At 32.7% G+C, this 115,343-nt stretch carries 108 protein-coding genes, 5 tRNA genes and 5 pseudogenes (2 of these 118 cut by a window edge); 54 read left to right on the top strand and 64 right to left on the bottom strand.

Annotated features, from left to right (window positions below; genetic code table 11):
- The 10 genes from AC3VI6_RS08905 to AC3VI6_RS08950 all read right to left on the bottom strand — a co-directional run.
- A protein-coding gene (locus tag AC3VI6_RS08905; RefSeq protein WP_497705917.1) for a CusA/CzcA family heavy metal efflux RND transporter crosses the window boundary here: on the bottom strand, positions 1-2,379 show its 5' portion. It extends 1,956 nt beyond the left edge of the window; only the first 2,379 of its 4,335 coding nucleotides appear in the window; its start codon is at positions 2,377-2,379; the stop codon falls past the left edge of the window.
- Between the two features lie 123 nt (positions 2,380-2,502).
- Positions 2,503-2,814 carry a DUF6660 family protein gene (locus AC3VI6_RS08910; protein ID WP_497705918.1) on the bottom strand — a complete coding sequence of 104 codons (312 nt, stop codon included), beginning with the start codon at positions 2,812-2,814 and terminating at the stop codon, positions 2,503-2,505.
- Between the two features lie 58 nt (positions 2,815-2,872).
- The gene (locus AC3VI6_RS08915; protein ID WP_497705919.1) at positions 2,873-4,936 is read right to left on the bottom strand and encodes a Piwi domain-containing protein; all 2,064 of its coding nucleotides are present in this window, start codon (positions 4,934-4,936) and stop codon (positions 2,873-2,875) included.
- 20 nt (positions 4,937-4,956) lie between these two features.
- The gene (locus AC3VI6_RS08920; RefSeq protein ID WP_113966042.1) at positions 4,957-5,250 is read right to left on the bottom strand and encodes a helix-turn-helix domain-containing protein; all 294 of its coding nucleotides are present in this window, start codon (positions 5,248-5,250) and stop codon (positions 4,957-4,959) included.
- A gap of 163 nt (positions 5,251-5,413) precedes the next feature.
- A complete protein-coding gene (locus AC3VI6_RS08925) occupies positions 5,414-7,153 on the bottom strand; it encodes a DUF3987 domain-containing protein (RefSeq protein WP_121665840.1) in 1,740 nt (579 codons plus the stop codon).
- Positions 7,150-8,058: a BT4734/BF3469 family protein gene (locus tag AC3VI6_RS08930; protein ID WP_497705920.1), complete on the bottom strand. Its 909-nt coding sequence runs from the start codon at positions 8,056-8,058 to the stop codon at positions 7,150-7,152. Before AC3VI6_RS08930 ends, AC3VI6_RS08925 begins: the two co-directional genes overlap by 4 nt.
- Positions 8,045-8,341 (bottom strand): helix-turn-helix domain-containing protein, encoded by a 297-nt coding sequence (locus AC3VI6_RS08935; RefSeq protein ID WP_093026612.1) that lies wholly within the window; start codon positions 8,339-8,341, stop codon positions 8,045-8,047. Before AC3VI6_RS08935 ends, AC3VI6_RS08930 begins: the two co-directional genes overlap by 14 nt.
- A gap of 2 nt (positions 8,342-8,343) precedes the next feature.
- Positions 8,344-8,640 (bottom strand): helix-turn-helix domain-containing protein, encoded by a 297-nt coding sequence (locus tag AC3VI6_RS08940; RefSeq protein ID WP_497705921.1) that lies wholly within the window; start codon positions 8,638-8,640, stop codon positions 8,344-8,346.
- Positions 8,641-8,851: 211 nt separating this feature from the next.
- Positions 8,852-9,856: a DUF6617 family protein gene (locus AC3VI6_RS08945; RefSeq protein ID WP_497705922.1), complete on the bottom strand. Its 1,005-nt coding sequence runs from the start codon at positions 9,854-9,856 to the stop codon at positions 8,852-8,854.
- On the bottom strand, positions 9,849-10,961 hold the full coding sequence (locus tag AC3VI6_RS08950) for a site-specific integrase (RefSeq protein ID WP_093026615.1): 1,113 nt from the start codon (positions 10,959-10,961) through the stop codon (positions 9,849-9,851). Before AC3VI6_RS08950 ends, AC3VI6_RS08945 begins: the two co-directional genes overlap by 8 nt.
- A 259-nt stretch (positions 10,962-11,220) precedes the next feature.
- Between AC3VI6_RS08950 and AC3VI6_RS08955 the strand changes: the two genes are divergently transcribed.
- The gene (locus tag AC3VI6_RS08955) at positions 11,221-12,276 is read left to right on the top strand and encodes an IS110 family RNA-guided transposase (RefSeq protein ID WP_497704953.1); all 1,056 of its coding nucleotides are present in this window, start codon (positions 11,221-11,223) and stop codon (positions 12,274-12,276) included.
- A 336-nt stretch (positions 12,277-12,612) separates the two neighbouring features.
- Here the strand turns inward: AC3VI6_RS08955 and AC3VI6_RS08960 are convergent, their stop codons facing one another.
- The 3 genes and pseudogenes from AC3VI6_RS08960 to AC3VI6_RS08970 form a co-directional block, all read right to left on the bottom strand.
- On the bottom strand, positions 12,613-13,239 hold the full coding sequence (locus AC3VI6_RS08960) for a hypothetical protein (protein WP_497705923.1): 627 nt from the start codon (positions 13,237-13,239) through the stop codon (positions 12,613-12,615).
- A pseudogene (locus tag AC3VI6_RS08965) lies at positions 13,226-13,733 on the bottom strand (RNA polymerase sigma factor). The gene AC3VI6_RS08960 and the pseudogene AC3VI6_RS08965 overlap by 14 nt, the downstream one beginning before the upstream one ends.
- Before the next feature lie 10 nt (positions 13,734-13,743).
- Positions 13,744-14,610 (bottom strand): TraB/GumN family protein, encoded by an 867-nt coding sequence (locus AC3VI6_RS08970; RefSeq protein WP_497705924.1) that lies wholly within the window; start codon positions 14,608-14,610, stop codon positions 13,744-13,746.
- Between the two features lie 294 nt (positions 14,611-14,904).
- Between AC3VI6_RS08970 and AC3VI6_RS08975 the strand changes: the two genes are divergently transcribed.
- Positions 14,905-15,960: an IS110 family RNA-guided transposase gene (locus AC3VI6_RS08975; RefSeq protein ID WP_497704953.1), complete on the top strand. Its 1,056-nt coding sequence runs from the start codon at positions 14,905-14,907 to the stop codon at positions 15,958-15,960.
- 336 nt (positions 15,961-16,296) lie between these two features.
- On the opposite strand, the gene AC3VI6_RS08980 is transcribed toward AC3VI6_RS08975, so the two are convergent.
- Both AC3VI6_RS08980 and AC3VI6_RS08985 read right to left on the bottom strand, forming a co-directional pair.
- Positions 16,297-16,470 carry a hypothetical protein gene (locus AC3VI6_RS08980; RefSeq protein WP_497705925.1) on the bottom strand — a complete coding sequence of 58 codons (174 nt, stop codon included), beginning with the start codon at positions 16,468-16,470 and terminating at the stop codon, positions 16,297-16,299.
- On the bottom strand, positions 16,460-16,870 hold the full coding sequence (locus AC3VI6_RS08985) for a hypothetical protein (RefSeq protein ID WP_497705926.1): 411 nt from the start codon (positions 16,868-16,870) through the stop codon (positions 16,460-16,462). The genes AC3VI6_RS08980 and AC3VI6_RS08985 overlap by 11 nt, the downstream gene beginning before the upstream one ends.
- 354 nt (positions 16,871-17,224) lie before the next feature.
- Between AC3VI6_RS08985 and AC3VI6_RS08990 the strand changes: the two genes are divergently transcribed.
- Entirely contained in the window at positions 17,225-18,190 is a 966-nt protein-coding gene (locus tag AC3VI6_RS08990; protein WP_497705913.1) for an IS110 family RNA-guided transposase, read from the top strand.
- 176 nt (positions 18,191-18,366) lie between these two features.
- Here the strand turns inward: AC3VI6_RS08990 and AC3VI6_RS08995 are convergent, their stop codons facing one another.
- From AC3VI6_RS08995 to AC3VI6_RS09040, 10 genes are all read right to left on the bottom strand, one after another.
- Positions 18,367-21,579: an Eco57I restriction-modification methylase domain-containing protein gene (locus AC3VI6_RS08995; RefSeq protein ID WP_497705927.1), complete on the bottom strand. Its 3,213-nt coding sequence runs from the start codon at positions 21,577-21,579 to the stop codon at positions 18,367-18,369.
- A gap of 311 nt (positions 21,580-21,890) precedes the next feature.
- Positions 21,891-22,283: a VOC family protein gene (locus AC3VI6_RS09000; RefSeq protein ID WP_068483073.1), complete on the bottom strand. Its 393-nt coding sequence runs from the start codon at positions 22,281-22,283 to the stop codon at positions 21,891-21,893.
- Position 22,284: 1 nt separating this feature from the next.
- Positions 22,285-22,800, bottom strand: a complete 516-nt coding sequence (locus AC3VI6_RS09005; protein WP_068483076.1) for a ClbS/DfsB family four-helix bundle protein — start codon at positions 22,798-22,800, stop codon at positions 22,285-22,287.
- Between the two features lie 157 nt (positions 22,801-22,957).
- A complete protein-coding gene (locus tag AC3VI6_RS09010) occupies positions 22,958-23,494 on the bottom strand; it encodes a hypothetical protein (RefSeq protein WP_497705928.1) in 537 nt (178 codons plus the stop codon).
- A 196-nt stretch (positions 23,495-23,690) separates the two neighbouring features.
- Positions 23,691-24,590, bottom strand: coding sequence for a DMT family transporter (locus AC3VI6_RS09015; protein WP_497705929.1), 900 nt, complete (start codon positions 24,588-24,590; stop codon positions 23,691-23,693).
- A 452-nt stretch (positions 24,591-25,042) separates the two neighbouring features.
- Positions 25,043-25,381, bottom strand: coding sequence for a hypothetical protein (locus AC3VI6_RS09020; RefSeq protein WP_497705930.1), 339 nt, complete (start codon positions 25,379-25,381; stop codon positions 25,043-25,045).
- Positions 25,382-25,543: 162 nt separating this feature from the next.
- Positions 25,544-25,951 carry a hypothetical protein gene (locus AC3VI6_RS09025; RefSeq protein WP_497705931.1) on the bottom strand — a complete coding sequence of 136 codons (408 nt, stop codon included), beginning with the start codon at positions 25,949-25,951 and terminating at the stop codon, positions 25,544-25,546.
- Positions 25,941-26,216 (bottom strand): hypothetical protein, encoded by a 276-nt coding sequence (locus AC3VI6_RS09030; protein ID WP_497705932.1) that lies wholly within the window; start codon positions 26,214-26,216, stop codon positions 25,941-25,943. Before AC3VI6_RS09030 ends, AC3VI6_RS09025 begins: the two co-directional genes overlap by 11 nt.
- Positions 26,217-26,901: 685 nt before the next feature.
- Complete coding sequence (locus AC3VI6_RS09035; protein WP_520436163.1) at positions 26,902-27,435, bottom strand: hypothetical protein; 534 nt, start codon at positions 27,433-27,435, stop codon at positions 26,902-26,904.
- A 157-nt stretch (positions 27,436-27,592) separates the two neighbouring features.
- Positions 27,593-28,636, bottom strand: a complete 1,044-nt coding sequence (locus AC3VI6_RS09040) for a DUF4932 domain-containing protein (RefSeq protein ID WP_497705405.1) — start codon at positions 28,634-28,636, stop codon at positions 27,593-27,595.
- A gap of 397 nt (positions 28,637-29,033) precedes the next feature.
- On the opposite strand from AC3VI6_RS09040, the gene AC3VI6_RS09045 reads away from it, so the two are divergent.
- The gene (locus AC3VI6_RS09045; protein ID WP_497705913.1) at positions 29,034-29,999 is read left to right on the top strand and encodes an IS110 family RNA-guided transposase; all 966 of its coding nucleotides are present in this window, start codon (positions 29,034-29,036) and stop codon (positions 29,997-29,999) included.
- 54 nt (positions 30,000-30,053) lie between these two features.
- Here AC3VI6_RS09045 and AC3VI6_RS09050 read toward each other — a convergent pair whose 3' ends face one another.
- The 7 genes from AC3VI6_RS09050 to AC3VI6_RS09080 form a co-directional block, all read right to left on the bottom strand.
- On the bottom strand, positions 30,054-30,599 hold the full coding sequence (locus AC3VI6_RS09050; RefSeq protein WP_147862357.1) for a DUF7010 family protein: 546 nt from the start codon (positions 30,597-30,599) through the stop codon (positions 30,054-30,056).
- Between the two features lie 216 nt (positions 30,600-30,815).
- The gene (locus AC3VI6_RS09055; protein WP_497705934.1) at positions 30,816-31,391 is read right to left on the bottom strand and encodes a hypothetical protein; all 576 of its coding nucleotides are present in this window, start codon (positions 31,389-31,391) and stop codon (positions 30,816-30,818) included.
- Positions 31,392-31,866: 475 nt separating this feature from the next.
- Positions 31,867-32,277: a hypothetical protein gene (locus AC3VI6_RS09060; protein WP_497705935.1), complete on the bottom strand. Its 411-nt coding sequence runs from the start codon at positions 32,275-32,277 to the stop codon at positions 31,867-31,869.
- A gap of 1 nt (position 32,278) precedes the next feature.
- Positions 32,279-32,602 (bottom strand): hypothetical protein, encoded by a 324-nt coding sequence (locus tag AC3VI6_RS09065; RefSeq protein ID WP_497705936.1) that lies wholly within the window; start codon positions 32,600-32,602, stop codon positions 32,279-32,281.
- A 138-nt stretch (positions 32,603-32,740) separates the two neighbouring features.
- Positions 32,741-33,493, bottom strand: coding sequence for a hypothetical protein (locus AC3VI6_RS09070; RefSeq protein ID WP_497705937.1), 753 nt, complete (start codon positions 33,491-33,493; stop codon positions 32,741-32,743).
- Positions 33,494-33,643: 150 nt separating this feature from the next.
- Positions 33,644-34,036, bottom strand: coding sequence for a VOC family protein (locus tag AC3VI6_RS09075; RefSeq protein WP_068483073.1), 393 nt, complete (start codon positions 34,034-34,036; stop codon positions 33,644-33,646).
- Position 34,037: 1 nt separating this feature from the next.
- A complete protein-coding gene (locus tag AC3VI6_RS09080) occupies positions 34,038-34,553 on the bottom strand; it encodes a ClbS/DfsB family four-helix bundle protein (protein WP_068483076.1) in 516 nt (171 codons plus the stop codon).
- 359 nt (positions 34,554-34,912) lie between these two features.
- On the opposite strand from AC3VI6_RS09080, the gene AC3VI6_RS09085 reads away from it, so the two are divergent.
- On the top strand, positions 34,913-35,878 hold the full coding sequence (locus AC3VI6_RS09085; RefSeq protein ID WP_497705913.1) for an IS110 family RNA-guided transposase: 966 nt from the start codon (positions 34,913-34,915) through the stop codon (positions 35,876-35,878).
- Between the two features lie 54 nt (positions 35,879-35,932).
- Here AC3VI6_RS09085 and AC3VI6_RS09090 read toward each other — a convergent pair whose 3' ends face one another.
- The 7 genes from AC3VI6_RS09090 to AC3VI6_RS09120 all read right to left on the bottom strand — a co-directional run bounded on the left by AC3VI6_RS09090 (position 35,933) and on the right by AC3VI6_RS09120 (position 40,989).
- Entirely contained in the window at positions 35,933-36,478 is a 546-nt protein-coding gene (locus AC3VI6_RS09090) for a DUF7010 family protein (RefSeq protein ID WP_147862357.1), read from the bottom strand.
- Between the two features lie 225 nt (positions 36,479-36,703).
- The gene (locus AC3VI6_RS09095; RefSeq protein WP_068483073.1) at positions 36,704-37,096 is read right to left on the bottom strand and encodes a VOC family protein; all 393 of its coding nucleotides are present in this window, start codon (positions 37,094-37,096) and stop codon (positions 36,704-36,706) included.
- A gap of 1 nt (position 37,097) precedes the next feature.
- A complete protein-coding gene (locus AC3VI6_RS09100) occupies positions 37,098-37,613 on the bottom strand; it encodes a ClbS/DfsB family four-helix bundle protein (protein WP_068483076.1) in 516 nt (171 codons plus the stop codon).
- A 227-nt stretch (positions 37,614-37,840) separates the two neighbouring features.
- A complete protein-coding gene (locus tag AC3VI6_RS09105) occupies positions 37,841-38,455 on the bottom strand; it encodes a hypothetical protein (RefSeq protein WP_497705938.1) in 615 nt (204 codons plus the stop codon).
- A gap of 130 nt (positions 38,456-38,585) precedes the next feature.
- Entirely contained in the window at positions 38,586-39,026 is a 441-nt protein-coding gene (locus AC3VI6_RS09110; RefSeq protein WP_497705939.1) for a Cap15 family cyclic dinucleotide receptor domain-containing protein, read from the bottom strand.
- Between the two features lie 163 nt (positions 39,027-39,189).
- Positions 39,190-40,086: a nucleotidyltransferase domain-containing protein gene (locus AC3VI6_RS09115; RefSeq protein ID WP_497705940.1), complete on the bottom strand. Its 897-nt coding sequence runs from the start codon at positions 40,084-40,086 to the stop codon at positions 39,190-39,192.
- A gap of 150 nt (positions 40,087-40,236) precedes the next feature.
- Positions 40,237-40,989: a hypothetical protein gene (locus AC3VI6_RS09120; protein WP_497705937.1), complete on the bottom strand. Its 753-nt coding sequence runs from the start codon at positions 40,987-40,989 to the stop codon at positions 40,237-40,239.
- A gap of 410 nt (positions 40,990-41,399) precedes the next feature.
- Between AC3VI6_RS09120 and AC3VI6_RS09125 the strand changes: the two genes are divergently transcribed.
- Positions 41,400-42,365: an IS110 family RNA-guided transposase gene (locus AC3VI6_RS09125; protein ID WP_497705913.1), complete on the top strand. Its 966-nt coding sequence runs from the start codon at positions 41,400-41,402 to the stop codon at positions 42,363-42,365.
- A 53-nt stretch (positions 42,366-42,418) separates the two neighbouring features.
- Here the strand turns inward: AC3VI6_RS09125 and AC3VI6_RS09130 are convergent, their stop codons facing one another.
- Together AC3VI6_RS09130 and AC3VI6_RS09135 are read right to left on the bottom strand one after the other, a co-directional pair.
- Positions 42,419-43,234: a DNA alkylation repair protein gene (locus AC3VI6_RS09130; RefSeq protein WP_497705941.1), complete on the bottom strand. Its 816-nt coding sequence runs from the start codon at positions 43,232-43,234 to the stop codon at positions 42,419-42,421.
- Entirely contained in the window at positions 43,228-43,851 is a 624-nt protein-coding gene (locus tag AC3VI6_RS09135) for an FMN-dependent NADH-azoreductase (RefSeq protein WP_497705942.1), read from the bottom strand. The genes AC3VI6_RS09130 and AC3VI6_RS09135 overlap by 7 nt, the downstream gene beginning before the upstream one ends.
- A 95-nt stretch (positions 43,852-43,946) precedes the next feature.
- On the opposite strand from AC3VI6_RS09135, the gene AC3VI6_RS09140 reads away from it, so the two are divergent.
- Positions 43,947-44,285: a winged helix-turn-helix transcriptional regulator gene (locus AC3VI6_RS09140; RefSeq protein WP_452219626.1), complete on the top strand. Its 339-nt coding sequence runs from the start codon at positions 43,947-43,949 to the stop codon at positions 44,283-44,285.
- 447 nt (positions 44,286-44,732) lie between these two features.
- Here AC3VI6_RS09140 and AC3VI6_RS09145 read toward each other — a convergent pair whose 3' ends face one another.
- The 6 genes and pseudogenes from AC3VI6_RS09145 to AC3VI6_RS09170 all read right to left on the bottom strand — a co-directional run bounded on the left by AC3VI6_RS09145 (position 44,733) and on the right by AC3VI6_RS09170 (position 52,585).
- A complete protein-coding gene (locus AC3VI6_RS09145) occupies positions 44,733-45,161 on the bottom strand; it encodes an META domain-containing protein (protein WP_497705943.1) in 429 nt (142 codons plus the stop codon).
- Between the two features lie 11 nt (positions 45,162-45,172).
- Entirely contained in the window at positions 45,173-46,171 is a 999-nt protein-coding gene (locus AC3VI6_RS09150; RefSeq protein WP_497705944.1) for a PliI family lysozyme inhibitor of I-type lysozyme, read from the bottom strand.
- 320 nt (positions 46,172-46,491) lie between these two features.
- Entirely contained in the window at positions 46,492-48,300 is a 1,809-nt protein-coding gene (locus AC3VI6_RS09155; protein ID WP_497705945.1) for an acyl-CoA dehydrogenase FadE, read from the bottom strand.
- A gap of 123 nt (positions 48,301-48,423) precedes the next feature.
- A pseudogene (locus AC3VI6_RS09160) lies at positions 48,424-49,613 on the bottom strand (acetyl-CoA C-acyltransferase).
- Positions 49,614-49,698: 85 nt separating this feature from the next.
- Positions 49,699-52,105, bottom strand: a pseudogene (locus tag AC3VI6_RS09165) (3-hydroxyacyl-CoA dehydrogenase/enoyl-CoA hydratase family protein).
- Positions 52,106-52,123: 18 nt separating this feature from the next.
- Positions 52,124-52,585: a MarR family winged helix-turn-helix transcriptional regulator gene (locus AC3VI6_RS09170; protein WP_497705946.1), complete on the bottom strand. Its 462-nt coding sequence runs from the start codon at positions 52,583-52,585 to the stop codon at positions 52,124-52,126.
- A gap of 190 nt (positions 52,586-52,775) precedes the next feature.
- On the opposite strand from AC3VI6_RS09170, the gene AC3VI6_RS09175 reads away from it, so the two are divergent.
- The 5 genes from AC3VI6_RS09175 to AC3VI6_RS09195 all read left to right on the top strand — a co-directional run bounded on the left by AC3VI6_RS09175 (position 52,776) and on the right by AC3VI6_RS09195 (position 57,416).
- Entirely contained in the window at positions 52,776-53,705 is a 930-nt protein-coding gene (locus AC3VI6_RS09175) for an ABC transporter ATP-binding protein (protein WP_497705947.1), read from the top strand.
- Between the two features lie 3 nt (positions 53,706-53,708).
- Positions 53,709-55,031, top strand: coding sequence for an ABC transporter permease (locus tag AC3VI6_RS09180; protein WP_497705948.1), 1,323 nt, complete (start codon positions 53,709-53,711; stop codon positions 55,029-55,031).
- A gap of 98 nt (positions 55,032-55,129) precedes the next feature.
- Positions 55,130-56,062, top strand: a complete 933-nt coding sequence (locus AC3VI6_RS09185; protein ID WP_497705949.1) for a mechanosensitive ion channel family protein — start codon at positions 55,130-55,132, stop codon at positions 56,060-56,062.
- Between the two features lie 22 nt (positions 56,063-56,084).
- Positions 56,085-56,210, top strand: coding sequence for a four helix bundle protein (locus AC3VI6_RS09190; protein ID WP_274633593.1), 126 nt, complete (start codon positions 56,085-56,087; stop codon positions 56,208-56,210).
- Positions 56,211-56,252: 42 nt separating this feature from the next.
- Entirely contained in the window at positions 56,253-57,416 is a 1,164-nt protein-coding gene (locus AC3VI6_RS09195) for a sigma-54-dependent transcriptional regulator (protein ID WP_497705950.1), read from the top strand.
- Between the two features lie 41 nt (positions 57,417-57,457).
- On the opposite strand, the gene AC3VI6_RS09200 is transcribed toward AC3VI6_RS09195, so the two are convergent.
- The 4 genes from AC3VI6_RS09200 to katG form a co-directional block, all read right to left on the bottom strand.
- Complete coding sequence (locus AC3VI6_RS09200; RefSeq protein WP_497705951.1) at positions 57,458-57,664, bottom strand: hypothetical protein; 207 nt, start codon at positions 57,662-57,664, stop codon at positions 57,458-57,460.
- A complete protein-coding gene (locus AC3VI6_RS09205) occupies positions 57,645-58,007 on the bottom strand; it encodes a TMEM165/GDT1 family protein (RefSeq protein WP_497705952.1) in 363 nt (120 codons plus the stop codon). The genes AC3VI6_RS09200 and AC3VI6_RS09205 overlap by 20 nt, the downstream gene beginning before the upstream one ends.
- Positions 58,007-58,366 (bottom strand): YtxH domain-containing protein, encoded by a 360-nt coding sequence (locus AC3VI6_RS09210; protein WP_497705953.1) that lies wholly within the window; start codon positions 58,364-58,366, stop codon positions 58,007-58,009. The genes AC3VI6_RS09205 and AC3VI6_RS09210 overlap by 1 nt, the downstream gene beginning before the upstream one ends.
- A 224-nt stretch (positions 58,367-58,590) precedes the next feature.
- Positions 58,591-60,780 (bottom strand): catalase/peroxidase HPI, encoded by a 2,190-nt coding sequence (gene katG / locus AC3VI6_RS09215; protein WP_497705954.1) that lies wholly within the window; start codon positions 60,778-60,780, stop codon positions 58,591-58,593.
- Between the two features lie 297 nt (positions 60,781-61,077).
- On the opposite strand from katG, the gene AC3VI6_RS09220 reads away from it, so the two are divergent.
- The 3 genes from AC3VI6_RS09220 (at position 61,078) to AC3VI6_RS09230 (ending at position 62,374) form a co-directional block, all read left to right on the top strand.
- Positions 61,078-61,716, top strand: coding sequence for a peroxiredoxin (locus tag AC3VI6_RS09220; protein WP_274633596.1), 639 nt, complete (start codon positions 61,078-61,080; stop codon positions 61,714-61,716).
- Between the two features lie 89 nt (positions 61,717-61,805).
- Positions 61,806-62,114, top strand: a complete 309-nt coding sequence (locus tag AC3VI6_RS09225) for a thioredoxin family protein (protein ID WP_497705955.1) — start codon at positions 61,806-61,808, stop codon at positions 62,112-62,114.
- A gap of 2 nt (positions 62,115-62,116) precedes the next feature.
- Positions 62,117-62,374: a DUF6952 family protein gene (locus AC3VI6_RS09230; RefSeq protein WP_028892839.1), complete on the top strand. Its 258-nt coding sequence runs from the start codon at positions 62,117-62,119 to the stop codon at positions 62,372-62,374.
- A gap of 52 nt (positions 62,375-62,426) precedes the next feature.
- Here the strand turns inward: AC3VI6_RS09230 and AC3VI6_RS09235 are convergent, their stop codons facing one another.
- Positions 62,427-63,320 carry a LysR family transcriptional regulator gene (locus AC3VI6_RS09235; RefSeq protein ID WP_274633597.1) on the bottom strand — a complete coding sequence of 298 codons (894 nt, stop codon included), beginning with the start codon at positions 63,318-63,320 and terminating at the stop codon, positions 62,427-62,429.
- Between the two features lie 109 nt (positions 63,321-63,429).
- Here AC3VI6_RS09235 and AC3VI6_RS09240 point away from each other — a divergent pair, with 109 nt between their 5' ends.
- Positions 63,430-64,053, top strand: a complete 624-nt coding sequence (locus AC3VI6_RS09240; RefSeq protein WP_497705956.1) for a LysE family translocator — start codon at positions 63,430-63,432, stop codon at positions 64,051-64,053.
- Positions 64,054-64,384: 331 nt separating this feature from the next.
- Here the strand turns inward: AC3VI6_RS09240 and AC3VI6_RS09245 are convergent, their stop codons facing one another.
- From AC3VI6_RS09245 to AC3VI6_RS09260, 4 genes are all read right to left on the bottom strand, one after another.
- On the bottom strand, positions 64,385-64,543 hold the full coding sequence (locus tag AC3VI6_RS09245) for a hypothetical protein (protein WP_274633599.1): 159 nt from the start codon (positions 64,541-64,543) through the stop codon (positions 64,385-64,387).
- Between the two features lies 1 nt (position 64,544).
- Entirely contained in the window at positions 64,545-65,000 is a 456-nt protein-coding gene (locus AC3VI6_RS09250) for a YciI family protein (protein WP_497705957.1), read from the bottom strand.
- Between the two features lie 20 nt (positions 65,001-65,020).
- A complete protein-coding gene (locus AC3VI6_RS09255; RefSeq protein WP_497705958.1) occupies positions 65,021-66,466 on the bottom strand; it encodes a sodium:solute symporter in 1,446 nt (481 codons plus the stop codon).
- 63 nt (positions 66,467-66,529) lie between these two features.
- A complete protein-coding gene (locus AC3VI6_RS09260; RefSeq protein WP_435254402.1) occupies positions 66,530-67,162 on the bottom strand; it encodes an NAD(P)H-dependent oxidoreductase in 633 nt (210 codons plus the stop codon).
- Positions 67,163-67,285: 123 nt separating this feature from the next.
- On the opposite strand from AC3VI6_RS09260, the gene AC3VI6_RS09265 reads away from it, so the two are divergent.
- Positions 67,286-68,557, top strand: coding sequence for a DUF2851 family protein (locus tag AC3VI6_RS09265; RefSeq protein ID WP_497705959.1), 1,272 nt, complete (start codon positions 67,286-67,288; stop codon positions 68,555-68,557).
- Positions 68,558-68,619: 62 nt separating this feature from the next.
- Here AC3VI6_RS09265 and AC3VI6_RS09270 read toward each other — a convergent pair whose 3' ends face one another.
- The 5 genes from AC3VI6_RS09270 to uvrA form a co-directional block, all read right to left on the bottom strand.
- A complete protein-coding gene (locus AC3VI6_RS09270; protein ID WP_497705960.1) occupies positions 68,620-71,073 on the bottom strand; it encodes an alpha-ketoacid dehydrogenase subunit alpha/beta in 2,454 nt (817 codons plus the stop codon).
- Between the two features lie 117 nt (positions 71,074-71,190).
- Positions 71,191-73,974: a gluzincin family metallopeptidase gene (locus AC3VI6_RS09275; RefSeq protein WP_497705961.1), complete on the bottom strand. Its 2,784-nt coding sequence runs from the start codon at positions 73,972-73,974 to the stop codon at positions 71,191-71,193.
- 92 nt (positions 73,975-74,066) lie between these two features.
- A complete protein-coding gene (locus AC3VI6_RS09280; protein WP_497706584.1) occupies positions 74,067-74,777 on the bottom strand; it encodes an LOG family protein in 711 nt (236 codons plus the stop codon).
- A 155-nt stretch (positions 74,778-74,932) separates the two neighbouring features.
- Positions 74,933-75,766 (bottom strand): alpha/beta hydrolase, encoded by an 834-nt coding sequence (locus AC3VI6_RS09285; RefSeq protein WP_497705962.1) that lies wholly within the window; start codon positions 75,764-75,766, stop codon positions 74,933-74,935.
- Positions 75,767-75,777: 11 nt separating this feature from the next.
- Positions 75,778-78,600, bottom strand: a complete 2,823-nt coding sequence (gene uvrA / locus AC3VI6_RS09290; RefSeq protein WP_497705963.1) for an excinuclease ABC subunit UvrA — start codon at positions 78,598-78,600, stop codon at positions 75,778-75,780.
- Between the two features lie 113 nt (positions 78,601-78,713).
- Here uvrA and AC3VI6_RS09295 point away from each other — a divergent pair, with 113 nt between their 5' ends.
- The 23 genes and pseudogenes from AC3VI6_RS09295 (at position 78,714) to AC3VI6_RS09405 (ending at position 99,585) form a co-directional block, all read left to right on the top strand.
- On the top strand, positions 78,714-78,941 hold the full coding sequence (locus AC3VI6_RS09295; RefSeq protein ID WP_099214064.1) for a PspC family transcriptional regulator: 228 nt from the start codon (positions 78,714-78,716) through the stop codon (positions 78,939-78,941).
- Entirely contained in the window at positions 78,938-79,942 is a 1,005-nt protein-coding gene (locus tag AC3VI6_RS09300) for a potassium channel family protein (protein WP_274633608.1), read from the top strand. The genes AC3VI6_RS09295 and AC3VI6_RS09300 overlap by 4 nt, the downstream gene beginning before the upstream one ends.
- A gap of 313 nt (positions 79,943-80,255) precedes the next feature.
- Complete coding sequence (locus tag AC3VI6_RS09305) at positions 80,256-81,947, top strand: alanine/glycine:cation symporter family protein (RefSeq protein ID WP_497705964.1); 1,692 nt, start codon at positions 80,256-80,258, stop codon at positions 81,945-81,947.
- 13 nt (positions 81,948-81,960) lie between these two features.
- On the top strand, positions 81,961-82,860 hold the full coding sequence (locus AC3VI6_RS09310) for a ComEA family DNA-binding protein (protein ID WP_497705965.1): 900 nt from the start codon (positions 81,961-81,963) through the stop codon (positions 82,858-82,860).
- A 25-nt stretch (positions 82,861-82,885) separates the two neighbouring features.
- Positions 82,886-84,052 carry an acyl-CoA dehydrogenase family protein gene (locus AC3VI6_RS09315; protein WP_497705966.1) on the top strand — a complete coding sequence of 389 codons (1,167 nt, stop codon included), beginning with the start codon at positions 82,886-82,888 and terminating at the stop codon, positions 84,050-84,052.
- 377 nt (positions 84,053-84,429) lie between these two features.
- The gene (gene rpsU / locus AC3VI6_RS09320; protein ID WP_274633612.1) at positions 84,430-84,627 is read left to right on the top strand and encodes a 30S ribosomal protein S21; all 198 of its coding nucleotides are present in this window, start codon (positions 84,430-84,432) and stop codon (positions 84,625-84,627) included.
- 85 nt (positions 84,628-84,712) lie between these two features.
- Positions 84,713-85,600, top strand: a complete 888-nt coding sequence (locus AC3VI6_RS09325; protein ID WP_497705967.1) for a tyrosine-type recombinase/integrase — start codon at positions 84,713-84,715, stop codon at positions 85,598-85,600.
- A 14-nt stretch (positions 85,601-85,614) separates the two neighbouring features.
- Positions 85,615-85,920: a ribosome hibernation-promoting factor, HPF/YfiA family gene (gene hpf, locus AC3VI6_RS09330; RefSeq protein WP_435254415.1), complete on the top strand. Its 306-nt coding sequence runs from the start codon at positions 85,615-85,617 to the stop codon at positions 85,918-85,920.
- A gap of 100 nt (positions 85,921-86,020) precedes the next feature.
- Positions 86,021-86,094: transfer RNA gene (locus AC3VI6_RS09335), tRNA-Thr, on the top strand.
- Positions 86,095-86,137: 43 nt separating this feature from the next.
- Positions 86,138-86,220, top strand: a tRNA-Tyr gene (locus tag AC3VI6_RS09340).
- Positions 86,221-86,243: 23 nt separating this feature from the next.
- Positions 86,244-86,316: transfer RNA gene (locus AC3VI6_RS09345), tRNA-Gly, on the top strand.
- A gap of 11 nt (positions 86,317-86,327) precedes the next feature.
- A tRNA-Thr gene (locus AC3VI6_RS09350) sits at positions 86,328-86,400 on the top strand.
- 75 nt (positions 86,401-86,475) lie between these two features.
- Positions 86,476-87,664 (top strand): annotated as a pseudogene (gene tuf / locus AC3VI6_RS09355) (elongation factor Tu).
- Between the two features lie 59 nt (positions 87,665-87,723).
- Positions 87,724-87,796: transfer RNA gene (locus AC3VI6_RS09360), tRNA-Trp, on the top strand.
- A gap of 53 nt (positions 87,797-87,849) precedes the next feature.
- On the top strand, positions 87,850-88,041 hold the full coding sequence (gene secE / locus AC3VI6_RS09365) for a preprotein translocase subunit SecE (RefSeq protein ID WP_274633616.1): 192 nt from the start codon (positions 87,850-87,852) through the stop codon (positions 88,039-88,041).
- Positions 88,041-88,592 (top strand): transcription termination/antitermination protein NusG, encoded by a 552-nt coding sequence (gene nusG / locus AC3VI6_RS09370; RefSeq protein WP_497705968.1) that lies wholly within the window; start codon positions 88,041-88,043, stop codon positions 88,590-88,592. Before secE ends, nusG begins: the two co-directional genes overlap by 1 nt.
- Positions 88,593-88,656: 64 nt before the next feature.
- A complete protein-coding gene (rplK, locus tag AC3VI6_RS09375) occupies positions 88,657-89,094 on the top strand; it encodes a 50S ribosomal protein L11 (RefSeq protein ID WP_274633617.1) in 438 nt (145 codons plus the stop codon).
- Between the two features lie 20 nt (positions 89,095-89,114).
- Positions 89,115-89,808: pseudogene (rplA, locus tag AC3VI6_RS09380) on the top strand (50S ribosomal protein L1).
- Positions 89,809-89,829: 21 nt separating this feature from the next.
- Positions 89,830-90,345, top strand: coding sequence for a 50S ribosomal protein L10 (rplJ, locus tag AC3VI6_RS09385; RefSeq protein ID WP_274633618.1), 516 nt, complete (start codon positions 89,830-89,832; stop codon positions 90,343-90,345).
- 49 nt (positions 90,346-90,394) lie between these two features.
- Positions 90,395-90,769, top strand: a complete 375-nt coding sequence (gene rplL, locus AC3VI6_RS09390; RefSeq protein WP_028892878.1) for a 50S ribosomal protein L7/L12 — start codon at positions 90,395-90,397, stop codon at positions 90,767-90,769.
- Positions 90,770-91,003: 234 nt separating this feature from the next.
- A complete protein-coding gene (gene rpoB / locus AC3VI6_RS09395; RefSeq protein WP_497705969.1) occupies positions 91,004-94,813 on the top strand; it encodes a DNA-directed RNA polymerase subunit beta in 3,810 nt (1,269 codons plus the stop codon).
- Positions 94,814-94,911: 98 nt separating this feature from the next.
- Positions 94,912-99,159 (top strand): DNA-directed RNA polymerase subunit beta', encoded by a 4,248-nt coding sequence (gene rpoC / locus AC3VI6_RS09400; RefSeq protein WP_497705970.1) that lies wholly within the window; start codon positions 94,912-94,914, stop codon positions 99,157-99,159.
- A gap of 114 nt (positions 99,160-99,273) precedes the next feature.
- Positions 99,274-99,585: a DUF3467 domain-containing protein gene (locus tag AC3VI6_RS09405; RefSeq protein WP_497705971.1), complete on the top strand. Its 312-nt coding sequence runs from the start codon at positions 99,274-99,276 to the stop codon at positions 99,583-99,585.
- A 44-nt stretch (positions 99,586-99,629) separates the two neighbouring features.
- Here AC3VI6_RS09405 and AC3VI6_RS09410 read toward each other — a convergent pair whose 3' ends face one another.
- A complete protein-coding gene (locus AC3VI6_RS09410) occupies positions 99,630-100,316 on the bottom strand; it encodes a Crp/Fnr family transcriptional regulator (protein WP_497705972.1) in 687 nt (228 codons plus the stop codon).
- A gap of 101 nt (positions 100,317-100,417) precedes the next feature.
- On the opposite strand from AC3VI6_RS09410, the gene AC3VI6_RS09415 reads away from it, so the two are divergent.
- The 14 genes from AC3VI6_RS09415 (at position 100,418) to AC3VI6_RS09480 (ending at position 113,297) form a co-directional block, all read left to right on the top strand.
- The gene (locus AC3VI6_RS09415; protein ID WP_497705973.1) at positions 100,418-102,793 is read left to right on the top strand and encodes a heavy metal translocating P-type ATPase; all 2,376 of its coding nucleotides are present in this window, start codon (positions 100,418-100,420) and stop codon (positions 102,791-102,793) included.
- A gap of 9 nt (positions 102,794-102,802) precedes the next feature.
- Entirely contained in the window at positions 102,803-103,135 is a 333-nt protein-coding gene (locus AC3VI6_RS09420; protein WP_497705974.1) for a cupin domain-containing protein, read from the top strand.
- 2 nt (positions 103,136-103,137) lie between these two features.
- Complete coding sequence (gene deoC / locus AC3VI6_RS09425) at positions 103,138-103,803, top strand: deoxyribose-phosphate aldolase (RefSeq protein WP_299000497.1); 666 nt, start codon at positions 103,138-103,140, stop codon at positions 103,801-103,803.
- A 175-nt stretch (positions 103,804-103,978) separates the two neighbouring features.
- Positions 103,979-104,677 carry a purine-nucleoside phosphorylase gene (deoD, locus tag AC3VI6_RS09430; protein ID WP_497705975.1) on the top strand — a complete coding sequence of 233 codons (699 nt, stop codon included), beginning with the start codon at positions 103,979-103,981 and terminating at the stop codon, positions 104,675-104,677.
- A gap of 51 nt (positions 104,678-104,728) precedes the next feature.
- Entirely contained in the window at positions 104,729-106,090 is a 1,362-nt protein-coding gene (gene hemN, locus AC3VI6_RS09435) for an oxygen-independent coproporphyrinogen III oxidase (protein WP_497705976.1), read from the top strand.
- Positions 106,091-106,203: 113 nt separating this feature from the next.
- A complete protein-coding gene (ccoS, locus tag AC3VI6_RS09440; RefSeq protein WP_274633627.1) occupies positions 106,204-106,371 on the top strand; it encodes a cbb3-type cytochrome oxidase assembly protein CcoS in 168 nt (55 codons plus the stop codon).
- A 26-nt stretch (positions 106,372-106,397) separates the two neighbouring features.
- Positions 106,398-108,599 (top strand): cytochrome-c oxidase, cbb3-type subunit I, encoded by a 2,202-nt coding sequence (gene ccoN / locus AC3VI6_RS09445; protein ID WP_497705977.1) that lies wholly within the window; start codon positions 106,398-106,400, stop codon positions 108,597-108,599.
- Between the two features lie 5 nt (positions 108,600-108,604).
- Positions 108,605-108,772 (top strand): CcoQ/FixQ family Cbb3-type cytochrome c oxidase assembly chaperone, encoded by a 168-nt coding sequence (locus AC3VI6_RS09450; RefSeq protein WP_497705978.1) that lies wholly within the window; start codon positions 108,605-108,607, stop codon positions 108,770-108,772.
- Between the two features lie 14 nt (positions 108,773-108,786).
- Positions 108,787-109,452 carry a cbb3-type cytochrome c oxidase N-terminal domain-containing protein gene (locus tag AC3VI6_RS09455; protein ID WP_497705979.1) on the top strand — a complete coding sequence of 222 codons (666 nt, stop codon included), beginning with the start codon at positions 108,787-108,789 and terminating at the stop codon, positions 109,450-109,452.
- Complete coding sequence (locus tag AC3VI6_RS09460; protein WP_497705980.1) at positions 109,415-109,708, top strand: c-type cytochrome; 294 nt, start codon at positions 109,415-109,417, stop codon at positions 109,706-109,708. The genes AC3VI6_RS09455 and AC3VI6_RS09460 overlap by 38 nt, the downstream gene beginning before the upstream one ends.
- 35 nt (positions 109,709-109,743) lie before the next feature.
- Positions 109,744-111,165, top strand: coding sequence for a cytochrome c oxidase accessory protein CcoG (gene ccoG / locus AC3VI6_RS09465; protein WP_497705981.1), 1,422 nt, complete (start codon positions 109,744-109,746; stop codon positions 111,163-111,165).
- A gap of 65 nt (positions 111,166-111,230) precedes the next feature.
- Positions 111,231-111,677, top strand: coding sequence for a FixH family protein (locus AC3VI6_RS09470; RefSeq protein WP_274633632.1), 447 nt, complete (start codon positions 111,231-111,233; stop codon positions 111,675-111,677).
- Positions 111,677-112,375: a sulfite exporter TauE/SafE family protein gene (locus tag AC3VI6_RS09475; RefSeq protein WP_299000520.1), complete on the top strand. Its 699-nt coding sequence runs from the start codon at positions 111,677-111,679 to the stop codon at positions 112,373-112,375. The genes AC3VI6_RS09470 and AC3VI6_RS09475 overlap by 1 nt, the downstream gene beginning before the upstream one ends.
- Positions 112,376-112,460: 85 nt before the next feature.
- Positions 112,461-113,297 (top strand): universal stress protein, encoded by an 837-nt coding sequence (locus AC3VI6_RS09480; RefSeq protein ID WP_497705982.1) that lies wholly within the window; start codon positions 112,461-112,463, stop codon positions 113,295-113,297.
- A 70-nt stretch (positions 113,298-113,367) separates the two neighbouring features.
- Here AC3VI6_RS09480 and AC3VI6_RS09485 read toward each other — a convergent pair whose 3' ends face one another.
- Both AC3VI6_RS09485 and AC3VI6_RS09490 read right to left on the bottom strand, forming a co-directional pair.
- The gene (locus tag AC3VI6_RS09485) at positions 113,368-114,072 is read right to left on the bottom strand and encodes a DUF4369 domain-containing protein (protein WP_497705983.1); all 705 of its coding nucleotides are present in this window, start codon (positions 114,070-114,072) and stop codon (positions 113,368-113,370) included.
- Between the two features lie 40 nt (positions 114,073-114,112).
- On the bottom strand, positions 114,113-115,343 hold the 3' portion of the coding sequence (locus AC3VI6_RS09490) for a DUF819 family protein (RefSeq protein WP_497705984.1). 77 nt of this gene lie beyond the right edge of the window; the window shows 1,231 of its 1,308 coding nt (coding positions 78-1,308); the start codon falls outside the window, past its right edge — the gene reads right to left on this strand; it ends in the stop codon at positions 114,113-114,115.

Consider the following 115,343-nt stretch of genomic DNA (forward strand, 5'->3'; position numbering starts at 1 on the left):
TAAATTGATGTACAGATTTTGAACATCTGTAATATCTTTTCGATTTTGAGAACTTAAACGTACCACTAAATCGAAGCGTTTTTCACCTTCAAAAATCACACCTGCTGTACCACCTGCAAATGCAGATTGTACGGTTTGATTGAGCGTATTTATTTGAAGTCCGTATTGTGCTAATTTATTCCGGTTGTAATTGATGGTCATTTGTGGTAAACCCGTTGTGGCTTCCGCTTTCATATCTCCAATACCTTCAGTACCTGCAATAATTTTAGATATTTCTTCAGCTTTTTGGGATAGTATGTCAATGTCTTCACCATAGAGTTTAATGGCAATATCTTCACGCACACCTTCAAGCAACTCATTAAAACGCATTTCGATAGGTTGAGTAAATTCATAATTAACACCAGGAACGATTTCAACCGCTTCTTTCATTTTCTCAATCAATTCATCTTTTGTCTCTGCTGTTGTCCATTCGCTTTTAGGTTTCAGAATAACAAAAACATCAGCTATATCCATTGGCATTGGGTCGGTTGGTATTTCAGCAACACCAATACGACTCACAATTTTTTCGACTTCTGGAAATTTGGCTTTTACTATTTGTTCTATTTTGGTCGTAGTTTCAATAGTTTCTGTAAGTGAGCTACCTGGTTTTAATATTGCGTGAAATGCAATATCACCTTCATCGAGTTGCGGGATAAATTCACCACCCATTCTTGAAAACATAAAAACGGTTATCCCAAACAACACAACTGCAATACCAATTACCCATTTACCTTTTCGCAAGGCTCTAACCAATAAAGGTTGATATTTGTCTTCAACCCAATGTACAAATCTATCTCCATAAGATTTTTTATCATTTTTTGGTGCTCTTAACACTAAAGCAGACATCATTGGCACATAGGTTAAACACAGTACCATTGCACCAATCATAGCAAAAATAAAGGTCAATGCCATTGGTTTAAACATCTTTCCTTCAATACCTTGTAAGGCTAAAATGGGTAGAAAAACGATAAGGATAATCAACTGACCGAAAAACGCAGCGTTCATCATCTTTTTTGAAGCATTAGACGCCACTTTATCTCGCTCTTTGGATGTAAGCTGTTTCTTTTTTAGTACTTGTGATGCAATGAGAAATACTGTACTTTCTACAATAATTACAGCGCCATCAACTATAATACCGAAATCTATTGCTCCCAAACTCATTAAGTTTACCCAAACATCGAACACGTTCATTAAAATAAAAGCGAATAATAAGGATAATGGTATTGTTGAAGCAACGATTAAACCACCTCGCCAATTACCCAATAAGAAGATAAGCACAAAAATAACTATCAATGCACCTTCAATAAGATTTGTGGTTACAGTAGAAGTTGTTTCTCCAATTAATTTACTTCGGTCTAATAAGGGTTCAATAATTACACCTTCAGGTAATGACTTTTCAATTTGAGCCACTCGCTCTTTTACATTGGCAATAACATCATTGGAATTTGCACCTTTTAGCATCATCACCAATCCACCTACAACTTCACCTTCACCATCTTGGGTTAAAGCTCCATAGCGAATAGCAGCACCAAATTGTACCGTAGCAATGTCGCCAACGGTAATTGGAATATTGTTTGTGTTTTTAACCGTAATCTTTTTAATATCCTCTAAACTACGCACCAAACCTTCTCCACGAATAAAATTGGCTTGATGGTTCTTTTCAATATATGCACCACCTGTATTTTGATTATTGGCTTCAAGTGCATTAAAGACATCTGTAATGGTCAATCCAATTGCGTTTAAATCGTTTGGGTCAACCGCTACTTCGTATTGCTTAATTTTTCCACCTATAGCGTTTACCTCAACTACACCTTCTACCATAGCCATTTGACGCTGTACAATCCAATCTTGCATTGTGCGCAAATCAGTAACCGAATATTTGTCTTTATACTCTGGTTTTACTTTAAGTGTGTATTGATAAATTTCTCCCAATCCTGTTGAAATAGGTCCCATAGTTGGCTCGCCAAAACCACTCGGTATTTGTTCTTTAACATCGTTTAGTTTTTCTGCTACTAATTGACGAGGTAGATAGGTTCCCATATCATCGTCAAAAACTATAGTAACCACAGATAAACCAAAACGAGAAATAGACCTAATTTCCTGTACATCGGGAAGGTTGCTCATTGCCACCTCAATAGGATAGGTTACAAATTGTTCAATATCTTCTGTACCTAAATTGGGTGCTTGTGTAATAACCTGTACTTGGTTATTGGTAATGTCTGGAACAGCATCTATTGGCACTTTGGTCATACTCCAAATACCTGCTCCAATTATGGTAAGCGTAAGCAAACCAATAATGAATTTGTTATTGATTGAAAAATCAATGATTTTATTAATCATAGAAAATGTATTAATTCAGTTAAACTATTCGAAATAATTCTGATATAAGAAAATAGAATTACACGAAATGAAATGAACCCTTTAGGCTCAAAATTGGATATAGCTATCCATTAAAAAACTGAACTATACTTTAGGTGGCTGGAAAATGGAAGTGGTAAAATCTTTTTTTATACCGTTTAAGTAGAGAAAATCTTGAGAAGAAATGTATTTAAACTCAAATTTTATTTCTGCGAATTTGAAATAAGTTGCGTTTATATGGCAACATTGGCAAATACAAAATGGGGAACATAAATCTGCATCTTGATGTTGGTGGTTATCACCTAAATCTTGAGAAATTTCTGTTTTAACTTCATTGTCAAAAGTACCTGTATCTTCACAAGGCACTAAATTTAGTGTGAAGATATAGATTGACAATATGAATGCTAAAAATTTCATTAAGGCAAATATAAGAATTTTTTAATGCAATGGTTGTTCAAAGAAAAAAGGCTTCGGATTATAAAAACCATAAGGTTTCTTGACCAAAAGGTGGTATTTCCTTGCTTTCAAAACGAGGTGCTATTTCTGCAACCATTTCAGGATATTTAATTGTTATTGGTACGTTTTGTTGACGTAAGGATTTCCAATATAGCCTACTAAATTGATACACTTGCTCTATTAGCTTTCTAATCATTTTACTATCATTTAAAGCCTCTGGTGTAGGACTTGATATTTTAAGTTTTATTGGAAATGAGTAACTTGAATGACTTGGGTATTGAACTGTTGTCTTATACCTTAAATTATTAAATAAAAGATATTTGTGTTCATCTTTCCTGCCTATATTTATAAAAGTACCACTCATAGGTATTAGCTCACCATTCCAATTTTGGTCGAAAGCAATTATATCTTGAGATTTTGTTTTATTGATATTTAAAACAAATAAAGGACAAGGCAATTTAAGTTTATCCATCATTTCTAAAACAGGTTGTATTTCCTCATCCTTCATATCCTTATAAAAGTGAATAACTATTTTTTCAGGTATTTGGTTTGTTGGTACGTATTGATAGATAGCATCACTTAATGCACCCCCTAACTGTTTAACATCAGATTTACTGAAATAATGAAATTCATTAAACCTTCCATTATTTTTAAAACTGAATGCACTTGCTACATATCGAATGTTTTCTTCGGTATTTTTAAATGCACCCACACCAATAACTAATTCATTTTTAGGTTTGACATTTAGTTGCCAAGGTGTACCATCTAATTTTGCTAATAAGGCTAATGAAATGTTTGTTAAATCGTATATGAACTTATGTTGATTTCTTCTAAATCTATCAAACTCTATTACTTGAGATATAATTCTTTTATATAAAAGCTGTTCTTTAACCTTGTAATACACTAACTTTTTTTCAAGATTGGGTTCGTGCTTATTAAAAGGACTTAAATAAATAGCAACATAATTAATATTAGGGTCTGATTTAAAATCTTTTATACCCTTTGCAATTTGAGGTAATGGATTTTCTAAATCATCAAATATTATATTGACATTATTATCGAAATGTGCTAAAACACCTGCATAAATATTTAAACCTTTATACCAACTTGTACCATCTTCCAATAATTTTTGCAATGTTTCTACTTCTTTAGTATAACTTGTATGATGTATAAAGAAGAAATGCACATTATCTAACTGACAAGGATTTAAAGGCTTTAAATTCTTAAAATCAATTTTGGGATTTCTACCAACACCATTTTGAAACACTAAATCATTGCTTTCATCATTTACTTCACCTATTCGATTTATTTCTACAGGTAAGTAATCGTCATTATTAACAGGTATAACTTTTTTAAATTCTTCACTTAAAATGAAATGTTGAATAAACTTATCGATTTTGTGTTTATAACTTATATATTTATTGGAATCATCTTTTGGTTCTGGTTGAATATTAAAAGCTGTTCGTAAATCGTTATTCAAAATGGCATAAGCCATTGTATTATCATCAATAAATTCCTTTTCCTTATGATATTTTAATAACCTCATTTTATATACAACTTTATTAAGATTTGTTGTTGAGGTATGTTTTATAATTTCAGAAATAGGTTTTTTAAACACTTTAGCCATACCATCATAAGAAATAACTAACTCACCATATTCACTAACTTCTTTAATTTGTACTTTGACCGTAAACTTATAATACTGCGCGAAACTTTTATTTTGATATGATCTATTACCTATCCAAATTTGATTATCATTCACAAAGTTTTGACCAACAAGTTTTTTAATGCTATTAAAGAATTTTTTGATACGCCAATTATAATAGTGTTTAATTAAGTCGGTTGGTTGTTCCTTTAGATTGAGTGATAAGGGATGATAGCCTTCTTTTTCGTAAATAAACGATGTGTATATGAAATCAGGGTTTTCTTCTTTTATACCAGGAAACAATTCTTCAATATTGGTTGGAAACTTTGTTTTATAGAGCTTTTGAGCATTACCAATTTTCTCTTTACTTAAATAAAAAGTTATTGGTTTGTCTGGTAAATCAAACGTTATGATATTGAAATAAAGTTCCTGACTCATAATACTTGGGTTTATTAATTCTACTTCTTGCTCAATCTATTAATTTTTTGTTCTACAATTTTGAGGATTTCCGTACTGTTCTTTTCATCTTTTAACATAAAGACAATTTTATCTGCCATCCAGAATTGAAGCAATTCATTTTTATTTTGTTTTAATACTTTGGCTAATGCTTCAGCTTGCTCTTTACGAGCCATACGAGTACCACGTTCAATTTTACTTAAAAGTGCCGTATCAATATTCATTTGAGAAGCAACTTCTCTTAATAATAATTGCTTTTCTTCTCGTATTTCTCTGATGTATTCTCCAAACGTCATTTTGGGGATATTTTGACTTGTCAATATTTGTCTAATGTAAGAAAAAGAAAATAAGAACTAACAAAAAGATATTAACAATTATAAACAGGAAATGAGGAAGTTAAGGATTTGAGGATATAAAGTATTTTTATAAATCCTCGTTTCCTTAAAATCCTCAAAATCCTTATTGTGCTTTTGTGGGATTTGTATAATTGTTATGTGCTTCCCTATGTATTAGACCAGCATCAACAAATTTAGTAATATAGCCTTCTGCTGTTTTATGAGGAATCTTGTTTTTGTCGGCTATATTTAGGTAATCTTGTCTTGAAAATTGATAAGGTAGTGCTTCTAAAAAACGTTCTTTACGATTGGCTCTTTTTACTTCTTTTTGTTCGATAGGTAAATCGTTAAACACCTTACTACTGTGCTTTACTAATACGCTTATCATTTCCAATGTATTTTCAAAATCTATATCCTCACAATATCTTACTTGGTTTACATCACCATCTTCCATAATGCGAAATACAGAAAACAACATTATAATTCTAAATGCTATTAACCCCAAACGTCTAACAGTTGCTATATAGTCATCGGGTTGAAGATTGAGGTATTTGGTTTGAAGCTTCTCAAAAAACACATTAAACTTTTGTTGTTGCTCGGTTGTTAGCCTTACTTCAATATCAGGATTGTTTTTTAGGGTTTTGTATAACCCAAAAAATTCTTTTCCTAATTGGTCGTAATATTCATCTAAACCATTGGTTGTATCAGTTTGAAAAACGTTCTTCCAAGTAGGTTTGATATTCATATAATAAAACATAAAACGACTAAACAAGCCATTTTCAGCACTTGGAACCAATGCCTGAATCTGCTTTGGTGTACCAGACAACACCGTTGACAAACAAGGTCTTTCAATATCTACATACTCTCTGTCCGTTCTACGATAGTAACTAATGGTTTCGTGGTGGAATGCTTTACGAAAACCATCGGAATAATTACCGTAATCACTTTTAAAAGCTTGTGCTAAAGTATCTCCTTCGGTTTCAAAAATTAACCCTCTACCTTCATTATCCGATATTAATTGATAAACACCTGTTACACTATTGTTAGCCGGAATAAACAGCATTCTTTCAGGTGGTTTACTCGGTTTTTCCATAGTTTCACTTTTGCCCTTATTCATATTATAAGTAGCCATTTCAACTTGATGCTGTTGTTTTAGGGTTTTGGATTGTTCGCGCTTTTCTTTGTGAACAGGATTTACCAAATTTTTAATTTGGTTTAATCTCCCTTTTCCTGCTGAAGCAGGTGCAGTAACAAATAAATACAAGTTGCTAAACACTTTCCGTTGGTCGTACACACCAAACAATTTAGGAAAACAAGCACTAAATGCTGTTAATGCACCCAACAACAAAATATCACGTTCTTCATTACTGTCTGATGGTTTTACTACTTGTTGCAAAAATGTTGGGATGTTGTTGTAAACTGTTGTAGGTATTGTTGGCAATGGTTGTTTTTCTTCCTCTGGATGTTGCGATACTTCAACAACTTGTTGTTGCTGTTTTGGTTTAATACCAACTTGATGCAAATGGTGGTATAAGGTTGCTATGCTTATACCGTGTCCTTTTGCTTGTAAGCATTTATTATACTGTTCGTCGCATTCTTTATGGTCGTAACCTGAATAATTTCTGCTAATTCTATGGTAGTAATCACGTCCAGCTTCACCGTATTCCTCTGAAATAGCAAAACCAATATCACGCCACTTTTCATAAGTATCAGTAATATCGATACCTGATTGTTCTAAAGCGTTGATATATGTTTCAATATCATTTGCAACAACCGTTGTCGGTTTGTTGTTGATTGGTTTTTTAGGTACTTCTTTTTGCTCTGGAACAGCTAACCAATCTTTCGGGTTGAATATTTTTGTCATAGCTTTTGATGTCTTTTATGTAGGTATGCCAATGGATCGTGGGATAAAAAACACGCTCTGGAAATGTCTTTACCCGATTGGTCTACCTCAATGTTATATGTTTGCTTTATGTAATTGGCCACCGCAATAAAATATTCGTTGTGTGGCACTTTAGATATATCGATTCTAATTATCCATTTTAAGCCTTCACCAGAAGGTGATGTAAACAACAATTCGGTATCAAAATATTCATCGTTCAATAATTGTTGTTTTAGTTCTTCAAGATTTTGTAAATGGTCAAAATCGATTGTTAATAGTGATGAATGCTCTATTAAGCTATCATCATTTCGTTTAGAAAACACGCCTGAAAATGTTACATAATCAAAATGATTTGCTTTAAATTTCCGTGCTTCTTTTGGGTCATTAATCGCTCTAAATTGCTCTGTGATACTTTTATACTTATCACTTGTAATACGCTCAAATATTTGATATAATCTTACTTTTTCAGTTGGTAACACATTTCTGATTGGTGCTTTGTAAAAACTGCTGTAAGCATACCAAGTATCATCAGGTTCATCTAACCAGGATAATTCATCTTCTTTTTTAACTTCAAAATTTAGATTCATTACCTCATTAATTTTAAGTAGCAATTCTTCTTCATTAATGATTTTAAAATGATAGGATGCAAAATCGAATACATCGCCTTTAAAATCGGTTAATTCTGTATCGTAATGCACCGCTTTATTTTCTACAACATTAATTTGTAATGTTGATTTACCACCGTTAAAAGGATTGCGGGTTATCCCGCAGTCCCTTCCTTTTAAGGAAAGGACTGTTGATTTAGGATAATACTGCCTTAATACATAAGCGTAAATATTTAACCCATAATGCGTTTTCTTTAAAATGCTTTCTTTACTTATTTCCATCGCATTTAAAATTTGGGTTATAATAATTGCTTTGTAATAGTTCCTCTATATCAGATACTTTGTAATAAAATTTACCTTGTATCTTGCTATATGGAATCGTGCCATTTGAACGGAATGTTTGCAATGTACGTTGGCTAATATGTAGCGTTTGCATTACGTCCTGATTGTCAATCCACATATCTTTTAAGCGTTCTGCTCTCGTAGCTCTTATTAATTCGATACGTGCTTTTAAATCCTTAATCTCTTGTGAGAGTGCCAAGAGTAAATCGATAATTTCAGTCATAACTAAATCCTTCCTTTTTTGATTAAATAATTAGCTGCCTGTTGCTCGATTTCATCTTGGGAATCAATACGGTTACGCAGTAACCATTGGTCTAACTCCTGACGTTGGAAATAGATTTTTTTACCATTCGGTTTATAGTGTGGAATGGCTCCCGTACTTGTAAGTTTATACAAGTGCGATTGTGATAGTTCTAAATACTGGCAAGTTTCATTGAAATTCAATACTTGCTTTTGCAACGTTTGTTGTTCTACTAACAACTTTTCGATGCGTTCTAAACGTTCAATTATTTTAACGTCCATCTTTTTATAAATTTTAATTTAAAAATGGACTTCTGCGCAAAAGTCATCCTTGATTGTCAAGGATATAGCAAATATTAAAAAAGGTGTTTGGTATAACAGAAAAGAGAAAAAACGGTATTATTAAACCATTGTAAAACAATGTTTTACACCATTTTTGGTATTATCTATTTGGTATTAAGTAGAGAAAATACCACTTTTAAAAAGTGAAGTTTTATTTGATTTGGTCAAGCCAAAAATTGGCTTCAACTAATTTTTGATAGGCTCTTTTTTCAGCACCTAAAAAATTACGGTATTCTTTATCGGCATTACTACCTGGACCATAACGATGAGCAAAGAATTTATGAATATGTTTACGCTCAATTTTTTTAGATGGTTTATCTTCAAAAAATATCCTTTCATTAAAAAATTTAGCTTCCGTTAGTTTTACCATAAAAGCTGCAAGTAATATTTTTTTGCCCCTTTTTTTAGTATAATTATATTTATCATCAATGATACCTTTTTCATTTAACAACTCCTCTAATTTTGCAAATTCCCTTTGTTTAGTCTTGTTAATAAGTTCGTTATAGGATAAGACATCATTGTTTTCCTCTCTAAAATCACCTTGTATAGCGTTGAAAATTGAACTTTGTTTTACTTGTTTTCTAACAGTTTTTATTTCTGCACCGGAATAGGATTTTACAATTAACTCTTCAGGTGGTTCTTCATTAAAAAATACTTCGTGTAATTCTTCGATAGTATAAATTTCAGTATCACTTAATTCTGAAAATCGTTCTTGAAGTTCCATAAAAAGCATCATCGCATTAGCCTTTAAAAATGAAATAATATAAGCTTCATCTGATTTATCGTTTTGAATTGGCTTTAAGTATAAGGTTTCGTCAAGATCGTTATCAGAAACATAGTTACTAATTTGGTTTAGGTAATTTTTGATACGGTTATATTCTTTATCATACAAGAAAGATAAATGACCAGGTGTCGTACTGATTTCAAGTGCATCATTAATTTGATTAAAATTTTTGATATACTCTTTTTCTATTAACTTTAAATAGTATTTACGCTTGTTAGAATAGCCCTTTTTGAAGTCGATTTCATATTTAGGCGTTGTATTGAGGTATTGCTTTTTAAAGCCTTTTAAAAGCTCTTTAAATTGGTTTTCGGTTCTTTTATCATCAGTAACCTTTTCCACATACAGTAAGTCGATAAATAGGTCTTTAGCCATTTGGGTTAAGGTTTATTCTGTAAGCTGCTTGTTTCTTTTTGTCGTCAATTACTTTAGCGTAAATTTGAGTTGTTTTTAAGTTCTTATGACCTAACATTTTTGAAACTGTATAAATATCAGTACCTAAAGTTAGTTGCAATGTAGCAAATGAATGACGCGCACAATGGAACGTGATATTCTTTTTAATTTCTGCATCTCCAACCCAATCTTTTAATAGGTCATAGTTTCTTTGAACGTTATTAATATTCTCGAAAACTTTTTGAGTTGGTTCTCCTTTCTCTCCTAACAATTCAAATGCTTGTTCAGAAATTGGTAAGGTTTCAGCTCCTTTCGTTTTCTTTTGCTTAAATCTAATAAAATTCCCGTAACTTTCTGAATATTGGATTTCTGACCATTGTAGCTTTGTAATATCAGACCAACGCAATCCTGTAAGACAAGAGAAAAGAAACGCATTTTTTAATTGTGGATGTTTACTATCTGTGCTAAAAAGCTTTCTAACTTCTTCTAAAGTTAAAAATTCCATATGTGTATCTTCTTCTTTGAAGTTTTCAACATAAATTGCAGGATTGTATTGTATTACCTTTTCTTTAACCGCTTGACGTAATACTGCCAATAACTTTTTAAAATATGCAGATTTAGTATTTTGGCTTAATTCTCGTTTACTTCTGGAAAGTGCCTTTTTATCTAAATACTCTTTAAAACCTTCAACCCATTCTTCATCAATTCTTTCAAAAGAAATACCACTAGGATAATAAGCTTTTAAGTGCTTTAAAGTACTATTCCAAACTGCTAAATTCCCCTTACTTTCTGAACGTCTTTCAATCCATTGCTCTAAATACACAAAAAAGTTCCCTTGTTTCTTTTCCTTATTCTCAAAGCCATAAATATTATTTTGAATTTCTAGATGCCTTTTAGCTCTGATGCTTTCGGCAAGTTGCAAGATTTTCTTATTCTCTAATTTCTGCGCTTTGGTTAAGGACCCTTTATCGGGTTCTGGTGTCAAATATAATTTCAAGTACTCGTATTTACGATTACCATTTTCGTAATAATCAAGATATAAACTAATTCGTTTCCCTTTTCTACGTTGGCGTAAAGTAACTTTCATTTTTCTTATATTTACTGTGTTAAACGATGTGTTGTATTAATGTTAAATGGGCAACAATACGGCAACAAATATAAGCAAAAAAGGGTAGTTTGGCAACAAAAAAGAACACTGAAAACCCTGTAAAGCAATGATTAATAGATAGATAACAAACAAAAGAAAGATAATGAATTTCCTACCGGAAATTCCGCCGCAATGAATTATAGCATCCATGAAAAAGCAGTAAGACGAGTATCTTTAAAGTTCACAAAAACATAAAGATATGAATACTCAAATTACTGCCGACACTAAATTATATATAGGAATTGACATACACAAGCGCAGCTGGAAAGTTCATTGTTCAACAGATCTATTTTCTGGCAAAAGTTTTAGTATGCCACCAGACCCTTTGCAATTGAAAGCTTATGTTGATAGACATTTTTCGGGATATGATGTAAGTACAGCTTATGAGGCAGGATGTTGTGGCTATTATGCCCATCGTTGTTTTGAGAGTTATGGCTGGCGCTCTTTAGTAGTTAATCCTGCCGATATCCATCGTAAGGGGAAAGAGCGTTTTACAAAGACCGATCGTATAGATGCACAGTTGATTAGTAGAGAATTGAAAGATGGTCGATTAAGTAGTATTTATGTGCCCGATGAGCATCGTGAAGCTTTGCGTAGTTTATTTCGTAGGCGTAATGATTTGGTAAAGGATTTTAGACGTATCAAGAGTTACATAAAAATGCAGTTGCTCTACTTTGGAATAAAAGTTCCAGAACAGTACGATAATGACCATTGGAGTCATGGTTTTCGGGGGTGGTTAGATGATATAATATTTGAATATGCAATAGCAAAAGCAAGCTTAGAGAGTAGGATGCGTTATTTTCGATTTGTAGATGAAGATTTACGTTTAGTTAGTAATCAGTTAAGAGCTTATTGTCGTAAGCATTTTAAGAAAGATTATTATTTGCTTAGAAGCATACCGGGTATTGGTGGAATTGTAGCTTGTGGAATTATTAGTGAATTAGGAGATTTACGCAGGTTTAATAGCATAAAACACTTGGCAGGTTATGTAGGGTTAGCTCCAGGTATTTATCAGAGTGGTGATAATTATAAAACGATAGGTATAACGCCACGAGCACATCGATTAATGCGATCATATTTTATAGAAGCCTCATGGCAGGCGATTCGAACAGACCCAGTGATGCAGCATTATTACCGAAAGCATTATGGTAAGGATACTAAGAAGATAATCATAAAGATAGCTCGTAAGTTACTTAGTAGAACTTTGGCCGTTATCAAAACAGAGACTCCTTATGAGATAGGAGTTATAGAATAGTATATAAATCAATAACAAAGCTCAGAAAAGAAGTATTTAGAGTCCATATCACAAAACAACGTGGGTGACTTCAAAATTAACCCGAAGATCACATTTTTATAGCAAGTGGCTGGACTTATTATAACTTATAATCATACAGATGCTGGTGACGACCAATAGAGTTGATCACATATAGGATGCGGAGCAAGTTATAAGGTATTGAAGTATTGATAATCCTTCGGAATTATCAACAATTCAACACCCTAAAATTATTATTATGTAAGAATTAAAAATAAATATAGTAACTTTGAAAAACTAGACTAGTGCTTTTCATAGGATACGTTGTTGTGGGCAGTGTTATTCAGCATTAACTTGGTCCAATGTTTTCTCAATAGTTTTTATATACTTGCCATAGAGATGATTTGTCCACCAATTTGTAATATACATAATTAAAATTGAGATTAATAAATAGCCAACTACATATAATATTAAGTGATTGGAACTAATATTAAAAGTGATAATATCATATAACAATGATTCCTCAAATTTAGCTTTACCTGTATAAACTACGAAAGCCAAAAGTGGTAATATTAAACTTCCAGATACTATGGCGGTTTTGTAAACTTCTAATGTTAAATTAAGTTCGTGGATTATATTTATTAGAACCTGTTTAGAGTTTGTTGATATATCTGAATTACGTTTAAGGAAAACACTCATTTTTAATAAATAAGTAACAGTAATCAATGTAATTATAAATAATAATACGAAATATAAGCCTTTTGCAATTTCATTTATTTTCAAAAAACTCGGAATAATAAATAAACAAATAAAAACTAAGATTTGGGTTAAAATTTCATTTCTTAAGTTCCGTCTCACTTTTTGAAGTGGTAATTGAGTTGTTTTTAATTCTTTAATGTTCTGTGGAATTGTCTGGTCATCCATAATGTCAGATTCCATTTTACTTTTTATATTATCTAAATTCATATCCTTGATTTTTTACGATTTCTTGTAATTTACTTTTTGTTCTATTTATTTTGACACGAACATTTACTTCAGAAAGCCCTAAATTCTCAGCTATTTCTTGACCTGAAAACCCTTCAATATATTGAAGTATTAACGCTTTTTCAATTTTGTTCAACTTCTTTACAGCTTTATAAAAATGAACTAACTGCTGGTCTTTTTCAGTATTATAACCTTCAGGCTCAATTGGTTCAATTTTTATTGATGTGTATTTATCAGGTTTCAGTTTTTCTTTTTTAAAGAATACAATTGCCGTGTTTAAAGCTACTCTATACATCCACGAAGAAAACTCACTATTCCCTTTAAAAGAATTTAAGGACTTCCATAATTGTAAAATGATTTCTTGAAATAAATCCTGCTGGTTCATCAAGTTGATCAAAGTACATTCTGGAAACTTTGTATAGAATACCTTTGTGTTGATGGATTAAATCTAAAAACTCCTGTTCTGTTATTTTCATCAATAAAATTCTATTTAAAAACAGGCGTTACTGTATAGCCCTTTTCTCTTAAAAGATGGATAATACCATAGTCATTTACTAAGTGTCCTGCACCTATTGCAAAAAGATTACTTCTCTCTTTCATCATAACTGGCATCTTTTTAACCCAACTTTTATTTCTATCTATTTGCATTACTTTTGTGGCATTTTCATCCATATATTGCTCTTTAGAAATTAAATTAACAGTTTTGGTAATTTCTTCTTTATTGTAAAATAAAATAGCATCATTGAAATCCTTTTTATAAGAATCGAATAGCATAAGCTGTTCAAGAGCAAATTCTGTTGGATAGGCGTTTTTTATAATCTCAATTTGTTCCGAGACTTTTTCTAAACTGAATATCGGTTTTTCGCTTTGAGTTGCTATTAACGTGATTTCTTTTTCTAAATATTTGAATGTAGAGCAAGGCAACATTTTAGACATTAAAATAGAATTTAATACTGAAAGACCATACGAATCAAAATTTTTTAAATCTACACCTGTGACCTTTGTAACAAGCTCATTTAATTCATTGTATTTTTCAACCGATATTTCATCCGATATTTTTTTCGGATTACTCATTGATTCTTGAAGTTCCTGCATCTCCTTTGGGTCAGATAAATTGACTTCTAATACTAATGCGTCAACGTTTTGAAGTGTTTCAATTACTTTTTCAGGAATTTTGAAGTCATTTTCACACATTATGTGTAGAGTTCCAAATAAATAGGAAGGTTCATTTAAGTCTGCGTGTTCTACTTTCCATAAAACAGAATTCTCCAGTTTTATTTTTTCTTGTGCTTTTGAAAAATTGATAAATAAGACGATTGCAAAGAATGCAGTAATAAATTTTGAATGTTTCATTTTTATGTTTTTTTAGAATTCGCTTGGTAAGTATTGGAATCTAAAATTTGTTACAAAAAAATAAAAATAGCTCTTAATTGTAGAAGTATTTGAATGTGGTCTGATTTTTTTTACATTGCCCACAACGGTTTTGTGTATGATTAGTGGCGTGTTTAAGCACCTAATTTAGCAAATATAAACCGAATAGAAAATCCGCGAGGATTTTCGTAAGTAGGCGAGAACTAGCCATTAATTATAGCATCCATGAAAAAGCAGTAAGACGAGTATCTTTAAAGTTCACAAAAACATAAAGATATGAATACTCAAATTACTGCCGACACTAAATTATATATAGGAATTGACATACACAAGCGCAGCTGGAAAGTTCATTGTTCAACAGATCTATTTTCTGGCAAAAGTTTTAGTATGCCACCAGACCCTTTGCAATTGAAAGCTTATGTTGATAGACATTTTTCGGGATATGATGTAAGTACAGCTTATGAGGCAGGATGTTGTGGCTATTATGCCCATCGTTGTTTTGAGAGTTATGGCTGGCGCTCTTTAGTAGTTAATCCTGCCGATATCCATCGTAAGGGGAAAGAGCGTTTTACAAAGACCGATCGTATAGATGCACAGTTGATTAGTAGAGAATTGAAAGATGGTCGATTAAGTAGTATTTATGTGCCCGATGAGCATCGTGAAGCTTTGCGTAGTTTATTTCGTAGGCGTAATGATTTGGTAAAGGATTTTAGACGTATCAAGAGTTACATAAAAATGCAGTTGCTCTACTTTGGAATAAAAGTTCCAGAACAGTACGATAATGACCATTGGAGTCATGGTTTTCGGGGGTGGTTAGATGATATAATATTTGAATATGCAATAGCAAAAGCAAGCTTAGAGAGTAGGATGCGTTATTTTCGATTTGTAGATGAAGATTTACGTTTAGTTAGTAATCAGTTAAGAGCTTATTGTCGTAAGCATTTTAAGAAAGATTATTATTTGCTTAGAAGCATACCGGGTATTGGTGGAATTGTAGCTTGTGGAATTATTAGTGAATTAGGAGATTTACGCAGGTTTAATAGCATAAAACACTTGGCAGGTTATGTAGGGTTAGCTCCAGGTATTTATCAGAGTGGTGATAATTATAAAACGATAGGTATAACGCCACGAGCACATCGATTAATGCGATCATATTTTATAGAAGCCTCATGGCAGGCGATTCGAACAGACCCAGTGATGCAGCATTATTACCGAAAGCATTATGGTAAGGATACTAAGAAGATAATCATAAAGATAGCTCGTAAGTTACTTAGTAGAACTTTGGCCGTTATCAAAACAGAGACTCCTTATGAGATAGGAGTTATAGAATAGTATATAAATCAATAACAAAGCTCAGAAAAGAAGTATTTAGAGTCCATATCACAAAACAACGTGGGTGACTTCAAAATTAACCCGAAGATCACATTTTTATAGCAAGTGGCTGGACTTATTATAACTTATAATCATACAGATGCTGGTGACGACCAATAGAGTTGATCACATATAGGATGCGGAGCAAGTTATAAGGTATTGAAGTATTGATAATCCTTCGGAATTATCAACAATTCAACACCCTAAAATTATTATTATGTAAGAATTAAAAATAAATATAGTAACTTTGAAAAACTAGACTAGTGCTTTTCATAGGAGCCGTTGTTGTGGTGCGTTTTATTCTGTCATTTGTTTAATTTTTACTAAATCAATTTTTCCTTCAAATATTGTGTCGGTTATATTTCCAACTCTATTTGCAAGAAGATAATGAGGTATATAGGTTGTGCTTTTTCCAACTGAATGATTTACTTCTTTGAAATATGTATCAAAATCTTTGTAATCATCTGTCAAACTGATATATATGGATTCCTTTGAGATTAAGTTTGTTTATTTTGGCAATCCACCTTTTTTCTTCTTCAGGCTCATCATCTAGTCCATTTGCTATGAATATAACGTTTAATTTTTCGCCATATTCTTTATAAATACTTCTCAATATTGGTGCATCTTTTTCCAATCTTTCAAAGTCAAATCTAGTATTGAAATATATAAAACTAGGTTTATTTTTAAATTTAGTAATCTTTAATATGTCTTGATATTTATTGAACTGATTTTCATCTATTTCTAAAATTTCTATTTTTTTATTCTCATTTAAATGAGTGTAATAGAAAGCAACTATGTAATTCCGAAAAGTGTAAATACTAAAGAATAACATAAATATTATAAAAAGAAGATTACTTTTCTTGATTTTCATTTCGTTTTTTTAATGCACCACAACGGTCTCGTATAACCGTCAGTTACGGGATTAAAGTTAATGATTTTCGGTTAAGCACTGACGTTAGCAATTCCGAGTGGATTCGGACGTAGTCGAATCCACCGTAATTGCGGTTATACATCTTAAGTTAGCAATTGTTTAACTTTAGTAATAAAAACCAGAAAGAAAAAAGCGTAGAGTAAGGTTATGATATACGTTGAAACCTAGATTTCGTCAACATTGATAATCCCTACGCTTTACTACTTTAAATTCGTTCAGTTCTGTGAGACCAAGATCTCGATTTCAAGTTGTTGAATTGATAGTAGTTATTTTTCTTTCCAATCCTTTTTTCTTATGAGTAAAAATAAACAATTTTTAGGAATCGATGTAAGTAAAGATGTTTTAGATGTGTATGATTATCAAGGTAATTGGTATCAGTTTAAAAATGATTCATCAGGCTTTAAAGAGCTGTTGTTAATCACAAGTGATTTAACTCATTGTATAATGGAAGCCACAGGGTATTATCATGTACGATTAGCTTATTTTTTAACAGAAAAAGGAGTTTTGGTATCAGTAGAAAATCCGTTGAAGATAAAACGTTTTATTCAAATGAATTTATCAAAAGTAAAGACGGATAAGAGTGATGCAAAGCAGCTATATAATTATGGTGTAAGTCAAGCCCCTTCTATATGGAAAGGAGAAAGCAAGGAACAACAAGAATGTTTACAAATAGTACGTTTGTTGAGTGTTTATACGAAACAATCTACTCAATTAAAGAATAAGCTTCATGGCGAATCAGTATTAGGAACTCCATCAAAATTGGTAGTTAGTTCCTTAAAAAGGCAACTAAAAAATATACAAAAAGAGATGGTTAAATTAGAAGATTTGTTGCTAGAGAATGTAAAAAAGAGCTATCAAGAAGAATTGACTTTATTAAAGTCAATTCCAGGAATAGGGGGTAAAACAGCATTAATGTTATTAGTTTTTACCGATGGATTTAAGCGCTTTACTTCGGCAAAGGAGCTGTGCAGTTACGCAGGTATAACTCCTGTTATTAGAGAGTCAGGCAGTAGTATAAAAGGAAGACCTCGAATAAGTAAAATGGGTAATCCAAAGCTTAGAAATTTATTGTTTATGTGTAGTTTTAATGCTTGTAAATACAACAAAACATGTAGAGAACTTTATGACCGAATTGTAGCTAAGGGTAAGAGTAAAAAACTTGCTTTAATAGCGGTGTGTAATAAGCTACTAAAACAAGCTTTTGCAATAGTAAAAAGTGGTTTGCCTTATGATGCAAATTATAAAAGTACTTTGGTTTAAAAAAGTATAAAATTTACTTGTTTTTTACCTCAGTTCTTTGTTGTAAGTAGTGCTTTTTTTATTCAGTTTGGTTTTCAGAAGTTTCTTATTTAGTTTAAATGTGAGCGTTGGCAAGACATACTCTTTTGCAATTTTTGGTGTAGCGTTGGCTTTAGCGAATTGCAAATGTGTATGGCTTATGCGGTGGCTTCTTCCACAATCTTTATTTCTTCTTTTGTCAAACCGTACAATTCATAAACCATTTGGTCTATTTCTCTTTCGACTTCGCTTATTTGTTTTATTAAATTAAACGCTTCATTTTTTTTATCATCAAATACTTCCATCCATTCGATTTCATCCGATTTACTAAGTTTTTCTCCGCCAAATTTTTTAATTGCTTTATTAAGTTCTTTTATAAATCCGCCAAACTCTAATTCGTTCCAGTTTTCCAACTTTTTTGAAAATTTTTCAATTCTGTAACTTCGTGATAAATACTTTAAAAATCTTTCATTGTGATTTGATAGTTTAGAGTTTAACTCCAACGCATTTTTAGTTAATGATATTAATTGGCTCTTTTCTTTTGTAATTATAGGTAAATTGCTAATGTAATCTGTTTTATAAAGGAAGTAACCGCCATTAATCATACTACTCGTATTTCTGATATAAAAATCTGAAAGTTTAGAATTTAATATACCTAAAATCTGAATTAGGGAAATCTCTTTTTTAATCTCTATTCCATAAACATTTTGATTAAAATAATTTGAACCTGTTGCATATGTGAATGAAGGTGAAATTGAGGTATGAGAAGTAATGAGTTTATCAACTTCTAAAAATCTCATTTCTCTTGCTCTGTGAAAACCATACCATTCTAATGGATTTGTTTTGTACTTCTTTCTTAAGTTAATCAAGAACTCTTTATGCATAGACAAGTAATTAAATGCCAATGGATAGTTTTGTTCTAACTTTTTTAAACTAAGAAGTTTCTGCTCATTATTTAAGAATATATAAGGGTAAATAATTACGTAGTCGCTTGTTGGTAAAGCATAACGCTTAATATTGTTTCCTTTAATAATGCTCTTTGTTATATTTTTTTCTATCAAAAACTTGTTATTATCAAGTTGATTTTTTACCAAAATTTTGTCGTCTTGTTCTTCAATTACTTCTAAGTAATAAATTTTATCACTACCTGGAATTACTCCTTGAGAAATGTTCAATGCAATATCGGATAGTTTTTTAAAACCTCTTAACCTATTAAGCAAGGTTAATTCAGCCTCATTTTTAAATTCCCAATTGTTTTTTATTGAAGAATAACTAACTTTGATAAAGTCATCATTTTTAAGAAAATCTAAATTTTCTGATATGTAGATTGGCTTTTTATCTGTATATTCTTTGTAAAGAATACTATCGGTTACTTTTTTTTCTAAAAAAAAGATTGCAGTGTATGTTGTCGCACCTTGAAATATATCTATATCTGAAAAAGAAATAATTTTATTTAGGTATTGAGTAGATTCAAAAACATTTTTTAAACCCTTTCCAAAATCTGCATTAATAAATCTATGAGGTTGTATAAAAGACAATAAACCTCTTTCTGTTAAAAGCTCAATACTCAATTCATTGAAGAGAACATAAATGTCAAATTTTCCTGTTGCTGATTTATAATGTTCTTCAAAATATACGACACTATTTTTATCTAAATTTTGAACTCTAACATAAGGCGGATTTCCAATAATTACATCAAAGCCACCTTTTGCAAAAACTTCTGGAAATTCGTTTTGCCAATTAAATGCTTTTTCACCTGCAACAGTTGGGTCGTCAATTAAACTGTTACCACATTTTATATTATTATTTAAAGACGTTAGTTTTCTCCCTTTTTGAGCAGTTCGTAACCAAAGCGAAAGTTTTGCAATTTCAACACTTTCTTCGTTAATATCTACTCCGTAAATATTATTTTCTAAAATTGCGTTTTCCACTTCGCTCAATACCATTGCATCTCCAAACAATTTGGCTTGCAATTCGTCAATGTATTGATGTTCAGCAATTAGAAATTCCAACGCTTGGTTTAAAAAAGCACCACTTCCACAAGCTGGGTCACAAATGGTAATTTTCAATAACCATTTTCTATAATCTTCTAATTTTTGAGATAGTTTTTTTAAGGTTGCTTTTTGTCTTCCCTTACGTTCTTTTTCGTATTCGGCTTCTTGAATATCGAGTTCGGTTTTCTTTTCCTCACAAAGTTTGCCAACAGTATTATCTACTATGTATTTGGTAATATATTTTGGTGTGTAGAAAACACCGTCTTTTTTACGCTTGGTTTTGCTTTGTTCGGACTTAACTCCTTGAATTTCTGCTTGTATTTCGTCAATGTCGTTTAACGAATGTTCAAAGATATGTCCGAGTATATTTACGCTTACTTCACTCTCAAAATCGTAGTTGCTTAAATTTATCGTGTGTTTATGAAGTAAATCGTCATTGATTTTGATGTTGTCTAAAATCTCGTCTGGCGCAAAAAGGCCACCGTTGTAGGCAAAAATATCGTGTTGTTGTCCTTTGTGTCCTGTGTTCATATAACCGAAATATTTTTTAAATCGGTCATATAGAGGAAAATACTCATCGTATTTATCTCGTAAGTCAGTCCATTGGTTTACGATAGAACGAATAGAATTTGGTGGCAATAATAATCTATCTTCAGCAAAAAAGATAAATAGAAAACGGTCAAGTAATTTCTGCGTTTTTTTGAATAATGTTAGTTTGTCGTATTCGGGATTTTCTTTTTGAATGGCATCAAAAATCTCATTTCTGAAAGAAGCGTAATCTTTGTATAATTTTTTGGTTACGTTTTCTTCCTGCGTTAAAGATTCGTCTTTAATCTTTTTCGGAATGTCTTTTAAAAGATATTCTGATGAAAGGCAAAGCCAAAGAATGTCAAAACGTTCTTTTGAAAGCTGAAATAAATTAAATTCCTCAAAGTCAACTGCGTTGTCAATGTAAAATCGCAACTTCTCAAAGTTGGAAGTAATTACATAATTACAACCAGGTTGGTTGTTTTTATATCCAAATGCTTGGGTTTCTACTTTGCTTAAATCGGTTGTATTTGTTCCTTTTAGTTCAATTACTGCAAGTGCTTTTTCTCCTTTTAAAATTGCTCCATCAGTTTTTTTTGAACCTTTTATATTTTTTAATTCCGTTGTGAGATTAAATTCAGGCGTTGGGTTTTTAACGTAACCTAAAACATTTACAAAAAGGTCAATCAGAAATTCGCCTTGATATTGTTCCTCTTTGGAATTTCTTATGTTTTCTTGAATGGTCGGATTATGGAAATGGCTTGTAAATCGCTCGTAAGCTTGATTGACTTTTTCGGACTCCAATCCTTTTAAATATTTGTTTAGAACAGAGTTCTGAAATAAGCTCATAAAATTTTAATCTTTTTTCTCAAATTTAATATTATTCCGAGCGTTGGCAAGAAACAGCTCTTTTATTTTTTTCAGCGTTGGCTTTTCGCATTGGCAAAAAAATAAATGTGCTGTTTGAGCGTTGGCTTTTTTAGTTCAAATGTTCAATTTCAGCACGATTTCCGCATTACTTACAACGGTCTCGGCTATGAGCAGTTGGGGATTTTATGCCCTAACTTTTCGGTTTAGCACTGACCTTTGTTTTATGTTTATACTTTCGTTTTATCACTTTAGTCCCAATTGCTTATAGCCATTGTTGTGCGTTCGTATTTTTAGTTCTTTATAGGTGTACAAATTTCAATTAAAAATCCATTATTATCTAAAACATACCCCACTTTCTGTCCCCAGGGTTTTTCTACAAGTGGTTCAAATTCAGTTGCACCTGCATCAATCGCTTTCTTAAAATCCGTTTCGATATTTTCTGTTGTAAATGCCATTTCTACTCCGAACGGCTTTTTTGACTTATCTATTTTTTCAAATCCTTTCTTGAAATTTGAAATTCCAAGTTCAAAAGAAGCAAAGGCGATTGTTGTTTCTCCTGAAATCAATTCTCCGTAGTCGTTTTCAGGCGTTACAAATTTCTTTTCAAAGCCAAATGCTCTTTTATAAAATTCAATCGTTTCGACTACGTTTTCAACGTAAATTATCGTGTAAGCGTATTGCATATTAATTTATTGTTTTTAAAGTTTTTTTCCATTTTCGCACTCTACTTCTGGCGTTTTTATACGGTGAAGAAGTGTTGAACTGTATCATTTTTCCTTTTGTCCATTTGTCGTACCAAGCATTTTCATAAAGTTCTTTGTTCGTATTACTTTCAATCAACTTGAGGATTTTATCTACGGTTTGGTCTAATTTATTCAGCAAATCGGAATAGTCAAGATTTTCATAATCTGAATAGAATTTTTGTGCAAGTTTCCCCAATTCATTCCATTTATACCCTGTTTCGGGAAAATCAACTTTTTCTCCGTTTTCTTTTTTGTGATTCCATTTTAATACCAATTCTCCCCAGCCAATGAGATAAGCAACCAAATCGGAAATACTCATTTTCGTTTCTTTGGCGTGTCCATCGAGTTCTTTTTCTTTGGTTAATTCCGTTGGAATAGTTTCCAAGTCCTTTTTCAGTTTGGAATAGTTGTTTTTGATTTCAAAAATCAATTCTTCTTTGTTTTTTGGAATTGCCATTTGTTGGTTTTGGTTATATGACGCACAACGGTTTTGTATATGATGCGTTGCGTGGTTCAGCACGTAATTTAGCAAATAAAAACCGAATAGAAAATCCGCTTGGATTTTCGTAAGTAGGCTCTCACAAGCAATGGATTATATACGTTGTTAGCAAATGTTATTTTCCTCTAAAATAACTCAACTGTCTGTAAACAACTAAATTATTTTGATTTATCCATTCAGTCAATAATTCCAATTCAAATGTTTTTTTTGAAGATTCATTTATAATTTGAACAGAATTATTTCCAAATTCGTCTTCTTTTTGATTATAGAATTTAAAACCATATTTTTCTAATTCAGTATTTAATTCGACAATTTGAGTTTCCGATATTTTCAGATTACGAGTCTTTCCAAATTCTTTTTCTTCTTTAAGATATAGAGTGTCCAAAATATAGTCAAAACCCTTGGCAACAACATTATTCCAATCCTCAACATAAATTTGATAATAGTTTCTTAATTTTCCGTTTTTTTCACGCAAATTGAAAAAACCACAACCAACAGTTATTGTGTCACAACCGTTTTTTATAACTTCTCTCAATGAAATATCAAATTCGTTGTCAAAAGCATTATAAGTTGGTGAAGGTTTACAACTAATTATATTAATTAGAAAAACTATGAGAACACCTATTTTCAATATTGAGGTTCTATTTTTCATTAAAATAATTAAGTTTCAATTCGCAATTTTTTTCAGTCTGTTTGGGTTCCACAATATTTGCTAACGTGTTTGTATATGGTTTGTTGCGTGGTTAAGCAACTAAGTTAACAAATAAAAACCGAATAGAAAATCCGCGAGGATTTTCGTAAGTAGGCTAGAACTAGCAATAAATTATATACAGTGTTGTGCGCAGTTTTTATTCCTTTCCCAATGATTTGTTTTCCTTATCTCTAATGAGATAAACGCTAATTAAAATTAATAATCCACCGATTGCATACCAAACTGTAAATTTCTCTTTGTCCAAAATTCCCCAAATTACCGCAACGACTGGTAATAAAAGTGAAATGGTACTTACAAAAACCGCAGAGGTATCTTGAACAAGTTTGAAAAACAAAAACATTACCAAAGTAGTGCTAATGACGGTTAGAAAGACTAAATAGCCTAGAGCCGTTAAAGTTTCATTTTGGCTGTAATCAAAGTCTGTAAAAAAACCTGAAAAACTTAAAATAAAAAGAGAGGGCACCATCCAAATAGTGTAAATACCTGTTGATATATCTGTCGATTTTATGTGATGTAATTTTTTTTCAATAATGAGTGCGGCAACGGCATAAAGTGCCGAACCTATAACTAATAAAACCGTATAATAAAGATGATTTTGGCCATTTTCTGAATTGGAAGAGTAAACTAAAATGATAGCACCTATAAATCCAATTATTGCACCAGCATATTGAATAACTTTATTTCTGATTCCAAACAGAATTGCTCCTAAAACGAGTGTGAATATTGGGTCTAATGCATTTATGATGCCTGCCAATGAGCTACTTACGCCTTGTTGTGCAATAGGAAAAATAAAGACCACTAAAAAGTTACCAAATAATCCTGATAGAGCAATCCAAAAAACGTCCTTTTTTGACATTCTTTTCAAAGCTGGGAATCCAATAAATGACAAAAGCAAGCCTGACAATCCTGCCCTAAAAGCTCCGATTTGATATGGGTCAAATACTGGTAGTATTTTTTTTATGAGTATAAAAGAAGAACCCCAGATTACAGCAATAAAGATGAGTAGAAAATATTTATTTTGAATGAATTGCCTCATAAAATGTCTCTGTTTATTTAATTCGACAAATTTAATATTTGGATTTTTATAAAATCATTCAATCAAGTATTTTTTATTGACTTTCATCGATTTTTTAAATTGCGCCCAACGTGTTTGGCTATGGTTTCGTTGCGTGAAAATCCGCGAGGATTTTCCGCCGTAAACCGAAGATAGCAAATTTGCGAGGACTTTCCACAAGGAAAGTCAGAAGCAATGAACTATAGCCGGTGTTGGCAATAGTATTTTTTATTTCTTGGAATTGCTATAAGTAATTAAAATTATTATTAAAGCTAATACTAATAATCCAATAATTCCATTCAGATAAGAATCTTCTTTTAAAAACTCTTTAAATTTTTTATTTGATTTCCAAATCCTTGAAATTAGCCAACGTATTCCAGCTCCAGGATATCTGAATATCAAAATTATAATTGTCTCAAAAATAATTTCCATATTTAATTTAAGCTTGGTAATTCATTAATGTAAGATTTTCCGTCAATAGAGTAAAATTCCAATTCAGTCGGCATTTGGTCAGTTCCGAAGAGTGAGATTCCAACTAATTCTCCATTTTTACCTTTTCCCGTATAATCAATTATTAAATTTCCTTTTTGAATTTCCGAGTCAAATGTTTTTCCAAACATTATAGTCGGACATTTTCCGCAACCACATCTCGCAATAACTTTAAGACTTTCGATTAATTTAGTCCATTCCGATTTTTCTTTACCAAAAAGATAAGTAAGAAATTCAATTTCCGATTTTGTCAATTCTCTTTTATCTGGAATGCTATATTTCATCAATCAAATTTTTCGTTTTAACGTTCCGTTATATTATTGCCAACGGTTTAGGCTAAGAGTAGTTGCGTGGGTTAGCACTTAATTTTGCAAGTACACACCAGACTGAAAATCCGCGAGGATTTTCAGAAGTAGGCGAGAACAAGCAATTACTTATAGCCATTGTTAGCGGTTCGTACTTTTTTCTTTTAATTTTATTTGGTCAATTATTGTTCGTAAATCTCCTTTGCCCCAATATTTAAACAATCTTATCAAGCTCGTAATTAGCCATACTAAAGCAGCAATTGTCAGAAAAATAAATAGAGCTTTCCAAGTGTCTTTGGTCAGTCCTAGAAAATCTTTAAAATCAGCAGTACAAAAAGTCGTAATAAAAGCAACCAACAAACCAAAAGGTGTCCACCAATCTCTTTTTGAAGTCAAAATTTCTTTAGTTTTAATTAGAACCAATTCAATTTTGTCCGATGTAGTTATAATAATTTCCTGTTCAACGTTTTTATGAACAGTCATATTTTTTGAAAACTCATCGTTCAAGTCAATATTCAATCCATTATTTTGGTCAGCATTATTTTCCATCTTCTTGCTCCTTTTTTTCCTCTTTCGGCAACAATTTCAATGCACCTAAAGCGTGTTGGCTAACAAAACCGCAATTTTCGCATATTATAGCAGCAGTTGGAATACTTGGACCTCCTAAAGAGACATTTTTTAAGTCTTGTATGAAATTATTAAAATATCCTTCAGCTAATGAAAATTTATTGTGATTACACATTGGACATTTCAATTGTGGTGCTTTTTGGCTTAAAGCATTTACAATTCGTTTTTTTTCTTCTTCTGATAACATAATTATTAATGTTCGTTGTTTTGTATGACCGCTAACGGTTTTGGCTATGATTTCGTTACGGAATGGCACGTGAGTGTCATTCCGACGTTGACCGAAAGATAGCAAAAATGAATGGAATTTCCGTGAGGAAATTCCGCCGTAATGAATTATAGCCGTTGTTAGCTTTTAGTGCTTTTATAATTCATTCCGTTTTTTGTTTTTTCGGTCAGCTTTTTATTCAGGTTTCTTTAATTTCTACGTTTAATTCATTCCAAAAACTTGCTCAAATTCCAACCGTTTTTTAATTCAGGTTTGAGTGCGCAATTCCAGCGTTGTTTTTCTGGTTCCGATTGCGCAAACAAGCTAAAAAGTCAAGCGTAATTCAATTCAGAGTTTGAGTGAGCAATTCCGCTGTTGTTTTTCATTTCACGTTTGAGTGATAATTCCAAAAAATTTTGAAATTCCGCACACAGTTTTTCTGATTTATCTGGCTTAAAATTCTAAAAAAAAATCGAAAAATAAACCAGGCTTTTTTCAAACCGCAAACTTGCTCCAGCATTAAAGCTAACGGTCTCGTATAACCGTCAGTTACGGAATTAAAGTTAATGATTTTCGGTTAAGCACTGACGTTAGCAATTCCGAGTGGATTCGGACGTAGTCGAATCCGCCGTAATTGCGGTTATACATTGTTACCCAACGTTTTTTTTTATTCGTAAAGTTCATTAATCGTTACGTTTTTTTCTTTTTTTAGATGCTTGCTAACGAGTTGATTGTAGCAATTCAGATTATCATAAACCATACATCCAAGGTCAAAATTTTCTATTCCGTATTCTTTTATATTTTCCGACAAATTTCCCGAGCCGACTAATCCGCTCGAAAAATATTTCAGTTCATCATTAGCTAAATCAGTTGCAAATCGGTCAGTTATTTTTTCACAATCCAATTCGTGATATTCAGTCAATATTTTTTCAGTCCTTTTCATTCCAAAATAGTCCAAGGTCAGTTGAGTTGTCAGAGTGACAAATAAAATACCAATTCCGAGTGCAGTTAAATTCAATAATTTGCTTTTTGTCTTTAAATGTTTTGGCAGAAAAATAAACGTGATTAATAAAATCGCCAATATTGCTGGAAAGTAAAATTCGTGATAAAAGAACTCATACATTTTACTATAACTGAAAATCCCTAATCCTATTCCAATTAGAGTTAAAGTCAGAATTATGTTTTTCAGTTTTGCGTGCATTTTTGCTCAAATGTTGGGTAACGGTTTTGTGTATGGTTAGTTGCGTGTTTAAGCAACTAATTTAGTAAACAAAAACGAACGCGAGAAAATTCCGAAGGAATTTTCCAAATAGGCAACGACCAAAGCAATTAATTATACACGGTGTTGCCAGTAGTTTTTATTTCATTCGTTCAATTAAAATCGGATAAAACTTATTAAAGTTTGGATATTTATTTTTGTTATTTTCATATTCTTTTAAAATTCCTACGATATTTTCTACCAATGAAAATCCAATAGATTTTTCATAATCTAAAAGTTCTTTAGCTTTTTCTGTTCCAAAATTTTTCTCTGTTATTCTTATAGTTGTTGCTCTTATCAAAAGTTCGTTAAAAACATATTTCCATTCGCTATAACCCTCGTTTTCTCCAGTTTTCTTTAAACTTTCAGTATAATATTTTTCTTTAAGATTCTCTATTTCATTGTGATATTTTACCATTAAGGGATTTACGAATGAATGACCGAATTCGTGTAAAATCAAATCCATTTCAAGAAATTCCTTTTCAAAATAAGGAATATGTTCAATTTCGCCATTTGGTCCAATTATAGCATAAACTTCTTTTTTTCCATTTTCTACGAATTCCGCATTAAAACCTCCTGAATGAACTAATGGTGAAAGAATTAAATTATATGAACCCAATTCAGTTCCGTAATAACTTTCTAAATATGTTGGAAGCTCTTGAATAGATTTGGATTCTTTTACTTGATTAATAACCTTTTCATTCAATGGTTTTATTTCAGTTAAATATTCTTGAAATAATGAATCTTGATTGAAAGAAATAAACTCTTTTTTGAAATTTTCAATAAGATAATCGCTTTCGCTTTCAATAAAAGGATATGGTTCTGCTACTTCTCTCACTTTATTTAATTCAGGAAATTTTCCGAACTGTAAAGCCCAGTCAGTAACTTTATAAAAATTAAATCCGTGTTTTTTAGATAATGTGTCAAATAAAACCACTGCTTTATGATTCTTCAGAGCATCGAGTTTTTTTCTCAACTTTGATTTATAAAGATTATCGTGATTACTAACTAAAAAGTAATTGTCTAAAAATGCTATTGAATAGATTGTCTCAATCCTTTCGTCAATTGTAATGTTTAATTCTGATTTTTGTCCGATACTTTTTAATGAAGCTAAAAGTAGAATTAGTAAAATAGTTTTTTTCATTAATTGTGTTTTCAAATAAAGACTAATTTTGTTTCAAATAGTTACAGTTTCTCAAATTACTGGCAACGGTCTCGTATAACCGTCAGTTACGGATTAATATGCGTTAATTTTCGGTTTGGCACTGACTTTAGCAATTCCGAGTGGATTCGGACGTAGTCGAATCCGCCGTAATTGCGGTTATACATCTTAAGTTAGCAATTGTTTAACTTTAGTAATAAAAACCAGAAAGAAAAAAGCGTAGAGTAAGGTTATGATATACGTTGAAACCTAGATTTCGTCAACATTGATAATCCCTACGCTTTACTACTTTAAATTCGTTCAGTTCTGTGAGACCAAGATCTCGATTTCAAGTTGTTGAATTGATAGTAGTTATTTTTCTTTCCAATCCTTTTTTCTTATGAGTAAAAATAAACAATTTTTAGGAATCGATGTAAGTAAAGATGTTTTAGATGTGTATGATTATCAAGGTAATTGGTATCAGTTTAAAAATGATTCATCAGGCTTTAAAGAGCTGTTGTTAATCACAAGTGATTTAACTCATTGTATAATGGAAGCCACAGGGTATTATCATGTACGATTAGCTTATTTTTTAACAGAAAAAGGAGTTTTGGTATCAGTAGAAAATCCGTTGAAGATAAAACGTTTTATTCAAATGAATTTATCAAAAGTAAAGACGGATAAGAGTGATGCAAAGCAGCTATATAATTATGGTGTAAGTCAAGCCCCTTCTATATGGAAAGGAGAAAGCAAGGAACAACAAGAATGTTTACAAATAGTACGTTTGTTGAGTGTTTATACGAAACAATCTACTCAATTAAAGAATAAGCTTCATGGCGAATCAGTATTAGGAACTCCATCAAAATTGGTAGTTAGTTCCTTAAAAAGGCAACTAAAAAATATACAAAAAGAGATGGTTAAATTAGAAGATTTGTTGCTAGAGAATGTAAAAAAGAGCTATCAAGAAGAATTGACTTTATTAAAGTCAATTCCAGGAATAGGGGGTAAAACAGCATTAATGTTATTAGTTTTTACCGATGGATTTAAGCGCTTTACTTCGGCAAAGGAGCTGTGCAGTTACGCAGGTATAACTCCTGTTATTAGAGAGTCAGGCAGTAGTATAAAAGGAAGACCTCGAATAAGTAAAATGGGTAATCCAAAGCTTAGAAATTTATTGTTTATGTGTAGTTTTAATGCTTGTAAATACAACAAAACATGTAGAGAACTTTATGACCGAATTGTAGCTAAGGGTAAGAGTAAAAAACTTGCTTTAATAGCGGTGTGTAATAAGCTACTAAAACAAGCTTTTGCAATAGTAAAAAGTGGTTTGCCTTATGATGCAAATTATAAAAGTACTTTGGTTTAAAAAAGTATAAAATTTACTTGTTTTTTACCTCAGTTCTTTGTTGTGGTGTCGTTTTTATTCAGTTTTCTTTCTGTTTTTTAAGATTATTAATGTAATGACATAAATTAAAACAATTGCAAAAGGAATAGCTATAAACCTATATTCGGGTAAAAGATACCAAAGAGTTAGAACTGTAATGATTCTAGTCAAGGTGTGAAAAATTCCAACCCAATGTTTTATAATCCAAGAAAATGGCAACCACATTAATCCAGTCAGAATTCCTACAGTCATTGGAAGAGAAGAATAGTCAACCAGAAAAAATGGTATTGCAATTGAATAGACAAGTATCGCTTGTCCAGCCGTAAAAAGAAAAAGAGTGTCGAATTCGTTTTTCGGTTTACTTTTATCTAGGAAATTTTCACCTGTGAATTTTGAGAGAAGCAGACCTAGATATACAATACTTCCGGTTCCAATAAAAATTGACCAAACTGCTATAAAGTCAGAAAAAAAGATTCCGATTAATCCAATTATAGTCCATATAATCAAACCAGCTAATGGTGTAGCAAGAAATTTTTGATTGATAAATTCAATCCGCTGTTGTTCAAGTGTTCTGTTGTTCATTGGTTAATTCAGTTAGTTTTTTTCTTATAGATTTTATGATTTTTCAAACCTCAATGTTTTCGCAAATGTCAGTTTTTAAATGCACCACAACGTGTTTGTATAAGATTAGTTGCGTGTTTTAAGCACTAAAGTTAGCAAATAAATCACGGATAGAAAGTCCGAGAGGACTTTCGTAAGTAGGCTAGAACTAGCAATTAATTTTATACGGTGTTGCCATTAGTTTTTTTTCAACGTTATTTTCGGATATTCAATTTCGACAATTTCTTTACCCTTATAAAACTCTATCATCGAGTTTTTTAATTCCGTTACACTACTTTCAATTTTCCTTAAATATTCAGGTAGATAACTTTCTGTAATTATATCTATTAAAAAACCATTTTTGGTGTCTGAATACTTATTGAAATCAAAAATTATATGGTCTTTGTTTTCAATTTTTACTTTTCCATTATTTTCACTTACCTCAATCAATTCATTTTGTAAAATTATCACAGGAAAAAATAGAGTTGTAAAAACTTGTTTACTCCAAGCAGAAGTCTCTTTCATCCATTCTTCATAGCCATCATTTTTATGTTCTGAATAATCTACTAATTTATTTAAAGTATCGTGCAATCCATCAGGATGCGAAGCCATCCATTCATTTTTTTGACCTCTCTTTTTTGAAAAAGAACAATACTGTGTATTTTTTATTAGTTGGTTGTAATGAAATTTTTTGGATTCGGTCGTAAAGGAATTGAATTGAAAATCTGGCGTATTTCCTGTATTCATATACTTTTCAGTTAATTCTCTTTCCACTTTTGAATAAAAGAATTTTCCGAAAATCGTATATGGGTCTCTATCTGGTCTTTTGAAAAATGCAACAGGTTGGTCATTATTTATACACTCAATTAAGAGTTTATATTGATATTCAAATTGTAAAGATTGATTAAGAGTTAAATGTTCAGTTATTCTTGGTTCGATCTGAAAGAATGTCTATTTCTCTCGATTTTCCAGTAATTTTATCAGGATAGGTTTGATTAGGAAAGTTTTTATATCCATCACTTGATAGAACCTCCAATACTCGTGACTCCAAAAAATATCCAGACCGATTTAGTGATTCTATTATTTCTTCTTCTTTAATTTTCACAATGTTCTTCTAAAATTAATGGCAACGTGTTTGTGTATGATTAGTGGCGTGTTTAAGCACCTAATTTAGCAAATAATTACCGAATAGAAAATCCGCGAGGATTTTCGTAAGTAGGCGATAACTAGCCATTAATTATACACGGTGTTACCTGCTGGCTTTATTCAGTTTCCTATCATTTATTTTTCCGAAACCATATTTTCCAATTCGGACTAAAATCAGAACAATAGCAACTACTGCTGAAAACCAAGCTGTATTATAAACTCCGTAATAAAATTGGTCGATAGGAATAAAATCCGAAAATTCAGTTCCTAAAATTATACACACTAAAAATATTCGGATAACTGTTTTGAACCAACTCGGTTTAGTAAGCATTTCATAAATTCCGATTATGAACACAAATAGAAATAGTGAATCGTATGTTATATTTAAATTTATTAGAGAGTCAAGTTCAGGATTTGCTTTTTTCCATTCCTGAAGTTTAAAATATTCTTTTACAGATAGAATTAGTTGAATAAGAATTACAATTATTGAAAAAAGAGGTTTGTAAAATTTCATATTATTCGTTTCCAATGTTTTCTATTTCTTGGTCGTCCTTTTTTAAACTCAATTTTACTCCAATAATTACAGTTTGAATTATTCCGATTATCCAATAAGTTGGAAACCTTAAATATGTGTAAAGAACTTCGAAACTGTCCATAATTCCGATTGTCATTTTCACTCGCTGAACTTCAATGATTAATGAAATAAGCGGTATTAAAAATCCGAATAAAATTCCGCCAACTAAACATCCTGTTTTTCCGCTAATTTCTTTTTTCCAGAATTTGATATTCAAGAAAATCAAAATTCCAATAACTAAATAATCAAAATATCCTATTATCATTTTTCAGCTTGCAGGTAACGTGTTTGTATAAGATTAGTTGCGTGGTTTAAGCACCTAATTTAGCAAATACAAACCGAATAGAAAATCCGCGAGGATTTTCGTAAGTAGGCTTGCATTAGCAATTAATTTTATACGGTGTTAGCTACAGGGCTTTCTTTTTCCGCCCATCGTATAACCCGTTTTTTGTCTTGGTCCATATTCAATTCTTACTATTTTACAACAATTCACTTCGATTACATATTGGAAGTTTTCCAACATCGCACCACTATTCCCATAACAATCGTCAAATTCAAATTCGCCTGGTAACGCTTTTTGTAATTCGGTTAATTCGTCTCCGACTTTAAATTTTGGAATTGTATTTTTTAATATGTCGTGTCTCACATATTGAGGAACAACATTGTATGCAATAGATGGTAATAGTTTTGGGAAAACAAACAAATAAATGAAAAGGAAAAAAAATGGTAAAGTCAGAATAGGAATCAAATGTTTCTGTTTTAATTCGTTCCGTTTTTTGTTCCAAATCAGATGAAAAGTCAGTCCGAAAATTAGTCCAAAAACAATAGCATCTAAAAATACTCCGTAGAAATTGTCGGACATTAAAAATATCCAACCAATAAGAATAATAAAACCTATTAATGCATAAATTCCAGAAAGAAGAGTAAATGAAGTTAAAGTCAGTTTTTCAGTCAGTTTTACAATTCTTTTTTGTGGAATTAATATGAAAAGTCCATAAAAGATTAAAAGAAAAAAAGATGCCCAAAATAAAACGACTCCAGTATCTCCTCCAGAAGCATTTTCATATCTTAAATTCGACCAAATTATATGAGTTATAATTAGTCCAATCCAACCTAATGTTAAAGATAGAAAAGATGTTTTTTTGAAGTTCTTCATTCGCCTTGTAGCTAACGGTTTCGGCTATGAGTAGTTGGGGATTTTATGCCCTAACTTTTCGGTTTAGCACTGACCTTTGTTTTATGTTTATACTTTCGTTTTATCACTTTAGTCCCAATTGCTTATAGCCATTGTTGTGCGTTCGTATTTTTAGTTCTTTATAGGTGTACAAATTTCAATTAAAAATCCATTATTATCTAAAACATACCCCACTTTCTGTCCCCAGGGTTTTTCTACAAGTGGTTCAAATTCAGTTGCACCTGCATCAATCGCTTTCTTAAAATCCGTTTCGATATTTTCTGTTGTAAATGCCATTTCTACTCCGAACGGCTTTTTTGACTTATCTATTTTTTCAAATCCTTTCTTGAAATTTGAAATTCCAAGTTCAAAAGAAGCAAAGGCGATTGTTGTTTCTCCTGAAATCAATTCTCCGTAGTCGTTTTCAGGCGTTACAAATTTCTTTTCAAAGCCAAATGCTCTTTTATAAAATTCAATCGTTTCGACTACGTTTTCAACGTAAATTATCGTGTAAGCGTATTGCATATTAATTTATTGTTTTTAAAGTTTTTTTCCATTTTCGCACTCTACTTCTGGCGTTTTTATACGGTGAAGAAGTGTTGAACTGTATCATTTTTCCTTTTGTCCATTTGTCGTACCAAGCATTTTCATAAAGTTCTTTGTTCGTATTACTTTCAATCAACTTGAGGATTTTATCTACGGTTTGGTCTAATTTATTCAGCAAATCGGAATAGTCAAGATTTTCATAATCTGAATAGAATTTTTGTGCAAGTTTCCCCAATTCATTCCATTTATACCCTGTTTCGGGAAAATCAACTTTTTCTCCGTTTTCTTTTTTGTGATTCCATTTTAATACCAATTCTCCCCAGCCAATGAGATAAGCAACCAAATCGGAAATACTCATTTTCGTTTCTTTGGCGTGTCCATCGAGTTCTTTTTCTTTGGTTAATTCCGTTGGAATAGTTTCCAAGTCCTTTTTCAGTTTGGAATAGTTGTTTTTGATTTCAAAAATCAATTCTTCTTTGTTTTTTGGAATTGCCATTTGTTGGTTTTGGTTATATGACGCACAACGGTCTCGTATAACCGTCAGTTACGGGATTAAAGTTAATAATTTTCGGTTTGGCACTGACTTTAGCAATTCCGAGTGGATTCGGACGTAGTCGAATCCGCCGTAATTGCGGTTATACATCTTAAGTTAGCAATTGTTTAACTTTAGTAATAAAAACCAGAAAGAAAAAAGCGTAGAGTAAGGTTATGATATACGTTGAAACCTAGATTTCGTCAACATTGATAATCCCTACGCTTTACTACTTTAAATTCGTTCAGTTCTGTGAGACCAAGATCTCGATTTCAAGTTGTTGAATTGATAGTAGTTATTTTTCTTTCCAATCCTTTTTTCTTATGAGTAAAAATAAACAATTTTTAGGAATCGATGTAAGTAAAGATGTTTTAGATGTGTATGATTATCAAGGTAATTGGTATCAGTTTAAAAATGATTCATCAGGCTTTAAAGAGCTGTTGTTAATCACAAGTGATTTAACTCATTGTATAATGGAAGCCACAGGGTATTATCATGTACGATTAGCTTATTTTTTAACAGAAAAAGGAGTTTTGGTATCAGTAGAAAATCCGTTGAAGATAAAACGTTTTATTCAAATGAATTTATCAAAAGTAAAGACGGATAAGAGTGATGCAAAGCAGCTATATAATTATGGTGTAAGTCAAGCCCCTTCTATATGGAAAGGAGAAAGCAAGGAACAACAAGAATGTTTACAAATAGTACGTTTGTTGAGTGTTTATACGAAACAATCTACTCAATTAAAGAATAAGCTTCATGGCGAATCAGTATTAGGAACTCCATCAAAATTGGTAGTTAGTTCCTTAAAAAGGCAACTAAAAAATATACAAAAAGAGATGGTTAAATTAGAAGATTTGTTGCTAGAGAATGTAAAAAAGAGCTATCAAGAAGAATTGACTTTATTAAAGTCAATTCCAGGAATAGGGGGTAAAACAGCATTAATGTTATTAGTTTTTACCGATGGATTTAAGCGCTTTACTTCGGCAAAGGAGCTGTGCAGTTACGCAGGTATAACTCCTGTTATTAGAGAGTCAGGCAGTAGTATAAAAGGAAGACCTCGAATAAGTAAAATGGGTAATCCAAAGCTTAGAAATTTATTGTTTATGTGTAGTTTTAATGCTTGTAAATACAACAAAACATGTAGAGAACTTTATGACCGAATTGTAGCTAAGGGTAAGAGTAAAAAACTTGCTTTAATAGCGGTGTGTAATAAGCTACTAAAACAAGCTTTTGCAATAGTAAAAAGTGGTTTGCCTTATGATGCAAATTATAAAAGTACTTTGGTTTAAAAAAGTATAAAATTTACTTGTTTTTTACCTCAGTTCTTTGTTGTGGTGTCGTTTTTATTCAGTTTTCTTTCTGTTTTTTAAGATTATTAATGTAATGACATAAATTAAAACAATTGCAAAAGGAATAGCTATAAACCTATATTCGGGTAAAAGATACCAAAGAGTTAGAACTGTAATGATTCTAGTCAAGGTGTGAAAAATTCCAACCCAATGTTTTATAATCCAAGAAAATGGCAACCACATTAATCCAGTCAGAATTCCTACAGTCATTGGAAGAGAAGAATAGTCAACCAGAAAAAATGGTATTGCAATTGAATAGACAAGTATCGCTTGTCCAGCCGTAAAAAGAAAAAGAGTGTCGAATTCGTTTTTCGGTTTACTTTTATCTAGGAAATTTTCACCTGTGAATTTTGAGAGAAGCAGACCTAGATATACAATACTTCCGGTTCCAATAAAAATTGACCAAACTGCTATAAAGTCAGAAAAAAAGATTCCGATTAATCCAATTATAGTCCATATAATCAAACCAGCTAATGGTGTAGCAAGAAATTTTTGATTGATAAATTCAATCCGCTGTTGTTCAAGTGTTCTGTTGTTCATTGGTTAATTCAGTTAGTTTTTTTCTTATAGATTTTATGATTTTTCAAACCTCAATGTTTTCGCAAATGTCAGTTTTTAAATGCACCACAACGGTTTCGGCTATGAGTAGTTGGGGATTTTATGCCCTAACTTTTCGGTTTAGCACTGACCTTTGTTTTATGTTTATACTTTCGTTTTATCACTTTAGTCCCAATTGCTTATAGCCATTGTTGTGCGTTCGTATTTTTAGTTCTTTATAGGTGTACAAATTTCAATTAAAAATCCATTATTATCTAAAACATACCCCACTTTCTGTCCCCAGGGTTTTTCTACAAGTGGTTCAAATTCAGTTGCACCTGCATCAATCGCTTTCTTAAAATCCGTTTCGATATTTTCTGTTGTAAATGCCATTTCTACTCCGAACGGCTTTTTTGACTTATCTATTTTTTCAAATCCTTTCTTGAAATTTGAAATTCCAAGTTCAAAAGAAGCAAAGGCGATTGTTGTTTCTCCTGAAATCAATTCTCCGTAGTCGTTTTCAGGCGTTACAAATTTCTTTTCAAAGCCAAATGCTCTTTTATAAAATTCAATCGTTTCGACTACGTTTTCAACGTAAATTATCGTGTAAGCGTATTGCATATTAATTTATTGTTTTTAAAGTTTTTTTCCATTTTCGCACTCTACTTCTGGCGTTTTTATACGGTGAAGAAGTGTTGAACTGTATCATTTTTCCTTTTGTCCATTTGTCGTACCAAGCATTTTCATAAAGTTCTTTGTTCGTATTACTTTCAATCAACTTGAGGATTTTATCTACGGTTTGGTCTAATTTATTCAGCAAATCGGAATAGTCAAGATTTTCATAATCTGAATAGAATTTTTGTGCAAGTTTCCCCAATTCATTCCATTTATACCCTGTTTCGGGAAAATCAACTTTTTCTCCGTTTTCTTTTTTGTGATTCCATTTTAATACCAATTCTCCCCAGCCAATGAGATAAGCAACCAAATCGGAAATACTCATTTTCGTTTCTTTGGCGTGTCCATCGAGTTCTTTTTCTTTGGTTAATTCCGTTGGAATAGTTTCCAAGTCCTTTTTCAGTTTGGAATAGTTGTTTTTGATTTCAAAAATCAATTCTTCTTTGTTTTTTGGAATTGCCATTTGTTGGTTTTGGTTATATGACGCACAACGGTTTTGTATATGGCTCGTAGCGTGTAAATTAGCTATTATTTTCGGATTGAGCACAAGCCAGATTTTTAAATTTTACTATTTATCTTTTTTATTGGAAATCGTCAAATTTAAAAATTTGGCGACTTTCCAAAAATGCCTTAACTTCGATTAAGCAACTACCAAGCTATGAGCTATATACAGTGTTGTGCATAGTATTTTTATTCCGATTTCCATTTGTCAATTCTTTTTTGTTGGTCATTTTGTGTTAAGTAATGAACAGCAATTAATAATTGAATATTTGGATTGTCTAAATCAAATTCTTTAGGGTTTCTGTAAATCTTTCGTTGTAATAAGCCCATTGATTCGAAATCTCCAGCAGCGATAAGTCTATCAGCATATTTTTTAATTTCTACATTGTTTTTTCCAAGTTCAGTCAAATATTTTTGATATTTTCCATTGTATTTTGAACCTAAACTTTTTAATTCCAATCCAGTATCTGGGTAAGTCGCTTTTCCGAATTCCCATATTTCGTTAAATGTAGATTTGGAAATAGAATTATAAAGTTCTTTTTGCTGTTCAAAGTCCACTTTTTCTAAAATCGGTTGCCAACCATTTTCTAATAATTCAGGTAATATTTTAGAAAAGCAAGTTTTAAAATCCGACTTCTTATTTTCACAGATTTGGTTTTTAAAAAAGTCTGTTATTTTATTTAAGTCAGAGATTTGTTCAGTCGAAAAGTTGTTTTTTAATTCAGTTTTAGAATATTGAGATTTACAAGAGAAATTCAGTTGTAAAATCGTAACTCCAAGTATCAATATTAGTGTTTTTCTCATATTATGCACAACGGTCTCGGCTATGAGTAGTTGCGTGGTTTAGCACTTAACTTTGCAAGTATGCACCAAACTGAAAATCCGCGAGGATTTTCAGAAGTAGGCGAGAACAAGCAATTACTTATAGCCATTGTTAGGCAACGTTTTTATTTATCTTTTTTCTTTTTAGTTCAATTTCACCAGTAGTTTCTCTCGAAGTCCAGTATTCTCCAGACATCTTGGAAACTTTAAAGCCATCGAAATTAAGTAACACCGAACCATAATGTATGGCACTTCTGTCTCTAATTCCTGCTTTAGGTGTGTTCAAATATGAATAGAATAGTTGTTGATAACCTCTATCCTTATCTATATTAAATGATGAACTAATACTGTGACTTGAACTTTCATCAGTTTTGATTTTCACGATGATGTTGAAAAAGTCTTGTTTAATATCAATTTCAGTTGAGATTGGTTTAGAGTTCTCTTTGTCAAAATTTGACTTAATCTTTCCTTTCCATTTTCCTGACAAATCTGGTGTTTGCACTAACCAAGGATAAAACACTTTCCATTTCCAAGCCCAAAAAATAAAAATCATCCATAGAATTATATTTATAGATATTGTAGTCGAAATATGTGTCAGTGCTTTATGAAAATCAATACTATCCAAGTTTTGGGTGATAAGAAAAATTATGGCGTAAACGAAGAAAGCTAATCCAATTATCGCAAATGCAAATATTCTTATGTTGTGTTTTACCATATTAAAACTCTAAATAATTCCAAAGTTGAACCATATATTCATTAATATCCTTTCTTGACCATTTTCTACTCGGTCGAATCAGATAAAGCAATTCCGAAACTTCTCCCCATTCATTACAACTATCATCTTCTTTTGTGTTCTCGTATAGATAGATTATTGATTGCTTTAATCTTTCAGTCCAAGTATCATAATTATTCATTATTCTATTTGGAACATTCCAAACTAAACATTCTAATAGAAATGAGGTGATATTGTCACTTACCGTTTCACCATCTTCGAGCATTTTATAACGAAGTTTTCTATGCAAACGTGTTAATCTTTTGAATCTTCGATAAGTATTACTGTTTTTGGCGATTCCATTTTCAATATGTTGCTTTGGGTAGTTGATAACGGCTTTTGAAGAGTCTGACCAAAATTTAGCACCAAGCACATAACTTCCATCTTTAGAATATCTGCGGTAATTCCAAGTTGGAACAACATCCGTCTCAATTCTACTCGTATTACCAATTATAGTTATACACTTGTCTTTTCGAATTACATCGCTTCGACCAAATTTTGCTACAAGTGCATTTTCCACATCATTTTTAAATTCAGAGTAAGAATATCCTGTAGGTGGTAAAGAATCAATTCCAACATCTTTTTCTTCAGTTTCCGCTGGCAAATTGAAATAGAATCCACCTGTATATCTAACATTTATGTCAATGTCGCTATTAAGCCTAACATTTGTGTTATTTGCATAAGAACCTTGACCAAAAGTTTCTGTACTTTTGGATTTAAGAGTTTCATCCGAACTTATTGCTTCTCTAACCATTCTTTCAGACCGCTCAAGTTTGCTCTGTTCAGTATCACTTGGTGGCTTTGTCCAATTTGTTAAAGTTTGTTCGTTGTATTTGGCCATTAGTTATGTCGTTTCTTAAATGTTGCCTAACGTGTTTGTATAAGATTAGTTGCGTGGTTTAAGCACCTAATTTAGCAAATACAAACCGAATAGAAAATCCGCGAGGATTTTCGTAAGTAGGCTTGCATTAGCAATTAATTTTATACGGTGTTAGCTACAGGGCTTTCTTTTTCCGCCCATCGTATAACCCGTTTTTTGTCTTGGTCCATATTCAATTCTTACTATTTTACAACAATTCACTTCGATTACATATTGGAAGTTTTCCAACATCGCACCACTATTCCCATAACAATCGTCAAATTCAAATTCGCCTGGTAACGCTTTTTGTAATTCGGTTAATTCGTCTCCGACTTTAAATTTTGGAATTGTATTTTTTAATATGTCGTGTCTCACATATTGAGGAACAACATTGTATGCAATAGATGGTAATAGTTTTGGGAAAACAAACAAATAAATGAAAAGGAAAAAAAATGGTAAAGTCAGAATAGGAATCAAATGTTTCTGTTTTAATTCGTTCCGTTTTTTGTTCCAAATCAGATGAAAAGTCAGTCCGAAAATTAGTCCAAAAACAATAGCATCTAAAAATACTCCGTAGAAATTGTCGGACATTAAAAATATCCAACCAATAAGAATAATAAAACCTATTAATGCATAAATTCCAGAAAGAAGAGTAAATGAAGTTAAAGTCAGTTTTTCAGTCAGTTTTACAATTCTTTTTTGTGGAATTAATATGAAAAGTCCATAAAAGATTAAAAGAAAAAAAGATGCCCAAAATAAAACGACTCCAGTATCTCCTCCAGAAGCATTTTCATATCTTAAATTCGACCAAATTATATGAGTTATAATTAGTCCAATCCAACCTAATGTTAAAGATAGAAAAGATGTTTTTTTGAAGTTCTTCATTCGCCTTGTAGCTAACGGTCTTGTATATGAAACGTAGCGTGCAAATGGACGCTTACTTTTCAGATTATACACAAGCCAAATTTTTATTTTTTCTATTTATCTTATAATTTCTAAATATACAAAAATAAAAATTTGGTGGACTCCATAATTAAGCAAAAACCTTTGGGAAAGCCTGAATTAGCTATGTTTTATATACGTCTTAAGTTAGCAATTGTTTAACTTTAGTAATAAAAACCAGAAAGAAAAAAGCGTAGAGTAAGGTTATGATATACGTTGAAACCTAGATTTCGTCAACATTGATAATCCCTACGCTTTACTACTTTAAATTCGTTCAGTTCTGTGAGACCAAGATCTCGATTTCAAGTTGTTGAATTGATAGTAGTTATTTTTCTTTCCAATCCTTTTTTCTTATGAGTAAAAATAAACAATTTTTAGGAATCGATGTAAGTAAAGATGTTTTAGATGTGTATGATTATCAAGGTAATTGGTATCAGTTTAAAAATGATTCATCAGGCTTTAAAGAGCTGTTGTTAATCACAAGTGATTTAACTCATTGTATAATGGAAGCCACAGGGTATTATCATGTACGATTAGCTTATTTTTTAACAGAAAAAGGAGTTTTGGTATCAGTAGAAAATCCGTTGAAGATAAAACGTTTTATTCAAATGAATTTATCAAAAGTAAAGACGGATAAGAGTGATGCAAAGCAGCTATATAATTATGGTGTAAGTCAAGCCCCTTCTATATGGAAAGGAGAAAGCAAGGAACAACAAGAATGTTTACAAATAGTACGTTTGTTGAGTGTTTATACGAAACAATCTACTCAATTAAAGAATAAGCTTCATGGCGAATCAGTATTAGGAACTCCATCAAAATTGGTAGTTAGTTCCTTAAAAAGGCAACTAAAAAATATACAAAAAGAGATGGTTAAATTAGAAGATTTGTTGCTAGAGAATGTAAAAAAGAGCTATCAAGAAGAATTGACTTTATTAAAGTCAATTCCAGGAATAGGGGGTAAAACAGCATTAATGTTATTAGTTTTTACCGATGGATTTAAGCGCTTTACTTCGGCAAAGGAGCTGTGCAGTTACGCAGGTATAACTCCTGTTATTAGAGAGTCAGGCAGTAGTATAAAAGGAAGACCTCGAATAAGTAAAATGGGTAATCCAAAGCTTAGAAATTTATTGTTTATGTGTAGTTTTAATGCTTGTAAATACAACAAAACATGTAGAGAACTTTATGACCGAATTGTAGCTAAGGGTAAGAGTAAAAAACTTGCTTTAATAGCGGTGTGTAATAAGCTACTAAAACAAGCTTTTGCAATAGTAAAAAGTGGTTTGCCTTATGATGCAAATTATAAAAGTACTTTGGTTTAAAAAAGTATAAAATTTACTTGTTTTTTACCTCAGTTCTTTGTTGTAGCCAGTTTTTATTTCACGATTGTTCTTAACGCTCGCTTTAATATTTTTTCCGTTTCGGCTGTTGGTGATTCTGATTTCCATTTTTTACAAAGTCCAATTACAAATTTAGGTTGCGATTTACTTGCGTCATTTAGCCAATTCCCAACGCTGTCCTGAACGTATTTTGACTTGTCCGATTTTAATTGTTCTAAAATAGGTAATACTTGTTCGGGATTCTCTTTTAATTCCTCGATATGTTTGCACCAAACTCCTCTCGGTCTTATTGATTCGGTTGTAAACCTTCTAATATTTTCGTCCGTGTCTTTAGTCCATTCGCTCAATATTTTGATTGATTCTATAAGATTTTTCTCGATTTCAGGTCTTAATGCCATCCAAACAATTTCTCTAACGCCAAAATGCTTGTCGGCAATCAATTTTCTCGATTGGTCAAGTTTTTCTGAAATAGTTAAGTCGCTATTTAAAGCGATTAAATAAGTAGCATAACATCTTATGGTGTCTGATTCGTGATTGCTTAAAAGTCCAATTGACGAAGCTAAAATTTTGGATTGGCGACAATATTCGTAAAGATGTTGTCCGATTAGTTTTATCGAAGCCATTGTCGAGGGTTTTTTCTGCTGTTCAATAGCTTTTGTGATATCATCAATGCAATCTTTCAAGCCTATTTTTTGGAAATTATTTTTAATCAATTCCGTTTGGTTTACCGCTAACCATTCTGTAAGATTGACTGTTTGAATTTTCCCCTCGTTGAGCAAATCCAAGACGTTTTTAGGGATGTCTTGTACTTTTCTCGCTCCTTTTCTATTTTTTATTTCTTCGCCTACCATATTTTAGCCAATTCCGATAACTGTTTTTTAGATTGTTCAAAGTTACTATTTTTCAATTCGTCCGTTCCAAAATCCTGTGCCTCTGTGTTTACAAAAGTAATGTCGGTTATTCCCATAAAATTGAGTAATGCTCTCAAATAATTTTCTTGAAAATCGAATGATTGAAGCACTTCTCCATTTTTGTAAGACATTGCACCTCTCGATGTTATTACCAATACTTTTTTACCACCTAAAAGTCCTTTCATTGCTCCGTTTTCGTCCAATGCAAATGTTCGTCCAACTCTTACAATATTGTCGATATAGGCTTTTAAAGTTGCCGAAATCGAGAAATTGTACATTGGCGATGCAATTATTATTTTGTCGCTATCAATCAGTTCATCTATTAACGTGTCTGAAGATGCAAGTACATTTTTCATTTCTTGTGTTCTGTTAGTTTCAGGCGTATAATTTGCTTTTATGAACTCGTCCGTTGGAAACTTTGGTGGATTAATGCCAACATCTCTGATTTTTAATGAATATTCATTGTTTGTTTTTAGTTGTTCAAGGAAATATTCGGTTAACATTCTCGTCTTTGAATTCTGAATTCTTACGCTTGAGTCAATTCTTAATAATTTCATAAATTTGTAGTTTAAATTTCGTCAAATTTATGGTCTTGAAGCAGAGCAATCAATACCGCATATTTTTGTCAGTATGGGATAAAAAAGTCAATATTATGGATACAAAGCAAATAGTAGTCAAAAATAAAATCTGTCCGTTGGAAAAAGCGGTAAACACGATTAGCGGAAAGTGGAAAATCCCTATTATTTGGCAAATTCACGAAGGCAAAAAAAGACCAAGCGAATTTTTAAGAGGAATTAACCAAGTCGATAGAAGAGTGTTAAATCAACATTTGAGCGAAATGATTTCAGATGGTTTATTGACGAAAAAATCTTTCAACGAATTACCTCCAAGAGTTGAGTATCAATTAACGGATTTGGGTCAAAAATTGGTCGATGTTTTGTGGAAACTGAACGATTGGGGAAAATTGCTTGTTGATAAGGACGAAAGTTGATTTAAATTGGCTACAACTAGTTTATATACGTAATAAAATTACTTATATATTCCTTTTACGGTAGGATATGCGGAACTTTTAGCAATTTTATTAACACCTTCAAATATAAAGAAATAAGATAAAAAAGTGCAACTTTTTTATCGGGACTACAAACGAAGCCTAATCGGTTGTCTTCCTTCTTCAGTAATAGGAGCAACTTTAAACAAGTTGACACATTTTATTGAATACTCCAATAACACGGGTCACTGATATTACGGAATGTTTCTGCTTATACATTTGTATAGATACAAGCCAACATTCTCTGTATACTTATTAGCGGACATTGCCTTTGGTAGAAAAAAATAAACCTCATACTAACAAACCAAAAAAGGCTTTATATTATGAGGTTTTTTATGTTAAAAATTGTGATTTAGCTAAGCTGAATCTAGCTGCTTCTCACACTTGTTATTATTCAGTAACAGTAACTTTTTTGTAACGCATCATAGGTACGTCATCCATTAATAAGTTTAGTTTTCCTTCTAAGTCAAAACTATACTTGTTTATTTTTTTAATGGTTTTTAAAAACTCTTGTTCTCCTTGTCCGCAGTACATCATAGTTGTAGGTCCTGGTTCTCCAAAAGAAATCGTATTTTCTTTCCCTAACGTAAATTCAGCAGCATAACCGTTACAACCGTTATTTCCAGTAGCTTTGTTTGTTTCTTTATCAAACGTAAGTTGTGGCTTTTTATCAGGAAACAATCCTTCAAAAGCAATTCTAGGTCCAGAGATGTATTCTAGTTCCCAAGTGGTTCCGTATAATTGTTCAGCAGTATCTTTTTTAGCACAAGACACCGTAATTAATAGAATTGCTGCGAATACAAATGATAGTTTTTTCATACTATTTAAGTTTAGTTATTAGTGTTAAATTCAGTTGAGTTTTTTACTACAAATTTTCTAGAGGCTTCTCCATCAACCAATTTGTACGTAATTTGTCTGGTGCCACCTGTTGGGTTGGCATTGCTATCACCTTCTTTATAAATAGGAAAACGTTGTGCTAGGGTAGTTTCAATAATGGTAAATTCATCGTGCCCCATATATCCCTTACTTAACTCTTTGTTATCGGTAATAGGAGGGAAGTATATTTGACTCATCGATTTTTTATTGTTTACTGAAAATCCTATTACATTTCCGTAGCTTCCACTTCCGTCAGATTTTGTGTAGATTAATACTTCAGGAGAACCATCAGAGTTTAAATCTTCAATTTCTGCATCAACAACACTACCGTCAATAGTTTGAGTAACGGCTGAATTATCTACTTCTAATCCGTACGAAGTAACCGTTAATTCAGTTTCCATTCCATTTTTTTGAGTAGAAATACTAAAGCTAATTCCTTGTAAGGTTACATTTTTTCTAAAAATGGTTTTGTCTATCTGTGTTTGGTCTAAATCACCTTCAATTTTCTGATACGAACCCGCAAGACTACCTCCTCCAGAACAATAAAAGTTTAAGATGTTGCTATCAGATTCGTTTTGAGTAGTGATGGAAATTTGATTGTCTTTAAAAGAAAATAGGATTGTTTTCCCTTCGGCAGTAGCTGTAAAAGTACTGTCATTTACTTTTTTTGCAAGTGCGTCAAAAGTACAGGTAGGTTTCTTTTTGTCAGCACGCGAACGAACAGCAATTTTTAATTGCTCGTCTTTAGCAGCTTTTACAGCAACCGAAACCCAATCGTAGCCTTCATCTCTTTTCTCGTATTCGGAAGAAACATAGTTTCCTGTAACACTAAGAGTCGTAGTTACAGCTTCTTGAGTAGTTTCTTGCGTGTCTGTTTTTTTTGTTTCGTTTTTACAGCTTACTAGGGCTAAAAAAGCCATTCCTAATAAGGCTGAAGTGTTTAGTTTTATCATGTTTTTCAATTTTTCAGAGGAATTTGTTTCAATAAATATACCATTAAGGATATGAAAAAAGGTTTTAAGAAAATATTAAGAGAGTTCGGTGTTAGATGATTAGATGGTTAGATTGATTGATTGATTGATTGATTGATTGATTGATCATTAGATTTTAGAAAGAAATTTCATCAAAAAAAAGACCGCCAAAACCTAATTTGACGATCTTTTAAACAAACAACTAAATTCTAAAACCTATAATAGTTGAAGAAATTTTTTTATTCAAGTTAGTTTGCTGATAATGTGCACTAACTATGAATTATATCTAATCTTTCAGAGGATTAGAAGCAGTATTTATTTTCTGCTTTTAATTTCTCTGCAATTGTATCACGTAACTCAACTACGTTAGGGTAGTTGGCATATTTTGTAAAACGCTTAAGTCCCATTAACATCATACGTTGCTCATCACCTTCAGCGAAAGAAATAATTCCTTCTCTTGCACTTTTGGTAATAATTTCAACAGCATTGTATAAGTATAACTTAGCCATTGCAATCTGTTCTTTTTGAGCATCTTCACCAAAACGCTTCGCGTTCTTTTCTGTTCTTAAAATTCCAGATTCTGCCATGTATATTTCAATTAATATATTTGAAGCAGCAGTTAATAACTGTTGGTGTTGCTCTAACTCTGGTCCAAATTTTTGTAAAGCAGCTCCTGCAACCATTAAGAATACTTTCTTAAGTTTAGCAAGAATTTCTTTTTCTTCTGAGAATAATTCAGAATAATCTGGAGTATCGAAAGAAGGAATTCCCATTAATTCGTTTTGAACTGCCATTGCAGGATTTAATAAATCTACATGACCTTTCATTGCTTTTTTAACTAACATTCCTACCGATAATAAACGGTTAATTTCGTTAGTTCCTTCGTAGATACGAGCAATACGAGCATCTCTCCAAGCAGACTCCATTGGAGTTTCTTCAGAGAATCCCATACCTCCGTAAATTTGGATTCCTTCGTCAGCACAGTTTTGTACGTCTTCTGAAACTGCTACTTTTAAGATAGAACATTCAATAGCGTATTCTTCAACACCTTTTAATTCTGCTTCTTGATGCGTGTTTCCTTCTGATTCACGAATTGCAATTCTGTCTTCAATGTTTTTAGCAGCTCTGTAAGATGCAGACTCACCAACATAAGCGTTAGTAGCCATTTCAGCTAATTTCATTTTAATAGCTCCAAACTCAGCAATAGGAGTTTTAAATTGCTTACGCTCGTTAGCATAGTTTACAGCATGAGTTACAATTCTTCTTTGAGAATCTAAACAAGCTGCTGCTAATTTAATACGACCAACGTTTAAGGCGTTCATTGCAATTTTGAATCCACCACCACGTACAGATAACATGTTTTCAACAGGAACTAATGTGTCGTTGAAAAATACTTGACGAGTAGAAGAGGCACGAATACCTAATTTGTGTTCTTCTTCTCCTAAAGTTACTCCGTTAGGATTGTTCTTATCATATTCTAAGATAAAACCAGTAATGTTTTTATCGTCTTCGATACGAGCAAAAACGATGAAGATTTCAGCAAAACCTGCATTCGAAATCCACATTTTTTGTCCGTTAATTTTGTAGTGCTTTCCGTCTTCAGTTAACTCAGCAGTAGTTTTACCTGAGTTAGCATCCGATCCTGCTCCTGGTTCTGTTAAACAGTAAGCTCCAAAACGCTCTCCCATTGCTAATGCAGGAACATATTTTTGCTTTTGCTCTTCTGTACCGTATAACGTAATTGGCATCGTACCAATACCTGTATGTGCACCAAAAGCTGTACTAAAAGATCCAGTTCCACTTGAAATGTAATCACATGTTAACATGGTAGAAACGAATCCCATTCCTAATCCGCCATAAGCTTCAGGAACAGCCACACCTAAGAATCCTAATTCACCAGCTTTACGCATAGTTTCTTCGGTAAGTGCATAGTCTTTCTTTTCAAAACGTTCTTTATGAGGAATGATTTCGCGGTCGTTAAATTCTTTAACCGCATCACGCATCATTGTTTGCTCTTCTGAAAAATCTTCAGGAGTAAATATATCTTCGCATTTTGTTTCTTTTACTAAGAACTGCCCTCCGCGTAAAAGATCTTTAGTTAATTCTGACATAATTTTTTTAGATTTTTAGTATTTGGTAGTGAGTATTGAGATACTAACTACTTTTATAATTCTTTTATTTATTTTAAAAAGAGCAGAGAAAATCTCTCAATACTCAATACCTACATCTTAGTTCTAGCTTAAGAACTCGAAAATACCTGCGGCACCTTGACCAGTACCAACACACATGGTAACCATACCGTATTTGTTATTCATGTTACGCTTACGCATTTCATCAAATAACTGAACAGATAATTTACCACCAGTACATCCTAATGGGTGACCTAAAGCAATTGCCCCACCATTTACGTTAATGATATCCGGATTTAAATCTAATTCGCGAATAACAGCTAATGATTGTGAAGCAAATGCCTCGTTTAATTCAATTAATTCAATATCACTTTGTTGTAAACCTGCTTGTTTTAATGCTTTTGGAATTGCTGCTACAGGCCAATCCCCATAATACGAGGTGGTACTCCTGCTGCTGCATAACTTACTAAACGAGCTTCTGGTTGAATACCTAACTCTTTTACCATATCTTCACTCATTACCATTACGAAAGCAGCTCCATCACTAGTTTGTGATGAGTTACCAGCCGTAACAGAACCATTAGCAGCAAATACAGGACGTAATTTTGCTAAGGCTTCTACTGTTGTTCCACGACGTGAACCTTCGTCTTTAGTAACTGTGTAATTTCTTGTGGCACGCTTTCCGTTAGCATCAATATAAGTTTCTTCAACATTGATTGGAGCTATTTGATCTTGGAAACGATCGCTATCTAATGCTTTTAAAGCTTTCATGTGCGATTCGTATGCAAATTGATCTTGGTCTTCACGAGATACATTGAATTGTTGCGCAACTGCTTCTGCAGTATTACCCATTCCCCAATAGTAATCTTCGTGACCTGCATTTACGATATCGTAGTTTAATTCTGGTTTAAAACCTGTCATTGGTACAGAACTCATGCTTTCTGCTCCACCAGCAATAATACACTCTGCCATTCCAGATTGAATTTTTGCTACTGCCATACCAATAGTTTCTAATCCTGATGCACAGAAACGGTTTACGGTAACTCCAGGAACATCTACAGAATCTAATCCGATTAACGAAATAATTCTTGCCATGTTTAATCCTTGTGAACCTTCTGGCATTGCGTTACCAACAATAACATCGTCGATACGCTTTACATCGAATTCTGGCAACTTACCCATCATATATTTGATGGTTTCAGCAGCTAATTCGTCAGCTCTTTTAAATCTGAACACACCTTTTTTAGATTTCCCTATGGCGGTTCTATATCCTTTTACTATATATGCTGTTTTCATACTTTTAAGTTTTTAGTGTTTAGTTTTAAGTTTTTAGTGATTCTTAACTGACCACTTTATAACTGAAAACTAATAACTCGCAACTTTAGTTGCGCAAAGGTTTACCAGTTTTTAACATATGCTGAATACGCTCTAACGTTTTTCTTTCAGTAGTTAAACTTAAGAAAGCTTCACGTTCAAGGTCTAATAAATACTGCTCAGTAACTTTTGTTGGTTCTGATAAATCTCCTCCAGCCATAACATAGGCTAGTTTGTTTGCAATTTTCTGATCGTGCTCAGAAATATATTTAGAAGCTTCCATAGAGTCTGTTCCTACTAAGAACATTCCTAAGGCTTGCTTACCTAATACTAAAACATCTTTACGTTTTGCTGGTTGTGTATAACCTGCTTCTGCTAATAACACAGCATGTTTTTTAGCTTCTGCAATTTGACGGTCTTTGTTTACAACCACAACATCTTTTCCTTTTTGTAGTAAGTTTAAGTCGTATGCTTCATAAGCTGAAGTTGCAACTTTAGCCATACCAATAGTTAAGAAGTGCTCTTGTAATACGTTTAATTGAACATCACCAGTGTGGAATAAGTCTTGCGCTCTTAACGCCATTTCTTTAGATCCACCACCACCAGGAATTACTCCAACTCCAAATTCTACTAATCCGATGTAGGTTTCAGCAGCAGCAACTACTTTATCAGCGTGTAATGATAATTCACATCCACCACCTAATGCCATTCCGTGAGGAGCAGCAATCGTAGGAATTGAAGAGTAACGCATACGCATCATAGTATCTTGGAAATACTTGATAGCCATGTTTAATTCATCGTACTCTTGCTCAACAGCCATCATAAAAATCATTCCGATGTTGGCACCTACTGAGAAGTTTGCAGCTTGGTTACCAATAACTAATCCTTGGAAGTCTTTTTCAGCTAAATCAACTGCTTTGTTTAATCCAGCTAAGACATCACCACCAATAGTGTTCATTTTAGATTGGAATTCACAGTTTAAGATTCCGTCTCCTAAATCTTCAATCACCACACCAGAGTTTTTGAATACTTCGGTAGTTTTACGAATGTTGTCTAAGATGATAAATGAATCTTGTCCTGGCTTTTTAACTTGTGCTTTTGCAGGTACATCGTAGTAATATGTTGCACCGTCTTTAACTGTATAGAAAGATTTTTCTCCTTTAGCTACCATTTCAGTAACCCAAGCAGCTGGCTCTTTTCCTTCAGCCTTCATTAATTCAATACCTTTTTCAACTCCTACAGCATCCCAAATTTCGAAAGTGACCATTTTCCCATCCGAAACCAGCTTTCATAGCATCGTCAATTCTGTATAATTCATCAGAAATTTCTGGAATTCTATTTTGAACGTAGGCAAACATTGCTGCGAAGTTCTTACGGTAGAATTCTCCCGCTTTATCTTTTCCGCCAACTAATACTTTAAATCGGTCAATTGGCTTGTCAATTGTCTTGGTTAATTCAAGGGTAGCAAATTTTGCTTTTTTAGACGGACGGTATTCCATCGTATCTAAATCTAATGCTAAAATTTCACGCTTTCCTTCAGCATTGGTTGTTTTTTTGTAAAAACCTTGCTTGGTTTTGTTACCTAACCACTTGTTTTCCATCATTGTGTTGATGAAATCTGGCAACTTAAATAAGTCGTGAGCTTCGTCGTTTGGACAGTTTTCATAAATACCGTTAGCAACGTGTACTAAAGTATCTAATCCAACAACATCAACAGTACGGAAAGTAGCTGATTTAGGGCGTCCAATAACTGGACCTGTTAATTTATCAACTTCTTCAACAGTTAATCCTAATTCTTTTACTTGGTGGAATAACGATTGGATTCCGAAGATACCAATACGGTTACCAATAAATGCAGGCGTATCTTTTGCTAATACTGAAGTTTTTCCTAAGAATTTAGAACCGTAATCCATTAAGAAGTCAGTAACTTCTTGTTTACAATCTGGTCCAGGAACAACTTCAAATAATTTTAAATAACGAGGAGGGTTAAAAAAGTGCGTTACCGCAAAGTGCTTACGGAAATCTTCACTACGTCCTTCATTCATAAACTTAATAGGAATACCTGAAGTGTTGGTAGAAATAATAGTACCAGGAGTACGATATTTTTCAACTTGCTCAAAAACACTTTGTTTAATGTCTAAGCGCTCAACAACTACTTCCATAACCCAATCTACATCTTTAATTTTGTGTAAATCGTCTTCAAGGTTTCCAGTAGTAATTCTATCTGCAAATTTTGTATTGTAGATAGGTGATGGTTTTGACTTTAATGAAGCAGTCAAAGCATCATTTACCAAACGGTTACGAACTACTTTGTCTTCTAAGGTTAATCCTTTTGCTTTTTCTTGGTCGTTAAGCTCTCTTGGAACGATGTCCAAAAGCAATACTTCAACGCCAATGTTAGCAAAATGACATGCAATACCAGATCCCATGATACCAGAACCGATAATTGCTACTTTTTTAATTCTTCTTGCCATTTGTTTATTGGTTTGTTTTTATACAGCTTGATTGTCAATATCCTCTTCGTATATCAACTTATCTGTAATTAATTTGTTTATTGTTGTTGTTACTTTAAGGAAGTTTTCTAACTCTTCTTCAGTAATATACTCTCTTACTTTGTTGTTAAATTGGTACACATGTCCCTTAGAAACTTCACGCATTTCCTTACCATAGTTAGTAAGTTTTAAAATAACACTTCTTCCGTCATTAGGATTCTTTTCGCGACATATAGCTCCTTTGTCTTCCATGGTTTTTAGTAAACGAGAAAGACTTGTAGGCTCCATTCCCATTAAAGGACCTAAAGCTGTAGAAGGAGTACCATTTTCATAATCTATATTCAACAAAGCAAAAGCTGTAGCCATGGTGCTATCGTGCTTGGCAGCTTGCTCATTATACATTTTTGCAACGGCTTGCCAAGTGGCTCTTAATTGGTGATCTATCGATTTATCTTTATCCATCGATGCCAAATATATAAAAATTTATTATGCGTGCATAGTATTTAGTAAAAAAATTATGCATGCATAATAAAATTAACATAAAATTAATCTTGTAACGTTTACGGCGAAGTAGATACTAATTGAGTATAAAAATATGTAAGTTTGTCACTGCTGTTTTTTAACAAGCGGCAATTAATCAACTATTGAGTCTATGAATAATTTATTAGAAATAAATAATGTGGTAAAACGTTACGGCGATTATACTGCATTAAATAATGTGTCTATGCACATACCTAAAGGAAGCGTTTTTGGCTTGTTAGGTCCTAACGGAGCTGGAAAAACTTCTTTAATTAGAATCATCAATCAAATTACAATGCCAGATAGTGGTGAGGTAATTTTAGATGGAGAAAAGTTAGCACCACATCATATTGAACATATTGGATACTTACCAGAAGAACGTGGTTTGTATAAAAGTATGAAGGTAGGAGAGCAGGCGTTGTATTTGGCACAGTTAAAAGGATTGAGTAAAGCCGAAGCTAAAAAACGCCTTAAATATTGGTTTGATAAGTTTGATATTGGCGCATGGTGGAATAAAAAGATTGAAGAGCTATCTAAAGGGATGGCGCAAAAGGTACAGTTTATAGTAACGGTATTGCATCAGCCTAAATTATTAATTTTTGATGAGCCTTTTTCTGGGTTTGATCCTATTAATGCACAGTTAATAGCAAAAGAAATTTTGCAATTGCGTGATGAAGGTGCTACCATCATTTTTTCTACACACAGAATGGAATCTGTTGAGGAAATGTGCGATTATATAGCTTTGATTAATAAATCAAACAAAATTTTAGACGGTAAGCTAGAGGATATTAAAAAGGAATTTAGAACAAATACTTTTCAAGTAGGGTTAACAACTTCAAATTCGAGAGAAGTTGAGAGTAAATTAAAACAAAACTTTGAAGTATTACCAGCAGATTTCAAATTATTGAATGATGGTTTAAAATTAAACGTGAAGCTTTCTAATGGAAGTTCACCAAACGATTTGCTATCGTATTTAACTACTCAAGGACAAGTACAGCATTTTGTCGAGTTAGTACCAAGTGCCAATGATATTTTTATTCAAGCAATACATAAAAACAGTTAAGCTATGAAAAGATTACGATTAATTATAGAACGTGAATTTATTGCTAAGGTTAGAAATAAATCATTTATCGTCATGACTTTCTTAAGTCCTTTGTTGATGATTGGTATGGGGGCGTTGGTATTTTTCTTAATGAAAAAGAATGATGAGAAGGTTAAGAAGATAGTTTATGTAGATGAGTCAGGAAAGTTTTCTAAAGATGTATTTGTAGATTCTAAAACGGTAAAGTATCAAGATTTTACGGCGTTAGGTATTGAAGATTCTAAAAAGAAAGTTGAAGAAGGCGATTATTACGGAGCTTTATATATTCCGAAGCAAGATAGTTTAGAGGTGTTGGCAAAATCGATTGAGTTCTTCTCAAAAGATTCACCAAGTATGTCTATTATGGAAAGTTTGGAGGATAAGATAGACAAAGTGTTACGTCATGAAAAGCTAACCAGTTTCGGTATTGATTTAGCGCATATAGAAGAGTCAAAAATAGCTTCAGAAATTAAAATGTTGAATTTCTCTGGTGAAAAATCATCAAAACTAATCAACGGATTAAAAATTGGAGTAGGTGCCATAGCAGGATACTTATTAATGATGTTTGTTATGATTTATGGCACTTCGGTAATGCGAAGTGTTATTGAAGAAAAAACAAGTAGAATTATCGAGGTAATTGTTTCATCGGTAAAACCTTTCCAATTAATGTTAGGGAAAATTATAGGAAATGCATCAGCAGGTTTATTACAATTCTTTATTTGGGGAATTTTGTTTTTAATATTTAGTCTTGTTGCATCCTCTTTCTTTGGAGTTGATATGATGGATGTGCAATCGGCTAAAGTTTCACCAGAACAAATGGAGGTAATTAAGCAAACAGCAACCGATAAAGGAGAAATGATTGTACAAGAAATTTTCAGGTTGCCTTTAGTTAAAATGTTTTTCTTGTTCATTTTCTATTTCTTGGGCGGATATATGTTGTATAGTTCGCTATTCGCAGCTGTTGGTGCAGCTGTAGACAATGAAACAGATACTCAGCAATTTATGATGCCTATTATGTTGCCTTTAATCTTAGCTGTATATGTCGGATTTGCAACGGTAATTAATGATCCTCACGGACCAGTATCAGTAGTCTTTTCATACATACCATTTACCTCACCAATTGTTATGTTAATGCGTATTCCATTTGGAGTAGCTTGGTGGGAAATAGCCATTTCTATGTTGTTATTAATTCTTACTTTTATAGTGATTGTATGGGTAGCTGCTAAGATTTATCGAGTAGGTATTTTAATGTACGGTAAAAAAGCAACCTATAAAGATTTATGGAAGTGGATTCGTTATAACGGATAATTATTTTTATGAAATAAATTGTAAAGTCATTAGTTTACTATAATTGAAAGAGTTTAATGTAGATTGTATTTAATTAATAAAACAATAAGAACTACTAGATGAAAGAAATTATAAAGGAAATAACCGATTTTTTAAACTACAGAATCCCTGTGGGAGGAAAAGATGTTGAGTTCACGTTAAAAACAATCCTGTTTTTAATTGTAGGCTTACTTTTTGTCAAGTTTTTATTGAAGTATTTAAAAAAGCTGGCAAAAAGCAAGTTAGAACAAGAAGATAAAAATAAGTTTGATACTATTTTCTCTTTTACCAGTTGGTTAGCTTATGTAGTCGTTTTTTCAATAGGCTTAAGTTCAGCAGGAGTTAATTTAAGTGCGGTTTTAGTAGCTTCTTCTGCTTTATTAATTGGTATTGGTTTGGCATTACAAACCTTCTTTCAAGATATTATTTCAGGTATTTTTATTATTCTTGATAAAAGTGTACATGTAGGAGATATTATCGAATTAGACGATAAAGTAGGAAGAGTAGAGGAAATAAAATTAAGAACTACCCGAGCGGTAACTATCGATAATAAAGTGTTGGTAATTCCGAATCATAAGTATTTATCAAATAGTTTATATAACTGGACGCAAAACGGAACCACAACTCGTGAGAGTGTAAAAGTAGGAGTGGCGTATGGTAGTGATGTTGCATTAGTAAAAAAACTATTGTTACAAGCGGCTAACGAACATTCAAAAGTGTATCAACACCCTGCTCCGTTAGTGTTTTTTGAAAATTTTGGAGATAGCTCATTAGATTTTAAGTTGGTTTTTACATTAAACGATAGCTTTCAGGCAGCGATACCAAAGAGTGATATTAGGTTTAGGATAGATGAATTATTTAGAGAGCATAATGTAAGTATTCCATTTCCTCAAAGAGATATACATATTGTAGATGCTAAAGGTTTAAAGTTTAATCAAGAATCAAAAGAAAGATTAACTAACGATAAAGCAACTGAGAAAATCGAAGAAAAATCAAAAGGAAAGTCTCAATAAAATACTTGGCTTACTTTTTGAATTGCAAACACAAATGGTTCTTTCTTGTTATAAAGAACATATTGATAAAACAACATTAATAGATTTAGAAGACGAAATAGAAGAGTTACAAAAAATGATTTCAGGATTTAAGAACTCATTAGGTTAGTCTTTTCTCTTTTGTCAAACATTTAAAAATCTAAAAAAGAATATGGCTAAAATATTAATAATAGAAGATGAAGCTGCAATCCGCAGAGTGTTAAAAAAAATCATTTCTGAAGAGAATGATTCCTATGAAGTAGAAGAAGCAGAAGATGGATTAGCAGGAATTGAAATGATAAAAAACACAGATTACGATTTAGTGCTGTGTGATATAAAAATGCCAAAAATGGATGGTGTTGAGGTATTAGAAAAGGCAAGAAAGATTAAACCAGAAACACCAATGGTGATGATATCTGGTCACGGAGATCTTGACACAGCAGTTAATACAATGCGTTTAGGTGCCTTTGATTATATTTCGAAACCGCCAGATTTAAATCGTTTGTTAAATACAGTTCGTAATGCATTGGATAAAAAAGAACTAGTAGTTGAAAACAAACGTTTAAAAAAGAAGGTAAGCAAAAACTACGAAATGATTGGTGAAAGTGAAGCTATTACTCATATTAAAGATATGATAGAAAAAGTTTCAGCTACCGATGCTCGTGTGTTAATTACAGGGCCTAACGGAACAGGAAAAGAGTTAGTAGCGCATTGGTTGCATGAAAAGTCTGATCGTTCTAAAGCACCAATGATTGAGGTAAACTGTGCAGCTATTCCTTCAGAATTAATAGAAAGTGAACTATTCGGACATGTAAAAGGTAGTTTTACAGGGGCTAATAAAGATAGAGCAGGAAAGTTTGAGGCAGCAAATGGAGGAACTATTTTCTTAGATGAAATAGGAGATATGAGCTTATCTGCACAAGCAAAAGTATTACGCGCATTACAAGAAAATCGCATTCAGCGTGTAGGTTCTGATAAGGATATTAAAGTGAACGTACGTGTCGTAGCTGCCACGAATAAAGATTTAAAAAAGGAAATTGAAGAAGGACGTTTTCGTGAAGATTTATATCATCGCTTAGCGGTAATCTTAATTAAAGTTCCTGCGTTAAATGAAAGAAGAGAAGATATTCCTTTATTGGTAGATTTCTTTGCTAAGAAAATTTCTGAAGAACAAGGAATGCCTAAAAAAGCATTTGCAGATGACGCAATTAAACAATTACAAGAATATGACTGGACAGGTAATATTCGTGAGTTACGCAATGTTGTAGAACGCTTACTTATTTTAGGAGAAAAAGAAGTGTCTAAAAACGATGTAAAGTTGTTTGCTAGTAAATAAAGAAAAAACCTAAGATTAAAAAATACTCTTAGGTTTTTTCTTTATTTTAAAATTCTTTTTGCCAAGTTGTACACGCCTAATCTTCCAAAGGTTTGAATTGCTGTTTGAAACCAATTTCCGAAAGATAAATCATCTTTAAATTGCTCTTTAATAAGTTTTATCTCTTCAAAAGAAATATCACGCTTAAGCTTCAAAAGCTTAAGCTCTTTTAGTATTTCTTGTCTGTTGTTATAAGATTTCTTCATCATCAAAATATTTCTTAGATAAACTTTTAATTACAAAATTTTCAACCCTATCTCTTAAGGAGTAAGTAATAATAGCAAACACAATAAATAGTAAGGCAACTATTAAATGACCTAAAATTTGATTGTTTAGTAAATCGCCAATACTTGCTGATAGCGTTACGGCTAAAAAAACAAAAGCAATTAGCATGAATATGCCGATGACGGCAAAACTAAAAATCATACTAAGTGAAGCCGTTAACACTTGAAAAATCTTTAATTTGTAGTATTTTTCAGAGTTTTTAATGAATTCTTCACCTTTTTCTATGGCTTTTTCTGAGGTCGTATGTAATGACTTAAAAACCGACATTATTTAGTTTGTAATTTTTTGTTTTTTGCTTTCAGTACTTTTAATCTTTCTTCTAACTGTGAAATTACATCATCAGCCTTGTAGCTAGCGTCAGTTACAATAGAGTCTAATTTTTCTTCTAGTGTACTCTTTTTGTTACTAATAGTTTCTGATACTGTATTTTTTAAGTTTTCAGCTCTGTTTGCAACTTCGTCTTTTAAATGAGCTGCTTCTGTTGCTATTGTATCTCTTGCTGAAGCCGCTCCGTCAGCTATTTTTTGTCTTGTTTTGCTTCCTTTATCAGGGGCGAATAGCACACCCAATCCAGCTCCTACTGCCATTCCTACTAACAAACCAAAAATGTTTTTATCGTTACTCATAATATGTATTTTAAATTAATAAATCGTTTCTACTCAAAAATACCCAGACATTACAAGAGAGGTTGACTCATTAAAATGAAATATTAACTCACTTGATGTTAGTTGCTTGTTTTTTGTGGTTTTATTTGCTTTGAAGAAAGTGTTTTGTGGAATGAGATAGCAAAAAAAAGCTGAATTCTAATTAGAACTCAGCCTTTTCAGATTTAGTTAGGAAAGGTAAATAGTTATGCTAAATCGTATCTGTCTGCATTCATTATTTTAGTCCAAGCAGCTACAAAATCTTTTACAAATTTTTCTTTGTTATCATCTTGTGCGTATACTTCTGCATACGAACGTAAAATTGAATTGGAACCAAAAATTAAATCAGCTCTGGTAGCTGTCCATTTTGTGTTTCCAGTTTTTCTTTCAACAATATTATAAAGGTTTTCACCAGCAGGTTTCCAAGAATACTTCATGTCAGTTAAATTCACAAAGAAATCGTTGCTTAAAACACCTTCGTTATCGGTAAATACACCATGTTTGGTATTTCCGTGGTTAGTGCCTAATACACGCATTCCTCCAACCAAAACAGTCATTTCAGGAGCGGTTAAGCCCATAAGTTGCGTTCTGTCTAATAATAATTCTTCTGGTTTTACTACGTAATCTTTCTTTTGCCAGTTTCTGTAGCCATCGTGTAAAGGCTCTAGTACATCAAAAGATTCTACATCGGTCATTTCAGCAGTTGCATCACCTCTTCCAGGAGTAAAAGGAACTTTAATATCGAAACCACCTTCTTTAGCGGCTTTTTCAATGGCAGCGCTTCCTCCTAAAACAATTAAATCAGCAATACTTACTTTTTTGCTTAATCCTGATTGAATTTCAGTTAATTTATCAAGCACTTTTTTTAATCTTGTAGGTTCGTTTCCTTCCCAATCTTTTTGAGGAGCTAAACGAATACGAGCACCATTAGCACCGCCTCTAAAATCGGAACCTCTGTAAGTTCTGGCACTATCCCAAGCAGTATTAATTAATTCTGTACGAGTAAGTCCGCTATTTAATAACTTTTCTTTTAGTTCTTCAATTTCTGTAGTACTTAAAGTGTAATCAACAGTTGGAACTGGATCTTGCCAAATCAATGTTTCGGTAGGAGAGTCAGCTCCTAAATAACGAGTGTTTGGGCCTAAATCACGATGGGTAAGTTTAAACCAAGCCCTAGCGAAAGCGTCTTCAAAAGCTGCTGGATCGTTGTAGAACTTCTCCGATATTTTTCTGTATTCAGGATCCATTTTCATCGCCATATCTGCATCAGTCATAATAGGATTCCTTTTCATATTCGGATTGTGAGCATCGGTAGGTTTATCTGCTTCATCCATACTCACAGGCTCCCATTGCCACGCACCAGCTGGACTTTTCTTTAATTCCCATTCGTGATTCAATAACAAATGAAAGTAGGTGTGATTCCATTTGTAAGGAGTAGTTGTCCAAGCTCCTTCTAAACCACTAGTTACGGTATCGGCTGCATTTCCGTTTCCTTTAGGGTTCATCCACCCAAAACCTTGATCTTGAATTTCTGCTCCTTCAGGACTTTGACCTAAGGCTCCTGCGTCACCATTACCGTGTGCTTTTCCAACTGTGTGCCCACCAGCAGTTAAAGCAACGGTTTCTTCATCATTCATAGCCATACGCTTAAAAGTTACTCGAACATCATGTGCAGTTTTTAACGGATCGGGTTTGCCATCAACACCTTCAGGGTTTACATAAATTAATCCCATCATAACAGATGCTAAAGGATTTTCTAAATCTCGCTCACCAGAATAGCGCGAGCCTTTACTCCCTGTAGGAGCTAACCATTCTTTTTCTGATCCCCAATAAATATCTTTTTCAGGATGCCAAATATCTTCACGCCCTCCAGCAAAACCAAAAGTTTTGAATCCCATAGATTCGTAAGCCATATTTCCTGCTAAAATAATAAGGTCAGCCCACGATAGTTTATTTCCATATTTCTTTTTGATAGGCCATAATAAGCGTCGTGCTTTATCTAGATTTCCGTTATCGGGCCAACTGTTTAAGGGAGCAAAACGTTGGTTTCCGGTGTTACTACCACCTCTTCCGTCTGCAACTCTATAAGTACCCGCAGCGTGCCACGCCATACGAATCATTAATCCACCATAAGTTCCCCAATCAGCAGGCCACCAATCTTGACTATCGGTCATAAGCGTTTTTAAATCATTTTTTGCAGCTTCAAGGTCTAGTTTTTTAAATTCTTCAGCATAATTAAAATCTTCTCCTAGAGGATTCGTTTTAGTGTCATGCTGACTGAGAATGTCTAAATTCAAAGATTTAGGCCACCATTCCATAACGTTATCATGGGTTTCGGTATTAGCGCCTTGTGAGAATGGACATTTACCAGAAGCGTGTGAGTTTGCATCTTTCATGTTATCAATTTTATAGGTTAGAATACCATCAAATTTACGATAAAACCTTGAATAATTTTTATCTATATTTTTTATTTCAATATAACAATTTTTTATTATTTTGTTTTTTTTAACATATAACTTTTTGATAGTTGGGTTTGTATTTGTTTTGTTTATTTGGTTTTTTAAAATGTATTGATAATCTTTATAGTTGAATAAGAAAATATTTTTGCTTTTAGGCTGTAGATCGTAAGAAAGGAAATAAATTTGCTCCAGATAAAAAGAATATATTTATTATTAACCTTTAAAAAATATAAAATGGCTACAGTAGGAAAAAAATTTCCAAGTTTAAGCGTAGATGCAATGAACGAAATGGGTGATACGTTTAAATTAAATGTATTAGAAGAAGCAGTAAAAAACAACAAGAAAGTATTATTATTCTGGTATCCAAAAGACTTTACTTTTGTTTGTCCAACAGAATTACACGCTTTTCAAGCTGCTTTATCAGAATTTGAAAAAAGAAACACAATTGTAATTGGTGCGTCATGTGATACTCCTGAAGTACACTTTGCTTGGTTAAACCAATCTAAAGCTAACGGAGGAATCGAAGGAGTTACTTATCCATTATTAGCTGATAGTAACCGTAACTTATCATCTATTTTAGGAATTTTAGATATTACTAATGAAACGTATGATGAAGCTACAGGAACTGTACAAGTAGAAGGAGATAACGTAACATACAGAGCTACGTATTTAATTGATGAAGAAGGAACTGTATTCCACGAAGGAATTAACCACATGCCAGTTGGTCGTAACGTAAACGAGTACTTACGTTTAATCGATGCTTACACTCACGTACAAGAAAAAGGTGAGGTTTGTCCTGCAAACTGGGAAGAAGGTAAAGAAGCTATGCAAGCAAACGCTAAAGCTACAGCAGAGTACTTAGCGGCAAACTAATATAACATTAAGAGAGGAAATAAGTTCGTGTAAGATAGGTGAAGGGGTCGAGCACGAGCTCCTTTCGAAATAAAATAAATTTTAAGACTATGGTACAAGAATTAAGTCAAGATAATTTATCAGAAGTTGTTGCAGGTAATAAAAAAGTAGTGGTACAATATTCTGCTACTTGGTGCGGTAACTGCCGTATTATGAAACCAAAATTTAAGAAGTTAGCTTCAGAAAATGAAGACATGGTTTTTATTATTGCAGATGCAGAACAGTTTCCTGAAAGTAGAAAACTTGCTGATGTAAGCAACTTACCAACATTTGCAACATTTGTAGATGGTAAGTTTGTAAACCAAACGCAAACGAACAAGTTTGAAGTGTTAAAAGATTTAGTAAACGAAGTAGCTTAATTATGAAATTACCAGTAATTAAACATTTAACTTCTTTTATTGAAGAAAATGACCAAGATTACGTACTAGAAACTATTGAGACTCTAGAAGCTTTAACAGAAGTTCCTTCTTTAAAGGATGAAGAGTTAGATGTGATAGGGGAATTAATCTCTAACATGTACGGAGCAATTGAAGTTGATAAAATGATTAAAGACGGAACACCTAAAAAAGAAGCGTTAAATAACTTTATGAAGCGTGTTTTAGGTTCGATTGACCAATAGTTTTACTACGAAAGAAAATATAAATCCCGAGCAATATGCTCGGGATTTTGTTTTATATAAATTGCTGATTGTATCTTTTACCAAGATTCGTAGCATATTCAATAACATTTTTTACAATCTTTCTATCGTCGTTTTTACGCCAGTTGATAAATAATTCTGTTTTTTCAGGAAGCGTGATAAAACGAACATGTGAGTTTAATGAAAATTGAAAAGAATAAGGCAAAATTGAAATTCCTAACTCTCTAGAAATTAAGTTTAAGATCATACTTCCAAAATCAGATTCAATATGAGCTTGTGGTTCAAAACCATAAGTGTTAAAAATACTGCGAAGTAACGACGAAAAATAAGTAGTATGATGTAAGCCAGAAAGAATAAACTTTTCATCTTTTACATCTCTTAAATCTACAAAATCCTCAGCGGTTAACCAGTGGTTTTTTGGAACAACAAGACAAACAGGTTCAGCATACAATCTTTCAGAACAAATAGAAGAGTTTAAAACAGTGTTTCTGCTAAAAGCAACATCTATTTGATAGCTTGTCAGTAAGTTTTCAAGGGTAATGTCAGTAGGTTCCATAAGTTCAACCTTTAAGTCAGGTTTTTCTTCGGAAAATATCTTGAGTAACTCTGGTAAGTAGTTGTAAGAAATAGACCCAGGATAGGCAATGCTAATTAATCCAGAAGAGCCTTCTTCAATTTTTTTTGCATGCTGTAGTGTGCGGTCAAACTCATCTAATAAATCTTCCCATTTTTTCTTAAGAAAAACACCAGCATCGGTCAATTTTACGTTTCTTTTATCGCGTTCAAATAAGGTAACGCCTAATTCTTCTTCTAACGATTGAATTTGTCTACTTAATGATGATTGTGAGACGTATACCTTTTCTGCGGTTTTCCAAAAATGTAACTCTTCAGCGAGTACTAAAAAATATCGAATTTGTTGTAAAGTCATTTTAATGCGGTTTTTGCATTAATCATTCAAAAATAAGTATTTTTTAATAAACAGAACTGCCGTTGCTTTGCATAAAAAACATTGATATTCATTTTTAAAATTAAAGGAAATGGGAATTGAGAACTTTATAGCATTTTTTACAGCAACCATTCTTTTTGTATTAACACCAGGAATGGAAACGATTTTTTTAATTAACAAATCGATAAGTCAGGGGAGGAAATCAGGAGTTTATACTGTTTTTGGTTTAAATACGGGGGCTTTAGTGCATACCTTGTTCGGAGCATTAGGCTTGTCAATCATTGTAGCAAAGTCAGCAATATTTTTTGCATTGATAAAATATTTAGGAGCTGCCTATTTAATTTATTTAGGAGTGATGAAAGTGTTATCAAAGAAAGATTTGATAGGAAATGACGTTGAGGAGCAAAAGAAAAATTCAGCAAAAAATGATTTTAAATCAGGATTTATAACGAATATATTAAATCCGAAAGTTGCATTATTCTTTATCGCATTTTTTCCACAGTTCATTAGTCCTGATCATATAGAAAATCCAGTTCCGTTCATTTTTATGGGGATTTCTTATGCACTTATGACTACCGTTTGGTATTTATTTTTAACTTCTTTTGCAGGAGCATTTTCAAAAAAGGTGAAAGAAAATCAAAATATCGGGATTCGAATGAATAAGATTTCAGGAGTAGTTTTTGTTTTAATGGGGCTGCAAATAGCGTTTATGTAAAAGTTAAAAATCGGTGAGATTTAAATCTTACCGGTTTAAATTTGGTTAAAAAGTTTATTTTTTTTGAGTGTAGCTAAGCTCTGGTCGCATTTTTCCTGAAATTTCAGAGTAATTAGAAAGTAAACTATATAAATCGTCGAATTTAAGTTTGAAATCGTTACCTAATAAGTTTCTGTTTTCTTCACTTTTTTGAGCATAATCCAATCCGTTTTTGCAGATATAGCCACAACAAAACGGTCTCCTACTTGACCAAAACCACTTTCATAAACGCGATAGTGCATTTTAGATTTTTTAGCAACGAAAAGATCTTTAATCTCTTTAATTTTTTTGTTTATTCTTCATTTTTTTCTTCATTCGCCTTTTTAATAATTGCTTTTAAACGTTCTTTAGTGCGTTGTTTTTCTAGGCGAAGTTTATTCTCCTTTTGTTTCATTAAGCGCGTGTGTTTCGCTTTGTTCACTGTATTTTTAGCTTTTCCTTTCTTAGGCATTTTAAGGATTGATTTTCCAGATTTTATCTGCGGTTTTTAAATATTCAGACAAAGCAGCTGAACCATACCAGTTGTATAAATCTACTGCTAAATATTTTTCAGCAATAGCAGGATCTGTTTTTATTAGTTCTTGAGCTTCTTCTAAGGTTTTTACATTAAAAATAAAAAGACCTCGATAAGCGTTTTCATTCTTGCCAAAAGGTTCAGCAACAATAAGTTTATTTTCTTTAGCTAACCTATTAATATTGTCTAAATGTCCCCTAAAAGCTTTACTTTTTAGTTCTTTATCAGTAGAGGTATTAGTGCCTGTTTTTAAGACAGCAAATACATAACTTTTCATTCCGTAGTCGTCTGCACCCAATTCTTTTGCAAGTTTTGCATCATAGTTAGGATTGTTTTTTTGAGCATGTATTGTGATAGACAATAAGGCTACTATGAGTATAAAAAAAGACTTCATATTGTGTAAGATTTTGTGAATTATAAAATTACACGTTTTTTATGAATTGCTAATAAACCTAAGAAAGTTAAGGCTCCGTTTAAGATTAACACAAAGAAACCAAAGTCAAATCCCATTTTTTCTTTGCTGTAAAAACTAATTACATACGTTAAAACAGGAGCAATTAAACAAATAATTGGAACTAATTTGTCTTTTACATTTAGTTTGGTAAATAATCCGAAGGCATATAATCCTAATAGTGAACCATAGGTATAGCCTGCAAATTGGAATATTTTAGCAATTACACTTTCATCAGCAATAAAATATTTAAAAATTAAAATAGTAGCCACTAAAATGAAGGAAAATAATATGTGGATTTTCTTTCGTGTTTTTTCTTTTTCTTGCTCATTATCTTTTTTGTCGATTTCTAAAATATCGATACTAAAAGAAGTAGTTAGTGAAGTTAAAGCACTATCAGCACTAGAGTATGCCGCGGCAATCAATCCTAATAAAAAGAATAGGGCTGTGGCTATTCCTAAATCACCACTCATAGCTATTGTTGGAAATAGTTCATCTTTATGTGCGTTTATTTCATTAGCAGAAGCATAATCGGTTAACAATACACCTAGAGCTAAGAAGAAAAAGTTTACAATTACTAATACGATAGTAAACCAAAACATGTTTTTTTGAGCATCTTTCAAGTTACGACAGGTTAAGTTTTTTTGCATCATATCTTGATCTAATCCCGTCATTACTATAGAAATGAAAGCTCCTGAAAAGAATTGTTTCCAAAAGTAATTTCCTGCCTTTACATCGTCAAAAAAGAAGGTTTTTGATAGGTCATTGTTAGCAACATACGAAAATAGATTATCGATTTGCATTTCATCTTTTATCATCACAATGCATACACCAACAGCAATCAGCATGAATAAAGTTTGTAAGGTGTCTGTCCATACAATAGTTTTTATCCCTCCTTTAAACGTATATAACCAAATTAATAAAATCGTAATGGTAACGGTAATCCAAAACGGAACTCCATAGGCATCAAACAAAATTAATTGTAACACGTTGGCAACTAAAAATAATCGAAAGGAAGCTCCAATCGTTCTAGAAAGTAAGAAAAAAGAAGCTCCTGTTTTATAAGAATATCTACCAAAACGACCTTCTAAGTAGGTATAGATTGAAGTTAGATTTAATCTGTAGTAGAGTGGGAGTAGTACTAAACCAATCACGGCATATCCTAATACATACCCAAGTACCATTTGCATATAGCTCATTTTATCACCTTCAATCCACCCAGGAACAGAGATGAAAGTAACTCCAGAAAGTGATGCACCAATCATACCGAAGGCAACTAAATACCAAGGAGATGAGTTGTTTGCTTTAAAAAATGTTTGATTATTTGCTGATTTTCCAGTGATGTATGAAATAAGGATTAATACACCAAAATAAGCTAAAATAAGGAGGAGTATATGTAGTGGTTGCATGTAGTTAAGTTATGAATTACGAATGTACTAAAATTATCATTCGTAATTCATAATTTAGATTATCTAAGAAAGTTCAATAACCACTTCTTCGGTTTTTCTTCGAACTTTTTTTAAGTCTTTCATATAATCGTCTTCAGCTCTAAAACCAACGGGTAAAACTAAAACCGAATTTAAGTTTAGCTTATTTAAACCTAAAATTTCATCATATTTGACTGGGTTAAAACCTTCCATAGGGCAACTGTCAATCTTTTCGTTTGCAGCTACGGTCATAAGATTTCCTAAAGCGATATAGGCCTGATTTTTCATCCAAGAGGTAAGAATTTCTTTGGGTTTGTTAGCAATGTCATTTACTAAAAACTCTTTAAAAGGATTTAGAATTTCGTCTGGTGTGTTTCTTGTGTCCTTTACTAATTTAAAGTAGCTCTCAACGTGTTCAGAAGTTAATTCTTTAGGAATACAAAGTACTAATAAATGCGAAGCTTGTACAACTTGAAGTTGGTTCCAAGAATGTGCTACTAATTGTTGCTGTAAATCTTTGTTTTTTACCACAACCATTTTTACAGGTTGTAACCCGTATGAAGTTGCAGTTAAGTTAAAAGCTTCTTTTAAAATATTGATTTGCTCTTCGGAAAGAAATTTATGTTCGTCAAATTTTTTAACAGCATAACGCCATTGTAAATTTTCTATACTATTCATGTGGTTTAATTTTCTTATTCGGCAAAAATAGTTGAATAGGATATTGTTATAAAATACTTTGGATAATAAAAATTGATAATGCCATAAAAATATTTTGTAAATTCATGGAGAAAAAGGAAGTTTATGAAAGAAGAGTTTTTACATTTTTTGTGGAAATACAAGCTGTTCAGTACAACAGATTTAAAATCGACCAAAGGAGAATCTATTGAGATTGTTAATTCAGGAATTTATAATACCAATACCGGTCCTGATTTTTTAAACACACAATTAAAAATTGATGGTCAGTTATGGATTGGAAATATAGAGATTCATTTAAAATCATCTGATTGGTATGCGCATCATCATGAAGAAGATACAAATTACGATGCGATAATTTTACATGTGGTGTGGAGTTATGATGCTGATGTTTTTATGAAAAACAATCTTCCTTTACCTACTTTAGAACTGGAAAAGTTTGTTCAAAAAGAAGTATTGGTAAATTATCAGAAATTATTTTCAAAAGAACAACGATGGATTCCCTGTGAAAAGCAAATAGCAGAAGTAGATTCTTTTTTGTTGAATAATTGGTTGGAACGACTGTATTTTGAACGATTAGAAAATAAAGCTGTTTTTATCAAAGAATTGTTGGTGAAATCAAATAATGATTATGAAGCTGTGTTATTTAAACTACTTGCCAAAAACTTTGGATTAAAAGTAAATGGAGAAGCTTTTTTTGATATGTCTAATTCTTTTGATTTTTCTGTATTGCGAAAAGTTCGGTTTCAGGAAGAGCAACTATCCGCTTTATTGTTTGGGCAATCAGGATTTTTAGAAGACGAAGTTGAAGATGGTTATTATACACAACTGCAAAATGAGTATAAATACTTACAGCATAAACATCAGTTACAGCCTTTAACAAAAAACCGATTTCAATTTTTTAGAATGCGACCGAACAATTTTCCAACGATTCGAATAGCTCAGTTGGTTGCTTTGTATTTCAGGCATCAGCATTTATTTTCTCAAATAGTAGAAGTATCTCGTTTGCAAGATTTTTATATGTTGTTTTCGGTGGAGGTGAATGATTTTTGGAAAACACATTATACGTTTGAAACCACTTCAAAAAAATCACCTAAAAGACTTACAAAGTCGTTTATTGATTTACTTGTCATCAATACGATTATACCTTTAAAATTTGTGTATGAACAAGAAAGAGGAGCAGTAAATGAAGAACAATTATTGCAATTAATGCAGCAGTTGAAACCAGAGAAAAACTCTATTGTTAGTAAGTTTTCTGAATTAAAAATTGAATCAAAAAATGCTTTTGAAACACAAGCTTTGTTAGAGTTAAAAAACAATTATTGTACAAAGCAAAAATGTTTACAATGCGCTATAGGAAATAGCTTGTTGCGTAAATAAAAAAATCTCGTGAATGTAAACTCACGAGACTCATCTATATTCTTTTATCTAAAAGCGAAGTGTTAGTATAAACTCTTAAATTTTGCAGGATTTGCTTCGTGCATAATTTCGTATACTTTTTCAAAAATATCTTCAGCAGAAGGTTTAGAGAAATAATCTCCGTCAGTACCATAAGCAGGTCTGTGTGCTTTTGCTGTTAAGGTTTGAGGTTTGCTATCTAAATGTTTGTATCCGTTTTGGTTTTCAACAATTTCTTGTAATAGATATGCTGAAGCTCCTCCAGGAACATCTTCGTCAACTACTAACAAACGATTCGTTTTAGCAACCGATCTAACTGTATCATGATTGATGTCGAAAGGTAATAAACTTTGTGCATCTACAATTTCTACATCAATACCCACTTGAGCTAAATCTTTAGCAGCTTCTTCAACAATTCGTAAAGTAGAACCATAAGAAACAATAGTAATATCGCTTCCCTCTTTTATAGTTTCAACAACACCAATAGGAGTTTTAAAATCTCCTAAGTTGGTTGGTAATTCTTCTTTTAAACGATATCCGTTTAAACATTCTACTACTAAAGCAGGATCGTCACCTTCTAATAAAGTATTATAGAATCCGGCAGCTTTCGTCATGTTACGAGGAACTAATACATGAATTCCTCTTACGTTGTTTATTATTCCACCCATTGGTGAACCTGAATGCCAAATTCCTTCTAAACGATGTCCACGGGTACGGATAATTAAAGGAGCTTTTTGTTTTCCAAAAGTACGGTAACGTAGCGTTGCTAAATCGTCACTCATAATTTGTAAAGCATATAATAAATAATCTAAATATTGAATTTCAGCAATTGGACGTAAACCACGCATTGCCATTCCAATACCTTGACCTAAAATGGTAGCTTCTCGAATTCCAGTATCAGAAACACGTAACTCACCAAATTTTTCTTGTAAACCTTCTAATCCTTGGTTTACATCTCCGATATAACCAGCATCTTCACCAAAAATTAATACTTCAGGGTGTTTAGCTAAAATAGCCTCGAAGTTATCACGCATAATAATACGTGCATCTACCATATTTTTTTCTGAAGCATAGGTTGGAGCTTCGGCAGGAATATTTTCAGTAGCTAATTCAGTTTCACTTAATAAATGAGCTGAATATTTTACAGCAGCTTTATCAATTGAAGTTTTAATAAAGTTTTGAAGTGCAGTTTTTTCAGTGAAATCTTCATCTCTTAAGTAACGTAACGTTTTACGAGCAGCTACTAAAATATCTTTTCTAATTGGTTCAGAAATTGCGGCTAAATCATTTTTATATTTTGAAATGAAAGAACCGTTGTTACTTTTTTGTGCAATGGTATCTAACAAAGCAATAGCTTCGGCTACTTCTGCTTTTATTTCGTTTGTATATGCGCTCCAAGCATCACGTTTAGCTTTACTAACTTCTTTTTTCGCTTCTTTTTCAATATTGATTAAATCTTCTTCAGAATCAATAAATTTTAAAGTTTCTCCGTCTTCATTTTCTAATTCAAACTCTAAAATCCATTTACGCATTTGAGCAATACAATCAAATTCTTGCTCCCATTGTAAACGCTCTTTCGATTTGTAACGTTCGTGAGAACCAGAAGTAGAGTGTCCTTGAGGTTGCGTTAATTCTTTTACATGAATTAATACAGGAATATGTTGCTCTCTTGCAATTTGAGAAGCTTTGTTATAAGTGTCGATTAGCTGAACATAATCCCATCCATTTACTACAAAGATTTCATACCCGTTACTTTCGTTTTCACGTTGGAATCCTTTTAAAATTTCAGAAATGCTTTCTTTGGTAGTTTGATGACGTGCGTGTACTGAAATTCCGTACTCATCATCCCAAACATTCATCACCATTGGAACTTGTAAAACACCAGCTGCGTTGATTGTTTCAAAAAACAATCCTTCACTTGTACTAGCATTACCAATGGTGCCCCAAGCAACTTCGTTTCCGTTGATTGAAAAATTAGTGTGTTTTTCTAATCCTTCAACGTTTCTGTAAATTTTAGATGCTTGTGCCAATCCTAATAAACGAGGCATTTGTCCTGCAGTAGGAGAGATATCTGATGATGAATTTTTTTGAGCGGTTAAGTTTTTCCAGTTACCGTTTTCATCTATAGAATGTGTTGCAAAATGTCCTCCCATTTGACGACCGGCAGACATAGGCTCAATATCAATATCAGTATGTGCGTATAATCCTGCAAAAAATTGTTGTGGAGTTAATTCTCCAATAGCCATCATAAAGGTTTGGTCACGATAATAACCTGATCTGAAATCTCCATTTTGAAAAGCTTTAGCCATAGCTAACTGTGGTACTTCTTTACCATCTCCAAAAATTCCAAATTTAGCTTTACCTGTTAAAACTTCTCTTCTTCCTAATAAACTACATTCTCGACTAATACGAGCAATTCTATAGTCCTTTAAAACTTCATTTTTAAAATCTTGAAAAGAAAGCTGTTGAGTATTAGCTATTTCGGTATTTTGCGTCATAATCATCTAATTTAGGTATGGTTACAAAGATAGGTTTTTTAGTTGATATTTAAAAATTTCAATATTTGTTGAATATTCTTCAAAAAAACAACTAAAATAAAGTAATTATTGAGATATTTATAATACACCCCTTCTAATAAAATTATAAATTCTATCAATATCTGTTGTAATGATGAATCTAATTTTTGAAGGATAGGCTCTTTTATTGATTTCAAAACCTTCATTGGTGTAAATAGGAAGATAAAATTCAAATATTTCAGGAAGGAAGTTTAATCGAATACCGTTTTCATAAAAAAACTTTGGAGAGGTATTTTTGTTTTTTAACATGGCAACGTCATTATAAATTTCTGCCCACTTCCATACGCTTACACTGGTATTAATAGATGTTATAAGTTGATTAGCAAAGTATGGTTCTTTAAATTTAGATTTAAAACCTCCTTGACCAACGACAAACTGCTGACTAAAGATACCTTCACTTTCTGAGCGACCAAATAAATTTTGCTCAAACAAGTAATCATTTCCGCGATTTAATCCAAAGCTAAAGTAATTGCCTTCTGTTTTGTTTGATAAGAAGAGTCCTCCAAAAAATCGAACTTCATAGCTTTTGTTAGCAGAAAAGAATTTTTTATACCTAATGTCGGTTGAGATTTTACTGAAGCTTGAGTTTAATTCGGCGTTTAAAGCATATCTAATGCTTTTTATTGCATCAAACTTGTTATTGATATAACGTAAGTTGAAAATATTATATTTGTCTTTGTCACTTTTGATTTCACTGGAAGGAACTTCTTTATTGACACTAATTAGACGTGCAGTGAATGACTTTGAACTAATATCACGAAGTGAATTTCTTCTAAACTGAAAATTGATAAATGGGAAGAATGTGTTATACCCTAGCTCAGGGGCATAGTGAAAGTTACTTCCGCCAATTCCGTAACGTATTTTATATAGGTTAGGGCTTTTAAGAAAGTGATTGTAGGAAACTTCAAAAGAGCCTGTCAAATTCTGGCTTTTTGTACTGTAATTAGGAGTGATGCTAAATTCAAAATTTCTATTAATGATTGACTTGTTATTGATGTTAAAACCTAATATCAATCCATCATATAAATTATATTTAAAATCAGGATAATAAAATAATTGATTATAATAAGGGTTTTCAAAATCTTTAAAAAGACGAAACTTTAGAGGTTTATTAATGAGGGTGTTGTTTACATTTTTGAAATTATCTAATAAATTAAATTCTGGGTAGATATTTTCATAATTTAGTGCTAGCTTTTTAAAATCACCTCTTTTAATTTTTACGGTTTTGGTTGAATCAACATCGGTTACCCAAGTTTTAAATTCAATGTCTTTTTTTTGAATTCCATACAAAGCCACAGGAGCGCTGAAATCACTTTTATTTTTAATAGTAACGTATAAAGAATCTTTGTTTTTAGAAAAAGAAACGTTATTTATTTTATAATCTATTTTTTTGTCAGTGGTAATATAATCTCCAAAGAACCACTGTAAATCTTTAGAGGTGTTTTTTTGAAGAATATTAGAGAAATCACTACTATTTGAAGGTTTAAGTTGATGTTTTATATAGAACTCTTTTACAGATTTTTTTAGAATACTGTCTCCAATAAAGTTTTGAAGATATTTAAATCCAAGTCCTGCTTTATATTTGCTAACTACCTTTCTGTTAAAGTTAGAAAGCGAATCGCTAGCTGTAGTTAAAGGTTGATCATAAAATTTACGAGAACTAAACTGATAAACAAGCGCGTATTTATCATTTTGTTTTAACTGTGAAATATTATACGATTTAATAGGCCAGTAGTTAGAATATTTACCTAAAACAGTAACGTCAGGATAATATTTCTTTACATATTCCATCATTAAAAAGGTTTGTAAGCCATCAGTTAACCAATAATCTTTTCGGGTATTTTGAATAATAACATCGTCAAAATATTTTTGGACAAGTGCTTTAAAAAATCCGGTTTCCCATCTAAAGTTGTTAGGAAATGGTTTTAACCACTTCGGAAGACCATAAATTTCATGTAATGAGTTTTTGCTTACTGTACGAGCATCAACAAGAATTTCGGGGTGCGGATGTTTTCCTGTAAAGCTTTCAATAAACTGTATTTGCCTGTTTATAATTTGAGTAGTTTCCATGTTTGATATACTATTTAAATAGGCGTCAGTTTTTATTTCTTTATCTTTTATTTTGAAAGATTTGAATGTTTTAATGGAATCTATATGTAATATAATATCTTTTTTGTTAGCTCCGACTAAGTAGTAATCAGTAGAGTTTTTTCCGTCAGTTTTATATTGATATAAGTTGCTTTCAACAAAATGATTTTCAGGAACTTCAATTGAGATGTTATAGCTAGAAAGGTTTTCGTATAAATCATCTAGATTTATGTTGCTCATGAGGTGCCATTTTCCATCAAAAATAGCAGGAGTTACATACCAAAAACGTAAATGATAGCCTGTTTTTGTTTTTCCGTATCCTGTGTATTTAACATTCGGAATTTTTACAAAATAGGAAGTGTTTATAATTAAACTATCGTTCGGTTTTAGTTCTTCGTCAAGGTTTATTTTAACAATATCAGGATGCTTTTTTTTCTCTTTAAAAACAACTCGTTTATTGTTAACGGTTACGTTTTTTATATAGCTAAACCCTTTGTCTTGATCTTTAGAAAAGTAAAAGTCATTTTTATAATCTTCAATAAAACGTTTTGCTAAAGGAGTATTGTTGTCAGTAAAACTATTTCCCCAATTGTGTAGATAAAGTTCAGATATATTTGAGGTAGAAGTGTTGAAATAAATTATTTTTTGATCAATATGAATAAGATCGTCATTTACATCTAGTCTTGCTTTTATTTCAATACTGTTTTCTTGCGCTAGTAGATGAACACAGCACAAAGAGACAAAAGTTATAAAAAGGGATATTTTTTTTTTCAGCATTAAATAAAAAAGCTCGATGTGAATTCAACGAGCTTTAAAGATAATTATTTTTAGAAATTAGGTTTCAACTGATATTTAGCATAGAATTTATTGAAGTGTTCTACGGCTTCATCAGCGGTGTCAACGACTCTAAATAGGTTGAGGTCTTTTTCGCTAATGTTTCCTTCTTCTATTAAGGTGTTTTTAATCCAGTCTAATAAACCGCCCCAGAATTTTTTACCTACTAAAACAATTGGGAAACGACCAATTTTGTTGGTTTGAATAAGAGTGATTGCTTCAAAAAGTTCATCCATCGTACCAAAACCACCAGGCATCACTACAAAACCTTGTGAATATTTTACAAACATAACCTTGCGTACAAAGAAGTAATCGAATTCTAAGTTTTTATCGCTATCAATCCAAGGGTTGTCATGTTGTTCAAAAGGTAATTCGATATTTAAACCTACCGAAGTTCCTTTACCGCGATGAGCTCCTTTGTTACCAGCTTCCATAATACCTGGTTCACCACCGGTAATAACTCCAAAACCACTTTGTGTTAATTTATAGGCGACTTCTTCGGCTAATTTATAATATGGATCATCAGTTTTTGTACGGGCAGAACCAAAAATAGATACACAAGGTCCTATTTTACTTAGTTTTTCATAGCCATCAACAAACTCAGACATAATTTTAAAAATTGCCCAAGAGTCGTTTGTTTTTATTTCGTTCCAAGTTTTTTGTTGTAGTTTTTCTCTAATTTTTCTATCATCATTCGGAGTCATAATTCTTCTACTTTTTATATTAAATAACAAATTATTTGCTGAAAATTTAAATTTTAGCAAGCCTGCTAATTTAGCGGTTTTTAACAATAGAAAAAAGGTAAAAGAAAAAAACTACCTAAAAGGTAGTTGTAGTGTGGTGTTTGAAAAAATATATTTTAGTGCTCTTTTTTATAAAGTGTTTTAAATGCTTCATGTACTGCGGGATGTAGTATGGTTGCATGATCTTCATCATAATCTGGTTTGTAAATACAGTTGATGTCACTCTTGCTGGTTAACTTTTCAGCTAAATCATCGGCAATTTCATTCATTGCTGGGTGCTCTTTTCCAACAGATAAAAACACGTTTGGATTAGAAAACTGCTGATTGTTTAACAAGCTATCAATGTTTTTTAGCATTCGGTATTCGTTCCACCATAACGACGGACTAACAATGATATAATCGTTAAACATACTTGGGTTTTTTAGTAAAATTTCTGTAGCTAATAAACCTCCTAACGATTGACCGATTAATGTTGAATGCTTATTGGTTTTATAGTTTTTATTGATGTATGGTTGTGCTTCTTCCTTTAAAAAACGAATGAATTTCTCTGAGCCTCCATGGGTAGGAAAATCTTTAGTATCTAAACTATCTTTACTAGGGTGTGTAAAATCTCTATTTCTATCAATATTTCCAACACCTACAACAATGGTGGGTTGCATTTGAGTTGATAATTGCATAAACTGAACCAGTCCAGCAATGTGTTTAAAATCCTCTTCTTTAGAGCCGTCTAACAAATAAATAGTATTATAGTTTCTAGTTGAATCAGGATGATAACCATGAGGTAAATAAATGTTTAGATTCCTGTCTTCATTTAAAATAGAAGAGTGTAAGGTTGCTACTTCACCAATAGAAATTTGCTCTTTTTCACTTTCTGATTTGACCTCTTGTTTTTTAGTGTTACATGCAATTGAGGTAAACAGTATTAGAATGTAAAAATAATTCTTCATCATAGCTAGGGTTTTTAGTTTAGTTCTTTCTTCAAAAATTTAGCAGTATAACTTGTTTTGTGTTTAGCAACTTCTTCTGGAGTTCCCGAAGTCAGTACTTTTCCACCTTTTTTCCCACCTTCCATACCAATGTCAATAATATAATCGGCAAGTTTAATTACATCTAAATTATGCTCAATAATTAATACAGTATTTCCTTTGTTGGCTAATTTGTTTAGTACTTCCATTAAAACGCGGATATCTTCAAAGTGTAATCCAGTAGTTGGTTCATCTAAAATATAAAAGGTGTTTCCGGTATCTCTTTTTGATAATTCTGAAGCTAATTTAATACGTTGCGCTTCACCACCTGAAAGTGTGGTAGATTGTTGTCCTAGTGTGATATATCCTAAACCAACATCTTTAATTGTTTTTAACTTACGGTGTATTTTAGGAATGTGTTCAAAAAATTCGGTAGCTTCATTAATAGTCATATCTAATACATCAGAAATTGATTTTCCTTTGTAACGGATTTCTAAGGTTTCTCTATTAAAACGCTTTCCTTGACAGGTTTCACATTCTACATGAACATCGGGTAAGAAATTCATTTCTATTACACGAACACCGCCTCCTTGACAAGTTTCACAACGACCACCTTTTACATTGAAACTGAATCTACCTGGTTTATAACCTCGAATAGATGCTTCGGGAGTTTTAGCAAATAAGCTTCTAATTTCGCTAAACACACCTGTATAGGTAGCAGGGTTTGAACGTGGAGTTCTACCAATAGGAGATTGGTCAATATCAATTACTTTATCAATATGCTCTAAACCTTCGATTTTCTTGTAAGGCATCGGCTTTTTTACCGCTCTATAAATATGAGAATTTAAAATAGGGTAGAGGGTTTCGTTAATTAAAGTAGATTTTCCACTCCCCGAAACACCTGTGACACAAATCATTTTTCCTAAAGGGAATTCAACCGAAATATTTTTTAAATTGTTCCCTGAAGCTCCTGATAGTTTAATACTATTTCCGTTCCCTTCACGACGTTTTTTGGGAACCTTTATTTCTTTTCTTTTAGATAGGTAATCTGCTGTAAGTGTATCGTGACTTTTTAAATCTTCAAAAGTACCTTCACTTACAATTTCACCACCATGTCGTCCTGCACCTGGACCGATATCTAAGACAAAATCAGCATTTTTAATCATGTCTTCATCGTGTTCGACTACTAAAACAGAGTTTCCAACATCACGAAGTTTAATTAAAGAATCGATTAATTTCTGATTGTCGCGTTGATGTAAACCAATACTTGGTTCATCTAAAATATAAAGCACCCCGACTAATTGAGAACCAATTTGTGTTGCTAATCGAATACGTTGTGCTTCGCCACCTGAAAGTGACTTTGATGTTCTGTCCAAAGTCAAATAATCCAAACCAACATCTAATAAAAATTGAATTCGTGTACGGATTTCTTTTAAAATTTCAGCGGCAATTGTTAGTTGCTTTTCTGAAAGTTCTTTATCAACTTTTTGAAACCAGCTAGCTAATTCCAGTACATCCATATGAGCTAAATCGCTGATGTTTTTATCAGTGATTTTAAAATGAAGGGCTTCTTTCTTCAAACGTTTTCCTTCACATACAGAACAAGTAACTTCATCCATAAAATCTTTAGCCCAACGTTTGATAGAAGTACTTTCAGAATTGTTATATTGATTTTCAATAAAAGCGATGATGCCTTCAAAGTCGATCTCGTAGTTTCTAGTAACTCCAGCAGCTTTTGACTGAATTTCAAATTTTTCCTTTCCACCATGTAAAATAACTTCCATAGCTTCTTTTGGAATGCTTTTTATAGGATCGGTTAATTTGAAATTATAACGTTCAGCGATAGTTTGAAGCTGTTTAAAAATCCAGCTATTTTTTTGTTCTCCTAGCGGAACAATTCCTCCGTTTTTAATAGAAATACTGTCGTCAGGAATTACTTTTTGATTGTTTATTTCATTAGTAATACCCAATCCGTTACAGTGTGTACAAGCCCCTTTAGGAGAATTGAAAGAAAAAGTATTGGGCTCAGGGTTTGGATAAGCAATTCCTGTAGTAGGGCACATTAATTCTCGACTGAAATAACGCGGTTTTTCATCATCAACATCAATTACCATTAAGATGTTATCACCTGTATATAAAGCTGTTTTAATAGTTTCTTCTAGGCGTTTTTCAGCAGTGTCATTTACAACCAAACGATCAATAACTACTTCAATATCGTGGGTTTTATAACGATCGAGTTTCATGCCTTTTTCAATCTCTCTAATTTCTCCATCGACACGTACACGTACAAATCCTTGTTTAGAAATTTGCTCGAACAACTCACGATAATGCCCTTTTCTAGATTTGATTAAAGGAGCAAGAATTGCAATGCGTTTTCCATCAAAATCTTTTAAAATCAATTCTTTGATCTGCTCGTCAGAATAACTTACCATCTTCTCTCCTGTATTGTATGAGTAAGCATCTGCTGCACGAGAAAATAATAAACGCAGGAAATCGTAAATTTCAGTAATGGTACCTACAGTAGAACGTGGACTTTTATTAGTCGTCTTTTGTTCAATAGAAATTACGGGAGATAAACCATCTATTTTATCAACATCAGGACGCTCTAATCCCCCTAAAAACTGACGTGCATAGGCAGAAAATGTTTCGATATATCGACGTTGTCCTTCAGCATAAATGGTGTCGAAAGCTAAAGAAGATTTCCCGCTACCACTTAAGCCAGTAATTACAACTAGTTTTTCACGAGGAATTTTAACATCAATATTCTTTAAATTATGAGCTCGAGCTCCGTAAACTTCTATGTATTCTTGTTCTTTCAAAGTGAGGGTTTTACCAAAAACAGCAAAGTTACCAAAACCAAATTTATTTTGAAGCAGCGATTATCAACAAATAAACTGAAAATAGTATATTGCGAATAAAACTTAATTAATAAATGAAATTTATCCATTCTGTACGACATTTTTTTGAACGACACGGATTCAATGTATCTTCACGATTTGCAGACCGTTTAGGTATGCGAGCTACTAATGTTCGTTTATTTTTTATTTATATATCATTTGTTACTGTAGGTTTGTCATTCGGGTTGTACTTAACCATGGCGTTTTTATTGCGTTTAAAAGATATGATTTACACCAAAAGAACTTCCGTTTTTGATTTATGACAAACACCGTATTTCAATCAAGGTTATATAGAGCAATTATTCTTTCCTCGTCAATAGTGGCGCTTGGTGTGTTGGGGTATATCCTGCTTTTTGGATATTCGTTTGTCGATGCACTTTACATGACTACTATTACAATAAGTACCATCGGATTCGGAGAAGTGCATCCGTTCGGAGTAGGAGAAAAACTCTTTACCATAGGTTTAATAATATCGAGTTTATTTGTCATTGGTTATGCAGTTTCATCGTTTTCAGAATATTTAATCAGTGGGCAATTTTTTCATCAAATAAAAGTAAAAAAAGTGCAAAAAAAAATAGAAGAATTACAAGGACACACTATTGTTTGTGGTTATGGGAGAAATGGAAGACAAGCTATTTCGAAATTAAAAAGTTATAAAAAACAAATAGTTGTGGTTGAAAAGTATGAAGGAATCGTTAAACAGTTAGATGAAAAAGGGGTGTTAACAATTGAAGGAGATGCTACGCTTGACGAAACTTTATTGAGAGCGGGTATAATGAATGCCGATAATTTAATTACAGCATTACCTTCAGATGCCGATAATTTATTTGTAGTATTAACAGCAAAACAGTTAAATAAAGATTGTAAAATTATAAGTAGAGCTTCGAAAGAAACGTCTTACAATAAGTTAAAAATTGCAGGGGCTGATAATGTGATTATGCCCGATAAGTTGGGAGGCTCGCATATGGCATCTTTAGTAGTAACTCCAGATGTAATTGAGTTTGTAGATAGATTAACTATTGAAGGAGAAACTACAGCAAACTTAGAAGAAGTAGCTATTAATGATTTGCCAGAAAAATACTTAGATAAAACAATTTTAGATTTAGATCTTCGTAAAAAGACCGGATGTACCGTTATCGGTTACCGCACACCAAGTAAGGAGTATATTATAAATCCTGAAGCAGAAGTAAAGCTAGAAGCAGGAGGAAATCTTATTGTTTTAGGGCGACCAGAACAAATAAATACTTTAAGAAAGCTATTTTAAAAAGAGATGAATGATTTTTTAAGTTGTCTATCAAAATAGTTGTAAAAAACTAAATAAAAGTACATTCTTTTTCATTTTCAAAAAAACCTAGTCTCCTTAAGGTTTATGTTGCTTTTCTATAAAAGTTTTAAAACCAGTAAAGCTGAGGATATCTTCAAAATAAAGCCAATACACGATTAGTGGTTTAAGTAGGGTTTTACAAAAATTTAAAGAAAAACTAATCTTATCTTCATATTTAACGATTAAAACTTGTTGTAAGTTCATTTTTTTATGATATTGCGAGCACTAAATCAAAAAAACTAATTCTTACATTATGAATAAAAGATTACTTGCATTGCTGTTTTTATTAACGCCGGTGTTCACATTTGCACAAGAAAAAGGTATAGATCAACAAATAGATGAGTTTTTCAAACCTATTTCAGATTTTTTTAGCAGTGTAATTTTCTTTACAGTTTTCGATACACCTTTTGTATTGATTTTGTTAGTGGCAAGTGCCGCTTTTTTTACAGTTTATTTTGGGTTTCCTAACATTCGTCACTTTTTTACAGCAATTAATGTTGTTAGAGGAAAATATGAAGACATAGAAAAACACGGAGCGCAACTACTATATGGAGAAGAAGGAATTGCACAAGGAGTAGATATGAACAATGTAGATGATATTGAAGAGCATATAGATAATATCGAAAATCTACATAGCGATTTAGCAATTGACGGAGATATAAAAGATACTATAAGAGATGAGAGTCATGAAGGAGAAGTGTCGCATTTCCAAGCATTGGCAACAGCTGTTTCGGGTACAGTAGGTAATGGTAATATTGCAGGGGTTGCATTGGCAATTGCTTTAGGAGGTTCAGGAGCAACTTTTTGGATGATTGTTTGTGGGTTATTAGGTATGTCAACAAAATTTGTTGAATGTACTTTAGGAGTTCACTATCGTGATGTAGGGAAGGACGGTACAGTATATGGAGGTCCTATGTATTACTTATCAAAAGGATTAAAAGAAAAAGGATATGCAACCTTAGGTAAAATTGCAGCAGCTGCATTTGCGGTGTTCTGTATTGGAGGTTCTTTTGGTGGTGGTAACGCAGCACAATCTAATCAAGCAACAATTGTAATTAAAGAGTTGTTGGGGTTAGAAAGTACAGCAGCAGGAGCTATAATAGGTTTAGTGTTGGCAGCTTTAGTAGGAGTTATCATTATTGGAGGAATTAAAAGAATTGCTTCGGTTACTGAAAAAGTAGTTCCGTTTATGGCGGTACTTTACGTATTAGCATGTTTGTATATTATTTTTAGTAACTTTTCTTTAATTGATGATGCTATTTCTTTAATTCTTACAGAAGCATTTAACCCAACAGCGATAGGAGTAGGAAGTGTAATAGGGGTTTTATTGGTAGGATTTCAAAGAGCAGCGTTCTCAAATGAGGCAGGAGCAGGTTCTGCATCAATTGCGCATTCAGCAGTAAAAACAAAATATTCAGCTTCTGAAGGTTTAGTAGCCTTATTAGAGCCATTTATTGATACGGTATTAATTTGTACAATGACAGCTTTAGTAATCATCATGTTTAACTTCGGAGGAGCATTCGAATACGGAGGAGATGGTTCTGGATCTGTATTTATTGATGGTGTTGCGTATGAAGGAGCAGGAATTACATCAAAAGCATTTGCAGCATATATACCTTATTCAAATGTATTTTTAACTGTTGCAGTAGTGTTATTTGCAGTATCAACGATGATTTCATGGTCTTACTACGGGTTACAGTCTTGGAAGTTTTTATTTGGTAGAGGAAAAAAAGCGGATTTAACATATAAATTTTTATTCTTAACTTTCGTGGTAATTGGTGCTGCGGCTAGTATGAAATCTATTTGGGATTTCTCAGATGCAATGATTTTTGCAATGGTGTTCCCAAATATGGTAGGTTTATACTTGTTAATGCCAGTGGTTAAAAAGCAATTAAAAAGGTATATGGATGCTATTAACCTAAAAAAGGAAGCAATTGAAGATTAAAAACTAAAAAAAAATGAAAATATTTAAACCCCTTTTCTGGTATAACAAACGCCAACGAAATGGGGTTTTCTTTTTGTTGGCGGTAATTGTCGTCTTACAATTCATTTATGCTTTTGTTGATTTTTCTTCGGAAGATGAGCAAAACACTACAACAGATGAATTAATAGCTTTTCAATACCAAATAGATAGTTTAAAGCAAATAGAGCTAGAAAACAGGAAACCGAAGTTGTTTCTATTTAATCCAAATTATATAACAGACTTCAAAGGATATCAATTAGGAATGACCACAGAAGAAATTGATAGACTTCATACTTACAGAAAACAAAACAAGTTTGTAAACTCCGTATCCGAATTTCAACAAATAACCAAAGTATCAGATAGTTTGTTGGCTGCAATATCTCCATATTTTAAATTCCCAGATTGGGTAGTCAAAAGAGAAAATCAAAAGAAAAACAAAACTGCCGAAACGAGTTCATTCGAAAAACCTATATATAATAAGGTATATAAAATTTCTACGAACGATATTAATAAAGCTACGCAACAAGATTTTGAAACTGTAAGTGGAGTAGGAGAAGTGCTTGCTACAAGAATTATAAAATACCGAAATAAATTACAAGGATATTCGCTTCCGTCTCAATTGTATGAAGTTTGGGGGTTGAGTAAAGAAACTGCTAACGAGGTTCTAGAAACATTCAAAATTGTAGATAAACCAATTATAGCAAAAGTAAATGTAAACACAGCTACTTTTAAGGAGGTACTGAAAAATCCATATATAGATTATGAACTATGTAAAAAGATTTTTGAGTATAGAGATGAGGTGGCTGAGCTTCAAAATATTTCAGAATTAAGAAATATTAAAGATTTTCCACTAGACAAATACGATAGAATAGTTATATATTTGGAAGCAAAATAACAAACAACAAACAATTAGAGAACGAATGAACAGTATGTATTTTACTGAAGAGCACGAGTCTTTTCGTCAAAGTTTTAAAGATTTTTTACAAAAAGAGGTTGTTCCGCATATAGATAAATGGGAAAAAGAAGGAACTGTTGAACGTTTTATCTGGAAGAAATTCGGTGAAATGGGATACTTTGGTTTAAATCAACCAGAAGAATACGGAGGATTAGGTTTAGACCTTTTTTATACAGTAATCTTTTTAGAAGAATTACAAAAAGTGAATTCAGGCGGATTCGCTGCTAACATGTGGGCACATGCTTATTTAGCAATGACACACGTAAATAAAGAAGGAGACGATCGTATTAAAAGAGAATACTTAACACCAAGTATCGAAGGAGATAAAATAGGATGTTTATGTATTACTGAACCTTTTGGTGGAAGTGATGTGGCTGGAATGCGAACTACGGCAATTAAAAAAGGAGACACTTATGTAATTAATGGTTCAAAAACATTTATTACAAATGGAGTGTATTCTGATTATTTAGTAGTAGCTGCCAAAACAAATCCTGAAGATAAACATAGAGGAATGAGTATTTTTATGGTTGATAGAGATACTCCAGGAATTTCATCAACTAAATTAGATAAATTAGGATGGAGAGCTTCTGATACCGCTGAAATCGCTTTTGATAACGTGGTAATTCCTGCTGAAAACTTAATGGGTGAAGAAGGAAAAGGATTTCCGTATATCATGCAACACTTTGCTTTAGAAAGATTAATTATGGGGATTAACGCGCACGCACGTGCAGAATACGCTGTTGATTACGCTGTGCAATATATGAGTGAGCGTCAAGCATTTGGAAAAACATTAGATCAATTCCAAGCCTTACGTCATAAAGTTGCTGAAATGGCAAGTAGAGTAGATATGTGTAAAGAATATAATTACTCTATTGCAAAAAGATTAAACGATGGTGTTTATGTGGTGAAAGAAGCGAGTATGAGTAAATTATTGTCAACTAAAATGGCAGATGAGGTAATTTACGATGCATTGCAATTGTTAGGAGGTTACGGTTATATGGAAGAATATCCTATGGCACGTTTACTTCGCGATAGCCGTTTAGGACCAATTGGTGGAGGAACTTCTGAAATCTTAAAAGAGATTATCGCAAAAATGGTAATAGATAAGAAAGAATATAAGCCAGCTACGTAATGTTGTTGATTATCATTTTTGCGAAAATGCGTCCTCGCATTGCAAAAATGGTAATAGACAAAAAAGAATATAAGCCAGCTACGTAATATTGTTGATTATCATTTTTGTGAAAATGCGTTCTCGCATAGCAAAAATGGTAATAGACAAAAAAGAATACAAGCCAGCAACCTAAGTTGGTTAAATAATACTAAATAAGAATCCTGTTTTTGATAACAGGATTTTTTTATGAAAAGAAGTTTAAAAATAGTTGGTTTTAAATCAATACTTTGTATCTTTGCCGTCCAAATAAATTAAAAACAATATAATCTTCTGATATACTGTGTTTTATCAAAAGATTTTAAAATATAGAAAACTACAATGAAAGGAGGTGCAAAAACATGTTAATCATTCCAGTTAAAGAAGGAGAGAATATCGATAGAGCGTTAAAACGTTATAAGCGTAAATTTGATCGTACAAAAACGATGAAGCAATTACGTAACAGAAAGCAATTTACAAAGCCATCTGTAGCTAAACGTGCTCAAATGATTAAAGCATCTTACGTTCAGAAGTTAAGAACTCAAGAAGAAGTAGGATAGTAGTCATTCTTATAAAGTATAAAAACCTGTGTTGATCTCAATACAGGTTTTTTTTGTACCTTCATTTTAATAAAAAGAAAGATATATGCTTATTGAAGCTTTTTTAGAATACTTAGCGTTTGAGAAAAACTATTCGAAACATACTATACAAGCATACAAAACAGATTTGATTGCATTTAAAGATTTTTGTGCGGTTGAATTCGATCAAGAAGATTTAGAAAACATACATTATAACCAAATACGAACATGGATTGTTAGTTTGGTGAATAGTGGTGTATCTAATAGAAGTGTAAATAGAAAGGTAAGTTCACTAAAGACCTTTTATAAGTTTTTGCAAAAAATAGGTGAAGTAACAACGAATCCGTTAGCGAGTCATAAAGCGTTAAAAGTTCAAAAGAAAATTCAAACACCATTCGATCAAAATGAAGTAGAAGAGGTGTTGAAGTTGTTAAATGAAGCTTCCGATTTTGAATCTATAAGAGATCGATTAATTGTTGAATTATTGTATTCAACAGGAATGAGAAGAATAGAGTTAATAAATGTTAAAGAGAAAGATGTAGATCATTCTAAAAAAGCAATTAAAGTTTTAGGAAAAAGGAATAAAGAACGATATGTAACAATCTTGCCATCAGTATATAAAACGTTAGAGAAATATTTGTCTGAAAAAAAAGTGTATGAAATAGAAAATGAAGAAGCGCTTTTTGTGACCAAAAAGGGAGTTAAAATTTATGAAACTCTTGTTTACCGAATAATAAATTTGTACTTTAGTAGGGTGTCGACAAAAGCAAAAAAAAGCCCTCATATTTTAAGGCACGCTTTTGCAACGCATTTACTAAATAACGGTGCGTCGTTAAATTCGGTTAAAGAATTACTAGGGCATTCAAGTTTAGCCTCTACCCAAGTATATACGCATAATAGCTTGGAACAAATAAAAAAAGTGTATAATAAGGCTCATCCTAGAGAGTCAACCTAAAAGATCGAAGAATTATGAAGGTATTCACGCAATCAGTAAATTTCTCAGCAGACAAAAAGTTAATAGATTACATTGAGAAAAAAGTAGGAGGATTAGAAAGGTTTCATGATAAGATCGTTGATGCAGAAGTATTTTTAAAAGTGCAAAAAACGAGTGAAAAAGAGAATAAAATTACAGAGGTGAAAATCAATATACCAGGAGATGAGTTAATGGTGAAAAAGCAATGCAAAACTTTTGAAGAAGGAGTTAGTATGTCGGTAGAATCATTAAAAAGACAGTTGCAAAAGTCTAAAGAAAAAAAGAAAGATGCTCTTGTGTAAAAAAACAATAAAAAATAATTAAAAAAAGTTTTAAAAATCAAAAATTACTTTTTACATTTGCAGTCCGTTAGAAATAGCGGATTGTTTTTTTATAGCAATTGCCGATGTAGCTCAGCTGGCTAGAGCAGCTGATTTGTAATCAGCAGGTCGTGGGTTCGAGTCCCTCCATCGGCTCTAAAAGAACAAAAGTTCATTAAAATTTTGATTTAAGATTTTTGGGGAGATTCCAGAGCGGCCAAATGGGACGGACTGTAACTCCGTTGTCTTACGACTTCGCAGGTTCGAATCCTGCTCTCCCCACAAAAATCTTAAGAAACAAAATTGCGGGAGTAGCTCAGTTGGTAGAGCGTCAGCCTTCCAAGCTGAATGTCGCCGGTTCGAACCCGGTCTCCCGCTCTAAATTCGTTGCCGACATAGCTCAGTTGGTAGAGCGCATCCTTGGTAGGGATGAGGTCACGGGTTCAAATCCCGTTGTTGGCTCTATTTTAGAGTTTATTTGACAAGAGTTTTAAAATAACACTAAATATATTTAACTAAGAATTAAAATTAATAATCATGGCAAAAGGAACTTATGATCGTTCGAAACCGCACTTAAACGTAGGTACTATTGGTCACGTAGATCACGGTAAAACTACTTTAACTGCTGCAATTACTAAAGTATTAGCAGATGCTGGATTTTCTGAGCAGAGAGCTTTTGATCAAATCGATAACGCTCCAGAAGAAAAAGAAAGAGGTATCACAATTAACTCTTCTCACGTAGAGTATGCAACAGCTAACCGTCACTACGCACACGTTGACTGTCCAGGTCACGCCGATTACGTAAAAAACATGGTAACTGGTGCTGCACAAATGGATGGTGCTATCTTAGTAGTAGCTGCTACAGATCGGTCCAATGCCACAAACTCGTGAGCACATCTTATTAGGTCGTCAGGTAGGTATTCCACGTATCGTTGTTTTCTTAAACAAAGTTGATATGGTTGATGACGAGGAGTTATTGGAATTAGTAGAAATGGAAGTAAGAGACTTATTATCTTTCTATGAGTACGATGGAGATAACGGTCCTGTAATCGCTGGTTCTGCTTTAGGTGCATTAAACGGAGAGCAAAAGTGGGTTGATACAGTATTAGAATTAATGGAAGCTGTTGATACTTGGATTGAAGAGCCACCAAGAGATACTGAAAAGCCATTCTTAATGCCAATCGAAGATGTATTCTCTATTACTGGTCGTGGTACTGTAGCAACAGGACGTATCGAAACTGGTATCGTTAACACTGGAGATCCTGTAGAGATCATCGGTATGGGTGACGAGAAGTTAACTTCTACTGTAACTGGTATCGAAATGTTCCGTCAAATCTTAGATAGAGGAGAGGCAGGAGATAACGCAGGTATCTTATTAAGAGGTATTGCAAAAGAAGATATTAAGAGAGGTATGGTAATCTGTAAGCCAGGTTCTATTACTCCACACGCTAAATTCAAAGCTGAGGTATATATCTTAAAGAAAGAAGAAGGTGGACGTCACACTCCATTCCACAACAACTACCGTCCACAGTTCTACGTACGTACAACAGACGTAACTGGTAACATCAACTTACCAGAAGGAGTAGAGATGGTAATGCCAGGTGATAACTTAACTATCATCGTAGACTTAATCCAACCAATCGCATTAAACGTTGGTTTACAGTTCGCAATCCGTGAAGGAGGTAGAACAGTAGGAGCTGGTCAGGTAACTGAAATTTTAGACTAATTATAGTTTAATTATAAATTTATAAGGAGTCTCCTTATTAGTGAGACTCCTTTATAAATACGGGTTTAGCTCAGTTGGTAGAGCACTGGTCTCCAAAACCAGGTGTCGGGAGTTCGAGTCTCTCAACCCGTGCAAAAATTAAAAACGAGTTGTGGTTTTACTGCAACTCGTTAAAAGGATAAAATATGAGTAACTTTGTACAATATATTAAAGATTCTTTTGAAGAATTAAATACCAACATGACTTGGGCATCTCGCGAAGAAGCTCAAAAGTCTACAGTGGTAGTAGCAGTATTCACTATTGTTTTTGCTTTAGCAGTAGCTGGAATAGATAAAGTTTTTCAAACAGGATTAGATAACTTCTTTAAAATGTTTTAATGATGACTGATTCGGTGATGAAATGGTATGTTGTGAGAGCTATTGGAGGTCAAGAAAATAAGGTTAAGTCTTATATCGAGACTGAAATAGCGCGTCATGGGTTGTCTGATTATGTAAACCAAGTAATCGTTCCAACTGAAAAAGTTATTCAAGTACGAAACGGAAAGAAGATAAACAGAGAAAGAGTTTACTTTCCTGGTTATGTAATGGTAGAAGCTAATTTAGCAGGTGAGGTTCCTCACGTAATTAAATCAGTAACTGGAGTTATTGGTTTTTTAGGTGAAACAAAAGGAGGTGATCCAGTACCAATGCGTAAATCAGAAGTAAACAGAATGTTAGGTAAGGTTGATGAACTTTCTGTTAAAGATGAAAACGTTGCAATTCCTTATTCAGTTGGTGAAACTGTAAAAGTAATTGACGGACCTTTCAACGGATTCGATGGGACAGTTGAAAAGGTTAATGAAGAAAAACGTAAATTAGAGGTAATGGTAAAGATTTTCGGAAGAAAAACTCCATTAGAACTAAATTACATGCAAGTAGAGAAAATATAATTGTTACACCTATATTTTGGTGTGTTTAAGCTTCCAATTTAAGCACATCGTTAAATCTTAAACAATGGCAAAAGAAGTAAGTAAATTAGTAAAACTACAAGTTAGGGGAGGTGCAGCGAATCCGTCGCCACCAGTTGGACCCGCTTTAGGTGCTGCCGGTGTTAACATCATGGAGTTCTGTAAGCAGTTTAATGCTCGTACACAGGACAAACAAGGTAAAGTATTACCTGTTGTTATTACAGTTTATACAGACAAATCTTTCGAGTTTGTTGTAAAAACTCCACCAGCTGCGGTACAATTATTAGAAGCGGCCAAAATTAAGAAAGGTTCAGGTGAGCCTAATAGAAAGAAAGTAGCAAGCGTATCTTGGGATCAAATTCGTGGAATTGCAGAAGACAAAATGGCTGATATGAATGCCTTTGAAGTAGAGTCTGCAATGAAAATGATTGCCGGAACAGCTCGTTCTATGGGATTAACAGTAACAGGTGATGCTCCTGCATAAACTTAAAAGAGATTTAGAAAATGGCAAGATTGACTAAAAAACAAAAAGAGGCTCGTGCTAAAGTAGATAGCTCTAAAGTTTATAATTTAAGTGAAGCATCAGCTTTAGTTAAAGAAATTACAAACGTAAAATTTGATGCATCTGTAGATTTAGCAGTACGTTTAGGAGTAGATCCTCGTAAAGCTAATCAAATGGTACGTGGAGTTGTAACATTACCTCACGGAACTGGTAAAGATGTAAAAGTTTTAGCATTAGTTACTCCAGATAAAGAAGCAGAAGCTAAAGAAGCTGGTGCTGATTATGTTGGATTAGATGAGTACCTTCAAAAGATTAAAGGAGGTTGGACTGATGTTGACGTTATTATTACTATGCCTTCAGTTATGGGTAAATTAGGTCACTTTAGGACGTGTATTAGGTCCTCGTGGTTTAATGCCAAACCCAAAAACAGGTACAGTAACTATGGATGTTGCAAAAGCAGTACAAGAAGTAAAAGCTGGTAAAATCGACTTTAAAGTAGATAAAACTGGTATTGTACACGCTGCAATCGGAAAAGCATCTTTTGATGCTGCAAAGATTACAGAAAATGCAAACGAGTTAATTCAAACATTAATTAAATTAAAGCCAACAGCGGCTAAAGGAACTTATATTAAGAGTATCTTTATCTCTTCTACTATGAGCCCTAGTGTTGCTGTAGATGTTAAAACAGTATCGTAAGGCAGTTAAAACTTTTTAATTATGACTAGAGAGGAAAAATCACAAGTAATACAAGATTTAACAGCACAATTAGCAGATACTAGCACAATCTATTTAGCAGATATTTCTGGTTTAGATGCAGCTACTACATCTAACTTACGTAGAGCTTGTTTCAAAGCTAACGTACAATTGGCTGTTGTTAAAAATACATTGCTTTCTAAAGCAATGGAAGCTTCTGATAAAGATTTCGGAGAGTTACCAGACGTATTAAAAGGTAATACTTCAATGTTAATTGCTGAGGCTGCAAACGCACCAGCAAAAGTTATCAAAGAGTTCAGAAAAAAATCAGACAAGCCTTTATTAAAAGGTGCGTATGTTGAAGAAGCAGTTTATGTTGGAGATGACCAATTAGACGCTCTTGTTAACATCAAGTCTAAAGAAGAACTTATTGGAGATATTATTACCTTATTACAATCTCCTGCTAAGAATGTTGTTTCAGCATTACAATCAGGTGGTGGTAAGTTATCAGGTATCTTAAAGACATTATCAGAAAAATAATTTCGCGCACTAATAAACTAAAATAATAAAATTTTTAAAAACAATTAAAATGGCAGATTTAAAAGATTTCGCAGAGCAATTAGTTAACTTAACAGTAAAAGAAGTTAATGAATTAGCTGATATTTTAAAAGAAGAGTATGGTATTGAGCCAGCAGCAGCAGCTGTAGCAGTAGCAGGTCCAGCAGCAGGTGGTGGAGATGCAGCTGAAGAAAAAACTGAGTTTGATGTAATCTTAAAAGCAGCAGGTGGTTCTAAATTAGCAGTTGTAAAGTTAGTTAAAGAATTAACTGGATTAGGATTAAAAGAAGCTAAAGAAATCGTTGATAGCGCACCAGCACCAGTAAAAGAAGCAATCTCTAAAGATGAGGCAGAAGGTCTTAAGAAGTCTTTAGAAGAAGCAGGAGCTGAGGTAGAGCTTAAGTAAGCTATACTCCCGATTTAAAACGGGGAAAAACAATTAAGGTTTAGGTATTAAAAACACATGTTTTTAGGCCTAAACCATTTTGTGTATATATTCGTTCTTTATTTTTCACAATAAATTCCATTGTGATTTTACGATTATAAAGTGCTGGTTTTTAATCAGTAAAGCAATTAAAATTGCAGTATTGAAACGGTTAAGTTTCAAAAATATTATTTTTAATTAAAAATAGCATCTCTTTTGGCAACGATAAACACTACTGAAAGAATTAACTTCGCGTCTTCGCAGTTAGGAACTGATTATCCAGATTTTTTAGATATTCAGGTAAAATCATTTCAAGATTTTTTCCAATTGCAAACTAAAGCAGAAGAACGTGGAGAAGAAGGTTTGTACAAAACCTTTATGGATAACTTCCCGATTACCGATACACGTAATCAATTTGTACTAGAATTTTTAGACTACTTTGTAGATCCACCAAGATATAGCATTCAAGAATGTATCGAGCGTGGTTTAACTTACAGTGTACCTTTAAAAGCACGTTTAAAATTATATTGTACCGATCCTGAACACGAAGATTTCGAAACGATAGTTCAAGATGTATACTTAGGTACAATTCCTTATATGACTAACTCTGGAACATTCATTATTAATGGAGCAGAAAGAGTTGTAGTGTCGCAATTACACCGTTCACCAGGTGTATTCTTTGGGCAATCTTTCCACGCAAACGGAACCAAATTATACTCTGCAAGAGTAATTCCTTTTAAAGGTTCTTGGATAGAATTTGCTACCGATATCAATCAAGTAATGTATGCTTATATTGATAGAAAGAAAAAATTACCAGTAACAACATTATTCAGAGCCATCGGTTTTGAAAGAGATAAAGATATATTAGAAATTTTTGATTTAGCTGAAGAAGTAAAAGTTTCAAAAGCTGGATTAAAGAAGGTATTAGGGCATAAATTAGCGGCGAGAGTTTTAAAAACTTGGCACGAAGATTTCGTTGATGAGGATACAGGAGAAGTAGTATCGATTGAGCGTAACGAAATTATTTTCGATCGTGATACCATTATTGAAAAAGAACATATTGATGAAATTATAGATTCTGGTGCTAAGACTATCTTATTACACAAAGAAGATAATCAGCAAGCAGACTATGCAATCATCCACAATACATTACAAAAAGATCCTACAAACTCTGAAAAAGAGGCTGTAGAGCATATATATAGACAATTACGTAATGCTGAACCGCCAGACGAGGAAACTGCAAGAGGAATTATTGAAAAATTATTCTTCTCAGAGCAACGTTATAGTTTAGGTGAGGTAGGACGTTTTAGAATGAATACTAAACTTGGTTTAGATGAAGATTTAGATCAAAAAGTATTAACAAAGAACGATATCATTACCATCATCAAGTATTTAATTGAGTTAATCAATTCAAAAGCTGAAGTAGATGATATCGATCACTTATCTAACCGTCGTGTTAGAACTGTTGGTGAGCAATTAGCTGGTCAATTTGGTGTAGGTTTAGCTCGTATGGCACGTACTATTCGTGAAAGAATGAATGTTCGTGACAACGAAGTATTTACTCCAATCGACTTAATTAACGCTAAGACTTTATCTTCAGTAATTAACTCTTTCTTTGGAACCAACCAGTTATCTCAGTTTATGGATCAAACAAACCCATTAGCAGAGATTACACATAAGCGTCGTTTATCGGCATTAGGACCTGGAGGTTTATCACGTGAAAGAGCAGGTTTCGAGGTGCGTGACGTTCACTATACTCACTACGGTCGTTTATGTCCGATTGAAACACCTGAAGGACCAAACATTGGACTTATTTCTTCTTTAGCTGTTTATGCTAAAGTTAACAATATGGGATTCATCGAAACTCCATATAAGAAAGTAGAAAATGGTTCAGTTTCTTCTGAAGAACCTATTTATTTAAGTGCTGAGGAGGAAGAAGGAATGAAGATTGCTCAATCTAACTTACCTGTTGCAAATGATGGTAAGATAGAAGGAGATAGAGTAATTGCTCGTGAAGAAGGAGATTTCCCGGTAGAAAGTCCTGAAGCAATTAACTATATGGACGTTGCGCCTAACCAAATCGCTTCGATTTCTGCATCGTTAATTCCTTTCTTAGAGCATGATGATGCGAACCGCGCGTTAATGGGATCGAACATGATGCGTCAAGCAGTTCCATTATTACGTCCAGAATCTCCAATCGTTGGTACTGGTTTAGAGCGTAGAGTTGCTAAAGATTCTCGTATCTTAATCAATGCTGAAGGAGCAGGAGTTGTTGAGTATGTAGATGCCAACAAAATTACAATTAAGTACGACAGAACAGAAGAAGAGCGTATGGTAAGCTTCGATTCTGATGAAGTATCATACGACTTAATTAAGTTTAGAAAAACCAACCAAGGTACTAACATTAACCTAAAACCAATCGTAAAAGTAGGTGATAGAGTTGAAGAAGGACAAGTGCTTTGTGAAGGTTATGCAACACAAAAAGGAGAATTAGCTTTAGGTAGAAACATGAAAGTAGCCTTCATGCCTTGGAAAGGGTATAACTTCGAGGATGCGATTGTGATTTCTGAAAAAGTTGTTCGTGAAGATATCTTTACTTCTATCCACATTGATGAGTATTCATTAGATGTTCGTGATACGAAGTTAGGAGCAGAGGAGTTAACAAATGATATTCCTAACGTTTCTGAAGAGGCTACTAAAGACTTAGATGAAAACGGTATGATTCGTATTGGAGCAGAAGTAAATCCTGGTGACATCTTAATTGGTAAGATTACACCAAAAGGAGAATCTGATCCAACTCCAGAAGAAAAGTTATTACGTGCCATCTTTGGTGATAAAGCAGGTGATGTAAAAGATGCATCATTAAAAGCTTCTCCATCATTAAGGGGTGTTGTAATCAACAAAAAATTATTCAAGCGTGCAGTAAAAGATAAGAATAAGCGTGCTCGTGATAAAGAAGCTATCGCAGCTTTAGAATCATCTTACGTATCTAAGTTTGAAGACTTAAAAGATGTATTAGTTGAAAAATTATTCAATTTAGTATCAGGTAAAACATCTCAAGGAGTTTATAACGACTTAGGAGAAGAAGTACTACCAAAAGGTAAAAAGTTCACGCAAAAAATGTTAAACTCTGTTGAAGACTTTACACATTTAAACGGAACTTGGACTACTGATAAGGAGTTAAACGATTTAGTTGTAGAATTAGTTCACAACTACAAGATTAAAGTAAATGATTTACAAGGAGTTTTACGTCGTGAGAAGTTTACTATTTCTGTAGGAGACGAATTACCAGCCGGAATCTTAAAACTTGCTAAAATTTATGTTGCTAAGAAACGTAAATTAAAAGTAGGAGATAAGATGGCAGGACGTCACGGAAACAAAGGTATTGTTGCACGTATCGTACGTCAAGAAGATATGCCTTTCTTAGAAGACGGAACACCAGTAGATATCGTATTAAACCCATTAGGGGTACCATCGCGTATGAACATTGGTCAGATTTATGAAACTGTTCTTGGATGGGCAGGTCAAAAATTAGGTCAAAAATATGCGACTCCTATTTTCGACGGGGCTTCTTTAGATGAAATTAATAAATTAACAGACGAAGCAGGAATTCCAAGATTCGGTCATACATACTTATATGACGGAGGTACAGGTAAGCGTTTCGATCAGCCAGCAACGGTAGGAGTAATTTATATGATTAAGTTAGGTCACATGATTGAAGATAAGATGCATGCACGTTCTATCGGACCTTACTCATTAATTACACAACAGCCATTAGGAGGTAAAGCTCAGTTTGGAGGTCAGCGTTTTGGAGAGATGGAAGTTTGGGCACTTGAAGCATATGGTGCATCAAGTATCTTACGTGAAATCTTAACTGTTAAGTCTGATGACGTATTAGGTAGAGCAAAAACTTACGAAAGTATTGTAAAAGGTGAGGCTATGCCAGAACCAGGTTTACCAGAATCATTTAACGTATTAATGCACGAACTTAAAGGTTTAGGATTAGACGTTAAATTAGAAGAATAATCACAGTGAAATGTCTCAGAGTCTAGGCTCTGAGGCAAATCATTTTTTCAATATCAGTCTTGTTAAAAGACATTTATTTTTAATTCGAATCCATTATCATGGCAAGAAAAAACGAAAAATACACTGTTAAGAAGTTTAACAAAATTTCAATAGGTTTAGCATCACCTGAGTCTATTTTAGAGGCTTCAAAAGGTGAGGTGTTAAAACCAGAAACTATTAACTACCGTACACATAAACCAGAAAGAGATGGGTTATTTTGTGAGCGTATCTTTGGTCCTGTAAAAGATTACGAGTGTGCGTGTGGTAAATACAAAAGAATTCGATATAAAGGTATCGTTTGTGACCGTTGTGGGGTTGAAGTTACTGAGAAAAAAGTACGTAGAGATAGAGTAGGTCATATTAACTTAGTGGTACCTGTAGCACATATTTGGTATTTTAGATCATTACCTAACAAAATGGGATACCTTTTAGGGTTACCATCTAAAAAGTTAGATATGATTATTTACTACGAGCGTTATGTAGTAATTCAACCAGGTATTGCTAAAAATGCTGAAGGAGAACCATTACAAAAAATGGATTTCTTAACAGAAGAAGAGTATTTAGATATTTTAGATACACTTCCACAAGAAAACATGTACTTAGAAGATACTGATCCTAATAAGTTTATCGCTAAAATGGGAGCAGAGTGTTTAATCGATTTATTAGAAAGAATCGATTTAGACCAATTATCTTATGAGTTACGTCATAAAGCAAATACTGAAACTTCTAAGCAACGTAAAAACGAAGCATTAAAGCGTTTAAATGTTGTTGAAGCTTTTAGAGATTCTCAAAAGAACAGAGAAAATAATCCAGAATGGATGATTATGAAAGTAATTCCGGTTATTCCACCAGAATTACGTCCATTAGTTCCATTAGATGGAGGTCGTTTCGCTACTTCTGATTTGAATGATTTATACCGTCGTGTAATCATCCGTAACAATCGTTTAAAGCGATTAATGGAAATCAAAGCTCCAGAAGTAATTTTACGTAACGAAAAGCGTATGTTACAAGAATCAGTAGATTCATTATTTGATAACACACGTAAATCATCTGCAGTAAAAACTGAGTCTAACAGACCATTAAAATCATTATCTGATAGTTTAAAAGGTAAACAAGGACGTTTCCGTCAAAACTTATTAGGTAAGCGTGTCGATTATTCTGCACGTTCGGTAATTGTTGTTGAACCAGAGTTAAGATTATTTGAATGTGGATTGCCAAAAGATATGGCAGCAGAATTATACAAACCTTTCGTTATTCGTAAGTTAATCGAAAGAGGTATTGTTAAAACTGTAAAATCTGCAAAGAAAATTATAGATCGCAAAGAACCAGTTGTTTGGGATATCTTAGAAAATGTAATTAAAGGACACCCGGTGTTATTAAACCGTGCCCCTACCTTACACCGTTTAGGTATTCAAGCATTCCAACCAAAATTAATAGAAGGTAAAGCAATTCGTTTACACCCATTAGCATGTTCGGCATTTAACGCGGATTTTGATGGGGATCAAATGGCAGTTCACTTACCATTAGGGCCAGAAGCTATTTTAGAAGCTCAACTATTAATGTTAGGTTCTCACAATATCTTAAACCCAGCAAACGGAGCTCCTATTACAGTACCATCACAAGATATGGTATTAGGACTTTATTATATGACGAAAGAAAGAAAGTCAACTCCTGAAGTGCCAATTAAAGGTGAAGGATTAACTTTCTACTCTCCAGAAGAGGTAATTATTGCCTTAAATGAAGAAAAAGTAGACCTAAATGCAGGTATTAAGGTTCGTACTAATGATGTAGTTAATGGAGAGCACGTAGTTAGAATTATTGAAACTACTGTAGGTAGAGTTTTATTTAACGAAGTTGTACCAGAAGAAGCAGGGTTTATTAATGAAGTTTTAACTAAGAAATCATTAAGAGGTGTTATTAGTAGAATTTTAAAAGTTACTGATATACCAGCTGTTGGAAAATTCTTAGATGAAATTAAAAATATGGGATATAAATACGCCTTCGAAGGTGGTTTATCATTCTCATTAGGTGATATTATTATTCCAGAAGAGAAACACGCAATGATTGCTGAGGCAAACCAAGAAGTGGATGGTATTATCATGAACTATAACATGGGTATGTTAACGCAAAAAGAGCGTTATAACCAGGTAATTGATGTTTGGGGATCTACCAACAACCGATTAACTGAATTATCGATGAAGCGTTTACGTGAAGACCAACAAGGATTTAACTCGGTATTTATGATGTTAGATTCTGGAGCGCGTGGATCGAAAGAGCAGATTCGTCAGTTAACAGGTATGCGTGGTCTGATGGCAAAACCTAAAAAGTCTACAGCTAGTGGTGGAGAAATTATTGAAAACCCGATTTTATCTAACTTTAAAGAAGGTTTATCAATCTTAGAATACTTTATCTCTACGCACGGTGCTCGTAAAGGTCTTGCCGATACCGCATTAAAAACAGCCGATGCAGGTTATTTAACACGTCGTTTAGTAGATGTATCTCAGGATGTTATTATTAACGAGGTAGATTGTGGTACATTAAGAGGATTAGAAGTTTCTCCATTAAAGAAAAACGATGAAATCGTTGAATCTTTAAGTGATAGAATTTCTGGTCGTACAGCATTACATGATGTATATCCACCAAACTCAGATGAGTTATTAATAGCAGCAGGAGAATTAATTACTCCATTATTAGCTGATAAAATTGAAGCTGCAGGTGTAGATACAGTTGAAGTTCGTTCTGCATTAACTTGTGAGTCTGAAAAAGGAATTTGTGAGAAGTGTTACGGACAAAGCATGTCTACTGGTCAGAAAGTTCAAAGAGGTGAAGCAGTTGGTGTAATTGCAGCACAATCGATTGGAGAACCAGGTACACAGTTAACATTACGTACGTTCCACGTTGGAGGGGTAGCAGGAAACATTTCAGAAGATAACAAGTTAATCGCTAAGTTTGACGGTAATGTAACGATTGACGATTTACGTACTGTAAAAGGTAAAGATGCAGCTGGTGAAGAAGTAGATATCGTTATTTCTCGTACTGCTGAAATTAAGATTACCGATAAAAAGAATGGAGTTGTATTAAGTACAAACATTATCCCTTACGGTTCTATCATTTTTGATAAAGATAGAAAAACGATCAAAAAAGGAGATGCTCTATGTCAATGGGATCCATTTAACGGAGTTATCGTTTCAGAATTCGCTGGTAAAGTGAAGTTTGATAACTTAGAGCAAGGAATTAACTACTCTGTAGAAATTGATGAACAAACAGGTTTCCAAGAAAAAGTAATTACTGATTCTAAGAACAAGAAAATCATTCCTTCATTAATCATTGAAGATGCTGATGGTAATGCATTACGTTCATACAGTTTACCAGTAGGTGCTCACTTAATTGTTGATAATGGCGATAAAGTTGAGTCTGGTAAAACATTAGTGAAAATTCCTCGTAAGTCTGGTAAAGCAGGAGATATTACAGGAGGTTTACCACGTGTAACAGAATTATTTGAAGCACGTAACCCATCTAACCCAGCAGTAGTAGCCGAGATTGACGGAGTTGTATCTTTTGGTAAGATTAAGCGTGGTAACCGTGAAATCATTATTGAATCTAAAACAGGTGATGTTAGAAAATACTTAATCAAGTTATCTAACCAAATCTTAGTTCAAGAAAATGACTTCATCAAAGCAGGTATGCCGTTATCTGACGGAGCAATTACTCCAACAGATATCTTAAATATCAAAGGACCTTCAGCTGTACAAGAGTACTTAGTGAATGAAATTCAAGAAGTATATCGTTTACAAGGGGTGAAGATTAATGATAAGCATTTCGAAGTAGTAGTACGTCAAATGATGCGTAAAGTTAGAATTATTGATTCAGGAGATACCTTATTCTTAGAAAATCAATTAGTTCATAAAACAGATTTCATCAAAGAAAACGATGCTATCTACGGAATGAAAGTTGTTGAAGACTCAGGAGATTCAGCAAACTTAAAACCAGGACAAATTGTTACTGCTCGTCAATTAAGAGATGAAAACTCTTTATTACGTAGAGAAGATAAAAACTTAGTAATTGCACGTGATGCTCAACCAGCTACTGCTGAGCAAGTATTACAAGGTATTACAAGAGCTTCGTTACAAACGAAGTCATTTATCTCAGCTGCATCATTCCAGGAAACAACTAAAGTATTAAATGAAGCCGCTGTAAATGGTAAGATTGATACCTTAGAAGGATTAAAAGAAAATGTAATTGTAGGTAAGCGTATACCAGCAGGTACAGGAATGAGAGCATATGAAGATCAAATCGTTGCTGCCTAAAGATGAGATTGAACAAAGTTTATAAGAACTTATGTTTATAAATTATAGCAAGGGTTTAGAGTTTTTAAAACTCTAAACCCTTGTTTTTTTCTAAAAAAAATAAAAAAATAGAATATGGACGATACTAAAAAAGAACCACAATTAAACATAGAATTAGATCAAGAAATTGCTGAAGGAACCTATAGTAATTTAGCGATTATAAACCATTCTGTTTCAGAGTTTATTGTTGATTTTATCAACATCATGCCTGGTGTACCTAAGGCAAAAGTAAAATCGAGAATTATATTAACACCACAACATGCAAAACGCTTATCAAAAGCGTTGGCAGACAATGTTCGTAAGTTTGAACAAGCACATGGTGAAATTAAAGATTATGAGCAGCCTCCAATTCCAATGAATTTTGGTGGGACTACAGGTGAAGCTTAAAACAAAAAAATCGTCTATTTAGACGATTTTTTTTGTTTTTATATTTAGAAACCTTCAGACAAGTCTTTTAAGGCTTTAACATCTAAAATAACGATTTCTTTTCCTTGTAAATCGATCATTTTCTTCTTTTTAAATTCAGAAAGTAATCGGATGGCACTTTCAGTGGCAGTTCCTATAATATTAGCAATATCTTCTCTAGATAAGTTAACCTTTATAGAGCCATTATCATTTTTTTCAAACTTAGCCTCTAAAAACAAAAGAGTAGCTGCTAAACGTTGTTTTACGGTTTTTTGAGCCATATCAACAATAACATCATCCGCTTTTTTTAGTGAGTTAGCCATTTTTCTTAAAAGATCTAAAGAAAAGTTAGGGTTGTTCTCTAAATCCCTAATAATTTCATCTTTAGGAATAAAACAAACCTCCATATCATTTATGGCAATAGCCTTTAAATTGGAGGCTTCGTTGTTTATTAAACTACGTTCTCCTAAAATATCTCCTTTTTGTATTAAATGAATAATTTGATCTCTACCATTATCACTCATTTTAGAAACCTTACAAACACCGTCTTTAATACAAAATACCCCATTAATGTATTCTCCTTCATCAAATAAAACTTCCCCTTTTTTAACTATTTTAGATGTTTTACACCCAGTAATTCTTATTAATTCGTCTTTTGTTAGAGTTTTTAATGAGTTGAATTCCCGAATAATACACTGTTCACACTTGCTCATATTTTTGCCTTTTTCTCTATTCAAATATACAGAAAAACTGACAATTATCATGTTTTAAAATACAATCTTATCGGATATTTGTTGAAGGCAAAAGAGTAAATATGGAAAGCAAAATATGTTTTCATTGTGGTAACGAATGTGATACCGAAAAAATTACAGTACAAGATAAATTTTTCTGTTGTAATGGGTGTAAAACCGTCTATGAAATATTTTCAGAAAACGATTTAACGTGTTACTATGATTTTCAAAATAATCCAGGAGCTATTCCTGAAGAAATACTAGGAAAGTACGATTTCTTAGACAATCAACCAATTGTAGAAAAACTTCTTGAGTTTAACGATGGTAATATGCAGGTCATTAATCTGTATATACCGCATATTCACTGTAGTTCGTGTATTTGGGTTTTAGAAAACCTACACAAACTGCAAAGTAATGTGTCGTCGGCACAAGTTAATTTTCCTAAAAAAACAGTACGAATTACGTACAATTCAGAAAAGACTTCACTGAAAGAAATAGTACTGTTGTTGAGTTCTATAGGTTATGAACCGTATATCAGTTTAGAAGATTATGAAGTTGGAAAAAAGAAAGTAGATCGCAGCTTAATTTATAAATTAGGAATTGCTGGTTTTGCTTTTGGAAACGTGATGTTTTTATCATTTCCTGAATATTTTGAAGTGTCAGAATACTGGTTAGAACAATACAAAGGTTTATTCCGTTGGTTAATGTTTATTTTTTCGCTTCCAGTAGTGTTTTATGCAGGAATTGATTATTTCATTTCAGCTTATAAAGGCTTACGTTCAAAAATTTTGAATATAGATGTTCCGATTGCTTTAGGAATATTTGTGCTGTTTGTTCGTAGTACAGCTGAAATTCTTTTCGATCTAGGAACAGGATTCTTTGACAGTTTAACAGGATTAGTATTCTTTTTATTACTTGGAAAGTTTTTTCAACAGAAAACCTATAACTTCTTATCGTTTGAACGTGATTATAAATCGTATTTCCCAATTGCGGTAACCAAGATAACTTCCGACAAAAAAGAAGAGAATACTCAAATTTATGAAGTTAAAAAAGGAGATAGATTATTAATTAGAAATCAGGAGTTGATTCCTGTTGATGGAATTTTAATTAGCGGAGAAGCAAAAATAGATTACAGTTTCGTTACAGGTGAAGAAGTACCCGTAAACAAAAAGTCGGGAGATAAGTTATTCGCAGGAGGTAAACAATTGTCTGGAAGTATAGAAATGGAAGTGTTAGCTTCGGTTTCGCAAAGTTACTTAACACAGTTGTGGAGTAACGATGTGTTTCAGAAAGACAAAAGCTCATCTTTTAAAACATTAACAGATGAGATAAGTAAAAACTTTACGATAGTTGTTTTATCGATCGCTTTTTTATCTACTGGATTTTGGCTGTATTACGATTCAAGTGTAGCGTTAAACGTATTTACTTCGGTGTTAATTATCGCTTGTCCGTGTGCAATTGCATTGGCAGCTCCGTTTACTTTAGGAAACATCTTGCGAATTTTTGGGAGAAAGAAATTCTACCTTAAAAATGCGACTGTGGTAGAACAATTGGCAGCTGTTAATTCGGTAATTTTTGATAAAACAGGTACACTTACCACGAATAAAGAAAACACAATAACTTATGAAGGAGAAAGCTTAGATACTACTCAAAAATCAATACTAAAAAGTTCTCTTAGAGCGTCGAATCACCCATTAAGTAGAATGTTGTACGCTTCGTTACAAGATGAAGAGGTGTTAACCGTAGATAATTATCAAGAGCACGTAGGTAAAGGAATTGAAGCGAATTATCAACAAACAAAAATAAAAATAGGTTCATCTTCTTTTGTTAAAAATGCAAAAGAGCAAGCGAATTTAGATACTTCAGTACACATTAGTGTTAATGATGAATATAAAGGAAAATATGTTTTCAAAAATGCTTATAGAAAAGGTGTTCAGCAATTATTTACTCAGCTAAATAAGAAATATGATTTATCGATAGTATCTGGAGATAATGAAGGAGAAAAGAAGTTTTTAGAAGAGTTTTTACCGAAAGAAACCACCTTTTTATTCAATCAAAAACCACAAGATAAACTACATTATGTAGAGGAATTACAAGAAAAAAACAAAAGTGTATTGATGATTGGAGACGGATTGAATGACGCTGGAGCTCTAGTTCAAAGTAATGTGGGAGTTGCAATATCTGAGAATATTAACGTGTTTTCTCCAGCCTGTGATGCAATTTTAGATGCGACGAAATTTAATCAGATAGGAGATTACATAAAAGCATCGAAAAAAGCAGTAAAAATTATTAAATATTGTTTTTTACTATCTTTAATGTATAATGTTGTAGGACTTTATTTTGCAGTAACAGGGCAATTAATGCCTGTAATTGCAGCAATTTTAATGCCTTTAAGCTCTATAAGTGTGGTAGTGTTTACAACGATTGCTACTAACATGTTAGGAAGAAAACTAAAATAAATTTAAAATATGAAAACAGCAGCATTTTTAGAAAACTTAGAGTATAATGAAGAAAAGGTAGCTGTTTCTTTATTGTTAGAAACCGATTTTTCCAAAGAAATTAGAATAGTTTTTAAGAAAAATCAGGTAATGAAAGATCATAAAGCACCGTATCCAATAGTTGTTCAAGTACTGAAAGGAAACATAGATTTTGGTGTAAACAATGAAGTAAAGAGGTTAAATTCAGGAGATATGATTTCTTTAGAAGCAAAAGTTATACATAACTTAACTGCTTTAGAAGATAGCGTTGTACGCTTAACGTTATCTAAATCAGATTCAGTAAATAGAGTAAAAGAAATTTAATTATGAGGTTGAATAGATATATAGATCATACGTTGTTGAAGGCTACAGCGACAAAAGCAGATATCGTTAAGCTTTGTAATGAAGCTAAAGAATATAATTTTTATGCAGTTTGTGTAAATGGTTGTTATGTAGAATCAGCAGCAAAAGAGTTACAAGAAACAGAGGTGAAAGTAGCTGCGGTTATTGGTTTTCCCTTAGGAGCAATGACTACCGAAGCGAAAGTTTTTGAAGCTAAAGATTGTATAAAAAATGGAGCATCAGAAATTGATATGGTTATCAATATCGGAAAGCTATTAGAAGGAGATGAAAAATATGTTGAAAAAGAAATCCGATTGATTAAAGAAGCGATAGGAGAAAATACTTTAAAAGTGATTTTTGAAAATTGTTATTTGTCAAAAAAACAGATAAAAACAGCAAGTCAGTTAGCTGTAAATGCAGGTGCTGATTTTGTGAAAACGTCTACAGGTTTCGGTACTGGGGGAGCAACTTTTGAAGATGTAACTATAATGGATAGTGTGGTAGATGGAAAAGCTCAAATAAAGGCAGCAGGAGGAATTAGAGATATAGAAACTGCACTGAAGTATATAGCAATGGGAGTAACACGTTTAGGAACTTCTTCTGGAGTTTCATTAATAACAGAAGGAACCGCTGATAAAGATCAATATTAATAGGAGTTTGAAAACGAAAAGTGAAAAGTGAAATATGTAAAACGAAAAGTGAAAAGTTACAAGTGCGTATAGCCTACAGCATATAGCTTACAGCTTTCAGCCAAAAGTAATCTAACAATCAAATAATCCAAATATCTAAGCATCCAAGTATCCAAACATCTAAAAATCTAAAATAATGAGCGTACATATTGAAGCAAAAAAAGGAGAAATTGCAGAAACTGTTTTATTACCAGGTGATCCTATGCGAGCAAAGTGGATTGCAGAAACATTTTTAGAAAATCCAGTTTGCTATAATGATGTTCGAGGTATGTTAGGATTCACAGGAACTTATCATGGAAAGAAGATTTCTGTACAAGGAACAGGAATGGGAATTCCTTCAGCATTAATTTATGCTCATGAATTGATTACTGAGTACGGAGTTAAAAATTTAATTCGAGTAGGTTCAGCAGGTTCTTATCAAAAGGAAGTAAGAATTAGAGATATTGTTATAGCGATGGCGGCTTCAACCAACTCAGGATTAAATACGATTCGTTTTAACGGAGCCGATTATGCGCCAACGGCGAGTTTTAAGTTGTTCCAAAAAGCTATTGAAGTAGCAAAAGAAAAGGGAATTCAATTAAAAGCGGGGAATATTTTAAGTTCAGACGAGTTTTATGCTGATGAATTTGAAAGCTATAAAAAATGGGCAGATTACGGTGTGTTGTGTGTTGAAATGGAAACAAACGGATTGTATACCGTTGCAGCTAAACACAAAGTAAATGCATTATCAATCTTAACTATTTCAGATAGTTTGGTTACAAAAGAAAGAACAACTGCCGAAGAAAGAGAGCAAACTTTTAAAGAAATGATAGAAATTGCTTTAGAATTGGCTTAATGTCAGTTCGAGTGATTTTGTAGAAGAATGAAACAAAATAGTGTCAAAAACATGAATTCACTTATTCAAAAATATAACATTCCAGGGCCAAGATATACAAGTTATCCAACCGTTCCGTATTGGGACAATGAAACTTTTTCAAAAGAAAAATGGATAGCAACGTTTAAGCAATCGTTTATAGAAAGTAATTCTACTGAAGGAATTAGCTTATACATACACTTACCGTTTTGTGAAAGTTTATGTACATTTTGTGCATGCCATAAGCATATTACAAAGCGTCGTGAAGTTGAAGATCCGTATATAGAAACGGTGTTAAAAGAGTGGCAATTGTACCTTGATTTGGTAGATGAAAAACCAATAATAAAAGAAATTCATTTAGGAGGAGGAACGCCAACATTCTTTTCAGAAAAACAATTAAAAAGATTAATAGACGGAATCTTTATTAGTGCAAAGAAACACCCTGAGCATGAATTTAGTTTTGAAGGGCATCCAAACAATACGACAAAAGAACACTTGCAAACATTGTACAATTTAGGTTTTACAAGAGTAAGTTTTGGAGTACAAGATTACAATCCAAAAGTACAAGAAGCTATTCATAGAGTACAGCCTTTTGAAAACGTAGAAAAAGTACACAATTGGGCAAAAGAAATAGGCTATACGTCAATTAGTCACGATTTAGTGTTTGGGCTTCCGTTTCAAACGAAAGAAAATGTAATTTATACCATTAATAGAACCAAAGAACTACAACCTGATAGAATTTCGTTTTACAGTTATGCGCATGTGCCGTGGGTAAAAGGAGTAGGGCAACGTGGATTTAATGAAAACGATTTACCTAAGAATGAAGAGAAACGAGAGTTATATGAAATAGGTAAGGAGTTATTTGCGGAAATGGGCTATGTTGAAATAGGGATGGATCATTTTGCATTACCAACAGACAGTTTATACAAAGCGACCGAAGAGAAAACTTTACACCGTAACTTTATGGGATATACCGCTAATAAAACTCAGTTAATGATTGGTTTGGGTATGTCGGCAATCTCAGATTCTTGGTACGGATTTGCACAAAACGTAAAAACGGTAAAGGAGTACGAAAAAATAGTTAATGAAGGAGAAATTCCTGTGTTTAGAGGACATATTTTATCCGAAGAAGATTTAATTATTAGAAAACATATTTTAAATATTATGTGTCATTTTTCTACTTCGTGGAAAGAAGATTCATTAAAAATTGAAAATGTAGAAATGTACATAGAAAAGCTAGAAGAAATGATAGCTGATGGATTGGTATCTGTTGAAGGAAGCGAGTTAATAGTACCTGAAAAAGCAAGACCGTATGTGCGAAATATTTGCATGGCTTTCGATAAAAAATTACATGAAAAACAACCAGAAACAAAGTTGTTTTCAATGACTATTTAATGAAAAATATTAAAAGAAGGTTATCTTTTTAAAAAAAGATTCAAATATGATAAATGTCATATTTTAAGAAAATCTTCACAATTATCTTTGAACTACAAATTATCAGGCAAGATATGAGCGTTATTTATTTACTACTTACACTAAGTATTTTAGTGGCTATTATTTTCTTTATAGCATTTATTGTTTCAGTAAAAAATGGACAGTACGATGATTCGTATACGCCATCGGTTCGCATGTTGTTTGATGATGAATTGGTAAAAGAAGACAATATTAACAACTAACAATAGATATTAAATTCAAATAGATTATGGAAATGCAACAATTTTATTACGATAATAAGATCGTAAAAAAATTCATCTACGCAACCTTACTATGGGGAATAGTAGGTTTTTCAGTAGGATTGACATTGGCTTTTATGTTTTTATTCCCAAATTTAACTGACGGAATTTCGTGGTTAAGTTTCGGTCGTTTAAGACCACTACACACCAATGCAGTAATTTTCGCTTTCGTAGGAAATGCCATTTTTGCGGGGGTGTATTACTCGTTACAGCGATTGCTTAAGGCACGTATGGCGAGTAATTTTTTAAGTAACTTTAACTTTTGGGGATGGCAGTTAATTATTGTTGCAGCAGCCATAACACTTCCGTTAGGGTATACAACTTCAAAAGAATACGCCGAATTAGAATGGCCAATTGATATAGCCATAGCACTAGTTTGGGTGGCTTTTGGTGCTAACATGATTTGGACAATCTTACAAAGAAGACAACGCCATTTATATGTAGCAATTTGGTTCTACTTAGGAACTTTTGTAACCGTAGCGGTATTACATATTTTTAACAGTTTAGAGCTTCCAGTAAGTTTCATGAAAAGTTATTCTGTGTATGCAGGGGTTCAAGATGCACTGGTACAATGGTGGTACGGGCATAACGCCGTAGCATTTTTCTTAACAACTCCGTTCTTAGGATTAATGTATTACTTTGTTCCTAAGGCGGCTAACCGTCCGGTATATTCATATAGATTATCTATTGTACACTTCTGGTCGTTAATTTTTATCTACATCTGGGCAGGACCTCACCACTTATTATATTCATCTTTACCAGATTGGGCTCAAAACTTAGGAGTAGCATTCTCTGTAATGTTAATCGCACCATCTTGGGGAGGTATGATCAACGGATTATTAACACTTCGTGGAGCTTGGGATAAAGTAAGAGTAGATCCAGTATTAAAATTCATGGTAGTTGCAATTACAGGTTATGGTATGGCAACTTTTGAAGGACCAATGTTATCGTTAAAGAATGTAAACGCAATTGCACACTTTAGTGATTGGATTATTGCTCACGTACACGTAGGTGCTTTAGCATGGAACGGATTCTTAACTTTCGGTATGTTATACTGGTTAGTACCAAGAATGTTCAAAACAAAATTATACTCTACAGCATTGGCTAACTTCCACTTCTGGATTGGAACTTTAGGTATCATCATGTATGCATTACCAATGTACGTAGCAGGATTTGTACAAGCTTCTATGTGGAAACAATTTAATCCAGACGGAACCTTAACATACGGTAATTTCTTAGAAACAGTAAATGAAATCATACCAATGTATTGGATGCGTGCTATTGGAGGAAGTTTATATATTCTTGGAGCTTTCGTAATGTTATATAATATTATTAAAACAGTTAAATCAGGAACTGAAGTTGCTGATGAGTTAGCAGAAGCACCAGCATTAACTAAAGTTTCTAAGCACAGAACTTCAAATGAAGGATGGCACACTTGGTTAGAAAGAAGACCTGTAAAATTAACCATATATGCTACTGTAGCTATTTTAATTGGAGGAATTGTACAAATTATACCAACATTATTAGTAAAATCTAATATTCCAACAATAACAAGTGTACAACCATATACACCATTAGAATTAGAAGGTAGAGATATTTATATCCGTGAAGGATGTGTTGGATGTCACTCACAAATGGTACGTCCATTCAGGTCAGAAGTAGAACGTTACGGAGAGTTTGCTAAAGCAGGAGAGTTTGTGTACGATCATCCATTCTTATGGGGTTCTAAACGTACAGGTCCAGATTTATTAAGAGTTGGAGGTAAGTATAACGATAGTTGGCACTTAAACCACATGTACGATCCACAAAGTACATCACCAGGATCTATCATGCCAGCATACCAATGGTTAGTAAGAGATGAGTTAGATAAGAGTGATACTGAAAGAAAAATGAAAGCAATGGTAAGTCTAGGAGTTCCATATACTGATGAAGATATTGCCAATGCACAAGCAAGTATGGATGCTCAAGGAGCGAAAATTCAAGAGAATTTATACGCAGACCCTGATTTCAAAGCAAACTATGAAGCTGATAAAAAGTATGCTCAAGAAAACGGACAAACGTTCATTGAAATGAAAGATAGAGAAATCGTAGCCTTAATAGCTTACTTACAACGATTAGGTACCGATATTAAAGTAAAAGATGTTGAAGATCAATTAAGCGCTAAAAACTAGAAATTATGTTAAAGTTTGTAAAAAACCATATGGAAACAATTGCAGGTATTGAACTATACCCAATTATTTCGTTAAGCATATTCTTTACATTTTTCGTAGTGTTATTTTGGTGGGTATTTACAGCCAAAAAAGAATATATAAGTAGAGTAAGTGAATTACCTTTAGATAATTAGTAAAATTAAACAAGATGAAAAAATATTTTCAATCTATAGTATATATCATTTTTGTTGCAGTAACCTTTTTTGCTATTGCTACTGCAATTAAATCATACCAAAATCCATTTAGCCTATATGAACATCCATTAGTTTGGATAGCAATTGTAGGACTTATAACTGTTGTAGTTTTAAAAGAAGCTTTAAACATTGTAGCGCAACAAAGAGCAGAGCAACTTCAAATGGAAAAGGATGGAGTTAAACCAGAAGAAGTTGATAATTGGGCTTGGGCTAAAAAGCTTATCAGCAAATGGACAGAAGCGAAAGCAATTGAGCAAGAAGATGAAATTATTCTTGATCATAACTATGATGGAATAAAAGAGTTAGATAACAACTTACCACCATGGTGGTTGTATATGTTCTATGCAACAATCATTTTTGCAGCGGTGTACTTAGTAAGATATCATGTATTAGGTGCAGATAACCAAGAGATGGAATATGCGCAAGCAGTTGCTGAAGCTAAAAGAGAATTAGCAGCATTTAAATCGACTTCTACCGAAGCTGTTATTGATGCAGAAACGGCTACCGTTTTAACCGATGCTGGAGATTTAAGTAGAGGTAAAGCAGTATATAATCTAAACTGTGCAGCATGTCACGTTGCTGATGGTGGTGGTGGTATCGGAACTAAACTTAACCGATGAATATTGGATTTTAGGTGGTGGTATGAAAAATATTTTCAACACTATTGCTAATGGAGGTAGAGACGGTAAAGGTATGGTAGCTTGGAATAAAACATTAAAACCTGCTGATATTCAAAAAGTGGCAAGTTATATTATTTCTTTACAAGGAACCACTCCTGCAAAGCCAAAAGAACCACAAGGAGAATTATATAAAGAAGAAGGAGTAGCTCCTGCTGTAGCTAAACCTGATGAACAACCAAAAGACAGCATTCAATAAATAATTAGTTACAAATTAGTTTTTAATAGTTGATTATGGAAACACCCAAAAACGAACAATTTAGAGATAGTATAGGCACTATAAATGAAGAAGGTAAAAGGGCTTGGGTGTTTCCAAAAAAACCTAGCGGTAGGTTTTATAAATATAGGAGTTACGTAAGTTATTTTTTATTAGCATTTTTACTATCAGCTCCTTTTATAAAAATCAACGGAAACCAATTTTTACTATTTAATGTTCTAGAACGTAAGTTTAACATTTTTGGTTTCCCTTTTTGGCCACAGGATTTCCATTTAATGGTAATTTCAATGATAATAGGAGTGGTATTTATCATTCTGTTTACAGTTGTTTTTGGTCGAATTTTCTGTGGATGGATTTGTCCACAAACTATTTTCTTAGAAATGGTGTTCAGAAAAATAGAATATTTAATTGAAGGGGATAGAGGAAAACAAATACGATTAGCTAAACAACCTTGGAATGCAGAAAAGATTAGAAAGAGAGTTTTAAAATGGATTATATTTTTTATCATCTCTTTTATTATAGCCAATGTATTCTTAGCCTATTTAATAGGAAGCGATAAATTAATAAGTTACATAACAAGTAACCCGTTAGATAATATTAGTACCTTAATTTCACTATTAATATTTACAGGAGTATTCTATTTTATATTCGCTTGGTTTAGAGAGCAAGTATGTATTATCGCTTGTCCTTATGGTAGATTACAAGGAGTACTGTTAGATAATAAAACGATAAATGTTGCTTACGACCACGTAAGAGGAGAAGGAAAAACAGGAAGAGGAAAGTTCAATAAAAAAGAAGACAGAGCAGCATCAGGAAAAGGAGATTGTATCGATTGTTTTCAATGTGTACATGTATGTCCTACAGGAATTGATATTCGTAACGGAACACAATTAGAATGTGTAAACTGTACAGCATGTATCGATGAGTGTGATCATATGATGGAAAAGGTAGGACTACCTAAAGGATTGATTCGCTACGCAAGTGAAGAAAACATTGTAAAAAAAGCACCTTTTAAGTTTACAGCAAGAATGAAAGGATACTCAGCAGTATTGTTCATTTTAGTCGGAATTTTAGTTGGAATGCTGTTTTTAAGAAATGATGTTGAAGCTACAATTTTACGTTTACCAGGACAATTGTATCAACATAAAGAAAACGGAATCATCAGCAATATTTACACTTTTAAAGTTGTAAATAAAACAACAAAAGAAATTGATGATGTTAGTTATAAACTGTTATCTCATAAAGGAAAAATAGAAACGGTAACACATCAAAATTTTGAAGTTCCTAAACAAGGGCTAGCAGAAGGTACATTGTTTATAGAACTACATCAATCAGAAATGAAAGATGAAAAGGAAAAACTAAAAATTGGAGTGTATAGTGGCGATAAACTTATTGAAACTACTACAACCAACTTTTTAGGACCAAGAAGTTATAGATAAATTGGTCGAAAATAAATAGAATTAATGCTAAAAGCCACAAGCTAAAAGCAAAAAAACAAAATAAAATGAAACTAAACTGGGGCACGGGTATAGTAATAGCAATAGTAGGATTTATAGGGTTTATCATGTATTTCGTAGTAACAATGAGTACAGGTAAAAACTTTAATCACGATTTAGTAACAGAAAAGTACTATCAACAAGAACTGGAAGTTCAAAATCAAATTAATGCTACTAAAAATGCAAAAGCGCTAAAAGAAAATATTAAAATAGAAAGAGTAACTGAAGGAATTAAAGTCCATTTTCCAACGGACTTTAACCCTAAAGATATAAAAGGAAAAGTGTTCCTATACAGACCATCTGATAAACAATTGGATTTCGAAATGCCTATTTCGCTTTCCGAAACATATTTGCTCGTGCCTGAGAACCGTTTGTTGGGTGGTCGTTGGAACATAACCGTTTCCTGGAACTACAAAAGTAAAGATTATTTATTTCAGAAAGAATTAGTTTACTAATGTTTCTTTCAGCAATTATTTTTGGGCTATTAGGAAGTTTTCACTGTATAGGTATGTGCGGACCTATAGCCTTTATGTTGCCAGTTGATAGAACAAACAAAGTAAAACAGTTCTTTCAAATAGCAAGCTACCATTTAGGGCGCCTATTTACCTACAGTTTAATAGGTTTGTTGTTTGGGTTATTAGGAAAAGGATTTTACTTTTTCGGATTTCAACAACAACTTTCAATCATCGTAGGTGTTTTAATGATTTTGGTAATCTTATTACCTAAAACTTTTCAAAAGTATAATTTTTCAACGCCTATTAATAAATTGGTAATGAAAGTAAAGTCTTCTTTAGGAAAAGAGCTAAAGAAAAAAGGGAATGATACTTTCTTTACCATAGGTTTTTTAAATGGGTTTCTTCCTTGCGGATTGGTGTATATGGCCGTTTTTGGAGCATTAACTACCAATAATATGTTATCAGGTAGCTTGTATATGTTTCTTTTTGGTTTAGGAACTATTCCTTTAATGACAGCGGTGGTGTATGTAGGTAATTTTGCTAATGGTTTGGTAAGAAAAAGAATTCAACAAGCCATACCTTACGTGGTTGTTTTTATAGGAATCTTATTCGTATTAAGAGGATTAGGGTTAGGAATTCCTTACATATCTCCATTACCAGTTACTGAATTACATAATTCCGTAGAAGGGTGTCATTAAGAGCTTTACTGATAAAAATCATGGTTTAAATGAGAAAGTTTAGGTAACTTTATAAGGTGTATTAAACTTTAAAACTAAACGAATCATGAAAAAAATAATTGTTCCTGTTGATTTCTCTGAATATTCTGAAAAAGCATTACAAACTGCTGTGTTTTTTGCAAAAGAAACTAATGCAGAAATTGTGGTTGTGCATATGTTAGAGCTTTCAAATGCTGTACTTAGTCAGTCAGAAAGTTACATACAGCAAGAAATGTTGTTCTATTTAGAGTTAACAGAGAAAAAGCTCGCTGAATTTTTAAAGAAAGACTATTTATCTGGTGTGAAAATAACACCGATTATCAAGCATTTTAAAATTTTTAGCGAAATAGATCTTTTAGCTAGAGAAGAAAAAGCAGATTTGATCATAATGGGATCTAAAGGAGTTAGCGGATTAAAAGAAATGTTTATAGGATCTAACACCGAAAAAGTAATTCGTTATACTCATATTCCTGTGCTAGTAGTTAAAGAAAAGCCAATAACCGAAAAGATAGAAAAGGTGCTGTTTGCTTGTGATTTTTCTGATGATGATGTGAAATCCTATATGAAGGCGAAAACTTTCTTTAACGGTCTTAAAACAGAGGTAGAGCTTATATATGTAAGTACTCCTACGTCTAAGTTTAAAAGTACAAAAGAGCTAGAAGAAAGAATGGAGCGATTTTTTAAACAAACCAACGAAAGTGCTAAGGAAGGAATGAAAAAGGTGAAAATTGTTTCAGATTACTCAGTAGAAAGCGGTGTGTTTTATTATGCTGATAAAATAGATGTTGATGTGTTAGTTGTAGCAACACATGGTAGAAAAGGAGTAGCTCACTTTTTTGAAGGAAGTATTTCTGAAGATATTGCAAATCACAGTAAATTACCAGTAATGTCTTTCAAGATATAAGGATGTAAATAGAAATTAAAAAGCTCATTCAAATTTGAATGAGCTTTTTAATTTTATGATAAAGAAAGGATTATTTACCTTCTTTTGTTTTGATATCACTTACAAATTTTTGTAAACGTTTTCCATATTCAGAATTTTTAACTCTATCAGTTAAACTATTGTTGATAGTATCTAAAAGTTGAATATTAGCATCGTATAATTCAGATAAAGCAATGTAAGGAGCAGCTTCGCTATCTGCATTAGCAATGGCAAAGTTTGTAGAAAATAAGAAACGACGACGTATCATTTTTTTGTAATCGTCTTCTACTTGCTGTATTTGAGTTTCATCTTGAGATTGACGAGCTTCTACTTCTTTTTTTACAAAATCTAAACGTTGCTCTAAAAACTTCTGATTTATCTTACGATATTCCTCCATCACTTCTTGGTTTTTAGAACCTTTAATTTCAGGTTTAAAACCAAACTCTTCAATATTATCATTTATGGTAATTTCACCTTCTTCACCAAAGAACATAATGTGTTTGTCGGTTGTGTTTCCATCAAAAGTAAGGTAGTACATCACAGGAGACTCTACATTATCGGTTAAGATAAATTTGTCATCACCTAATAAAGCTAAAGAATCAACAGATACTAATAAGGTATCGTTCATTTTTTGAAGATATAAAGTACCTTTTTTTAGTCCTTTGATTTGACCTTTAACTATCATGTTTCCCTCTTTTTTAGAGGAACAGGCAAAAGCTACAAGCGCAATTGCGAAAAGAGCAATAATTTTCTTCATTGAATTCAAAATTTGTCTGTTGCAAATATGCAGATTTCTCTTAAACTTTTGAGGCAATTTCCATTAAAATTGTACAGAGAATTGCTCCTACGGTACCTATTGCATATCCGAAAACAGCTAATAAAACACCTACAGTAGCTAATGATGGGTGAAAAGCTTGCGCTACAATAGGAGCAGAAGCAGCACCACCAACATTTGCTTGACTTCCTACAGCCAAGAAGAAATATGGAGCACGGATTAATTTAGCTACTAAGATTAATAATCCTGCATGAATAGCCATCCAAACTAAACCAATAGCAATTAATCCTACATTGTCAAAAATTAAAGTTAAGTCCATTTTCATACCAATAGTTGCTACTAGTACATAAATAAAAATACTACCAATTTTACTGGCTCCAGCACCTTCATAATTTTTAGCTTTTGTAAATGATAAAAGTATCGCTACAATAGTTGAAATACTTATTAACCAGAAGAACCCTGATCCTAAAAATGAAAAGATATTTCGCCAAGTTTGAGATTCCATACCAGCAGTAATAGCAGCAAAGATTTCGCTTAAATATCCTGCAGCAAAATGACCAAAACCAACAGTACCAAAAGCGATAGCTAACATGATGATAAAATCAGTTAAAGTAGGATTTCTACGTACACCTTGTGTAAAACTCGAAACTCGTTCTTTTAAGTCTTCAATAGCAGAAGTATCAGCTTTTAACCACTTATCAATTTTATCTTTTTTACCAATTCCGATTAAAATAATTGCCATCCAAATGTTAGCTACAACAATATCAACAAATACCATTCCTCCATATTTAGCAGGATTGTATTTGTAAATTTCTAACATGGCAGTTTGGTTTGCCCCACCACCAATCCAACTACCAGCAAGGGTTGATAAACCTCTCCATACAGCATCAAAATCTGCTCCGCCAACAGTTTCAGGAGAAAATGTAGAAATTAATAAAATAGCGATAGGCCCTCCAATAACAATTCCGATAGTTCCTGTAAAAAACATAATTAATGCTTTTGAACCTAAGTTAAAAATTGCTTTTAAATCAATGCTTAAAGTCATTAAAACTAAGGCAGCAGGCAATAAAAATCGACTAGATACGTAGTATAATTGCGATTTGTTTTTTACCACTTCGCCAGCAGTATTTGTAGTTTCCCATTCAGGAGAAATAACGCCTAGTGTAGTAAATATTGCTGGGATAAAATAGGCCATGAATAAACCTGGTACTATTTTATAAAATTTATGCCAAAATCCTGAGGTTTGTGATTCT

The organism is Tenacibaculum sp. TB-56, from assembly GCF_059716275.2.

Excerpts from the sequence above, each read along its gene's own strand:
- AC3VI6_RS09090 (WP_147862357.1), bottom strand. The coding sequence starts at position 36,478 with ATGAACAACAGAACACTTGAACAACAGCGGATTGAATTTATCAATCAA.
- AC3VI6_RS09170 (WP_497705946.1), bottom strand. The coding sequence starts at position 52,585 with ATGGATAAAGATAAATCGATAGATCACCAATTAAGAGCCACTTGGCAA.
- AC3VI6_RS08935 (WP_093026612.1), bottom strand. The coding sequence starts at position 8,341 with ATGACTGAAATTATCGATTTACTCTTGGCACTCTCACAAGAGATTAAG.
- AC3VI6_RS09070 (WP_497705937.1), bottom strand. The coding sequence starts at position 33,493 with ATGAAGAACTTCAAAAAAACATCTTTTCTATCTTTAACATTAGGTTGG.
- AC3VI6_RS09130 (WP_497705941.1), bottom strand. The coding sequence starts at position 43,234 with ATGGTAGGCGAAGAAATAAAAAATAGAAAAGGAGCGAGAAAAGTACAA.
- AC3VI6_RS08955 (WP_497704953.1), top strand. The coding sequence starts at position 11,221 with ATGAATACTCAAATTACTGCCGACACTAAATTATATATAGGAATTGAC.
- AC3VI6_RS08940 (WP_497705921.1), bottom strand. The coding sequence starts at position 8,640 with ATGGACGTTAAAATAATTGAACGTTTAGAACGCATCGAAAAGTTGTTA.
- AC3VI6_RS09210 (WP_497705953.1), bottom strand. The coding sequence starts at position 58,366 with ATGAGTAACGATAAAAACATTTTTGGTTTGTTAGTAGGAATGGCAGTA.
- AC3VI6_RS09410 (WP_497705972.1), bottom strand. The coding sequence starts at position 100,316 with ATGAGCAAGTGTGAACAGTGTATTATTCGGGAATTCAACTCATTAAAA.
- AC3VI6_RS09415 (WP_497705973.1), top strand. The coding sequence starts at position 100,418 with ATGGAAAGCAAAATATGTTTTCATTGTGGTAACGAATGTGATACCGAA.
- AC3VI6_RS09120 (WP_497705937.1), bottom strand. The coding sequence starts at position 40,989 with ATGAAGAACTTCAAAAAAACATCTTTTCTATCTTTAACATTAGGTTGG.
- AC3VI6_RS09050 (WP_147862357.1), bottom strand. The coding sequence starts at position 30,599 with ATGAACAACAGAACACTTGAACAACAGCGGATTGAATTTATCAATCAA.
- AC3VI6_RS09255 (WP_497705958.1), bottom strand. The coding sequence starts at position 66,466 with ATGCAACCACTACATATACTCCTCCTTATTTTAGCTTATTTTGGTGTA.
- rpsU (WP_274633612.1), top strand. The coding sequence starts at position 84,430 with ATGTTAATCATTCCAGTTAAAGAAGGAGAGAATATCGATAGAGCGTTA.
- AC3VI6_RS09480 (WP_497705982.1), top strand. The coding sequence starts at position 112,461 with ATGAAAAAAATAATTGTTCCTGTTGATTTCTCTGAATATTCTGAAAAA.
- AC3VI6_RS09075 (WP_068483073.1), bottom strand. The coding sequence starts at position 34,036 with ATGCAATACGCTTACACGATAATTTACGTTGAAAACGTAGTCGAAACG.
- AC3VI6_RS09225 (WP_497705955.1), top strand. The coding sequence starts at position 61,806 with ATGGTACAAGAATTAAGTCAAGATAATTTATCAGAAGTTGTTGCAGGT.
- AC3VI6_RS09205 (WP_497705952.1), bottom strand. The coding sequence starts at position 58,007 with ATGTCGGTTTTTAAGTCATTACATACGACCTCAGAAAAAGCCATAGAA.
- deoD (WP_497705975.1), top strand. The coding sequence starts at position 103,979 with ATGAGCGTACATATTGAAGCAAAAAAAGGAGAAATTGCAGAAACTGTT.
- AC3VI6_RS09035 (WP_520436163.1), bottom strand. The coding sequence starts at position 27,435 with ATGCACGCAAAACTGAAAAACATAATTCTGACTTTAACTCTAATTGGA.
- AC3VI6_RS08960 (WP_497705923.1), bottom strand. The coding sequence starts at position 13,239 with ATGAATTTAGATAATATAAAAAGTAAAATGGAATCTGACATTATGGAT.
- AC3VI6_RS09295 (WP_099214064.1), top strand. The coding sequence starts at position 78,714 with ATGAAATTTATCCATTCTGTACGACATTTTTTTGAACGACACGGATTC.
- AC3VI6_RS09285 (WP_497705962.1), bottom strand. The coding sequence starts at position 75,766 with ATGATGAAGAATTATTTTTACATTCTAATACTGTTTACCTCAATTGCA.
- AC3VI6_RS08970 (WP_497705924.1), bottom strand. The coding sequence starts at position 14,610 with ATGAAACATTCAAAATTTATTACTGCATTCTTTGCAATCGTCTTATTT.
- AC3VI6_RS08995 (WP_497705927.1), bottom strand. The coding sequence starts at position 21,579 with ATGAGCTTATTTCAGAACTCTGTTCTAAACAAATATTTAAAAGGATTG.
- AC3VI6_RS09250 (WP_497705957.1), bottom strand. The coding sequence starts at position 65,000 with ATGAAGTCTTTTTTTATACTCATAGTAGCCTTATTGTCTATCACAATA.
- AC3VI6_RS09460 (WP_497705980.1), top strand. The coding sequence starts at position 109,415 with ATGGTGGTGGTGGTATCGGAACTAAACTTAACCGATGAATATTGGATT.
- AC3VI6_RS08950 (WP_093026615.1), bottom strand. The coding sequence starts at position 10,961 with ATGAAAGTTACTTTACGCCAACGTAGAAAAGGGAAACGAATTAGTTTA.
- AC3VI6_RS09280 (WP_497706584.1), bottom strand. The coding sequence starts at position 74,777 with ATGACTCCGAATGATGATAGAAAAATTAGAGAAAAACTACAACAAAAA.
- rplK (WP_274633617.1), top strand. The coding sequence starts at position 88,657 with ATGGCAAAAGAAGTAAGTAAATTAGTAAAACTACAAGTTAGGGGAGGT.
- AC3VI6_RS09265 (WP_497705959.1), top strand. The coding sequence starts at position 67,286 with ATGAAAGAAGAGTTTTTACATTTTTTGTGGAAATACAAGCTGTTCAGT.
- AC3VI6_RS09080 (WP_068483076.1), bottom strand. The coding sequence starts at position 34,553 with ATGGCAATTCCAAAAAACAAAGAAGAATTGATTTTTGAAATCAAAAAC.
- ccoN (WP_497705977.1), top strand. The coding sequence starts at position 106,398 with ATGGAAATGCAACAATTTTATTACGATAATAAGATCGTAAAAAAATTC.
- AC3VI6_RS09030 (WP_497705932.1), bottom strand. The coding sequence starts at position 26,216 with ATGTTATCAGAAGAAGAAAAAAAACGAATTGTAAATGCTTTAAGCCAA.
- AC3VI6_RS09025 (WP_497705931.1), bottom strand. The coding sequence starts at position 25,951 with ATGGAAAATAATGCTGACCAAAATAATGGATTGAATATTGACTTGAAC.
- AC3VI6_RS09140 (WP_452219626.1), top strand. The coding sequence starts at position 43,947 with ATGGATACAAAGCAAATAGTAGTCAAAAATAAAATCTGTCCGTTGGAA.
- AC3VI6_RS09325 (WP_497705967.1), top strand. The coding sequence starts at position 84,713 with ATGCTTATTGAAGCTTTTTTAGAATACTTAGCGTTTGAGAAAAACTAT.
- AC3VI6_RS08915 (WP_497705919.1), bottom strand. The coding sequence starts at position 4,936 with ATGAGTCAGGAACTTTATTTCAATATCATAACGTTTGATTTACCAGAC.
- AC3VI6_RS09065 (WP_497705936.1), bottom strand. The coding sequence starts at position 32,602 with ATGATAATAGGATATTTTGATTATTTAGTTATTGGAATTTTGATTTTC.
- hemN (WP_497705976.1), top strand. The coding sequence starts at position 104,729 with ATGAATTCACTTATTCAAAAATATAACATTCCAGGGCCAAGATATACA.
- AC3VI6_RS09060 (WP_497705935.1), bottom strand. The coding sequence starts at position 32,277 with ATGAAATTTTACAAACCTCTTTTTTCAATAATTGTAATTCTTATTCAA.
- AC3VI6_RS09195 (WP_497705950.1), top strand. The coding sequence starts at position 56,253 with ATGGCTAAAATATTAATAATAGAAGATGAAGCTGCAATCCGCAGAGTG.
- rplL (WP_028892878.1), top strand. The coding sequence starts at position 90,395 with ATGGCAGATTTAAAAGATTTCGCAGAGCAATTAGTTAACTTAACAGTA.
- AC3VI6_RS09230 (WP_028892839.1), top strand. The coding sequence starts at position 62,117 with ATGAAATTACCAGTAATTAAACATTTAACTTCTTTTATTGAAGAAAAT.
- AC3VI6_RS09245 (WP_274633599.1), bottom strand. The coding sequence starts at position 64,543 with ATGCCTAAGAAAGGAAAAGCTAAAAATACAGTGAACAAAGCGAAACAC.
- AC3VI6_RS09040 (WP_497705405.1), bottom strand. The coding sequence starts at position 28,636 with ATGAAAAAAACTATTTTACTAATTCTACTTTTAGCTTCATTAAAAAGT.
- AC3VI6_RS08930 (WP_497705920.1), bottom strand. The coding sequence starts at position 8,058 with ATGGAAATAAGTAAAGAAAGCATTTTAAAGAAAACGCATTATGGGTTA.
- AC3VI6_RS09005 (WP_068483076.1), bottom strand. The coding sequence starts at position 22,800 with ATGGCAATTCCAAAAAACAAAGAAGAATTGATTTTTGAAATCAAAAAC.
- AC3VI6_RS09145 (WP_497705943.1), bottom strand. The coding sequence starts at position 45,161 with ATGAAAAAACTATCATTTGTATTCGCAGCAATTCTATTAATTACGGTG.
- AC3VI6_RS09485 (WP_497705983.1), bottom strand. The coding sequence starts at position 114,072 with ATGAAGAAAATTATTGCTCTTTTCGCAATTGCGCTTGTAGCTTTTGCC.
- AC3VI6_RS08985 (WP_497705926.1), bottom strand. The coding sequence starts at position 16,870 with ATGAAAATCAAGAAAAGTAATCTTCTTTTTATAATATTTATGTTATTC.
- AC3VI6_RS09100 (WP_068483076.1), bottom strand. The coding sequence starts at position 37,613 with ATGGCAATTCCAAAAAACAAAGAAGAATTGATTTTTGAAATCAAAAAC.
- AC3VI6_RS08920 (WP_113966042.1), bottom strand. The coding sequence starts at position 5,250 with ATGACGTTTGGAGAATACATCAGAGAAATACGAGAAGAAAAGCAATTA.
- AC3VI6_RS09270 (WP_497705960.1), bottom strand. The coding sequence starts at position 71,073 with ATGACGCAAAATACCGAAATAGCTAATACTCAACAGCTTTCTTTTCAA.
- AC3VI6_RS09310 (WP_497705965.1), top strand. The coding sequence starts at position 81,961 with ATGAAAATATTTAAACCCCTTTTCTGGTATAACAAACGCCAACGAAAT.
- ccoG (WP_497705981.1), top strand. The coding sequence starts at position 109,744 with ATGGAAACACCCAAAAACGAACAATTTAGAGATAGTATAGGCACTATA.
- AC3VI6_RS09405 (WP_497705971.1), top strand. The coding sequence starts at position 99,274 with ATGGACGATACTAAAAAAGAACCACAATTAAACATAGAATTAGATCAA.
- AC3VI6_RS09110 (WP_497705939.1), bottom strand. The coding sequence starts at position 39,026 with ATGATTTTTATTTTTTGGGCTTGGAAATGGAAAGTGTTTTATCCTTGG.
- hpf (WP_435254415.1), top strand. The coding sequence starts at position 85,615 with ATGAAGGTATTCACGCAATCAGTAAATTTCTCAGCAGACAAAAAGTTA.
- AC3VI6_RS09470 (WP_274633632.1), top strand. The coding sequence starts at position 111,231 with ATGAAACTAAACTGGGGCACGGGTATAGTAATAGCAATAGTAGGATTT.
- AC3VI6_RS09300 (WP_274633608.1), top strand. The coding sequence starts at position 78,938 with ATGACAAACACCGTATTTCAATCAAGGTTATATAGAGCAATTATTCTT.
- AC3VI6_RS09020 (WP_497705930.1), bottom strand. The coding sequence starts at position 25,381 with ATGAAATATAGCATTCCAGATAAAAGAGAATTGACAAAATCGGAAATT.
- AC3VI6_RS09045 (WP_497705913.1), top strand. The coding sequence starts at position 29,034 with ATGAGTAAAAATAAACAATTTTTAGGAATCGATGTAAGTAAAGATGTT.
- ccoS (WP_274633627.1), top strand. The coding sequence starts at position 106,204 with ATGAGCGTTATTTATTTACTACTTACACTAAGTATTTTAGTGGCTATT.
- AC3VI6_RS08925 (WP_121665840.1), bottom strand. The coding sequence starts at position 7,153 with ATGACAAAAATATTCAACCCGAAAGATTGGTTAGCTGTTCCAGAGCAA.
- AC3VI6_RS09175 (WP_497705947.1), top strand. The coding sequence starts at position 52,776 with ATGAATAATTTATTAGAAATAAATAATGTGGTAAAACGTTACGGCGAT.
- katG (WP_497705954.1), bottom strand. The coding sequence starts at position 60,780 with ATGAAAGATGCAAACTCACACGCTTCTGGTAAATGTCCATTCTCACAA.
- AC3VI6_RS09315 (WP_497705966.1), top strand. The coding sequence starts at position 82,886 with ATGAACAGTATGTATTTTACTGAAGAGCACGAGTCTTTTCGTCAAAGT.
- AC3VI6_RS09155 (WP_497705945.1), bottom strand. The coding sequence starts at position 48,300 with ATGTCAGAATTAACTAAAGATCTTTTACGCGGAGGGCAGTTCTTAGTA.
- AC3VI6_RS09185 (WP_497705949.1), top strand. The coding sequence starts at position 55,130 with ATGAAAGAAATTATAAAGGAAATAACCGATTTTTTAAACTACAGAATC.
- AC3VI6_RS09135 (WP_497705942.1), bottom strand. The coding sequence starts at position 43,851 with ATGAAATTATTAAGAATTGACTCAAGCGTAAGAATTCAGAATTCAAAG.
- AC3VI6_RS09260 (WP_435254402.1), bottom strand. The coding sequence starts at position 67,162 with ATGAATAGTATAGAAAATTTACAATGGCGTTATGCTGTTAAAAAATTT.
- AC3VI6_RS09095 (WP_068483073.1), bottom strand. The coding sequence starts at position 37,096 with ATGCAATACGCTTACACGATAATTTACGTTGAAAACGTAGTCGAAACG.
- AC3VI6_RS09085 (WP_497705913.1), top strand. The coding sequence starts at position 34,913 with ATGAGTAAAAATAAACAATTTTTAGGAATCGATGTAAGTAAAGATGTT.
- rplJ (WP_274633618.1), top strand. The coding sequence starts at position 89,830 with ATGACTAGAGAGGAAAAATCACAAGTAATACAAGATTTAACAGCACAA.
- AC3VI6_RS09015 (WP_497705929.1), bottom strand. The coding sequence starts at position 24,590 with ATGAGGCAATTCATTCAAAATAAATATTTTCTACTCATCTTTATTGCT.
- AC3VI6_RS09420 (WP_497705974.1), top strand. The coding sequence starts at position 102,803 with ATGAAAACAGCAGCATTTTTAGAAAACTTAGAGTATAATGAAGAAAAG.
- AC3VI6_RS09000 (WP_068483073.1), bottom strand. The coding sequence starts at position 22,283 with ATGCAATACGCTTACACGATAATTTACGTTGAAAACGTAGTCGAAACG.
- AC3VI6_RS08975 (WP_497704953.1), top strand. The coding sequence starts at position 14,905 with ATGAATACTCAAATTACTGCCGACACTAAATTATATATAGGAATTGAC.
- AC3VI6_RS09200 (WP_497705951.1), bottom strand. The coding sequence starts at position 57,664 with ATGATGAAGAAATCTTATAACAACAGACAAGAAATACTAAAAGAGCTT.
- AC3VI6_RS09010 (WP_497705928.1), bottom strand. The coding sequence starts at position 23,494 with ATGAAAAATAGAACCTCAATATTGAAAATAGGTGTTCTCATAGTTTTT.
- AC3VI6_RS09235 (WP_274633597.1), bottom strand. The coding sequence starts at position 63,320 with ATGACTTTACAACAAATTCGATATTTTTTAGTACTCGCTGAAGAGTTA.
- AC3VI6_RS09180 (WP_497705948.1), top strand. The coding sequence starts at position 53,709 with ATGAAAAGATTACGATTAATTATAGAACGTGAATTTATTGCTAAGGTT.
- AC3VI6_RS09115 (WP_497705940.1), bottom strand. The coding sequence starts at position 40,086 with ATGGCCAAATACAACGAACAAACTTTAACAAATTGGACAAAGCCACCA.
- rpoC (WP_497705970.1), top strand. The coding sequence starts at position 94,912 with ATGGCAAGAAAAAACGAAAAATACACTGTTAAGAAGTTTAACAAAATT.
- AC3VI6_RS09150 (WP_497705944.1), bottom strand. The coding sequence starts at position 46,171 with ATGATAAAACTAAACACTTCAGCCTTATTAGGAATGGCTTTTTTAGCC.
- AC3VI6_RS09450 (WP_497705978.1), top strand. The coding sequence starts at position 108,605 with ATGTTAAAGTTTGTAAAAAACCATATGGAAACAATTGCAGGTATTGAA.
- AC3VI6_RS08990 (WP_497705913.1), top strand. The coding sequence starts at position 17,225 with ATGAGTAAAAATAAACAATTTTTAGGAATCGATGTAAGTAAAGATGTT.
- AC3VI6_RS09240 (WP_497705956.1), top strand. The coding sequence starts at position 63,430 with ATGGGAATTGAGAACTTTATAGCATTTTTTACAGCAACCATTCTTTTT.
- AC3VI6_RS09455 (WP_497705979.1), top strand. The coding sequence starts at position 108,787 with ATGAAAAAATATTTTCAATCTATAGTATATATCATTTTTGTTGCAGTA.
- AC3VI6_RS09475 (WP_299000520.1), top strand. The coding sequence starts at position 111,677 with ATGTTTCTTTCAGCAATTATTTTTGGGCTATTAGGAAGTTTTCACTGT.
- AC3VI6_RS09125 (WP_497705913.1), top strand. The coding sequence starts at position 41,400 with ATGAGTAAAAATAAACAATTTTTAGGAATCGATGTAAGTAAAGATGTT.
- AC3VI6_RS09220 (WP_274633596.1), top strand. The coding sequence starts at position 61,078 with ATGGCTACAGTAGGAAAAAAATTTCCAAGTTTAAGCGTAGATGCAATG.
- deoC (WP_299000497.1), top strand. The coding sequence starts at position 103,138 with ATGAGGTTGAATAGATATATAGATCATACGTTGTTGAAGGCTACAGCG.
- AC3VI6_RS09105 (WP_497705938.1), bottom strand. The coding sequence starts at position 38,455 with ATGAGAAAAACACTAATATTGATACTTGGAGTTACGATTTTACAACTG.
- nusG (WP_497705968.1), top strand. The coding sequence starts at position 88,041 with ATGATGACTGATTCGGTGATGAAATGGTATGTTGTGAGAGCTATTGGA.
- AC3VI6_RS09305 (WP_497705964.1), top strand. The coding sequence starts at position 80,256 with ATGAATAAAAGATTACTTGCATTGCTGTTTTTATTAACGCCGGTGTTC.
- secE (WP_274633616.1), top strand. The coding sequence starts at position 87,850 with ATGAGTAACTTTGTACAATATATTAAAGATTCTTTTGAAGAATTAAAT.
- AC3VI6_RS08910 (WP_497705918.1), bottom strand. The coding sequence starts at position 2,814 with ATGAAATTTTTAGCATTCATATTGTCAATCTATATCTTCACACTAAAT.
- AC3VI6_RS08945 (WP_497705922.1), bottom strand. The coding sequence starts at position 9,856 with ATGGCTAAAGACCTATTTATCGACTTACTGTATGTGGAAAAGGTTACT.